Raw genomic sequence first — 112,093 nt, 5'->3', positions numbered from 1 at the left:
TCGAGGTGCAGCTCGAAAGCGGCGCCTCGCTCAAGAGCAAGTCGATCATCATCTCGACAGGCGCGCGCTGGCGCAACATCAACGTGCCCGGCGAGCACGAGTTCAAGAACAAGGGCGTGGCCTACTGCCCGCACTGCGACGGCCCGCTGTTCAAGGGCAAGCGCGTGGCGGTGATCGGCGGCGGCAATTCGGGCGTCGAGGCGGCCATCGACCTGGCCGGCATCGTCGGCCATGTCACGCTGATCGAATTCGACACGGCCCTGCGCGCCGACGCCGTGCTGCAGCGCAAGCTCAAGAGCCTGAAGAACGTGGACGTGTTCACCAATGCGCAGACCACCGAGATCACCGGCGACCAGAAGGTTAACGGCCTGGTCTACAAGGACCGCGCGACCGGCGAGCTGAAGAAGGTCGAACTCGAAGGCGTGTTCATCCAGATCGGCCTGGTGCCCAACACCGACTGGCTCAAGGGCGTGGTCGAACTGACCAAGCACGGCGAGATCGTGGTCGACGCCAGGGGGCAGACCTCGGTGCCGGGCGTGTTCGCCGCGGGCGACGTGACGACCGTGCCGTTCAAGCAGATCATCATCGCGGCCGGCGATGGCGCGAAAGCGGCGCTCGGTGCTTTCGACCACCTGATCCGGACCTCGGCCCCGGCCGAGCAGGCGGCTGCCTGACCGAGCGGCGGGCTCAGTAAACCAGCCGCTCGGGCTTCAGTTCCTGCAGGATGGTGGTGGCAATCTCCTCGATCGACTTGGTCGTCGTCGAGAGCCACCGGATGCCGGCGCGGCGCATCATGGCCTCGGCTTCGCTCACTTCGTTGCGGCAGTTCTCGAGGCTGGCGTAGCGCGAATCCGGCCGGCGCTCGTTGCGGATCTGGCTCAGGCGCTCGGGCTGGATCGTGAGCCCGAAGATTTTCTTGCGGTGCGGCATCAGGGCCGGCGGCAGCTGGCGGCGCTCGAAATCTTCCGGGATCAGCGGATAGTTGGCCGCCTTCAGGCCGTGCTGCATCGCCAGATAAAGAGAGGTCGGCGTCTTGCCGCTGCGGCTTACGCCCACCAGGATCACGTCGGCGCCTTCGAGGTCCCGGTTGCTCTGGCCGTCGTCGTGGGCCAGGCTGAAGTCGATGGCCGCGATGCGGGCGTCGTATTCCTTGCTCTTGCTGACGTCGCTGAAGCGGCCGATGCGGTGGTTCGACTTCACCGCCAGCTCGATCTCCAGCGGCCGCACGAAGGTGCCGAACATGTCGAGCAGCATGCCCTTGCAGCCGGTTTCGATCACCTCCAGCACCTCCATGTTCGCGAGCGTCGTGAAAACGATGGGGCGCACGCCTTCCAGTTCGGCCGTGTGGTTGATCTGCCGCACCGCCTGGTGCGCCTTGTCGACCGTGTCGGTGAACGGCAGCCGCACATGGCGCGGCTTCATTTCGAACTGGGCCAGCACCGCGTTACCAAATGTTTCGGCGGTGATGCCGGTGCCATCGGAAATGAAGAAGACGGTGCGTGTGGTCATGTGTTGCGGCCTTGTCCTGCGGCGCGTGCAATCTCGCCACGCCTACAATCCGGGCCATTATCGGGAATCTGCTTCCCACTCCCAATTCTTTCCATGCACACCGCGCCAGCACCCCAAGCAACGACAACGATCGTGCTGCGCCGTCTGCATGCAGCACCGGTTTCAACTTCTGGAGCTTTCCCATGTCTGCACTTTTCGACGCGACCGCCCTGGTCGTACCGTTTGAAAACCTGAGGATGACCGACGTCGAGTCGGTCGGCGGCAAGAACGCCAGCCTCGGCGAAATGATCTCGCAATTGCCGCAGGGCGTGCGGGTGCCCACGGGTTTCGCGACCACGGCGCACGCGTTCCGCCAGTTCCTGGCCCACGACGGCCTGGCCGACAAGATCAGCAAGCGGCTCGCCGCACTGGACACCGAAGACGTGCGGGCGCTGGCCGCGGCCGGCGCCGAGATCCGCGCCATGGTCGAGGCCCAGCCCTTTCCGGCCGACCTGCAGAAAGCCATCACCGAGGCGTTCGCGAAGCTGAGCGAAGGCAACCCCGCCGCCTCGTTTGCCGTGCGTTCCTCGGCCACGGCCGAAGACCTGCCCGACGCCTCGTTCGCGGGCCAGCAGGAAACCTTCCTGAACGTGGTTGGCATCGACGACGTGCTGCACAAGATGAAGGAAGTCTTTGCTTCCCTCTACAACGACCGCGCCATCAGCTACCGCGTGCACAAGGGCTTCGCGCACGACGTGGTGGCGCTCTCGGCGGGCGTGCAGCGCATGGTCCGCTCGGACCTCGGCGCGGCCGGCGTGATGTTCACCATCGACACCGAGTCGGGCTTCCAGGACGTGGTGTTCATCACCTCCAGCTACGGCCTCGGCGAAACGGTGGTGCAGGGCGCCGTGAACCCCGACGAGTTCTACGTCCACAAGCCCACGCTGCGTGCCGGCAAGAAGGCCGTGATCCGCCGCAACCTGGGCTCCAAGCTGATCCAGATGGAGTTCGCGTCGCCCGAGGAGAAAAAGGCCACCGGCAAGCTGGTGAAGACCACCGACGTCAAGACCGAGCAGCGCAATCGCTATTCGCTGAGCGACGCGGACGTCGAGCAGCTTGCCAGGTACGCGCTCGTCATCGAAGAACACTATGGCCGCCCGATGGACATCGAGTGGGGCAAGGACGGCACCGACGGCCAGCTCTACATCCTGCAGGCGCGCCCTGAAACCGTGAAGAGCCAGCAGCAGGGCAAGGCCGAGCAGCGCTACAAGCTGCTGGGCAAGGGCGCCGTGCTCGCCGAAGGCCGTGCCATCGGCCAGAAGATCGGCACCGGCCCCGTGCGGCTCGTGCACAACATCAGCGAAATGGACAAGGTCCAGGCCGGCGACGTGCTGGTCACCGACATGACCGACCCCAACTGGGAGCCGGTGATGAAGCGCGCCGCCGCCATCGTCACCAACCGCGGCGGGCGCACCTGCCACGCGGCCATCATTGCGCGCGAGCTCGGCATTCCGGCCGTGGTCGGCTGCGGCGACGCCACCGACCTGCTGAAGGACGGCACGCTGGTGACCGTGAGCTGCGCCGAGGGTGACACCGGCTTCATCTACGACGGGCTGCTCGAAACCGAAGTGACCGAAGTGCAGCGCGGCGTGATGCCCGAAATCGACATCCAGCTGATGATGAACGTCGGCAATCCGCAGTTGGCCTTCGACTTCGCGCAGCTGCCGAACCACGGCGTGGGCCTGGCCCGCCTCGAGTTCATCATCAACAACAACATCGGCGTGCATCCGAAGGCGATCCTCGACTATCCGAACGTCGACAACGACCTGAAGAAGGCCGTTGAATCCGTGGCCCGCGGCCATGCCTCGCCGCGCGCCTTCTATGTCGACAAGGTGGCCGAAGGCATCGCGACCATCGCTGCCGCCTTCTGGCCCAAGAAGGTGATCGTTCGCCTCTCGGACTTCAAGTCGAACGAGTACCGCAAGCTGATCGGCGGCAGCCGCTACGAGCCGGAAGAAGAAAACCCGATGCTCGGCTTCCGCGGCGCCGCGCGCTACCTGAGCAAGGATTTCGGCGAGGCCTTTGCCATGGAATGCGAGGCGCTCAAGCGCGTGCGCAACGACATGGGCCTGACCAACGTGCAGATCATGGTGCCCTTCGTGCGCACGCTGGGCCAGGCCGAACGCGTGACCACGCTGCTCGGCGAACATGGCCTGAAGCGCGGCGAGAACGAGCTCAAGCTGATCATGATGTGCGAGGTGCCGAGCAATGCCGTGCTGCCCGAAGAGTTCCTGAAGTACTTCGACGGCTTCTCGATCGGCTCGAACGACCTGACCCAGCTGACGCTCGGCCTGGACCGCGACTCGGGGCTCGAACTGCTGGCCGCCGATTTCGACGAGCGCGATCCGGCCGTCAAGGCGCTGCTGAGCCGCGTCATCAAGGCCTGCAAGGCCGAGGGCAAGTACGTCGGTATCTGCGGCCAGGGCCCCAGCGACCACCCGGACTTTGCGCTCTGGCTGGCGGAGCAGGGAATCGAGTCGATCTCCCTCAATCCTGACAGCGTCATCGACACCTGGCAGCAGCTCGCCAAGCGCTGACAACTGAAGAGAGGCGAGGCACCCTCGCCGCGCGATGGCCCTCGCGGGGAGTCCCTCACCGGGAATTCCCGCTTCGGCGCGCTGCCTAATTGAATCAGAATGTGTTACTTATGTCAGACTTGCGACATTCGCAAGCTGGCGGGTTGCTTGCGGATTGCATGGCGAAGCCGCTCGTCGCCGCACCCGCCGGTTTTTCGCGGAAGAAACCATCATGATTCTTGTCAAGACAGAAGCTGGACAGCAGGTTCTCAAGGATCGCTCGGTGCCGCTTTCGCCGCGCCAGCGCACCGCGTTCATCCTGTTCGACGGCAAGCGCTCGATCGACGAGGTGCTTGCCTCCGGAACGGGCATCGGGCGAGAAGAAATTGACCAGATGGTCGAACTGGGGCTGCTCGGCCCCGTGGCGGGGAGCAAGCCGGCTGCGCCGGTGCCAGCCAGGGCGTCCGTACCCGAAGCGCCTGCGCCGGCAGCCGCAAGCAAGGCGCCGGCGGCACCCAAGCCGGCCGAACCCGCGCCGCCTTCCGGGCGCAGCAGGCAGCAGCGCTACAAGGATGCCTATCCCATCGCCACCCAATTGACTGGCGCGCTGGGCCTGATGGGCTTCAGGCTCAACCTGCAGGTCGAAGGCACGACGAGCTACGAAGACCTGGTCGCCCTGGCGCCCAAGATACGCGCCGCAGTGGGCGCGGAGAAAGCCGCGGCACTGGACAGGGCCCTGAAAGACTGACGCTGGACACGCGTGGCCGCAAGCAGTGCTACAATAGCCGGCTTTGCCTTGCCACACTGCGCCCGACGCTGCAGGTGGCTTTTCCTCTTCCACGGAAGAATCCACAAGGAGTGCCATGCGTCACTACGAAATCATTTTGCTGATCCATCCGGATCAGAGCGAACAAGTTCCGGCCATGCTGGAGCGTTACAAGGGCCTCATCACGGCCGGCGGCGGCAAGGTCCACCGCGTTGAAGACTGGGGCCGCCGCCAGCTGGCCTACCAGATCAACAAGCTCAGCAAGGCGCACTACCTGTGCGTCAACATCGAAGCCGAGCAAACCGTGATGGGCGAACTGGAACACGCGTTCAAGTTCAACGATGCCGTGCTGCGCCACCTCACCGTTCAGAAGAAGAAGGCCGAAACCGGTCCTTCGTCGATGATGAAGACGGTCGAGCGCGAAGAAGCCCGCAAGGCTCAGCAGGCCGAATACGCCGCCAACAACAGCTGATGGCGTGACCGCTGCCGCTGCTGCGGCAACCGGTGTCAATCAGCTGGTGCTGACCGCCTCGGTTGCCGAACTCGGAGCCTTGCGATACACGCCCGCCGGCCTTCCCGCCATCGATCTGAAGCTCGAACACGAGTCGACGCTCCAGGAGGCAGGAAAAGCCAGGCAGGTGAAAGCGGCCCTCAGGGCCGTTGCCTTCGGCGCCATCGCCGAACGGCTCGCAATGCAGTCGATGGGAAGTCTCTGGCGTTTTCAGGGCTTCCTCGCGACACCGGGCAATGGCAAGCATCCGGTCCTGCACATCCAGGATTTTCAGCAAGATTAATTTTCGACAAGAGGTCCCCAAATGGCCACGTTCAAGAAATTCAACAAAGACAAGCGCCCGAAGCGCAACACCCAGTCGCTGCTGTTCAAGCGCAAGCGCTTCTGCCGCTTCACCGTCGCGGGCGTCGAGGAAATCGACTACAAGGACATCGACACGCTGCGTGATTTCATCAGCGAAAACGGCAAGATCATCCCCGCACGCCTGACCGGCACGCGCGCGATCTACCAGCGCCAGCTGAACACCGCCATCAAGCGCGCGCGCTTCCTGGCCATGGTGCCGTACAGCGACCAGCACCGCGTCTAAGAAGGAGCACACACCATGCAAATCATTCTTCTGGACAAGGTCCTGAACGTCGGCGGCCTCGGCGACATCGTCAAGGTCAAGGACGGCTATGCACGCAACTTCCTGATCCCGACGGGCCGCGCCCGCCGCGCCACCGCTGCCAACAAGGCCGAATTCGAAGCCAAGCGCGCCGAACTCGAAAAGGCTGCGGCCGCCAAGCTGGCCGAATCGCAAGCCCAGGGCGAGAAGCTCGGCGGCACGACCGTCAAGCTGACCCAGAAGGCCGGCGTCGACGGCCGCCTGTTCGGCTCGGTCACCAACGGCGACATCGCCGAAGAACTGGGCAAGCAAGGCTACAAGGTTGCAAAGTCGCAAGTGCGCCTGCCCAACGGCCCGATCAAGGTCGTCGGCGACAGCACCGTGAGCGTTGCGCTGCACACCGACGTGGTGGTCGACATCACCGTGACGGTCTACGGCGAAACCGCCTGATCGTCCACAGCGCCCGTGCGCTGTTGCAAAAGCCGCCTCCGGGCGGCTTTTGTCTTTCTGCGCACCGGTTTTCCAGCGCGATGCACCGAAAGATCACTGTTTATTCACAACCTTGTCCACACACGCCAGCGCGTGCGCGGCTTAGCATGCAGGGTTGCAAGGGAAGTCCATGTCCGCCGTTTTTTCCTATGCCGACAATGACCCGTCGGCCGATCGCCAAGTTGCCCAGCTTCGCATTCCGCCTCATTCGATCGAGGCCGAGTCGAGCGTGCTCGGTGGCCTGCTGCTCGACAACGGTGCCTGGGACCGCATGGGCGACCTGCTGGTGGATGGCGACTTCTACCGCCACGAGCACAAGCTGATCTATGCCGCGATCGGCGGATTGATCAACGCCAGCAAGCCGGCCGACGTCATCACGGTCTACGAGCAGCTCCAGAGCTTGGGCAAGGCCGATGAAATCGGCGGCCTGGTCTACCTCAATTCGCTCGCGCAGTATGTGCCGAGCGCGAGCAACATCCGCCGCTACGCGGAGATCGTGCGCGAACGCTCGATCCTGCGAAAACTCGTCTCCGCAAGCGACGAGATCGCGACCAACGCCTTCAACACGCAGGGCAAGTCGGTCGACAAGATCCTGGACGAGGCCGAGCAGAAGATCTTCAACATCGGCGAAGAAGGCACGCGGATGAAGCAGGGCTTCCAGAGCATGGATGCCCTGGTCGTCGAACTGCTCGACCGCGTGACCGAGATGGCGGAGAACCCGAACGACATCACCGGCGTGCGCACCGGCTTCTACGAGTTCGACAAGATGACCTCGGGCCTGCAGCCGGGCGACATGATCGTGCTGGCCGCGCGTCCCTCCATGGGCAAGACCTCGCTGGCCATCAATATCGCCGAGCACGTGGCGCTCAACGAAGGGCTGCCGGTGGCGGTCTTCTCGATGGAAATGGGTGCGTCGCAGCTGGCGGTGCGTATCGTCGGCTCGATCGGGCGCATCGACCAGGGACATCTGCGCACCGGCAAGCTCAGCGATGAAGAGTGGCCGCGGCTCACGGAGGCGATCGAGAAGCTGCGCAACGTGTCGCTGCACATCGACGAGACCCCTGGCCTGACCACCAGCGAGCTGCGTGCCAACGCGCGCCGCCTGGCGCGCCAGTACGGGCGGCTCGGCCTGATCGTGGTCGACTACCTTCAGCTCATGAGCGTGTCGACCAGCATGAACGACGAGAACCGCGCCACGGCCGTGGGCGAAATCTCGCGTGGCCTGAAGATGCTCGCCAAGGAGCTCAAGTGCCCGGTGATCGCGCTGTCGCAGTTGAGCCGCGGTGTCGAAAGCCGCACCGACAAGCGTCCCATGATGAGCGACCTGCGCGAATCCGGCGCCATCGAGCAGGACGCGGACATCATCATGTTCATCTACCGCGACGACTACTACGACAAGAACAGCAAGGAGCCGGGCGTGGCCGAGGTGATCATCAGCAAGCACCGCAACGGACCCACGGGCACCGTCAAGCTGACCTTCCTCAAGCCGCTCACCAAGTTCGAGAACCTGGCCAGCTACGGCAGCAGCGACGACTACTGACGTCGTCGCGACTTCATTTCTGCTGCTCCAGCAGCTTCGCTTCGGCCGTTCGCGCCTTCACCTGGCGCAGCATGTCGGCCAGCGTCTTGCCTGCTTCGTCGCGAAAGCGTTCGGGCAGCACGTCGACGGCATCCATGCGATCGATGCGAAAACCGCGGAAGTCGTTGCGCAGTTCGCACCAGGTCGAAAGCGTCCAGACCTTGCCCCAGTAGAAGCAGCCGAGCGGACGCACGGTGCGTTCGCTGGCATCACCCGAAACGTCGCGATAGTGAAGGCGCAGTTTCTGGCGCGCCTGCACGGCTTCGCGCAGGGTCTGCAGCCGCGTGCGCAGGGCATCGCCCAGCCCCAGCGCGGGGGCGTAGAGTGCCAGCGCCTCGGCCGAGACGCGGGCCGCCGGCGGCAGCACCGAAAGGATCTTGCCGAGCCCGGTTTCGATGTCGCGCGCGAGTGCCGGATCGACCCAGCTCTGCGCCAGGCGGGCCGCGGCCACGAGCGCCGAAGCCTCGTCCTGCGTGAACATCAGCGGCGGCAGCTCGAAGCCCGCACCGAGCCTGTAGCCCACGCCGGCCTCGCCCTCGATGGGTACGCCCTGGTGCTGCAGGTCGGCCACGTCGCGGTAGACGGTCCGCTCCGACACCTCGAGGCGCTGCGCCAGGAACGCGGCCGTGGTGAGCCGGCGCCCGCGGATGATCTGCACGAGCTGGAACAGGCGGTCGGCGCGGCGCATCAGCGCGCTCCCTGGGATGTTCGGGCGAAGCCGTCGGGCCGGCCCTGGCGTGTGCTCATGAAACTCCGATGTGGATCGCCACCTTGTCCGGCCCCTCGTAGGCTTCGAAATCGCTGCGGTAGCGGCGCACGATTTCCGGGTGTGCCTCGAAATACTGCCAGATGCGCTTCCAGGTGGCGATCAGCATCTGCGGCATCTCGCCCTGGCCCGAAAAGACGAGGTAGTTGCCGGCCTCGAGGGCCACGCCGTCCGCCGCGCCCGAGACGGCCACGCCCACGGTCAGGTCGAAGGCCCCGTGCGCATCGGATTCGTAGCCGGAGTAGACGCCGAACAGGCGGGCATCGCCGGTGCGGCCGGGTGTCGTACGGTATGTCTCTTCGCTGAAGAAGAGATCCCACAGGGCGCCGATGCGGGCGGTCGCGGGATCGTTCTCTTCGCGGTTGGTGGTGCGGACCGTGAGGCCCGCGACCTGGAAGGCGTCGTGGTGCCGGCGCACGGGTTCCATCGGGGTTGTCTTCTGCATGGATGATGTGAGGATTGTGGCGCTCAGAGCGCGAGCGCCTTCAGGTCGGCTTCCATGGCACGTGCGATCAGCATCATGTCGGCGTCGGAGACATCGAACAGCCCGAAGCGGAACTTGTAGCCCCACTGCTTCGGGTTCTCGATGAATGCCAGCTGTTCCAGCAGGGGCGCGATCGGCGTTTCGCGGGAGGCAGCGTAGGCCACGTCGAGCCGGCATGGAACAAAGCCGTTGCCCATGTCCGCTTCGTAAGGCACGCCCGGCTGCACGATGCCGATCGAGACGAAGCTCTGCAGCTTGTCGGTGCCGCCGAAGACCGCGGCCGGCGCATAGTAGGCGACGCGGTCGCCCGCTGCAACCCGCTTGAGCGGGCCGAGCTTGCCGTGGCCGACCTGCATGAAGCCGAGCGGTTTGTGGTCGCGCCCGCGCCGGGCGTGCTCGGCGCTGGCCACGGCAATCCAGTTGTGTGGTGCCATGGTGCGGTTCAGTCGAGCGCGTGAAGGCCGACTTCGTTGCCTTCGGTGTCGCGCAGATGGGCGATGAAGCCCATGCCTGGCGGCAGCGCGGACTTGGGCGCGACGATCTGGCCGCCGGCCTTTTCGATGCGCGCCAGCACGGCGTCGATGCTCGGCATGCAGTCAAGATAGATGCGGATGCCGCTGCCTGCGCGTGCGCTGGCGTTCGCGCCGGCCTGCAGGGCGCCGCCGACGCCAGGTTTGTCGTACGGGAACACGGCCAGCGTCTGCCCGCCGAAGTCTTCGCGACGCAGCTTGCGGCCGAGCACGGTTTCGTAGAAGGCCTGGGCGCGGTCGATGTCGGTGACCGGAATCTCGAACCAGCTGATGGCGTTTTGCATGAAGGACTCGCTTTCGTTGTGTTGAAGAGGAGCCTCGATGGTGCGGCCCGCCTCCTGACAACGTCTTGTCAGGAGCCTGTCACCGCGGGCGAAAAAAAGCCCGCGCGGCTCGAGAGAGCATGCGCGGGCCCTTGGCCAGCCGTGAGCCGGTGACTTCTAGAGCACGTCGCTCGCGAAATCGGCCAGCCGCGAGCGCTCGCCGCGCGCCAGCGTGATGTGTCCTCCGTGCGGCCAGCCCTTGAACTTGTCGACCGCGAAGGTGAGCCCCGAGGAGCCTTCCGTCAGGTACGGCGTATCGATCTGCGCGAGGTTGCCCATGCAGATGATCTTGGTGCCCGGACCGGCCCGGGTGATCAGCGTCTTCATCTGCTTGGGCGTCAGGTTCTGCGCCTCGTCAATGATCACGTACTTGTTCAGGAAGGTGCGGCCGCGCATGAAGTTCATGCTCTTGACCTTGATGCGGCTTCGGATCAGCTCGTTGGTGGCCGCGCGGCCCCATTCGCCGGCGCCGCCGCCGTCGCCCTTGGCGAGGAACTCGAGGTTGTCGTCGAGCGCGCCCATCCACGGGCCCATCTTCTCTTCCTCGGTGCCGGGCAGGAAGCCGATGTCCTCGCCCACGCTCACCGTGGCGCGGGTCATGATGATCTCGGTGTAGCGCCGGTCGTCGAGCACCTGCGTGAGGCCCGAGGCGAGCGCCATCAGCGTCTTGCCGGTGCCTGCGGTGCCGGTGAGCGTGACGAAGTCGACTTCCGGATCCATGAGCAGGTTCATCGCGAAGTTCTGCTCGCGGTTGCGGGTGTTCACGCCCCAGACCGCGTTCTTGCCCGAGCTGTAGTCCTTGAGCGTCTTGAACACCGCGGTCTTGTCGCGGATCTCGGTGACGCGCGCGTACATGCTCGGCTCGCCCGGCGCTTCGAAATAGACGAACTGGTTGATGTAGAGGTTGGGCACCAGCGGACCGCTGACCCGGTAGAAGGTGTTGCTGCCGCTTTGCCAGCTTTCGACCGTCTTGCTCTGGCGCGTCCAGAAGTCGGCCGGCAGCGCGAGCGAGCCCGCATAGAGCAGGTCGCCGTCTTCCAGCGTCTTGTCGTTCTGGTAGTCGTCGGCGGCCAGGCCCAGGGCGCGCGCCTTGACGCGCATGTTGATGTCCTTGGACACCAGCACCACTTCCTGCTTCGGACGGCCGGGCTGGTCATTGGCGTAGAGGTCGCGCAAGGCCTGCACCACGCCGAGGATCTGGTTGTCGGCCTTGCCCTGGGGCAGGCTGATCGGCAGCGCGTAGTCGAGCGGCGCGGTCTGGAAGAACAGCTTGCCGCCGGCCTCGCGATGGCCGGTGGTGTCGAGCTTCAGGCCCTTGGCGATGTCGGCGTCCTGGGCGGCGGCCAGCGCATCGAGCGTGCGGCTGGTCTGGCGGCCGTTGCGGGCGACTTCCGTGGTGCCCTTCTTGTGGCCGTCCAGTTCCTCGAGCACGATCATCGGCAGGAAGATGTCGTGCTCCTCGAAGCGGAACAGGCACATCGGGTCGTGCAGCAGCACATTGGTGTCGAGCACGAAGAGCTTGGCCGGGCCGTTGGATTTGCTGCGCTTGGGCCGCGCCGGGGCCTGCGGCGCTGCAACTTGCTGCTGCTGCGGTGCAGGCGCATGGATGGCGGGTGCCGGCGTCTCGGACTCCCGGCGTGCGGCGGGCTGCTGCCGCTGTCCGCGGGAAGGTGCGGGTTTCGATTTCGCGCGGACCGGCTGCGCCTCGACGCCGCCGCCTACCGCATCGGCGGCATGGCGGTCGAACAATTCCAGCGGCTGGGAGGAGCCGCTCGACGATGCCGAATCGGTACGCGATTCGCCCGAGCGGCGCGATCCCCTGTGCGAGGAGCGGGCGGGTGCATCGTGCGCATCCGGCGAGAGCAATGCGGCGCGTTTCGTGGGGGCGGGAGGCAATGGCATGTGTCAGGTCGCTCGCAGGAAGTGGAAACCAGAAAACGAAAAAGCCGCCTGTAGACCAAGGCGGCTTTGTTCGGGGGATGCGGTCGTGGAGCTCAACGGCATGAGGCCATTATGCACACCGGCGGTGACGCGTCTCGCGCTCTTTGCAAAGTCCGTTGGACATTTCCCACGGCGGGATGCAAAAGCGCACAGACGGCGCTTCTTGTAACGCTCAGGCGGCCTTCTTGAGGGCCTTGACGGCCTTGAGCACGTCGTCGACGTGGCCCGGGACCTTGAGGCCGCGCCATTCGGCCTTGAGGATGCCGTCGGCACCGATCAGGAAGGTGCTGCGCTCGATGCCCTTGACCTTCTTGCCGTACATGATCTTGTTCTTGACCACGCCGAACATGTGGCACATTTTTTCTTCGGTATCGGCGATGAGTTCGAACGGGAGTTCGAGCTTGGCCTTGAACTCGTCGTGCGACTTCATGTTGTCGCGGGACACGCCGAACACGGTGGCGCCAGCCTTTTCGAAGTCCTTGTAACGGTCGCGAAACTGCATGGCTTCGGTCGTGCAGCCCGGAGTGTTATCTTTCGGGTAAAAATACATGACCAGCACGTGGCCGAGGTGAGAGGTATTCGAGACTTTCAGTCCGCCCGTGGCGTTGGCGTCGAATTCAGGAATGGGTTTGTTGACAACGATCGCCATGAAACTTGTTTTCTCCGTTGGTTTCCATTGACCGGGGCGCTTTTCAGCACACTCGACGAATGGAGGATTGGTCGTTGCTAACTGGAGCAGCAGGCCTGTTCGCAACCCGGTATTTTACCCCGAAAAGCCTTCTCTCACCGCTCGGGCGGTTCCACGAGGAGGGCGGCTATCACGTGGCGGCCTTCGCCGGCCAGGATGTTGTAGGTGCGGCAGGCGGCGGGGGTGTCCATGGTCTCCACGCCGGTGCGCCTGGCCATCAGGGGCTGGAGCCAGGCGGGCTGCGGGAACCGGATGCGTGATCCGCTTCCAAAAATGACCAATTCCGCGCCAAGCGACGCAAGCTGGGCGAAATGCTCGGGTCCGAGCTGGTCGAAACGGGTGCAGTTCCATTCGAAGCGCTCGCCGCGGGAGCCCACCACCACGCTGCCCTCGACCTTTTCATTGTTGATTGCGACCCACCCGGGGCCGTGCGCGGTAAGGGACTGGGCGTCGGATTTGTCGGGCTGGAGCTTCATCGGGGCACTGGGAACTGTGGTCAAATTATAGGTTTTCCCAGTGACACGAGGCCTTCCAGGGCCTTTCGACCTCGAGTAGTAACCCGCGCCCGGGAGGGCCCTTTGAAGCAGTTCAAGAAATCGGCCAAGCTGGCCAACGTGCTCTACGACATCCGCGGCCCGATCATGGACGCCGCGAAGCAGATGGAGGAAGAGGGCCAGAAGATCATCAGGCTCAACATCGGCAACCTGGCCGTGTTCGGCTTCGACGCGCCGGAAGAAGTCCAGCAGGACATGATCCGCAACCTGCCGGGGTCGGCGGGTTATTCGGACAGCAAGGGCATCTTCGCGGCCCGCAAGGCGGTGATGCACGAGACCCAGAAGCAGGGTGTTGCAGGGGTCACGCTCGAGGACATCTACCTGGGCAACGGCGCGAGCGAACTGATCGCCATGGCCACCAACGCGCTGCTGAACGACGGCGACGAAATGCTGCTGCCGGCCCCCGACTATCCGCTGTGGACGGCCGCCTCGAGCCTCTCGGGCGGCAAGCCGGTGCACTACCTCTGCGACGAAGCCAACGGCTGGATGCCCGACCTGGACGACATCCGCGCCAAGATCACGCCCCGCACCAAGGGCATCGTGGTCATCAACCCCAACAACCCGACCGGTGCGCTCTATTCCGACGAACTGCTCAAGAGCATCGTTGCCATTGCGCGCGAGCACCACCTGGTGATCTTCGCCGACGAGGTCTACGACAAGGTGCTGTACGACGGCGTCAGGCACACCGCGATCGCGAGCCTGTCGACCGACGTGCTCACGCTGACCTTCAACTCGCTGTCCAAGAGCTACCGCTCGTGCGGCTACCGCGCGGGCTGGCTGGTGGTTTCGGGCGACAAGGCGCGGGCGCAGGACTACATCGAGGGCCTGAACATGCTCTCGAACATGCGCCTGTGCGCCAACGTGCCCGGACAGTGGGCCATCCAGACCGCGCTCGGCGGCTACCAGAGCATCAACGACCTGGTCGGCGACGGCGGCCGCCTGCGGCGCCAGCGCGACCTGGCCTACGAGCTCATCACGGCCATTCCGGGCGTGAGCTGCGTCAAGCCGAGCGCCGCGCTCTACATGTTCCCCAAGCTCGATCCCAAGGTCTATCCCATCGAGGACGACCGCCAGTTCTTCCTCGAGCTTCTGAGGGAAACCAAGGTGATGCTGGTGCAGGGCACGGGCTTCAACTGGGCCACGCCGGATCACTTTCGCATCGTGTTCCTGCCCCACGAGGACGACCTGCGCGAAGCGATCAACCGCATCGCCAGGTTCCTGGAGCTGTACCGCCTGCGCAGCAAGTCGCACTCATGAACCCTGCCCGCATCGCTGCCGCCGCGGCGCTGTTGTTCGCCGCGTTTTCCGCAGGTGCGGCCGGTGCTGCCGGCCAGGAGGGCGCCTCGTTCTCGCACAACGACTGGGAACTGGCCTGCGACAACACCCGCACCTGTCGCGCCGCCGGCTACCAGGTGGAAGGCGGCGAGGGCTCGGACCCGGTGTCGATGCTCATCACCCGCAAAGCGGGTCCGGGCACCCCGATCGAAATCGACCTGCAGACCGGCGGCGAGACGGCCGCCAAGGGGCCGGTGCGGTTCAAGGTCGGCAAGGCCACCTTGTCCGGACTCAAGGACGGCTCCGTTAGCCTCGACCAGGGCCAGGTCCGCACCGTGCTTCCCGAACTGCTCAAGAACGACGATGCCACGCTCACGGACCGCAGCGGACAGAAGTGGGTCCTCTCGCTCGCCGGCCTCAATGCTGTGCTGCTGAAGATGGACGAGGTGCAGGGGCGTGTCGGCACCCCGGGCGCACTGGTGCGCCGCGGCGGCAAGCCTGAATCCTCGGTGCTGCCGCCTGCGCCGGCTCCCGTCGTGAAAGTGGTCGTGCCGCCGAAGGCCCGCCCCGGCGACGACGCTCTGGCCGCGCGCATCTTCCCGTCGCTGAAGCAGGACGGCGCCAAGGACGCTTGCAACAACCACGACGACTTCAACGCCAAGTCGCTGGCCGTCTCGCGCCTGACCGACCGCAAGGTGCTGCTGTCCTTCGGTTGCGGAATGGGCGCCTACAACTACTCCAGCCTGCTCTGGATCGCGAACGACAAGCCGCCCTATGCGCCCGTTGCCATCGGGGCCAACGGCGACTTCGACGAGAAGGACGGCAGCGTCACTTCCTCCATGAAAGGCAGGGGCATCGGCGACTGCTGGTCGAGCGAGACTTGGCGCTTCGACGGCAGGGACTTCGTGCGCACCGCCGCCGCGGGCGACGGCATGTGCCGCGGCTTCGCAGGCGGTGCCTGGAGCCTGCCGCGCTATGTCACCCGCGTGGAGCTTTCCGAGCCGTCCGCCACCCCATCCAAACCATGAACGCGACTCTCCCAATGAAACCCATCCAAGTAGGCCTGCTCGGCGCAGGCACGGTCGGCAGCGGCACCTTCAAGGTGCTGCTGCGCAATCAGGAAGAAATCAAGCGCCGCGCAGGCCGGGGCATCGAGATCACGATGGTGGCCGACCTGGACGCGGCGCGTGCGCGCGAAGTGGCCGGAGAAGGCGTGAAGGTGGTTGCCGACGCACGCGAAGTCATCGCCAACCCGGACATCGACATCGTCATCGAGCTCATCGGCGGCTACGGCGTTGCGAGGCAGCTGGTGCTCGAGGCCATTGCGGCCGGCAAGCACGTGGTCACGGCCAACAAGGCGCTGCTTGCGGTGCATGGCACCGAGATCTTCGCGGCCGCACATGCCAAGGGCGTGATGGTGGCTTTCGAGGCCGCGGTGGCCGGCGGCATCCCGATCATCAAGGCGCTGCGCGAGGGCCTCACGGCCAACAGCATCCAGTGGCTGGCCGGCATCATCAACGGCACCACCAATTTCATCCTGTCCGAGATGCGCGACAAGGGGCTCGACTTCGCCACCGTGCTCAAGGAGGCCCAGCGCCTGGGCTATGCGGAGGCCGACCCCACCTTCGACATCGAGGGCGTCGATGCCGGTCACAAGGTCACGCTAATGAGCGCCATTGCCTTCGGCATTCCGGTGCAGTTCGACAAGGCGCACATCGAGGGCATCACCAAGTTGGCGGCGCAGGACATCAAGTACGCCGAACAGCTCGGCTACCGCATCAAGCTGCTCGGCATCACCAAGCGCACTGCGCAGGGCATCGAGCTGCGCGTGCACCCCTCGCTCGTGCCGTCGAAGCGGCTGCTTGCGAACGTCGAAGGCGCCATGAACGCCGTCGTGGTGCATGGCGATGCCGTGGGCACCACGCTGTACTACGGCAAGGGCGCGGGCAGCGAGCCGACCGCCAGCGCGGTGATTGCCGACCTCGTCGACATCACGCGCCTGCACACGGCCGACGCTGCGCACCGCGTGCCGCACCTGGCCTTCCACCCTGATGCCATGAGCGACCTGAAGGTGCTGCCGATGGCCGAGGTGGTCACCAGCTACTACCTGCGCCTGCGCGTGGCCGACCAGGCCGGCGTGCTCGCCAAGGTCACAGGCCTGCTGGCCACCGCGGGCATCAGCATCGACGCCGTGCTGCAGCGCGAAGCCGACGAAGTGGGCGGGGAAGGCTCGACCCAGACCGACCTGATCATCCTCACGCACGATGCTCGCGAGGGCACGGTGAATGACGTGCTCGCCGAACTGCAGGCACTGCCCACGGTGCTGCAGCCGATCGTGCGCATCCGCAAGGAAGAGCTGTCCTGAGACGGCGCAAGAGACACAACGTGAACTACCTGAGCACCCGCGGCCACCCCGACCGCAAGCGTTTCTGCGAAATCCTGCTTGAAGGCCTCGCGCCCGATGGTGGCCTGTACCTGCCCGAGCACTATCCGCAGATCGACACCGCCACGCTCGCCAGATGGCGCGAGCTGCCGTATGCGGAACTGGCGTTCGAGATCCTCTCGCTCTACATCGACGACATTCCGCCGGCCGACCTGAAGGCGATCTGCGCCAAGACCTACACGGCCGAAGTGTTCGGCAGCGACGAGATCGTGCCGCTGCGCGAGCTGGAAGACGGCGTGTACCTCGAGGCCCTGTCCAACGGGCCCACGCTGGCCTTCAAGGACATGGCGATGCAGCTGCTGGGCAACCTGTTCGAGTACGAACTGGCCCGCCGCGGCGCCGAGCTCAACATCCTGGGCGCCACCAGCGGCGACACCGGCAGCGCGGCCGAGTACGCCATGCGCGGCAAGAAGGGCGTGCGCGTCTTCATGACCTCGCCCGATGGCCGCATGAGCCCTTTCCAGCAGGCGCAGATGTTCAGCCTGCAGGACCAGAACATCCACAACATCGCCATCAGCGGCGTGTTCGACGACTGCCAGGACATCGTCAAGGCGGTGTCGAACGACCTGGGCTTCAAGCGCAAGTACCGCATCGGCACGGTCAACTCGATCAACTGGGCGCGGCTGCTCGCGCAGGTCGTCTACTACTTCGCCGGCTACTTCCAGGCCACGGCCAGCAACGACAAGCCCGTGAGCTTCACCGTCCCGTCGGGCAACTTCGGCAACGTCTGCGCGGGCCATGTGGCGCGCATGATGGGCCTGCCGATCCAGACGCTGGTGGTCGCCACCAACGAGAACGACGTGCTCGACGAGTTCTTTCGCACCGGCATCTACCGCGTGCGCGCGGCGGCCGATACGCACGAGACCTCGAGCCCCTCGATGGACATCAGCAAGGCCAGCAACTTCGAGCGCTTCGTGTTCGACCTGGTGGGTCGCGATGCCGGCAAGCTGCGCTCGCTGTTCGTGGACGAACTGGGGCGCCACGGCCGTTTCGACCTGAGCGCCGATCCCGCGTTCCGGCAGGCCGCGGAGCGCTTCGGCTTCAAGAGCAGCCGCAGCACGCACGCCGACCGCCTGGCCACCATCCGCGACACCGACAAGCGCTTTGCCACGCTGGTCGATCCGCACACGGCCGACGGCCTCAAGGCCGCGCGCGAACACCTCGCGCCCGGCGTGCCGATGGTGGTGCTCGAGACCGCGCTGCCGATCAAGTTTGCCGCCACGCTGGTGGAAGCGCTGGGCCACGAGCCCGCGCGCCCGGCCAGGTTCGAAGGCATCGAGGCGCTGCCCAAGCGGGTCGTCAAGCTGCCGGCCGATGCCGAGGCCGTGAAGGCCTACATCGCGCAGAACTGTGACTGACGACCCTTGCCGCATGCCGCGCCCTGCAGCGGCTGCCCCGCACATGCATTCGGCGGCCGCATAGACGGGCGCCACAGGAACTCGACATGAAGGTGATCGGCTTTTCCGGGTATTCGGGTTCGGGCAAGACCACGCTGGTCGAGCGCCTGATTCCCGTGCTCAAGCTCCATGGCCAGCGCGTGTCGGTGGTCAAGCACGCGCACCACAAGTTCGACATCGACCATCCGGGCAAGGACACCTACCGCCATCGCGAGGCGGGGGCCTTCGAGGTGGTGGTGGCGTCGGACAAGCGGCTCGCACTGATCCGCGAATTCGAGCAGCCCGCACAGCTGTCGGTGCACGACCTCATCGCCGAGCTACATGACGGCGTCGACTGGGTGCTGGTCGAGGGCTTCAAGCACAGCGACCTGCTCAAGATCGAGGTCTGGCGCGCCCCCGAGGATGGCAAGCCGCCCCGGCCCTCGCAGTACATCGAGGACGCCTTCGTGACCGCCATTGCCACCGACGCGCCCGCGAGCCTGCCGGTGCCCACCAGCCTGCCGCTGTTCGACCTCGATGACATCGAGGGCATCGCGCAGTGGTTGATCGACGGCGCAAGCCGCTTCGAATACAACCCCGAACACCATGGCTGATTCCGTGACTCCCTCGCGCCCGCCGCTGATGGCGCTCGACGAAGCTCTTGCGAGCCTGCTCGCCAAGGCACTGCCGAAGCTGCCCGCCGAAAGCATTGCCACCTTCGATGCGGACGGCCGGGTGCTCGCGCAGGACATCGTCTCCGCGCTCACCGTGCCGCCGCGCGACAACAGTTCGATGGATGGCTATGCGGTGCGCGTGGCCGACTGCGCCGCGCCGGGCGCCGTGCTGCAGGTCGCGCAGCGCATTCCCGCGGGCACCGTGGGCACGCCGCTGGCGGCCGGCACTGCGGCCCGCATCTTCACCGGCGCCCAGATTCCCGAGGGCGCCGACGCCATCGTGATGCAGGAAGACACCCAGCCCGTGCCGCAGGAGGGCACGTTCGGCGCGGTGCGCATCGGCATCGTTCCCGCGGCCGGCCAATGGATTCGCCGGGCCGGAGAAGACGTGGCCGCCGGCGACGTGGTGCTGCGCCAGGGCGAGCGCCTGACGCCCGCCGCGCTCGGGCTCGCCGCCAGCGTGGGTTTCGACCGGCTCCAGGTGGCCCGGCGGCCGCGCGTCGCACTGCTGTCCACCGGCGACGAACTGGTGATGCCCGGCGAGGTTGCGCCCGAGGCCATGAAGCCGGGCGCGATCTACAACTCCAACCGCTTCTTCATGCGCGCCTTGCTGCACCGGCTCGGGTGCGAGGTGACCGACCTGGGCATCGTGCCCGACAGGCGCGAGGCCACCATCGAGGCGCTGCGCGGTGCGGCCGAGGCCAGCGACCTGATCATCACCACGGGCGGCGTGTCGGTGGGCGAGGAAGACCACATCAAGGCCGCGGTGCAGGCGCTCGGCGAGCTGCAGCTGTGGTCGCTCTCGATGAAGCCGGGCAAGCCCTTCGCCTACGGGTCGATCGCCAGGGCCGGAGGCGAGGCGCAAGGGCGCTGCCACGTCACGGGCTTGCCCGGCAACCCCGTGTCCAGCTTCCTGACCTTTTTGCTGCTCGTGCGCCCGTTCCTGCTGACGCTGCAGGGCGCCACGCGCGTGGCACCGGAGCCCGTGCAGATGCGCGCCGACTTCGACTGGCCGCGCGCCGACCGCCGGCGCGAATTCCTGCGCGCGCGCCGCAACGCCGCCGGCGGGCTCGACCTGTTCGCCAACCAGAGCTCGGGTGTGCTGACCTCGATGGTCTGGGGCGACGGCGTCATCGACAACCCCCCGGGCCAGACCATCCAGGCCGGCGATATGGTGAATTTCATCCCCTTGGCCTCGCTGCTGGCCTGACCGAAGCTGCCCATGAAGGTCCAGATCCGTTACTTCGCCTCCGTGCGCGAGGCACTCGACACCGGCGGCGAAACCGTCGACACCAGTGCCGCCACGCTGGCCGCGCTGCGCGACGAACTCATCGCACGCGGCGGTGCATACGCCACGGCGCTGGCGCGCGGCAAGGCCGTGCGCATGGCGCTCGACCAGGCCATGAGCGACGAGGCGGCCGCGCTGCGCGAAGGCTGCGAGGTCGCCTTCTTCCCCCCCGTTACGGGCGGCTGAGCCGCGCGTCCAGCGCCACCAGGCGCTCGCGCAAGGCATCCGACGCGCGGGTCATCGGCAAGCGCAGCTCGTCGCGCATCGATCCATCGTGCGCCAGCAGCGCCTTGAGCGGCCCGGGGTTCGGTTCGGCAAACAGCATTTCGATCAACGGCTGCAGCGGTTGCCATTCGGCGCGCGCCTGTGCCAGCCGGTTCTCGGCCAGGAGGCGCAGCACCTGCACGAAGCGCCGCGTCTGCACATGCCCGCTCGCCGCGATGGCGCCCACGCCGCCCTCGGCCACCGTGCCGAAGATCTGGTGGTCTTCGCCCGAGAGCACCTGGAGCCGGCCGTCGGCGATCAGGGCGCGCGTCTTGGCCATGTCGCCGCCGCAGTCCTTGATGCCGCGGATGCGCGGGTGTTCGGCCAGCGCCAGCAGCGTTTCGCGCGTGAGGGTCGCACCGGTGCGGTAGGGAATGTCGTAGACCAGCACCGGTGCGGCGCTGGCGTCGGCAATGGCGCGGAACCATTCGAGCAGGCCGGCCTGCGAGGGCCGGATGTAGTGCGGCGCGGGCACCAGCAGCCCCGCCAGCGGCCATTCGGCGAGCCGGCGCACCCAGGCCGTTGTCTTGCCCAGGTGGTAGCCCGACAGGCCCATGACGATCGGCAGTCCGGCCGCGGCGGCCTGCACCGTGTCGAGCGCGGCGAGCTGTTCGGTTTCATCGAGCGCGGCGGCCTCGCCGGTCGAGCCGCAGACCACGAAGCCGGCCACGCCGTCGCCGGCGAGGCGGCGGGTCAGCGCCGAGAGCGCGGCATGGTCGAGGGTACCGTGCTGGAACGGCGTGACAAGGGGAATCCAGAGGCCCGAGAAGTCAGGGCTGGAAGACGAGGGAATGGACGATGGCGGCACGCGGGTTTCCTCAAGGGAATCGACCGATGGAAGGAACCGTCGTTCGATGCGCGCGCAACCCGATCGGGGCCAAGGCCTTGGCAGGTTCCGTCGCTCATCCGACGACGGAACCGCAGCTCCGGTCAGACGAGCTTTGGTTTTTTGGCTTTGCTGCCCTGGCGCGCACGGGTGCCTTCGGTGTGCGAGGGCACTGTGAAGAGCATGGCGGGGCGGGGCATTGCCGAAGTCTAGCGCGATGCCACAATCCCGGCATGAGTGGTTCACGCGTTTCGATCCAGACAGCCGATTTCGACCTGGGACAGGAGGTCGCCGCGTTGCGTGCCGGCGACAAGCGCGTGGGCGCAGTCTGCAGCTTCGTCGGCACCGTGAGGGATCGCAACGACGGCAGCACTATCGCCTCGATGGAGCTCGAGCACTACCCCGGCATGACCGAAAAGGCCATCGAGGCCATGATCGACGAGGCGCACAAGCGCTTCGACATCCTGGGTGCGCGCGTGATCCATCGCGTGGGCCTGCTGCAGCCGCTCGACCAGATCATGATGGTGGCGGTGGTCTCGGCCCACCGCGGCCAGAGCTTCGAGGCCTGCGAGTTCCTGATGGATTACCTGAAGACCCAGGCGCCATTCTGGAAAAAGGAACAGACGCCCGAAGGCGCCCGCTGGGTGGATGCGCGCGTCAGCGACGACGCCGCACTGGCGCGCTGGGGCATCACCGCCCCCAACGCCTGATCAGAGGGGCTTGAAGCCGCTCGACTGGATGATGCGTTCCCAGGTCTGCGTATAGCTGCGCACGCGGCCCGCGAACTGGCCCTGCGGCTCGTAGCCGACCGTCAGCCCCATGGTCGTGAGCTTCTGCTTCACATCGGGCATGGCCAGCACCTTTTGCAGCGCCTCGCCGTACTTGTCGATGATCGGCTGCGGCGTGCCCACGGGCGCGAAGATACCGTAGTAGGGCAGGTCTTCCAGGTTCGAGAAGCCCAGCTCGGTGAAGGTGGGTACGTTCGGCAGCACGGCCTGGCGCTTGGCGCCGATGGAGGCGACGATGCGCACCTTGCCGGCCTTGTGGTTCTCGATGAAGTCGGGCACCGAGGCGATGCCGGCCGTGATCTGGTTGCCCAGCATGTCCGCCGTCATCGGCGCGCTGCCGCGGTAGGGCGCGGGCTGCACGTCGATCTTGTATTTTTCCGAGATCATCTTCACCAGGAACTCGGGAATCGAGGCCGGCGCCGGAATGCCGATGGTTTCCTTGCCGCCGCGCTGGGTGCGAATCCACTTCACGTATTCGTCGATGCTCTTGGCCGGCGTGCCGCCCGAGACCGCCAGCACGTTGGCAAAGGTGGCGAATCCGGCCACGGGCACGAAGTCGGTCGCGGGGTTGAAGCCCGGGTTCTTCACCACCTGCGGCAGGATGGAGATCGAATGGTCATGGGAGATGAACAGCGTATGGCCGTCGGCCGGGGCCGCCTTGAGCGCCTGCGCCGCGATCTGTCCGCCGGCGCCGGCGCGGTTTTCCACCACCACCGGCACGCCCAGCACGTCCTTGAGTTTTTCGCCGAGTGTGCGTGCAATGGCGTCTGTGCCGGCACCGGCCGGAAAACCGACCAGCAGGCGGATGGGCGTGCCTTGCGCCTGCGCAAGGCCCGTCAGGCCCATGGCCGCTAAAAAGAGACCGACGCCGAGCGCCCGGCGAACCGGATGGGCGCGCTGCATTGAAAAAACCATGATCGACTCCATTCGAAAAATGAGCAGGCACAGTGCAATAGCCGTGCCCGAAGCGCCGGACACCTTGAATCGCGCCCGAACAGTCCTATTTTGAGTGCAGGAATACCACCATGCGACAAGACAAACTCACCACCAAATTCCAGGAAGCACTGAGCGACGCCCAGACGCTGGCGCTCGGCAACGACAACGCCTACATCGAACCGGCCCACCTGCTGGTCGCGATGCTGCGCCAGGAGGACGGCCCGCGCGCCCTGCTGGAGCGCGCCGGCGTCAACGTGCAGGGCCTTGCGAAGGCGGCCGAGGCGGCCATCAAGAAGCTGCCGCAGGTGCAGGGCCATGACATCGTCCAGGTCGGCCCTGAACTCGGCAAGCTGCTGCAGGCCACGGAAAAAGAAGCCATCAAGCGCAACGACCAGTTCATTGCGGGCGAACTCTTCCTGCTGGCCGTGGCCGACAGCAAGTCGGACATCGGCAGGATCGCCAAGGAAAACGGCCTCGGCCGCAAGTCGCTCGAAGCTGCCATCGACGCCGTGCGCGGCGGCCAGGGCGTGAACAGCGCCGACGCCGAAGGCCAGCGCGAAGCCCTCAAGAAATACTGCCTCGACCTCACCGAGCGTGCCCGCCTGGGCAAGCTCGACCCGGTGATCGGCCGCGACGAGGAAATCCGCCGTGCCATCCAGGTTCTGCAGCGCCGCACCAAGAACAACCCGGTGCTCATCGGCGAACCCGGCGTGGGCAAGACCGCCATCGTCGAAGGCCTGGCGCAGCGCATCGTCGCGGGCGAAGTGCCCGAGTCGCTCAAGGGCAAGCGCGTGCTGTCGCTCGACATGGCCGCGCTGCTGGCGGGCGCCAAGTACCGCGGCGAGTTCGAAGAGCGCCTGAAGACCGTGCTGAATGAGCTCGCCAAGGACGAAGGCCAGACCATCGTCTTCATCGACGAGCTGCACACCATGGTAGGCGCTGGCAAGGCCGAGGGCGCGATGGACGCGGGCAACATGCTCAAGCCCGCGCTCGCGCGCGGCGAGCTGCATTGCGTGGGCGCCACCACGCTCGACGAATACCGCAAGTACATCGAGAAGGACGCCGCGCTGGAGCGCCGCTTCCAGAAGATCCTCGTGGGCGAGCCCAGCGTGGAGGCCACCATTGCCATCCTGCGCGGCCTGCAGGAAAAGTACGAAGTGCACCATGGCGTGCAGATCACCGACCCGGCCATCGTGGCCGCGGCCGAACTGAGCGACCGCTACATCACCGACCGCTTCCTGCCCGACAAGGCCATCGACCTGATCGACGAGGCCGCGGCCAAGATCAAGATCGAGATGGACTCCAAGCCCGAGGTCATGGACCGGCTCGACCGCCGCCTGATCCAGCTGCAGATCGAGCGCGAAGCCGTGCGCCGCGAAAAGGACGAAGCCTCGCAGAAGCGATTCGGCCTGATCGAGGACGAGATCGGGCGCCTGCAGAAGGAGATCGCCGACTACGACGAGATCTGGCAGGCCGAGAAGGCGCAGGCGCAGGGCAGCGCGAAGATCCGCGAGGACATCGACAAGATCAAGTTCGAGATCGAGGAGTGGAAGCGCAAGGGCGACTTCAACAAGCTCGCCGAGCTGCAGTACGGCCAGCTGCCGGCGCTGGAGAAGCGCCTGCGCGAGGCCGAGGAAAGCGAGGCGAGCAAGGGCAAGTCCAGCGCGCCCACGCTGCTGCGTACGCAGGTGGGCTCCGAAGAAATTGCCGAGGTCGTGGCGCGCGCCACCGGCATCCCGGTCGCCAAGCTGATGCAGGGCGAGCGCGACAAGCTGCTCGTGATGGAAGACAAGCTGCACGAGCGCGTCGTGGGCCAGGACGAGGCCATCGGCGCGGTCGCCAATGCGATCCGCCGCTCGCGCTCGGGCCTGAGCGATCCGAACCGCCCGACCGGCTCGTTCCTGTTCCTCGGCCCCACGGGCGTGGGCAAGACCGAGCTGTGCAAGGCGCTCGCGGGCTTCCTGTTCGACAGCGAAGACCACCTGATCCGCATCGACATGAGCGAGTTCATGGAGAAGCATTCGGTGGCCCGCCTGATCGGCGCGCCGCCGGGCTACGTGGGCTACGAGGAGGGCGGCTACCTGACCGAAGCCGTGCGCCGCAAGCCCTACAGCGTGGTGCTGCTCGACGAGGTCGAGAAGGCCCACCACGACGTGTTCAACGTACTGCTGCAGGTGCTCGACGATGGCCGCCTCACGGATGGCCAGGGCCGCACCGTGGACTTCAAGAACACTGTGATCGTGATGACCAGCAACATCGGCTCGCCGATCATCCAGTCGATGGTGGGCCGGCCCGCCGAGGAGATCAAGGAAGCGGTGTGGGACGAGCTCAAGAACTACTTCCGCCCCGAGTTCCTGAACCGCATCGACGAGACCGTGGTGTTCCATGCGCTCGATGCGAAGAACATCGAATCGATTGCCGCGATCCAGCTCAAGGTGCTGCAGGCGCGCCTTGCGAAGATGGACCTGGGCCTGGAAGTGTCGCCCGCGGCGCTGGCCGAGATTGCCAAGGTCGGCTTCGACCCGGTGTTCGGCGCGCGGCCGCTCAAGCGCGCGATCCAGCAGCGCATCGAGAATCCGCTCTCGAAGCTGCTGCTCGACGGCAGCTTCGGGCCGAAGGACACCATCGAGGTGAATACCGACCCGATCCGGACCCCCGGCCAGTTCTCGTTCACCAGGGCCGGGGAACCATCGGAGGCCGTTGCGGCCTAAAGCCGGATGATGAACTTCATTTTTCGCGTCATTCTTCTGCTCCTGGGGCTGGTCTTCGCGGCCAGCCTGGCGGTGGCGGTCATGTTGCTGGCGGCCGTGTGGGGCGTTCGCTACGCCTGGGGGCGGATCACGGGCAAGCCCGTGACGCCCTGGATGGCCTCGATGGGCGGGCGCTTCAACCCGCGTTCGGGCTTCGAGCGTTTTCGCAATGCGGCACAGCCGGCCGGGCCTAGCGCCGCCGATGTGGCCAATGCGCGTGCGCGCGGCGAGTCGGTGCGCAGCCCGCTGTCGCTGCGCCCCGCAGGCGACGTGACCGACGTGCGGGCCCGGCCTGCGCGCGGCGAGTAAAACGCGCTGCGGGTCAGGCGCGGTACAGCGCCTCGATCTCTTCGGCGTAAGCCTTGTAGATGCTGGAGCGCCGCACCTTCATGGTTGCGGTGACTTCGCCGTCGTCGTGGTCCAACTCTTTTGTGAGCAGGTGAAAACGCCGGATCTGCGACACCTGCGCGAGCCTGTCGTTGCCGCGTGAAATTTCCGATTCGATCAGCGCGCGCACCCGCGGCTCTTCCACCAGAGAGCGGAAGTGCGTGAACGGAATGCGCTCGGCCTCAGCCCACTTGCCCACCGTTTCGTAGTCGATCTGCAGCAGCGCGCCGACGAACTTGCGTCCGTCCGCCACCACGATGCATTCCTTGATGAAGGGACTGCCCTTCATGGTGTTCTCGATCTCCGAGGGCGTGAGGTTCTTGCCGCCGGCCGTGATCATGATGTCCTTCAGGCGGTCGATGATGCGCAGCTGGCCATCCTCTTCGCGCACCACGTCGCCGGTGTAGAGCCAGCCTTCGCGGATCGACGCGGCCGTGGCCTCGGGGTTCTTGTAGTACCCCTCGAACACCATCTCGCCGCGCACCAGCAGTTCGCCCGCTTCGCCGATGCGGTACTCGGTGCCCAGCGTCGGCGGGCCGACCGTGCCGATCCTCACGGCATCGCTGCGGTGGCCGGCGATCATGCCGGTCGATTCGGTGAGGCCGTACACCTCCACCAGCGGCACGCCCAGCGTGCGGAAGAAGCGCACCACGTCGGCCGGAATCGGCGCCGCGCCGGTGAGCGCGACGCGCGCGCGCCGCAGGCCGATGAAGTTCTGCAGCGCGCGCAGCACCGTCCAGTAGTACAGGGAGAAACGGCCGCGCTCGGCCAGTGTCCAGGCGCTGCGCGGCTTCTCGGCCAGCGGCGCGCAGGCCGCGAGCGCGCGGCGGAACAGCGCGCGCTGCAGCCGGCCCGCCTCCTGCATCTTGATGCTGATGCCCGCGTGCAGCTTCTCCCAGATGCGCGGCACGCCAAGGAACATGGTGGGCGCCACTTCGCGCAGGTCTTCCTGCACGGTGCGGATCGATTCGCCGAAGCTCACCTGCGAGCCCAGGTAGACCGGCACGAAGGCCGTGAGCATCTGCTCGGCCACGTGGCACAGCGGCAGGTACGAAAGATGCGTGGTGTCGCCGTCGAGCGCCAGCCGCTCGACGATGCCGGGCACCACGCCGCGGATGTTGCGGTACGAGATCATCGCGCCCTTGGGCTTGCCGGTGGAACCCGAGGTGTAGATCATCAGGCCGATGTCGGCGAGCGTCTGGCGTTGCAGGGCGGCTTCGATCAGCGCGTCGCCCTCGCGTGCGTGCACCTCGGCGCCGGCCTGTTCCACTTCGGCAAAGGTCGCGATGAGTCCGCGCACTTCGGGCGGATAGCTCGCCAGGCCCTTGGTCTCGATCACGACGATCTTGCGCAGGCGCGGCAGCTGGCCGATGGCCTCGAGCACCTTGTCGGTCTGCTCCTGGTCTTCGCAGACGATCACCTCGATGTCTGCATGGCCGAGCACGTAGGCCACTTCGTTGCTCGGGCTGGTCGGGTAGACGCCGACGGTCACGGCGCCGATCAGGCCGGCGCCCATCTGCGCGAGCAGCCACTCGACACGATTCTCCGAGATCACGCCGAGGTGCCCGTCGGGCGCCAGGCCCATCGCATGCAGGCCGAGGCCGAAGCGGGAAGCGCGGCGCAGGTAGCCGGCCCAGTCCAGCGGATGCCAGATGCCGAAGTCCTTCTGGCGGATCGCGATGCGTTGGGGCCGCAAGCGCGCCTGCTCGCGCAGCATCTGCGGCAATGTCAGCGAGGGAAGCGCAGCATCGGTCATGAGAGCCAGCGCTTGCGGCGCTTGTAGTGCTTGAGCGCGCGAAAGCTGCGCGACTCGCCGCTGCCGCCCACGCCCAGGTAGAACTCGCGCACGTCGGGGTCGGCCGCGAGCCGTTCGGCGCTGCCGTCGATCACGACCTTGCCGCTTTCCATGATGTAGCCGGTATGGGCAATGGCCAGTGCCACGCTCGCGTTCTGCTCCACCAGCAGCATCGAGGTCCCGCGCTCGGCGTTGATGCGCGCGATGATCGTGAAGATGTCTTCCACCAGCCTGGGCGAGAGGCCCAGGGAGGGTTCGTCGAGCAGGATGAGCTTGGGCTGCGCGACCAGCGCGCGGCCGATGGCCAGCATCTGCTGCTCGCCGCCCGAGAGATAGCCCGCGAGGCCCTTGCGGCGTTCGTGCAGGCGCGGGAAGTACGCGTAGACGTCGTCGAAGTTGCGCGGCGGCGCGGGGCCGTCGCGCCCAGTGAGCGCGTAGGTCGCGGCGATCAGATTCTCCTCGACCGTCAGGTCCTCGAACACGCGCCGGCCTTCCATCACATGGCTCAGGCCGCGCCGCACGAGTTGCTGCGGCGCCAGCTGAGCGGTCGGCGCGCCGTCGAACACGATGCGGCCCGCCTCCACCTCGCCGTCTTCCAGCGCGAGCAGGCCCGACACTGCCTTCAGCGTGGTCGACTTGCCCGCCCCGTTGCTGCCGAGCAGCGCCACGATCTGCCCGCGCGGCACGGCCAGCGACAGGCCGCGCAGCACCTGCACGACCTTGTTGTAGACCACCTCGAGGTTGTTGACCTCGAGCACGAGGTCGGGTGCCGCGCGCGCGTCCATCAGTTCAGCGAGATCCAGTCCGATGCCGGCACCATCTTCTGCGCCTTCATGTCGGCCTTGTAGACGCGGCCCACCGGAATCGAGTTGCCCTTGACCGTGATCGGCATGCCAATGAGCCCGCCCGTGTCGAAATCCTTGATGGTGTTGAGCGAGGCCTTCAGGTTCTTGCCGTCCAGCGGCTTGCCCGCATCCAGCGTGCGCCTGACCGCTTCGGTGAACAGCATCGCGGTGAGAAAGCCCTGCGTGTAGGCCGTGCTCTGGTACTCGGGACGCAGCGCACGGATCTTGTCGAGCATCGGCGCCTTGGCCGAGGTGTCGTAGTAGTAGCGGTAGGGCATCACGCCCATGAAGCCGTCGGCGCCTTCGCCCATCTTCATGACGGTGGAGCTGTCCATGGTCCAGAAGGTGCCCATCCACTTGCTGGTCATGCCCATCTGCTTGCCCTGCTGCACGAACTCCGGAATGGGCGCGAGGATGTAGCCGTGGAAGATGGTGTAGTCGGGCGCAGCGCGGCGCAGCTTGATGACTTCGGTCGACACGTCCACGCTGCCCGGCGGCGTCATGAGCTTGACCGGCACGGTGAGGCCCAGCTTCTTGGCGGCGGCTTCGCTGGCTTCGATCGGATCGCGGCCGAATTCGGAATCGGAATACACGAAGGCCACCTTTGCACCCGGCTTTTCCTTGGCGATGTGGCGCAGCAGGATGCCGATCTGCTCGGTGTAGTCGGGACCGACCAGGAACTGGTTCGGGTACTTGGCCGAGTCGTTGAGTTCGGTGGCAAACGAAGCGCCGGCCATGAGGATCTGGCCGTTGCGTTCGAGCTCGGGGTTGATGGTTTTGGAGAAGCCGGTCGAGTCGCCGTAGTAGAGGTTGACCTTGTTCTGGCTCGTGATCTTCTTGAAGGCAGCCACCGACACATCGACCTTGTAGCCCGTGTCTTCCGGCACATAGCGCAGCTTGCGCCCCTTGATGCCGCCCGCGTCGTTGACGATCTTCACGTAGTCGGCGATGCCGGCGTTGATGCCGACGCCTGCGAAGGCGAACACGCCGGTCATCGGGATCGAGCCGCCGATGACGATGTCCTCGTTGCCCTGTGCGTTCGCGAGCGGCACGGCAGTGACTGCAAGGCCGGCCGCGATCAGCAAAGCGCGGCGACGGTGGGAAAGCTTCGGTGTCTTGGGCATGCTTGTCTCCTGGTTCTAGTTGCGAAACGGCCATAGATGGAAGAAGCGGCGGATGCGCCGCCACACTTCTGCGAGCCCGTGCGGCTCGAACACCAGAAATCCGACGATCAGCAGCCCGAACACGACGGTGCGCACGGGCGACAGGAATACGGTCATCTCGACGCCGCCTGGCAGCAGGTCGACCACCAGCTTGAGCAGCTCGGGCACCATGGTCATGAACACCGCGCCGAATATGCCGCCGAGGATCGTGCCCATGCCGCCGACGATGATCGCGGCCAGGAAGAAGATCGACATCAGGAGCGGAAAGCTCTCCGGCGTGACCACGCGGAAGAAGTAGGCCCAGAGGCCACCCGCCACGCCCGCATAGAACGACGAGAGCCCGAACGACAGCAGCTTGTAGCGCAGCAGCGGAATGCCCAGTACCTCGGCCGAGATGTCGCGGTCGCGGATCGCGATGAAGGCCCGGCCCACACGCGTTCGGAACAGGTTGGCCGCGCCGAGCACCATCAGCAGCATCACGGGCACGATCACCCAGTAGAGCCGGAACGAGGTATCCAGCGGCAGTCCGAAGAACTGCGCCGGCGGCAGCGAGAGGCCCGAAGTGCCGCCCGTGAGCTTGAGGTTGGCGAACAGGAAGTGCGCGATGAACGACGCGGCGATGGTGGCGATGGCGAGGTACAGGCCCTTCACGCGCAGCGAGGGGATGCCGACGACCAGTCCGCCGAGCATGGCGACGATGCCGCCCGCGGCGATGTTGAGCAGGAAGGGCGTGCCGAGCCGCGTCTGCATGATCGCGACGGTGTATGCGCCCAGTCCCATGAACGCTGCCTGCCCCAGGCTCACCAGACCCGTGTAGCCGGTAAGGATGTTGAGGCCCGTCGCGCTCGCCACGTTGATGGCGACCAGGCACGCCAGGTAGAGCCAGTAGTCGCTGGCGATGAATGGGAACAGCACGAGCAGCGCGGCGCCGACCACAAGCCACACCTTCTGGGTGCGCGAGTCGAACAGCGCTGCGTCGGCTGTGTAGCTTTGCTTGAGGGTGCCGATGCGCATGGCTAGAGCCTCTCGATTTCGTGTGTGCCGAAGAGGCCGTATGGCCGCACCATCAGCACGAGCACCAGCACGATGAAGGTCGCAAGCAGCTTGTACTCGCCGCCGAGATAGGCCCCCGCGAGGGCCTCGACCAGCCCGATGAAGAGGCCGCCGACCAGCGCACCCAGAACGCTGTCGAGCCCGCCGACGATCACCACCACCAGCACCGACAGCCCGAATACCCCCATCGACGACGAGATGCCGCCGATGGCGCCGACGATGACGCCGGCCACCGCCGCGATCATGGCCGAGGCCACCCACGCGAGCGAGAACACGCGCGGCACGTTGATGCCCATCGAATAGGCCGCCGCCTGGTCGGAGGCGGTGGCCCGCAGCGCCACGCCGCCACGCCAGAATCGGAACAGCAGCAGCACCATGCCGATCAGCACGACCGCAATCGACGCGCCGTAGGCGATCTTCGGCGCGAGGAATGCGTCGCCGATCATCACCGGCGCGTTCGGCAGGAATTCGGGCAGCCGGCGCTGGTCTGCGGTCCAGATGATCTCGACCAGCCCGACGAGGATCGATGCAAGGCCGACCGTCACCATGAACACCGAGATCGGCGGCTCGCCCAGCAATGGCCGGATCATCGTGCGCTCGATCACCGCGCCCAGCAGGCCGGTGCCGATCACCGAGCCCAGCGCCGCAAGCCAGATCGGCAGCGAAAAGCTCGCAGCAAAGGTGAAGAACAGGTAGGCGCCGGCCATCAGCATCTCGCCGATGGCGATGTTGACCACGCGCGTGGCCTTGTAGACCAGCACGAAGGCCAGCGCGGCCAATGCATAGATCCCGCCGCCGGCAATGCCGGTGAGCGCAATCTCGAACAGGTAGGCCCAATCCATCAGGCTGCTCCTGCCAAGGGTTCGCCGCGCAGCCGCCGCCGCAGCTCGCCGACGTCGCCCGCGCCGAGGTAGGCGCGGACCACCTCGGGGTCGGCCTGCACCTGCGCCGGCGTGCCCTGCGCGATCACCTGGCCGAAGTTGAGCACCACGACGTGGTCCGACAGCTCCATCACCATGCCCATGTCGTGCTCCACCATCAGCACCGTGATGCCCCATTCGCGCCGCACATCGAGAATGAAACGCGCCATGTCCTCGGTCTCCTCGCGGTTCATGCCGGCCACGGGTTCGTCGAGCATCAGCACCTTGGGCTGCATGGCCAGCGCGCGCGCCATTTCCACGCGCTTCTGCAGGCCGTAGGGCAGGGCGGCCACCGAGGCGTGGCGGATGTGGTCGATCTCGAGGAAATCGATGATGCGTTCTTCCACGTCGCGCCGCAGCTCGGCTTCTTCGCGGCGCGCACGGCCCAGGTAGAACAGCGCGTCGAACACATTGGTCTTCAGATGCGTGTGGCGGCCGAGCTTGATGTTGTCGAGCACCGTCATGCCGCGGAACAGCGCGATGTTCTGGAAGCTGCGCGCCAGGCCCAGCGCGGCGCGCTTCGGCGCGGGCAGGCGCGTGATGTCCTCGCCCTCGAACAGCACGCGGCCCTGCGCGGGCTTGTAGAAGCCCGAGATCGTGTTGAACAGTGATGTCTTGCCCGCACCATTGGGGCCGATCACCGCGGTGATCGAGCCGGGCGCCACGCCGAAACCCACGTTCGTCAGCGCCTTGACGCCACCGAACGCGAGCGTCAGCGCGTCGACCTGGAGCACGGATGCGGCAGGGGCGCAGAAGTCGTCCCGGTGGGGCTCGTCAGGCATGGCTAAGGAGGAGGCGCTAGCGTCAGGGTTTGTGTCCAGGACCAAAAAAGCTACTGGCCCGTAAAATTACTACTGGTGGGTAATGTCACGGTTCGCCGCAGGCCGCGGCATCAGGACTTTCCCCGCCCGCACAAACCCCATGGCCCGTCCTGCCCTCGTCGCATCCTCTCCCTCCGCGTCCCCCGCAGCGCTTTCTCCCTGGGCGCCCGCCGGCAAGCGCGCGCAGCAGCGCGAGGTCAAGCGCAACGCCGTGCTGCAGACGGCGGCCCAGCTTTTCAACGAGCGCGGCTTCCATGCCACGTCGCTCGACGACATCGCCGAGCGGCTCAACGTCAGCAAGCCCACGCTCTACTACTACGTCGAGAGCAAGGACCAGATCCTGCTGGAGTGCGTGAAGACCGCTCTCGACCTGATGCAGGCCGGCATCGGCGAGGTGCGTGCCGCGGGTGGCAGCGCCATCGACCAGCTCAAGGCCTGCATGCGCATCTATTCGGGCGTGGTCACGCAGGACTTCGGCATGTGCGTGATCCGCATTGGCGAAGACCCGCTGCCCGCTCCGCTCAAGAAGGAACTGCGTCGCCTCAAGGCCGGCATTGACGGGCAGTTTCGCCGGCTCATCGAAAACGGCGTCGCCGAAGGCTCGATCGCGCCCTGCGATCCCAAGATGGCCGCCTTCATGCTGGCCGGCGCGCTGAGCTGGATCGGCCGCTGGTACCGCCCCGATGGCGAGCTCACGCCCGACCAGATTGCCGACCAGGGCATCGATCTGCTGTTGAATGGCGTGCTGCATCGCCCCGCCGCGGCGCGCCGCAAGCCCGCGGCGGCGAAGGCCAGGTGAGCGGCCATCGAATCCATTTTTCAATCCAGGAGAACCACACCATGACAACGCGCGACATCTTCGTGGTCGGCACCGCCCGCACCGCCATCGGCACCTTCGGCGGCGCGCTGAAGGACGTGCCCAACACGCAACTGGCCACCACCGCCGTCAAGGCCGCCATCGAGCGCAGCGGCGTGGCCGCCGATGCCATCGGCCACGTGGTGATGGGCAACGTGATTCCCACCGACGTGAAGGACGCGTATCTGAGCCGCGTGGCCGCCATCGACGCGGGCTGCCCGATCGAGACGCCGGCCTTCAACGTCAACCGCCTCTGCGGTTCGGGCCTGCAGGCGATCGTGTCGGCGGCCCAGGCCATTGCGCTGGGCGACTGCGACATCGCCATCGGCGGCGGCTCGGAATCGATGAGCCGCGGGCCTTACTTCGACACCTCGGCGCGCTACGGCGCACGCATGGGCGATGCGGTGCTGGTCGACTATATGCTTGGCATCCTGCACGACCCGTGGGAGAAGATCCACATGGGCATCACGGCCGAGAACGTGGCGGCGCGCTACGGCATCACGCGCGAGCAGATGGACGAACTGGCCGTGGCCAGCCAGCAGCGTGCGGCGGCGGCCATCGCTGCCGGGCGCTTCAAGGAACAGATCGTTCCGGTCGAGGTGAAGACGCGCAAGGGCGTCGTGCTGTTCGACACCGACGAGCATGTGCGTGCCGACACCACCGCGGAGACGCTCTCGAAGATGAAACCCGCGTTCAAGAAGGACGGCCTCGTGACCGCCGGCAATGCCTCGGGCATCAACGACGGCGCGGCCGCCGTGGTGCTGGCCGAGGGCGGGCGCGCCAAGGCGCTGGGCCTGAAGCCGCTGGCGCGCCTGGTCGGCTACGCGCATGCTGGCGTGGAGCCCGCGTACATGGGCATCGGCCCGGTGCCGGCCACGCGCAAGGTGCTGGAGCGCACGGGCCTGAAGGTCGCCGACTTCGACGTGATCGAATCGAACGAAGCCTTCGCGGCGCAGGCCTGCGCGGTGATCAAGGAGCTGGGCTTCGATCCGGCCAAGGTGAACCCGAACGGTTCGGGCATTTCGCTCGGCCATCCGGTAGGCGCGACCGGCGCGATCATCACGACGAAGGCGATCGCAGAGCTGCACCGCACCGGCGGGCGCTATGCGCTGGTCACGATGTGCATCGGTGGCGGACAGGGCATTGCGGCCGTGTTCGAACGCGTTTGAAGGCACACTTGCGGACATGCTCCGCCCACCCATCCTGATCGACCCCGACGAGGTCGAGTTCAGCGCCATCCGCGCGCAGGGCGCGGGTGGCCAGAACGTCAACAAGGTGTCGAGCGCGGTGCACCTGCGCTACGACATCCACGCGAGCTCGCTGCCTGCCGACGTGAAGGAGCGGATGCTTGCCCTGCGCGACAGCCGCATCACGCAGGAAGGCGTTTTCGTTCTCAAGGCACAGCAGCACCGCACGCAGGAAATGAACCGCGCCGACGCGCTCGTGCGCCTGCAGGAGGTGGTCGACAGCGTGGCCACGCCGCCGCGCGTGCGGCGCGCCACCAAGCCTACCTACGGTTCGAAGCAGCGGCGGCTCGAAGGCAAGAGCCAGCGCTCGCAGATCAAGAACCTGCGCGGACCGGTGCGGGACTGACCGGCTTGCCGCCGCGCAGCCGCTTGATCTGCAGCGTCACGCCGACCAGGTACAGCACGCCGAGCCCCGCGGTGATCGCCTTGAGTTCGGGCGCATCGGCATTGGGCAGCAGCGGCGCGCCCAGCGGCAGGCGGGTCAGGGTTTCGGTGAAGGCCGGAATCCAGTGGAACAGGAAGCTGGCCGAGAAGGCCGCGGCTTCGACGTAGCGCGAGGCTTGGCCGAAGATGGCGCCGCGGCCGGCGGCTGCACCCACGGCCAGTGCCGCGAGCGTCAGGATCCCCAGCGCATGCGGCTTGCCGAAGCCGCCGTGCTGGAAGATGCCGAATCCGGTCAGGCAGGTCAGCACGGTGGTCCACACGAAGACCCGGCCCCAGCCGGTGCGCAGCGTGATTTCCCTGTAGCGGAACAGGGCGACCAGCCCCGCGATCACGGCGATCAGGCTGATCGCGGTGTGAACAATGCCAAGGGACGTGAGTCCCAGCCATCCTGTTGCAGCCATGCGGATCTCCTCGGAGTCGTGGTGGCGCGATTCTGGCCGGGCGCGGGCAATTTGTCCTCACCGTTAAGCCCCCGCTAAGCTGGCGGACACGGGCCGCAAGCACAATAGGCGCCATGAGAGCCTTCTTCCGCCGCACTTTGCCGGCCTTCCTGCTGGCGCTGGGCGCCGCTGCCCTGGCGGGCTGCGGGCCGGCCGCCGGCACCGGCGCGGTGCCGGCGGCTGCCGCGCAGGAACTCAAATGGGAAGAGCTCGTTCCCAAGAACTGGGACCCGACCAAGCGCTACCGCAACCTCAGCCTGGAGTCGCTGCGCGACAACGACCCGCGCGCGATCCAGATGCTCGACGAGATGCGCGCCGTCTGGGACAACGCGCCGGTCAACGTGGCGCTCGACGGCACGGCGGCGCGGCTGTCGGGCTTCGTCGTCCCGCTGGACAACACGCAGGCCGGCATCCGCGAGTTCCTGCTGGTGCCGTACTTCGGTGCCTGCATCCACACGCCGCCGCCGCCGGCCAACCAGATCGTGCACGTGGTCGCGGCCGACACCGTGAAGGGCCTGCATGCCATGGACACGGTGCGCGTGAGCGGCCTGCTGAAGGCGGCGCGCTATTCCTCCGTGGACATGGGCGTGAGCGGCTACGAGATCAAGTCGGCCTCGGTGGAGCCTTTCGTCGCGGCGCGCTGACGTGGTCTTCATGGCGCGGCCGCCGGGCCCTTCGTTCAGCGGCCGTCGTCGTCCTCCGGCACCGGCAGCGGCGGAACGTCGGCCCGCTGCTGGGTCAGCGCCGCCAGCGCCTCGCCGTCGGTGCGGTAGCTGAACAGCATCGGCCCCGGCGCGAGCAGGCCGGCGCGCTCCAGCACCTGCATGGCCGGCAGCTTCAGGCCGCTCAGGTGCAGGCGCACGCCCTTGGCCTCCATCATCCGGCGGATCGAACCGAACACTTCGGCGCCGGTGATGTCGATGCGGTTGATGGGCTGCGCAAAGAGGCACACGTCGGTGAGTTCGGGGCGCTCGGCCAGCGCGGTCGTGAGTGCGCGCTCGAGCGTGGAGGCCGAGGCGAAGTCGAGCTCGGCATCCATGCGCAGCGCATAGAGCTGCGGCGCCAGCGGCGGCAGTTTCCAGAGCTTGCGGTCGCGCAGGCTGCCGTCGGGATGCAGGCCCACCTCGATGATGCGCGGGTGCAGGTGGCGGTACATGTAGTGCGCCAGGCTCGCGAGCAGGCCGCCCAGCACGCCCCAGTAGATGCTCGGCGCCGTGGCGATGGTCAGCACGAAGGTGCCGAACGAAATGCCCGCCTCGATGCGCGACACGCGCCAGAGCGCGACGAAGCTCGCCGGCTTGACCAGCCCCAGGATGGCCGTGACCACCACCGCCGCCAGCACCGCCTGCGGTACGTGATAGAGCAGCGGCATCAGCCACAGCAGCGCACCGGCCACCACCACCACGCTGAACAGCGTGGCCCAGCCGGTCTGGGCGCCTGCATACAGCGTGATGGCCGAGCGCGAGAACGACGAACTGGTGGGAAAGGCGCCCGTGAAGCCAGAGGCCAGCTTGGCCAGGCCCTGGCCGATCAGGTCCTGGTTCTCGTTCCAGAGCGTGCCGGCGCGCGCGTTGTCGACCTTGGCGCTCGACGCGGTTTCGAGAAAGCTCACGAGCGTGATCATCAACGCAGGCAGCACCAGCGCGCTGAGCGTGTTCAGCGGCAGCAGGCCCGGCCAGTAGAAGGAAGGCAGGCCCGAAGGCAGGCTGCCCACCACGGCGCCGCCCCGCAGTGCGTAGCCGATGCTCCAGCTGATGGCCGCGGCGCCCGCCACCAGCGCCATGGTGGTCGGGAAGCGCGGCGCAAGCCGCTTGCCGAGCCACAGCACGGCGATGCTGCCGAGCCCGAAGGCAATGGCGACCAGGTCGGGCGGCGGCCCGCCCTGCAGCACCTGGGGAAGGGTGCGCCCGGTGAATCCGAGCAACGCCGGCAGCTGCGAAATGGCGATCAGCACCGCCGCGCCCTGCGTGAAGCCGATCAGCACCGGCGAGTTGACCAGCCGCAGCAGCCAGCCGAAGCGCCCGATGCCCAGCACGATCTGGATCGCGCCCGACATCAGCGTGAGCCACACCGCCATTTCCACCCATTCGGCGCTGCCGGGTACCGCCAGCGGCGCGAGCGATGCGCCCACCAGCAGGCTGGTGAGCGCCGTGGGCCCGACCGACAGCCGCTGCGACGAACTGAAGATCACCGCGATGAGCGCCGGGAACAGCGCCGCATACACGCCGGTGACCAGCGGCATGCCCGCCAGCGCGGCATAGGCCACGCCCTGGGGAAGCACCATCAGCGCGACCGTGATGCCCGCCATGGCCTCGTTGCGCAGCAGCGCCGCGGAAGGACGGGGCCAGGCCAGGCAGGGAACCCAGCGCGCGATGCGCTGGCGCAGGGAGGAAGAAGCGGAGGAGGGGGTGGCTGCCGGATTCATGGATGGTGGGTGGCTTGCTGGCGATCGTCCTGCGCCACCGCAGGCGGAAACTGGGGCGGCCGCTCGGGCCGCGCGCATGGGAGAGTGGCTAGACCAGCGAACTCGCGTTCTTGAGCACGTAGTCGCAGGCTTTTTCCTTCACCTTCGACGAGAGCATCTTGAAGTTCAGCGTCTTGCCGTCGCCGCCCTTGAGCAGCCCCTTGGCGCCGCTCGCGAAGCCGGTTTCCTGCTGCTTCTGACCGGTGATCCTGGCCAGCAGCTTGTCCTTCACCGAGGCCGCATCGCCGCCCAGGTAGTTGTTCTTGACGCAGTACTGCAGCACGCCGGCCGCATTGCCCATGGTGCTGGAGCCGATCGCGGGCATCTTGAAGCCGAGGTTCTCGCCGAGGGCAGCGCCGCCGCCCGAGGAGCTCATCTGGTCCTTGAGCTTGCCGAGCAGGTCCGACTGGGCCGAGGCTGAAACACTGGCCGCAACCAGCGCGATGGAAATCATTGCGGTGCGAAAACGCATGATGACGAACTCCCGTTTGTCGAGGTGATCGATTGATTGAAGATTCCATCGTCAGCATACCCCCGACGGAACCCCGGTTTCACGGGCGGCGGAAGAGCAGCACGGAATTCGTGCCGCCGAATGCGAAGGAGTTGCTCATGGCCGCCTCGATGTTGGGCGCGCTGGTGTCGTGCGGCGTGACGAGGTTCAGGCTGCAGGCCGGATCGACCTCGCTGCAGTTCGCATTCGGCGGCAACTGGCGGCGGTGCAGCGCCAGCACCGTGACGAGCGCCTCGATGGCACCCGCGGCGCCGAGCATGTGGCCGTGCAGCGCCTTGGTGGAGCTGACGCGCAGGTTGCCCAGGTCATTGCCCCACACATCGGCCAGCGCGTTGCGCTCGACCACGTCGCCGATGCGCGTGGCCGTGCCGTGCGCGTTGCAGTAGCCCACGTCGCGCGGCTGGAGGCCGGCCTGGCGCAGCGCCTGGCGCAGCGCGCGCGCCTGGCCGGGCGCGTCGGGCTTGGTGAGATGGGTGGCGTCGCTGCCGAGGCCCCAGCCGGCCAGCGTGGCATAGCTGCGGGCGCCGCGGCCGCGCGCGCGTTCAGCCGATTCGAGCACCAGGAAGGCCGCGCCTTCGCCCAGTGCGAAGCCGCTGCGGTCGCTCGCGAAGGGCCGTACCGCGCCGGCCGCTTCGCCGGGCTGGAAGCTGGCCAAGGTCTGCATCGCCTGCCAGGCCAGCACCACACCCGGCACGATCAGCGCTTCGCTGCCACCGGCAATGGCCATGTCGACTTCGCCGCGTTCGATGGCCTTGGCCGCTTCGGCAATCGCCACCGACGACGAGGCGCAGGCGACCGAATAGGTCAGCACCGGTCCCTGCACGCCCTGGCGCATGGCCACGTGGGCCGCGGGCGCGTTGGGCATGAAGGCCGGAATGGTGAGCGGAGACACCCGCCCGTTGCCGCGGTAGGCGGCCTCGAGTGCCGCGGCGCCGCCCATGCCGCAGCCGGCATAGATGCCGACGCGTTCGGGATCGGCGTCGTTGTTCGGTGCAAGGCCGGCATCGCGCAGCGCGAGGTCGGCGGCGGCCACCGCGAGCTGGCTTACGCGGTCGACCCCGGCGAGCTGCAGCTTGGTGAACCAGCGTGTTTCGTCGAAGGCCACCGTGGCCGCGGCGGCGGGCTTGGGCAGTTCGGGGAAGATCGGCTGGATGGCCGACTGGCCGTCGAGCAGGGCCTGGAACAGCGCGCCGGGCTCGTCGCCGTGCGGCGCCACGACGCCCAGTCCGGTGACGCAGACCTCGTGCTTCACGCTGTCTTCGCGGCCCTGACCTTGTCGACCAGCACCGCGAGTTCGTTCAGGGTGTCGATGTTGGCGTCTTCATCGGGCATGGTGATGCCGAAGTGGTCCTCGATGGCAAACAGGAACTCGGCCAATGCCAGCGAGTCGAGCCCGCCGGTTTCGCGCATCGATGCGTTGGGGTCGAGCTTGGACGGTTCGATACCGTACTTCTCGTGGATCAGGTCCTGCAATTCCTTCAGCGAACTCATCGTGCGATGCCTGTTGTCGTGTGCCAGCCGCTGATCGATCGCCGCCCTGGGGGCGCTGCGTGGGATCGACCCCTTCCTCGCTCGGCTTGTGGGTCAGTGATGGCCAATGATATCCGCTCCCACCAGGGTATTGCTTCGGCTTGCGCCCTCCGGCCGCCAGCGCAGCGAAGGAAGTGCGAAGGCCATTCCCAGCAGCGCGCCAGCCAGCGCGTCGAGCACCACGTGCTGCTTGACGGCCAATGTCGAATACGCGATGGCGGCAAACCACAGCCAGTTGGCAAGGCGCAGCAAGACCGGCGTGCGCGCCTCGCGCAGCACGTGGTCCAGCCGGATGGCCGTGAAGATGGCCACCGCCACGTGCATCGAGGGGCAGGCGTTGCCCGCGGCATCCACGCCCTGCAGCATCGCGAAGCCGGGATAGCCCGACACGTCGATGGCCAGCGGCGGTATCTGCGTCGGCCAGAAGTAGAAGAGGCCCAGGCCCGTCAGGCACAGCGCGCCGATCCACAGGCCGTAGACCACCAGCTCGCGAAAGTTCGGCTGCAGGCCGGGCGCGACGCCCACGTAGACCCACAGCGAGAGGTAGGCGCCCAGCGTGTAGGGCTGGAACGGAATCAGATGGTCCAGCGCCGTGAGCGGCATCACCACGACCGGGTAGGCCGGGTTGCGCAGCATGTGGAAGTAGCCGATGAAGAACAGCCAGGTGAAGACCGTGGTGCCGATCGCCTTGAGCCAGAAGAGGCGGCGAATGCGCGCGCCGATGTCTGCGGTCCAGGTCTGGGGGCTGTGCGTTCGCGGAAGGGGCGCCATGGGCAGGAGGTCGGGTGGTCCGTGGTTTTGTCGGCCGGCCGATCTTGCCAGAGCGCCGTGACGGCATGGCGCCATTCAGGCCAGCGCGGCGGATCGCTTCTTGTGCTGGAAGGACGTGGGCGAACGTCCGGTGGCGGCCTTGAACATGGCGCAGAACGCGCTGTCGGTGGCGTAGCCGCTGGCCGCCGCCACCTGGCTCACGGCCATGCCGCGCGCCAGCAGCGGCAGTGCATGCGCCATCACGGCCTGCTGGCGCCACTGCTGCCAGCTCATGCCGAGCTGGTCCCGGAAGAGCCGCGCCACGGTGCGCTCGCTGGCGCCGATGGCGGCGGCGCGTTCGGCCAGCGTCGCGCGGTCGGCCGGGTTGCGCAGCAGCGTTTCGCACAGCTGGCGCAGCCGCTTGTCCGACGGCAGCGGCACGTCGATGCGGATCTGCGTGGCGCGTTCGAGCTCGTCCACCAGCAACGGGGCGATCATGCGTTCGCGCTGCGGCGCGTGCGGGTCGGCCGGCGGCAAGCCGTCGGGCGTGGTGTCGAGCGCGAGCATCAGCGCGCGCAGCAGCGGGCTGATCTCGAGCACCTCGCATTTTTCCCAGGGTGGGCCGAGCCAGGCATGCAGGTACACGGTGCGCAGCTCGGCGTCCTCGATCAGCATGATGCTGTGCGGCATGTTGGCCGGCACCCAGACCGCGCGCGAGGGCGGCACGATGTAACTGCCGTCCTGCGTGCTGAGCCGGATCACGCCGCGGGTCGAGAAAGTGAGCTGCGGCCAGGGGTGCTGGTGCAGCTCGACGAAGGTGTCCGCGCTCAGGAAGTGTTCCTTGGCGCGCAGCGGCCTGACCGCGTCGGGTGCGTAGAGATGCGGCGTGAGCGACGCGACGCTGGTGACCGGGGAAGGGGGTGAAACGGCGCTTGGCATGGTTTCGACAAATGTTGTCGCTGTATCGCCATTCTGCCGCGGCCAGCGGGCATAGCATCGGTGCCTGCGCGGTTTTTTGTAGCAATCCATGTCTTCCTCTCCCTCCCCGACAGCCTCTTCTTCCACCAGCTTGCGCGGCGACGCCCAGCTCATCGGCCTGGTCGGCCTGGCCCATGCCATCAGCCATTTCAGCCAGCTGATTCTGGCGCCACTGTTTCCCTGGCTCAAGGACGCGTTCAACGTGAGCTACACCGAGCTGGGCGCGGTGCTGACGGTGTTCTTCGTGGTCTCGTGCATCGTGCAGGCGGCCTCGGGCTTCATCGTCGACAAGCTGGGGCCGCGGCCGGTGCTGTTCGTCGGGCTGGGCGCGCTGGGCCTGGCGGCCTTCGGCTATGCGCTGGCCCAGAGCTACTGGATGCTGCTGCTGTGCGCCATCGTGGGCGGCATCGGCAATGGCGTGTTCCACCCGGTCGACTACACGCTCTTCAACCGCAAGGTGGCACCGACGCGCCTGGGCCACGCCTACAGCGTGCACGGCATCACCGGCAGCCTGGGCTGGGCGCTGGCGCCGGCCTTCGTGGTGCCGATCGCCATTGCCTTCTCATGGCGCGTGGCGCTGGCCTCGGCCGGTGCGCTGGCCATCGTGGTGCTGCTGGTGCTCTGGGCCTACCGCAGCGTGCTGGCGCTGGACGTGAAGGCGGTGCACAAGGCCACCGGGCACGGCGAACCGGCGCCCATCGGCGGCGAGTTCGACTTTTTGCGCATTCCGGCCGTGTGGATGTGCTTCGGCTTCTTTTTCTTCTACGCCGTCGTGATCAGTGTGGTGCAGACCTTCGCGCCGGCTGCGGCAGGCCACCTGCATGCGGTGCCGGTGGCGCTGGTGGCGGTGTGCCTCACGGTCTACATGGTGGCGAGCGCGGCCGGCATGGTGGCGGGCGGCTTCCTGGCCTCGGACCCGTCGCGCTGCGAACGCATCGTGGGCATCGGCTTCGGGGTGGCGGCCGCACTGGCGCTGGTGCTGGCCTTTGCGCAGTTTCCGCCGGTGATGGTGCCGGTGCTGTTCGGTGCCATGGGATTCGTGTCGGGTGTCGCGGGGCCCTCGCGCGACCTGCTGGTCAAGCGCTCGACGCCGCCCAACGCCACCGGCCGCGTCTACGGCGTGGTGTATGCGGGCCTGGACATCGGCCAGGCGCTGGCGCCGCTGGTGTTCGGCCGCCTGATGGACCATGGGCAGTACACGAGCGTGATCGCCGGTCTTGCGCTGGTGCAAGGCGTGCTGATTGCCAGCGCCTTCAACGTGACGCGGGTGCGCCGCACGGCGCTGATGCCGGCCTCGGCCTGATCTCCCGCGGATTTCGTCTCAAGCCGCGGGCAGGATCTCGCGCACCCGCTCCCAGGGCCGGCACATCAGCGTGCCGCGCGGCGAGACGACGATGGGCCGCTGCAGCAGGATCGGGTTCGCGATGATGAAGTCGAACAGCTGGTCGTCGCTCCACTTCGGATCGGCCAGCCCCAGCGCTTCGTAGGGCGCTTCCTTCGTGCGCAGCAGGTCGCGCGCGCCCAGGCCCATGGCCTTGGCCAGCTCGCGCAGCTTCTTCTTCGAAGGCGGCGTTTCCAGGTACAGGACGATCTCGGGTTCGACGCCGCTCTCGCGGATCAGGCCCAGCACGTTGCGCGAAGTGCTGCAGTTGGGCTTGTGGAAAATGGTCATCGGGTAATCGGTGGTCGGGGTGCGTGCGGCCATGGTGTCGTCGTCAATCCTTTTGTGTTTCCTGGTCCATCGAGAACGGAAAGCGCGCCGCCCAGAAATCGGCCAGGCGCGGATCGGCATCCACGCGCCGCACCACCTGCGCCATGCGCGGCGCCACGCGGTAGAAGCGCCTGCGCCGCGGCGTCCAGCGCGACAGCACGGTCACGTAGAGGTCGAGCATGCTGATCTTCTCGCCGAGCAGGTAGGGCGCGGGCTCGTCGATCTGCGTGTCCATCAGGTGCCAGCAGTGCGCGATGCGCTCGGCCGTGCGTTCGAGCATCACGGCCTGCGCGGCCGGGTCGGGCGTGAGGCGCGTGGGTTCGTCGCGCACCCAGAACAGCGAGTAGATGGCCGCCGGCAGGTAGACCATCCATCGCAGGTAGCGCGCACGCAGCGGATCGCCGGGCGCGGGGCAGAGCCCGGCCTCCGGATAGCGGTCGCCAAGCCAGATCAGCATGGCGGCGCTCTCGGTCATCACCTCGCCCGACGGCAGCACGAGCGCGGGCACCTGCTGCATCGGGTTGATGCCCGACATGCGCTCGCGCTCGGAGTCGTTCTCCCAGGGTGAGACATCGACGGTGTCGACCTGCGCGCCGATCAGCGTCAGCGCGGCATGGACCGGCGTGGCGCCCGAGCCGGGCGCGCCGTAGAGGGTGTAGCGGTCGTTCGAAGCGGATGAAGAAGCCATCCGCCCAGATTACTTCAGCTGCGTGCCGGTTGTCACGCGGCCAGCACGGCGTCGACCTTCTTCAGGCCCTCGAGCGTCTTCACGCAGGCCTCGGCCACCTCGGTGCCCTTGACGGCGAAGTGGCGGTGGAAGTACTTGCGGTGCTCCACATGCTCGTGGAAGTGGTGCGGCGTGAGCACGGCCGAGAAGATCGGCACGTCGGTCTCGAGCTGCAGCGACATCAGCGTGCTGACCACCGTGCCGGCCACGAACTCGTGGCGGTAGATGCCGCCGTCGACCACCAGCGCGCAGCCCACGATGGCCGCGTACTTGCCCGAGTTGGCGAGCCGCTTGGCATGCAGCGGAATCTCGAAGGCGCCGGGCACGTCGAAGACGTCGATCAGCTCGCGCGCCACGCCGAGCCGCTCCATCTCGGCAAGGAAGGCGTCGCGCGCCTGGTGGACGATGTCGGAATGCCATTGCGCCTCGACAAAGGCAATGCGCTCGCCGCGCGGCCTGGCCGTCGCGTCGACGGCGGAAAGGGGAAGGTCGTTGATCTGACTCATGGTGTGCCTCTTGAAAGCAGGTTTCCTGAATCAGGGCGCACGAAACCGCGGGGCAGACCGCGCGCTCCAATGCGAAGCGCGCGGGCCGGCCCGCATTTCGCGCTCTCTTTCATCCGGACTGTGACCGTCGGCTTCGGAATCGCACCGAAATCTGCTGACCCCGCCGCCTGTTGCTGGCCTTGGGCGCTCGCGGGCTCGTGCGGCCCTTCTCTCGAAGAAACCGCCATGACCGCCGGTGGGGAGTTTCGCCCCGCCCTGAGAACGCTTGCCGTCCGGCATGCCGGACGACGGTGCGATTCTAGGAGCGGTCGGCCGCCCGGGTTGTCGCCCGTGCGCCAGACCTTCGGCGGCGCGGGGATTTTCTCTGCACGCGCGGTACGGCTCAGCGCTTCGCGAGGAATTGCGTCATGCGGTGCAGCTCGTCGTCGAGCGCCGCGCGGAACAGTGCATCGCGCGGTCTGCGGTCGGCGTAGCCGAAGGCGGGCTGCAGCCGGCCTTCGGGCGCCGTGACGTTGGCCCAGCCGATCACGCGCTCGTGCCAGAGCATCGGCAGCGCGTAGTAGCCGAACTGCCGCTTCGGCGCCGGCATGTAGGCTTCGAACTTGTACGTCCAGCCCCACAGCAGCTCGAAGCGGCGGCGGTCCCACACCACGGGATCGAAGGGTGCGAGCAGGCGCACTTCCTCGTCGGGCGCATGGCGCCGCGAAGCCGGGTTTTCATCGACGGGCCAGTACCAGGTGGTGCCATCGATGCGGCAGCTCGCGAGCCGTTCGTCGCGCGCCAGGCGCAGCGCGGCCTGCGTCTGGGCCGACAGATGCGGCGCGCCGTAGCCGAGCAGCCGCACGAGGTACGTGAGGCTCGCGGCCGGAAGCGGCGCGTATTTGCGCACCACCAGGTCGATCAGCGCGGCGGCGCGTTGTGCGCGGCCGGCGGGGCTGTCGTCGGCCGGCACATGCGTCACGGCCTCGTAGACGCGCGTGCCGCTGTCGCGCCGCACCACGCGCAGCATGCCGCGGTAGTGCAGGCCGTCGAGCAGGCGCGTCGTCGCATTGCTCGAGCCGCCCCAGTAGTTCTTGACGCTGCCATGCGCAAAGTGCTGTTCGACTTCGCGCGGATGCACCGGCCCGTGCTCGCGCACGAAGGCCAGCACGTCGGCGGCCTTGCGCTGCGTATCGGCATCCCAGGCGCGCCGGGCTTCGCGCGGATGCATCAGCGCCAGGTGCTCGCGCGGCAAAAAGCCGTAGTTGACGAGGCAGTCTTCCTCGATGGCCAGGCGGATGTAGCGGCTCTCAAGATCGCCGGCGCGGTAGTCCTTCACGCGGTGGCGCAAGGTCAGGTCCTGCGCGCGCGCCGGTGCGCGGATCGGGTCGGCCTGGACGAAGCCGAGTCGCCGGATCGCGCCCGGCAGCGTCGTCGGCTTGAAGAGGGTGCGCGCTATGGCGTAGCGGCGCAGGTCGTCGAGGGTCGGGGTGGCCATGGGCGAATTGCAGCACAACCCCGAATGTCTTCGCTAGACAGCTTGCTTGTGCCGTTCAATACACGCGTCGAGCGTTTCGCTGCCAGGCCGCTGCCACCAGTCGAGGTTCGAGAAGATCTCGACTTCGCTGAACCCCGCGAAGCCCGCGTCCTCGACCCAGCCGCGGATCTTCTTCAGTTCGACCACGCCGTCGCCCATCATCCCGCGGTCGGAGAGCAGGTCGCGCGTGGGCGTGAGCCAGTCGCAGACGTGATACGCCAGCAGCCGCTCGCGGCCGGCGCGGGCGATCTGCTGCTGCAGTTTCGGATCCCACCAGACGTGATAGATGTCCAGCGCCACGCCCAGCATGCCGCTCCTGCCCGCGTCGAGTTCGTCGCAGATGTCCAGCGCATGTTCGAGCGTGTTGATGCAGGCGCGGTCGGCCGCCTGCATGGGGTGCAAGGGCTCGATGGCCAGCGGCATGCCGACTTCGCGCGCGTATTCGAGCGATGCGGCGATGCCGTCGCGCACCTCGCCGCGGGCGCGGGCAATGTCCTTGTAGGCGGCCTTGCCCTCGAGCGCGCCGGGCAGGGCACCGACCACCAGCACGAGGCAGGGCGCATCGAGCGTCCTGGCCTCGTCGATGGCGCGGCGGTTGTCGTCGAGCGCGGCCTGGAGGCCCGCTGCATCGGCCGCCGGAAAGAAGCCGCCGCGGCAGTAGCCCGAGAGGCCGATGCCGTGCGCCTTCAGCTGCTTCGCGACCTTGTCGAGCCCGACCGCCGCCACCTGGTCGCGCCAGGGGCTGATCGCGCGGATGCCGCGTTCGGCGCACTGGTCGATGATGCGGTCCAGCGGCACCTCGGCACCCAGCTGCTTGCGCACGGTGGCGGTGTTGATCGACAGCCAGTCGTGGTTCTGTGAGAAGTCGCGCATGGCTTCGATCAACTCTCCACGCCGTGCAGCGCCAGCAGCGTCTTCATGCGCCGCACAGCGAGCTCCGGCTGCTCCAGCAGGTTGGCCGCATCGGCCAGCCGGAACAGCTCGGCAAAGTGCTGCAGCGAGCGCGTGCTCTGCTGGCCGCCCACCATCGTGAAGTGCTTCTGGTGGCCGTTGAGCCAGGCCATGAACACCACGCCCGTCTTGTAGAAGCGCGTGGGCGCCGCAAAGATGTGGCGCGACAGCGGCACCGTGGGGCCGAGGATCGCGTGGTACTTCTCGGTGTTGCCTTGCGCCAGTGCGCCCAGGGCAGCGCTCGCTGCGGGAGCAATGGCGTCGAAGATGCCGAGCAGCGCATCGCTCTTTCCGTGCGTGGGCTCGCTGCCGAAGCCGTCGCCGGCAATCAGCTCGGCGTAATTGAAGTCGTCGCCGGTGTACATGCGCACGCCCTTTGGCAGGCGGCGGCGCATCGCGATTTCCTTGTCCTTGTCGAGCAGCGAGATCTTGATGCCGTCGACCTTGTCGGGATGCGCCGCAATGATGCCGATCGCGGTGTCCATCGCGGCGTCGACGTCCTTCGTGCCCCAGTAGCCCGCCAGTGCCGGGTCGAACATGTCGCCCAGCCAGTGCAGCACCACCGGCTGCTTCGCCTGCGACAGGATGCGGCCGTACACGCACTCGTAGTCGGCGGGGCTCTGCGCCACGCGCGCCAGCGCACGGCTCGCCATCACGATCAGTTGGCCGCCCAGCGCTTCGATGGCCGCCATCTGCTCTTCGTAGCCGCGGATCACGTCGTCGACGCTCTTCACGTCGTCGAGGTTCAGGTGGTCGGTGCCGCAGCCCGAGGCGACCCGCGCGCCCGGCACGTCCCTGGCCGCGTCGAGCGAGCGGCGGATCAGCTCGAGCGAGGTCGGCCAGTCCAGGCCCATGCCGCGCTGCGCCGTGTCCATGGCTTCGGCCACGCCCAGGCCCAGCGAGAACAGGTGGCGGCGGTAGGCGATGGTCGCGTCCCAGTCGACCGCGCTTTGCAGCCATGGGTCGATCGCGGCCAGCGGGTCGGCCACCACGTGCGCGGCCGAATAGGCGATGCGGTTGAACTTGACGCCCGCATCGGGCTTCACCGGCGCGGTGCCGCGCAGGGCGTAGGGCGCGAGCGAGCCGCTCGCGGTGGGGAGGTTCAGGGTGAGTGCCATGCCCGCCGCCTCAGATCTTCAGCTGCGGCACGTCGATCCAGCGCCGGTCCTTCCACGACGCGAGCGCGGCCTCGACCAGCTGCACGCCCTTGGCGCCTTCGGGCAGCGTCCACTTGTAGGGCTCGTTCTCGACCACATGGCGAATGAAGTGCTCCCACTGGATCTTGAAGCCGTTGTCGTAGACCTGCGAATCCGGAATCTCCTGCCACTGGTCGAAGAAATTCATCATCTGCTTCTCGTCGGGGTTCCACACCGGGCGCGGCGTGGCCACGCGCGACTGGGCGCGGCAACTCGACAGGCCCGCCACGGCCGAGCCGTCGGTGCCGTCGACGTGGAAGGTCACGAGGTCGTCGCGGCGCACGCGCGTGGCCCAGCTCATGTTGATCTGCGCGATGACGGGCTCGCCGTTGTGGCCGGTGAGCTCGCAGGTGGCGTAGGCCGCGTCGTCGGCGGTGGCTTCATAGGGCTTGCCGGCTTCGTCCCAGCGCTTGGGGATGTGGGTGGCGCCAATGCACGAGACCGACTTCACCTCGCCGAACAGGTTGTCCAGCACGTAGCGCCAGTGGCACATCATGTCCAGGATCATGCCGCCGCCGTCTTCCTTGCGGTAGTTCCAGCTCGGGCGCTGGATGGGCTGCAGGTCGCCCTCGAACACCCAGTAGCCGAACTCCAGGCGCACACTGAGCATGCGTCCGAAGAAGCCGGCGCGGCGCAGCATGTCGAGCTTGCGCAGGCCCGGAAGGAAGAGCTTGTCCTGCACGGCGCCGTGCTTCAGGCCCGAACCTTCGGCCAGGCGCGCGATCTCGACAGCCTCGTTGAGGTTGGTGGCGATCGGCTTCTCGCAATACACGTGCTTGCCGGCGCGGATGGCCTTGGCCAGCAGCGTGGGGCGCATCTGCGTGGTGCCGGCGTCGAAGAAGATCGTGTCGTCCTTGTTGGCGAGCGCCGCGTCGAGGTCGGTGCCCCAGCGCGCGATGCCGTGCTTCGCTGCGAGTGCTTCCATCTTCTCGGCGTTGCGGCCGATGAGGATCGGGTCGGGCATCACCTTGTCGCCGTTGGACAGCGTGACGCCGCCTTGCGCGCGGATCGCGCAGATGGAGCGGATCAGGTGCTGGTTCATGCCCATGCGGCCGGTGACGCCGTGCATGATGATTCCGAGTCGTTGGGTGGCCATCGTTTTCTTCCTTGGGTGCGAGAGGGGTGCTTCAGTAGACGGAACGCATGGCGTCCCACGAGATGCCGGCGCCGGGCTTGCCGGTGGCAAAGCCGGGCGCGGTGGCGAGCGGCGACAGGTCGAGCTGTCCGCCGCGGATGGCGAGGCGCACGGCGCCGTCGCTCGGTTCGAAGAGGCCGGGATGCAGCTTCAGCAAGGCCTGCTGCTCCGCCTCGGGCACGGCCGCAAGGCCGTTGACGTAATGGTGTCCGTTGCGCTCGACATGCGAGAGGCCGAGCCAGCCGACCAGCGCGAGGTCCTGCTGCACGCCGATGCCGGCCTGCATGGTCAGGTCTTCGCCGGACAGGAAATAGCGGCTCGCCTTCTCCAGGGCGTTCCAGTGCGCGCAGCGTGCCGCATTGACGACCGACTTGTAGAAGCCCTTGCAGCTCTTGCTCGACACGCCGGTGTAGCCCAGCGCACGGGCCTGCACGAAGGCATCGAGCGTGGCGTCGGATTCGTCGATGAGCAGGGGGATGCGCTTGCCCAGCGCTGCCACGTCGCGTTGCAGGGCGGCATCGCGGCGGATCGGCTGTTCGACGAAGGCGGTCTTCTGCGCGAACTTCCACAGCACGGGCGTCGACAGCATGCGGTCGAGGAAGACGGCGAAGTCGCCGGCGTCGGCGTACTGCTCGTTGCCGTCGAGCGTCACGAGCTGCGCGTGGCCGTCGATCACGCGGGCGATGCGTTCCAGGCGCGCGATGTCCTGCGCCGTGCGGCCGCAGAGCTTGAGCTTGAAATGCGTGAGGCCGTAGCGTTGCACCGCCGCGGCAAGCGTGGTGGGCAGGCCGTCGGTGGGTGCATCGGGCAGTGCGTCGCTGTCGTCGATGGCATCGGCCAGGCCGACCGTGTGGCGCGCCGCGATGCTGGCGCGCGGCGATCGGCTGGCCAGGAAGCCAGGCATGTCGAAACCGGCGAGGTCCTCGGCCAGTCCGCTGCCGGCGATGTCGATGCCGCACAGGTTGGCGCTCATCGCCGCGGCAAAGCTCTGGCCCGTGTGCAGGCACAGCGCATCCATCAGCGCGCGGTCGATCAGCGCGGGGCCGTAGCCCGCCACCAGCGCCTGCAGGCCCTTGGCCTTCGCGCGGGCCTGCAGCGCGGCGTAGTTCGACGCGAAATGCGTCCAGGCGGTCTGCGCTTCGTCCTCGGCCAGATAGGCTTCGCGCGCATCGCGCAGCGCAAACCGAAGCTGCTCGAAGTTCTGCTCGTTGGTCAGCGCGGGGTTCTTGTCGAACCACTTCGGCACCATCATCTCGGCCGCAGAGCCTTCGGCCGTGCGGCCGTTCTCGAAGCGGATGCGCGCCCGCACGTACACCTGGGGGCAGGCCGTGACGGTGGCGGCGCCAAAGCGGAACGGCAGCCTGAGCGCGACATCGCGCTCGGCAAACCGGATCTCCTCGACGTGGAAACGGGGCGCGTCCATGGATGCGGCTCAGTGGTCCAGGATGCCCTGCGAGAAAAAGTGCGCGCGCACCTGCCTGGTGTAGGCGCCGAATTCGGCCGAGGCCATCACGTCAAGCGTGCGTGGGCGCGGCAGGTCGATGTCGTAGACCGCAGCGATCGAGCCGGGGCGCTCGCTCATCACGATCACGCGGTCCGAGAGAAAGATCGCTTCGGGGATGCTGTGCGTGATCAGCATCACGGTCTTCTTCGAGGCCATCCAGATGCGCTGCAGCTCGAGGTTCATCTTCTCGCGCGTCATCGCATCGAGCGCGCCGAAGGGCTCGTCCATCAGCAGCACCGAGGGGTCGTGCAGCAGCGCACGGCAGATCGACGCGCGCTGCTGCATGCCGCCCGAAAGCTGCCAGGGGTACTTGCCCTCGAAGCCCTTGAGGCCCGCCATCTCCATCAGCTCGCGCGCCCGGGCCTCGGAGGCCGCCTTGGGCAGGTGGCGCATCTCGGCCTGCAGCAGGATGTTGTCTTGCACGCTGCGCCAGGGCAGCAGCACCGCGCTCTGGAACACGATGCCCACGTCCTTCTGAGGGCCCTGGATCGGCTTGCCCGCCAGCGTGAGCTCGCCGCCGCTGATCGGCAGCAGGCCCGCCACCATCTTGAGCAGGGTGCTCTTGCCGCAGCCCGAAGGTCCGACGACCGAGACGAACTCGCCTTCCTGGATGGCGAAGTCCAGCGGCTTCAGCGACTCGACCGGTCCGTCCTTGCTTTGATAGGTCTTCGAGACGCCGTGCGCTTCGATCAGGTTGACTTGGGACATGGAATGCGTGAGAGGTGGCAACAGCGGGCGCGCGGACGGGAGGGGTCAGTTCGGCAAGAACTCGAGCGTCACGTAGTCTTCCGGCTTGCCGCGCGTGGACGCATCCATGCCGCCGTACTGCACCAGCAAGTCGAGCGAGTCGTTCACGTTCTTCATCGCGACGCGGAACGGCCGTTGGTTGGCCGTGTCCTTCGTGTGATAGAGCGCCACGCTCTGCTTCATGCCCACGATCAGCGTGTCGCGCACGCCGGCCTTGGGGTTGGCCTTGAGCATGGCGTCGACGGCGGCTTCAGGGCTCTTCTCTGCGGCTTCGGCCGCTTTGGTGGAGGCGCGCATGAAGCGCTTCACGAGGTCTGGGTTCTCGGCCAGCAGGTTCTTGTTGGCGATGATGCCGGAGCTGATCTGGTTCACGCCCGAGTCGGCAAAGCGGATCGGCGTCACGGGCTTGCCGGTGGCGTCCTGCAGCTTGATGGCCTGGTCCATCACATAGCCCAGCAGCAGGTCGGCCTGGCCGTTGATCACCGCATTGAGCTTGGTCTGGCCGTCGCCCGAGACGATCTTCACCTGCTCGGGCTTGATGTTGTTGACCTTGAGAAAAAGGGGCCACATCTGCGACATCGAGTCGCCCGGCGTGACGGCCACGGTCTTGCCGATGATGTCCTGGGGCGTCTTGATGTTCTTCTCGCTGAAGCCCATGACCGACATCGGGCTCACCTGGAACAGCACGCCGGTCGACTTGAGCGGTGCACCCTTGGCGGCGGCCTTGATCATGGTCGTGACATCGATGTAGCCGAAGGTGGCCGACTTGGCGGCCACCGCCTGCGCGGTGACGGCGGAGCCGCGGCCTTCCTGGATCTCCAGGTCGATGCCCTCGTCGGCGTAGAAGCCCTTCTCCCTGCCGAGGAAGAAGGGCGCGTGCTCGCTGTACAGGTACCAGTTGAGCATCAGCGTGACCTTGTCCTTGGGCTTGTCGCCCTGCGCATGCGCGGGAGCGATGGCAAAGCTGGCGAGGGCCGCGGCGGCGAGCAGCGAGGGAAGCAGTTTCTTCATGGCGTTGTCTCCTGGAGTTTTCTGGGTATGGCGAAGGAACTCAGTTCGCGTGGCGCTGCGAGGCGTGCCACGGAATCATCACGCGCTCGATGAGGTCGACCGCGACGAAAAGAATCACGCCGATGCTCGACAGCACCACCAGCGCGGCGAACATCAGCGGCAGGTCGAAGTTGCCGTTGGCCACCTGCAGCACGTAGCCGATGCCCGAGTTGGAGCCGACGAACTCGCCGACCACCGCCCCCACCACGGCCAGCGTCACCGACACCTTCAGGCCGCTGAAGATCGCGGGCATGGCTTGCGGCAGGCTGATCTTGAAGAAAGTCTGCAGCCGGCTCGCGCCCATCGAGCGGGCCAGGTCGAGCATGTCGGGCTCGACCGACTTGAAGCCCATCACCGTCGACACCACCACCGGAAAGAAGCCCAGCAGGAACGCGCTGATCACCTTCGGAAAGATGCCGAAGCCGAACCACACCACGAACAGCGGCGCGATCGCCACCTTGGGAATGCTCTGCGAGAACACCAGCAGCGGGTACACGTACGACTCGACCAGCCGCGAGTAGGCGATGACCATCGCAATCGGAATGCCGATGACGATCGTCAGGCCGAAGCCGCCGAGCGTGGCGAGCGTGGTCTTCCAGCTCTCGGCCAGCAGGCGCGGCCATTCGGCCACGAGCTGCTTCACCACCTCCCACGGCGGCGGAATCAGGTAGGCCGGAATCCTGAAGAGCCGGATCGCCAAGTCCCACAGCACCAGCAGCAACAGGATCAAGAGGAACGGGCGCAGGGCCGGAGAAAGCAGCAGCTTGCGGAGCATGAAGACGACCCGGGGGCTTTTCGAAGGAGGCTTGCTATTGCTGGACCGAGAGGCCCGCGGCCTTCACGAGCTGGGCATTGCTCGCGATCTCGTCCTTGATGTAGGCGTCGAACTGCTCGGGCTTGAGCGTCCAGGCATCGGCGCCCAGCTTGAGGAAGCGCTCCTTCACCTCGGGCGTGGCCAGCGCCTTTGCCACTTCGTCGTGCAGGCGGTGGACGATGTCGCGCGGCGTCTTGGCGGGCGCCATCATCCCGATCCAGAAATTGAACTCCGAGCCGGGCACGCCGGCCTCGCTGGTGGTGGGCACGTCGGGCAGGGCGGCGGCGCGCTTGGGCGAGCCGACGGCGAGCGCGAGCAGCTGGCCCTCCTTGATCTGGCCGATCACCGGCGCGATGGGCGAGAAGTAGTAGTCGACGCGGCCCGAGAGCACCTCGGTGACGGCCTCGCCCGATCCCTTGAAGGGGATGTTGGTGGCATCTATCTTCGCGGCCATCTTGAACTTCTCGGCGTTCAGGTGCGTGGCGCTGCCCTGGCCGGCCGATGCGAAGTTCATGCTGCCGGGCTTGGCGCGCGCGGCGGCCAGCAATTGCGGCAGCGTCTTGATGTTCTTCGCCGGCGAGATCACCAGCGCGTTGGGCAGCGACGAGATCGGCGTGATGCCGGCAAAGTCGCTCACCGTGTCGAACGGCAGCTTGGCGAAGGTGGAGGGGCTCACCGTGTGCGACGACGAGTGGATCATGATCGTGTAGCCGTCCGGTGCGGCCGTGGCCACCGCCTGCTGGCCGATGGTGCCGCTCGCGCCGCCGCGGTTGTCGATGACGAGCGCCTGGCCCATGCTCGCGCCCATCTTGTCGGCGATCGCGCGGGCAATGATGTCGGTGGTGCTGCCGGCCGCGAACGGCACGATCACGCGGATCGGCTTGCTGGGATAGCCGTTCTGCGCGGAGGCGAGGCCGGGCAGCAGTGCGCCCAGGCAGGTGAGCGCCGCAAGGGCGGTGGTGCGTACGAGTTGCTTCATGGTCGGTTGTCTCCGCGCGGTGGGGCCGCTGTCTTGAATCAATCAATTCACCAATAAGTGAATTAGCGATTTTAGGAAGGGCTGCGCCGCAGCGTCAACCGCCGCTGCCTAGTGAATACCCGGAGGATCGGGGCCTGGAGGGGGCCGCAGGCTCAGTGCAGGACGTAGCCCAGCACGAGGTCGGTCATGTGCGAAAGGCGCTGGGCCATCGCCTTGGGCGCGCGCAGGTCACGGCCGAAGATGGCCGAGAGCGTGTGGTTGTTCGAGAGGTAGAAGTAGCACAGCGAGGCGATCGAGATGTAGAGCTGCACCGGGTCCACGCCGGCGCGGAACAGCTTGTCGCGCCGGCCGCGCTCGAGCACCGTGTCCAGCATCTGCACCAGCGGCGAGTTCATTTCCTGGATGCGCTCGGAGCGCTTCAGGTGCGCCGCGCAATGCAGGTTCTCGCTGTTCAGCAGCGTGATGAACTCGGGGTGCTCGAGGTAGTAGTGCCAGGTGAACGAGACCAGCTGGCGAATGGCCTCGACCGGATCGATCTCGTCCAGGTGCAGCCGCTGCTCGGCCTCGCGGATGTCGGCGTAGGTGCGCTCGAGCACTGCCAGGAACAGGTCGTCCTTGCTGCCGAAGTAGTAGTAGATGAGGCGCTTGTTGAGGCCTGCGCGCTCGGCGATGCTGTCCATGCGCGCACCGGCCAGGCCGCGCTGGGCGAACTCGTCGCGCGCCGACGCAAGGATGGCGAGTTGCGAGCGGTCGGCATCGCGCGAACGCGGCTCGGCCGCTTCGGACGGGGATTCCTTGGAGGCCTTCATGGCGCGAATTTAACCAATTGGTGAATTAACGCAAGGCGTTGGGGGCGGGCGCACATAATTGCCGGAGACATTGCAGCTGAGGTTCGACTTCCCATGAGTACATCACAACCGGCCGGCCACCTGATCGTCGAATGCCTGGTCGAGCAGGGCATGGAGATCGCGTTCGGCGTGCCCGGCGAGAGCTTTCTGGCGGTGCTCGACGGCTTCCACGCCTACCGCGGGCGGGCTCGCTTCATCGCCAACCGGCAGGAGGGCGGCGCGGCCTTCATGGCAGAGGCGCACGGCAAGCTCACGGGCCGCCCGGGCGTGTGCTTCGTGACGCGCGGACCCGGCGCCACCAATGCATCGATCGGCGTGCACACCGCTTTCCAGGATTCGACGCCGATGGTGCTGTTCGTCGGCGACGTCGGCAGCGACTTCCGCGACCGCGAAGCCTTCCAGGAAGTGGACTACGGCAGCTTCTTCGGCCCGGGCACCAAGGGCTTTGCCAAGCGCGTGGAGCGCATCGACGACGCCAACCGCATTCCCGAATACGTGGCGCGCGCCTTCGCCACCGCGATGAACGGCCGGCCGGGGCCGGTGGTGCTGGTACTGCCGGAAGACATGCTGCGCAGCCAGACCGCGGCGCGGCCGCTGAAGCGCGTGGAGGCGGTGCAGCCCTGGAGCGACCCGGGCGCGCTGCGCACGCTGCGCGAACTGCTGCTGAAGTCGCAGCGGCCATTGGTGATCGCGGGTGGCGGCGGCTGGACGGCGCAGGCCGCGCAGGCGCTGCAGCGCTTTGCCGAGAACTGGCGGCTGCCGGTGGCCAATGCCTTCCGCTTCCAGGACACTTTCGACAACCACCATCCGTTGTATGCGGGCGACGTCGGCATCGCCATCAACCCGAAGCTCGCGCAGCGCGTGAAGGATGCGGACCTCATCCTCGCGATCGGCCCGCGGCTCGGCGAGATGACCACCGGCGGCTACACGCTGCTCGAGGCACCCAAGGCGAAGCAGACGCTGGTGCACATCCATGCCAGCGCCGAGGAGCTCAACCGCGTCTACCAGGCCGACCTGGCCATCAACGCCGGCATGAGCGCCGCTGCGCGCAGCCTCGAAGTGCTGAGCGCGCCGCCCACGCTGCCGTGGGAGGAGTGGGCGGTACAGGCCCGTGCCGACTACGAGGCGAACCTCGAGCCGCAGGCGCTCGCCGGCATGCCGGCCGAAGCCCCGCGCGGCCCGGTCGACATGGCGGCGGTCGTCGCGCTGCTGCAGAAGCACCTGCCACCGGACGCGGCCGTCACCAACGGCGCCGGCAACTTCGCGAGCTGGGTGCACCGCTACTTCCGCTACCACGGCCTGGCAAAGGGCCACAAGACGCAGCTGGCGCCCACCAGCGGCGCGATGGGCTACGGCGTGCCGGCGGGCATCGCCGCCAACCTGGCGACGGGCCGGGTGGCCTTCACGATTGCGGGCGACGGCGATTTCCTGATGACCGGACAGGAGCTCGCGACTGCTGCGCAGCACGGAGGCAAGAGCATCATCGTGCTGCTGAACAACGGCATGTTCGGCACCATCCGCATGCACCAGGAGCGCGAATATCCAGAGCGCGAGAGCGGCACCGCGCTGCGCAACCCCGACTTCTGCGGCCTCGCGCGGGCCTACGGCTACGCGGCCGAGCGCGTGAGCGAAACCGCGCAGTTCGAGGCCGCGCTGCTGCGCGCGCTGGCGGCCGACACCGGCACGCTGATCGAGATCCCGCTGGACCCCGAGGTGATCACCACGCGCGGCACGCTGGGCTCGATCAGGCGCGCGGCGCAGCAGCAGGCGCAGAACCGATGAGCGTTGAGCGATGGCGCGCCACCTTGTCGCGCAGGGCGGGCGAGCGCAACTCGAACACGTCGAAGAGGCCGAGTGCTTCGAGCGTGGGCAGCAGCGCGACCAGGTCGCGCTCGGCAGCCTGCATTGCCTCGGCGGTCGCGCCGGGGTCCTGCAGCAACTGCGCGTTCGCGAGAAAGGCGGCGACCGAACCCTTGCGCAAGGGGATTCCGTTCCTGGTCACGAAATCCTGTCCGTCGGGCAATACATCCTGGGCTTGCATGTGCGTTCCTTTGAAGGCGTCGAGAAGATGGACCCGATGCTAGGCAGCGGTGCGCCCTGCGGCTTGCGGCACGGGGCCAATCGATACCTCCGGCGGGCCAGGCATGTTGGCTGAGGCACCGGTCAGCCTCTGGATCAACGCCTCCGAGGGGCCGCGTGCCACCGGCTATCACGCGCACCAGACCGGACAGCTGTTCGCCTTGCGCAAGGGGCTGCAGCTCATCGAGACGCCATCGGGGCGCTGGGTGCAGCCTCCGGGGTGGATCGGCTGGATCGCACCGCGCTGCGCGCATGCGGCGCAGAGCTTCGGCGCCACCGTGGGCTGGAGCCTGCACATCGAACCGGCGATGGCGGCGGGCCTGCCGGGCGGTCCGCATGTGTTCGCCACGACGCCGCTGATCCGGGCGCTGGTCGATCGGCTGGCATCGCTCGATGCTCCGCGGGCGGCGTTCGAAGAGCGCCGCCTGCGCCTTGCCGCCGTGCTGATCGACGAACTGGCTGCCAGCGCAACAACGCCGTCGCTCCACCTGCCGATGCCCGAGGACAAGCGCCTGGCGGCGATGGCCGCGGCGCTCGCGAACGATCCGGCCATGCCCGACACCATCGACCAGTGGGCGCACCGCATCGGCATGGCGCGCCGCACGCTCACGCGCCGCTTCGCGCGCGAGACCGGATTGAGCTTTGCGCAGTGGCGGCAGCAGGCGCGCCTGCTGAAGGCCGTCGAGCGGCTGAGCCTCGGCGAGTCGGTCACGGCCGCGGCATTGACGGTCGGCTACAGCTCGGTGAGCGCGTTCATCGAGACCTTCCGCAAGAACTTCGGCTGCACGCCGGCGCGCTTCTTCGAGGAGGACGCGGCGCTGCCGCAGGCGAAAAAAAAGCCGGCATGAGCCGGCTTTCTGATGCGGGAGCGCGGGGCCCCCGGGTGCTTACTTGACGTGCTTGCCGATCAGCGCGGCCAGTTCGAACATCGACACTTGCGGCTTGCCGAAGATTTCCTTCAGCTTGGCATCGGCGTTGATGTTGCGCTTGTTGGCCTTGTCCTGCAGGTTGTTCTTCTTGATGTAGTCCCACAGCTTGCTCACGACTGCGGTGCGCGGCAGAGGCGTCGAGCCCACAACGGCGGCGAGTGCCGGGCTGGGGGTCAGGGCCTTCATGAACGCAGCGTTGGGCGTGCGCTTCTTGGCGGGAGCGGCTTTCTTTGCAGGAGCCTTCTTCGCCGGTGCAGCCTTCTTCGCAGGAGCAGCAGCCTTCTTTGCGGGAGCCGCCTTCTTGGCCGGTGCGGCCTTCTTCGCAGGAGCCGCAGCCTTCTTTGCGGGAGCGGCCTTCTTTGCCGGAGCTTTCTTGGCCGGAGCCTTCTTTGCAGTTGCCATGGTTGATTTCCTTTTTTGGTTAAACAGTCACCAATGAAAAACTTGCGTCTCCAGTGGCATTGCGGATGCTAAAGGAGAAAAAACGCGTTTCCAAGGGAAAAAGCGGTTTTTTCATTGGGAGTTGTTGTTTTTTCAGAGGGGAGAACCCGCGGTTTTCAGCTTCGGGGCGCGGGCCAGGTCGCCAGCACCACGCCAACCAGTGCAAGAGCGAATGCCAGCAACTGCGCCGCAGAGAGGCTTTCGCCGAGCACCAGCACGCCCACGAGGGCCGCGCTCACGGGCAGCATCACGGCAAACACGCCCGCTTGCGCAGCAGGCACATGGCGCAATCCGGTCATCCAGAGCCACACGGTCCAGATGCTCGCGGCCAGCGCATAGACCACGAGCAGCGCCCAGGTTCCAAGGCGCACCGCCGTGAAGTCGAACTGCAGCGCCAACCAGATGCCGAAGGGCATCGACAGCACGAAGCCCCACAGGTTGATGAGCGAGGAGATCCGCTTGGGGCCGAGGCGGCCGGTGAGCGACTTGCCGATCACCGCATAGGCCGTTTCGCAGAGCACCGCGCAGAACACGAGCAGGTTGCCGAGCCACGGCATCGAAGGCGCAGCGGCGCCGTTGTTGCCCGCCGCTGGTGCATGCGCTGGCGTCAAGGCCAGCAGGCCGATGCCGATGGCAGCGCAGCCGATGGCCAGGCCGATGCGCAACGTGATGCGCTCGCGCAGGAACAGCCAGCTCGCCACCGCCACGGCCGCCGGGATGGACGCCATGATCACGCCCGCGGACACCGCGCTCGTCAGGCTCACGCCGAACAGCATGCAGATCGAGAACAGGAAGTTGCCGAGGAACGATTCGAGAAAGACCAGCCCGCGCGTGCGTGCGCTCATCGGCGGCTCGCCCGGTGCGCGCCGCAGCCAGTGCGGCATGGCCAGCGCCGCGATGCCGAAGCGCAGCCAGGCGAGCAGCAGCACCGGAAAGGCCGCTACAAGGGGCTTGGAGAGGGCGACGTAGCCGCCGACGAGCGACATGCTCAGGGCCAGGCAGCCATAGGCCAGCAGGCGGCTGGCGGGAGCAGTGGTGTTCAATAGACTGGACGGCTTTGTTGGAACGATGGATTCGATGATGCCCCAATCCCCCGAGCCCGATGGCGTGCCGGACGCAAGCGCGCAGCACCACGTCTTTGTCTACGGCACCCTGCGCCGCGGCGGGCGCAACGACATCGCACGCTACCGGCCCGCGCCGGTCCACGTGGCCGACGCGTGCATTGCCGCGACGCTGTACGACCTGGGTGCCTACCCCGGCGCGGTGCTCGGCGGCGAGCGGCGCGTGGTTGGCGAGATCTACCGCATCGCGCAACAGGTGGAGGCCGAACTCGACCGGCTCGAGGGCGTCGCCGACGACGGCTCCGGCGAATACATCCGCCGCCACCTGATCGTGGAAGCGGGTGCGCAGCGCTTCGAATGCCTGGTCTACGAGATCCATCCGTCGCGCATCGAGGGGCGCGCGGTGATCGACAGCGGCGACTGGATGGCGCACGCCGCGGCCAGCTGAGGTGTTTTCGGTGTTCGGTTTTCACGCCTGAAAGATCGATTGCACATTGCGAAAAAGACGGCTGCTGCGGCGCAATATTTTTTCTCGATATGAGAAAAATAATTTCGCATTGAGAAATGTCTTTGTAAGTGGTTGATTTTTATGGATTAAAAATATGTCTTCTATAAGACATAAGAGTCCGGCTTCGGTTTAGAGTAGCTCCACGGCCGCAGCGCCCGATCCTTTCAATCAACCTCACGGAGTGACCATGCCCCAGACCCTCACCGAACAATTGAGCCGCGAACAGCAAATTGCCGCCCTCGAGAAAGAATGGGCCACCAATCCCCGCTGGAAGGGCATCAAGCGCGGCTACAGCGCCGCCGACGTCGTGCGCCTTCGCGGTTCCTTCCCCATCGAGCACACGCTGGCGCGCCGCGGCGCCGAGAAGCTCTGGGAGCTGGTGAACAACGAGCCCTACGTCAACTGCCTCGGCGCGCTCACGGGCGGCCAGGCCATGCAGCAGGTGAAGGCGGGCGTGAAGGCCATCTACCTGTCGGGCTGGCAGGTTGCCGCGGACGCCAACACTTACTCGTCGATGTACCCGGACCAGTCGCTGTACCCGGTGGACTCGGTGCCGACCGTGGTCGAGCGCATCAACAACACCTTCCGGCGCGCGGACGAGATCCAGTGGTCCAAGAACGTGAACCCCGGCGACAAGGGCTATGTCGACTACTTCGCCCCCATCGTCGCTGATGCCGAGGCCGGCTTCGGCGGCGTGCTGAACGGCTTCGAGCTGATGAAGGCCATGATCAAGGCCGGCGCCGGCGGCGTGCACTTCGAAGACCAGCTCGCCTCGGTCAAGAAGTGCGGCCACATGGGCGGCAAGGTGCTCGTGCCCACCACCGAGGCCGTGCAGAAGCTCATCGCCGCGCGCATGGCCGCCGACGTCTGCGGCACGCCGACGCTCGTGATTGCCCGCACCGACGCCGAAGCCGCCGACCTCATCACCAGCGACTACGACGAGAACGACAAGCCCTTCCTCACCGGCGAACGCACCGCCGAAGGCTTCTACAAGACCAAGAAGGGCATCGACCAGGCCATCAGCCGCGCCATTGCCTACGCCCACTACGCCGACCTGGTGTGGTGCGAAACCGGCACGCCCGACCTCGAGTTCGCCAAGAAGTTCGCCGACGCGGTCCACAAGGTGCACCCCGGCAAGATGCTGGCCTACAACTGCTCGCCGTCGTTCAACTGGAAGAAGAACCTCGACGACGCCACCATCGCCAAGTTCCAGAAGGAACTCGGCGCCATGGGCTACAAGTACCAGTTCATCACGCTGGCCGGCATCCACTCGATGTGGTTCAACATGTTCGACCTGGCGCAAGACTACGTGCAGCGCGGCATGTCCGCCTACGTCGAGAAGGTGCAGGAGCCCGAGTTCGCAGCGCGCGATCGCGGTTACACCTTCGTCTCGCACCAGCAGGAAGTCGGCACCGGCTACTTCGACGAGGTGACCACGGTCATCCAGGGCGGCAAGTCCAGCGTCACGGCGCTGACCGGCTCGACCGAGGAAGAGCAATTCCACTGATCCGCTGAATCCGCCAGCACAACAATTTCGCTGTCACCTTCGAGCCCGGCCGAGCGCCGGGCTTTTTTTGTGCCCGGCGGCCAGCGGATAGAATTGCGGTCTCTGCACCCAACAAGAGCGAGAAAGGCACCTTGGTTATGACACCGCGAACTACTCCGCAAGGATTCAGCGGCTTTTTCTTCGTCTCCGAAGAAAAGGGCCGGTAGCCCGCGCTCGCTGGTTTCTTCCAGCTCTCATCCCAAGCAAAGCGCGGCCAGTCACCGCGCTTTTTGTTTTTTCGCCCGAGGTTTTCCATGATCCAGATCACGCTTCCCGACAACTCGCGCCGCGAGTTCCCCGGCCCGGTTTCGGTGGCCGAAGTTGCCCAGTCCATCGGACCCGGGCTCGCCAAGATGACGGTGGCCGGCAAGGTCGACGGCAAGCTCGTCGATGCCAGCGACGTCATCGACCATGACGCCAGGCTCCAGATCATCACGCCCAGGGACGACGAGGGCCTGGAGATCATCCGCCACTCGACGGCCCACCTGGTCGGCCACGCGGTGAAGCAGCTCTACCCGACGGCCAAGATGGTCATCGGTCCGGTGATCGAGGAGGGCTTCTACTACGACATCTCCTACGAGCGCCCCTTCACGCCCGAGGACATGGCCGCCATCGAGGCGCGCATGCGCGAGCTCATTGCGCAGGACTACGACGTGGTCAAGAAGATGACGCCGCGCGCCGAGGTCATCGAGGTCTTCAAGTCGCGCGGCGAGGACTACAAGCTGCGCCTCGTCGAGGACATGCCCGACGAGCAGGCCATGGGCCTGTACTACCACCAGGAATACGTCGACATGTGCCGCGGCCCGCACGTGCCGAACACGCGCTTCCTGAAGGTCTTCAAGCTCACGAAGCTCGCCGGCGCCTACTGGCGCGGCGACGCCAAGAACGAGCAGCTGCAGCGCATCTACGGCACGGCCTGGGCCGACAAGAAGCAGCTCGACCAGTACATCCAGCGCATCGAGGAAGCCGAGAAGCGCGACCACCGCAAGCTCGGCAAGGAACTGGACTTGTTCCACATCGACGAAGTGGCGCCGGGCGTGGTGTTCTGGCACCCCAAGGGCTGGGCCGTGTGGCAGGCGGTGGAGCAGTACATGCGCGGCATCTACCGCGACACGGGCTACTGGGAAGTGAAGGGCCCGCAGATCCTCGACAAGAGCCTGTGGGAGAAAACGGGCCACTGGCAGAACTACCGCGACAACATGTTCACGACGGAGTCGGAAAAGCGCGAATACGCGCTCAAGCCGATGAACTGCCCGGGCCATGTGCTCATCTTCAAGAGCGACCTGCGCAGCTACCGCGACCTGCCGCTGCGCTACGGCGAGTTCGGCCAGTGCCACCGCAACGAACCCAGCGGCGCGCTGCACGGCATCATGCGCGTGCGCGGCTTCACGCAGGACGACGGCCACATCTTCTGCACGGAGGACCAGATCCTCGAAGAGTGCGTGGCCTACACGGCGCAGCTGCAGAAGGTCTATGCCGACTTCGGCTTCACGGACATCCTCTACAAGGTGGCCACGCGGCCCGACAACCGCGTGGGCTCCGACGAACTGTGGGACAAGGCCGAGCACGCCGTGATGGAGGCGCTGCGCCGCTCGGGCGTCGATTTCATCATCTCGCCCGGCGACGGCGCCTTCTACGGCCCCAAGATCGAATACACGCTGAAGGACGCGCTGGGCCGCCAGTGGCAGTGCGGCACGATGCAGGTCGACTTCAACACGGCCGAGCGCCTGGGCGGCGAATACGTGACGGAAACGAGCGGCCGCGCCCACCCCGTCATGCTGCACCGCGCCATCGTCGGCAGCCTCGAGCGCTTCATCGGCATGCTGATCGAACACCATGCCGGCGCGCTGCCCGCATGGCTCGCTCCGGTGCAGGTGGCGGTGCTCAACATCAGCGAAGGACAGGCCGACTACGCCGCTTCAGTGGCGAAAACGCTGCAGAATCAAGGGCTTAGGGTCCAGCTGGATCTGCACAACGAGAAGATTACGTATAAAATACGCAAGCATTCGTTGCAAAAGCTTCCCTACATCCTTGTCGTGGGCGACAAAGAAAAGGAAGCTGGTGCCGTCGCAGTGCGCGCCCGGGGCAATCAAGACCTCGGTGCAATGTCCCTCGAATCGTTCGTGCAACGGCTCGTCCAGGATGTTGCTGACAAGCGTTGATTTGTCCCGGAAGCACCCTCATATGTGCTTCTCGTCCCAATCATGCCGCTTGTCCGCGAGGACTGACCCGGCTTCCGCTACAGATTTTGTAGCAATTTTTGAAGGATTCTGACCATCGCTACTGCATTTCGCGACCGCCGCCACCGCGAGGAACGCCAACACCGCCTGAACCGGGAAATCATGGCCCCGGAAGTCCGCCTTGTAGGCCCGGAAAACGAGCCATTGGGTGTTATGAGTCTCTCCGAGGCCTTGCGCCTCGCCGGTGAGGCTGACGTGGATCTGGTAGAGGTCGTTGCCGCGGCCAATCCGCCCGTGTGCCGTCTGATCGAGTACGGCAAGTTCAAGTACCACGAGCAGAAGAAGGCGGCCGAGGCCAAGTCGAAGCAGAAGGTCATCGAGGTCAAGGAAATCAAGTTCCGCCCCGGTACCGACGACGGCGACTACAACATCAAGATGCGCAACATCAAGCGCTTTCTTGAAGAGGGCGACAAATGCAAGATCACGCTGCGCTTCCGCGGCCGCGAGATCACGCACCAGGAGCTCGGCCTGGCGCTGCTGCAGCGAATCCGTGATGAGCTGGGCGACCTGATCGTCGTGGAGCAGTTCCCCAAGCTCGAAGGCCGGCAAATGATCATGATGATCGCGCCGGGCCGCAAGAAGCCGGGTGGCGGCGGTGGTGCCGCAAAGCCGGCTTCTTCGGAAGCATCGGCGCCCGCGGCGGCCTGAAAAGGCTGCCACGGCGGCAGGTAAAGAGAGTCAGCAGGGTTTGAAGAATTTCGCCGCTGCCGGCGCTTCGCAAGAAGGGCAGGCAGGGGCGGGATAAAGAAGTGTCTCGGGGCCAACAAGTCCGTGGAGTATCCGCGGCGCCTCACGAGCACAAATTAAAGGAGCATTCACATGCCCAAAATGAAGACCAAGAGCAGCGCGAAAAAACGTTTCCGCGTTCGTCCCGGTGGCACCGTCAAGCGCGGTCAAGCCTTCAAGCGTCACATCTTGACGAAGAAGACCACCAAGAACAAGCGTCACCTGCGTGGTGCAGTCGCAGTGCATGAGACCAACATGGTTTCTGTCGCCGCCATGCTGCCCGGCCGTGGCATTTAACTCAGACGAACAAGGAGTACACACATGCCTCGCGTCAAACGTGGTGTAACGGCTCGCGCCCGCCACAAGAAAGTTCTCGCACTCGCCAAGGGTTTCCGCGGTCGCCGCGGCAATGTCTTCCGCATCGCCAAACAGGCGGTGATGAAGGCTGGGCAATATGCCTACCGTGACCGCCGCACCAAGAAGCGCGTATTCCGTCAACTGTGGATCGCGCGTATCAACGCCGCCTCGCGTGAACTGGGCCTGACCTACAGCCAGTTCGCCAACGGCATCCGCAAGGCCGGGATCGAGATCGACCGCAAGATGCTTGCGGACATCGCAGTGCACGACAAGGCCGCTTTTGCCGGCATCGTGGAGCAGGTCAAGGCCAAGCTGGCTGCTTGATTCTGCACAGCAGGGGTGCCGCCTTCGGGCGGCTTCCTGCGCCCACGGCACAAGGGCTGGCGCTTGAAAAGGCTCCAGCTCTTTTTTTATTTCCCGCCTAATTTTTGTTGCTATGAACGAGTTGGACTCCCTTGTCGCCACCGCCCGCGCCGCCTTCGCCGAAGCGAAAACGCCCGCCGAGCTCGAAAACGCCAAGGCCCAGTTCCTCGGCAAGTCGGGCCGCATCACCGAGCTGATGAAGGGCATGGCCGCGCTCAGCGTCGACGAGAAGAAGTCGCGCGGCGCCGCCATCAACGTGGCCAAGCAGGCCATCGAGTCCGCGCTGACCGAACGGCGCCAGCAGCTGGCCGACGAAGAGCTTTCGCTGCAGCTGCGCGCCGAGGCGCTCGACGTGAGCCTGCCCGGCCGCCGCCGCATCCCGGGTGGCCTGCACCCCGTGAGCCGCACGCTGGAGCGCATCGAGGAGATCTTCTCGAGCATGGGCTTCGACGTGGCCGACGGCCCCGAGATCGAGAGCGACTGGCACAGCTTCACCTCGCTCAACAACCCGCCGAACCATCCTGCGCGTTCGATGCAGGACACCTTCTATGTCGACCTGAACGGCGACGACGGCATTCCCTACAACCTGCGTCCGCACACCAGCCCGATGCAGGTGCGCTATGCGCATCAGCACATCAAGAAGTACGCGGCTGAATTCGCAGCCGCGGCCGCCGATGCCACCGGCACCGTCAAGGCGCCCGAGATCCGCGTGATCGCACCCGGCCGCACCTACCGCGTCGACAGCGACGCCACGCACTCGCCCATGTTCCACCAGTGCGAAGGCCTGTGGCTCGGCGAGAACGTGAGCTTCAAGGACCTGAAGGTCGTGTTCACCGACTTCTGCCGCACCTTCTTCGAGAGCGACGACCTCGTGCTGCGCTTCCGTCCGAGCTTCTTCCCGTTCACCGAGCCGAGCGCCGAGATCGACATCCAGTTTGCGAGCGGCCCGCTGGCCGGCCGCTGGCTCGAGGTCGCGGGTTCGGGCCAGGTGCATCCGAACGTGGTGCGCAACATGGGGCTCGACCCCGAGCGCTACATCGGCTTTGCCTTTGGCATGGGCCCCGACCGGCTCACCATGCTGCGCTATGGCGTGAACGACCTGCGCCTCTTCTTCGACGGCGACCTGCGCTTCCTCTCGCAGTTCCAGTAAGCACCCGTCCATAGAAACAGAAACCGAATACGAGATCGAAGAGATGCAATTCCCGGAATCCTGGCTGCGCGAGTTCTGCAACCCGCCCCTCGACAGCGCCGCACTGGCCGAAACGCTCACCATGGGCGGCTTCGAGGTCGAGGAGCGCCGCCCCGTGGCGCCGCCCTTCAGCCGCATCGTGGTCGGCGAAATCAAAGAAGCCGTGCAGCACCCCAACGCCGACCGCCTGCGCGTGTGCCAGGTCGACGCGGGGCAGGGCGCCTTGCTCAACATCGTGTGCGGCGCGCCCAATGCGCGCGTCGGCATCAAGGTGCCCTGCGCGCTGGTCGGCGCCGAACTGCCGCCCGGTGAAGACGGCAAGCCCTTCCTCATCAAGCTCGGCAAGCTGCGCGGCGTGGAAAGCCAGGGCATGCTGTGCTCGGCGCGCGAACTGAAGCTCAGCGAAGACCACGGCGGCCTGCTCGAACTCGACGCCGACGCGCCCATTGGCGCCGATGTGCGCGACGTGCTCAAGCTCGACGACGCGCTGCTCACGCTCAAGCTCACGCCCAACCTCGCGCATGGCCTGAGCGTGTACGGCGTGGCGCGCGAGCTTGCGGCGCTGACCGGTGCGCCGCTCAAGACGCCCGCCATCGCGCCGGTGGCCGCGTCGTTTGCCGACGTGCTGCCGGTCAAGGTGGAAGCGCCCGAGCTCTGCGGCCGCTTCTCGGGCCGCATCGTGCGCGGCGTGAACACCAAGGTGGCCACGCCCGCGTGGATGGTCGATCGCTTGGCGCGCTGCGGCCAGCGCAGCGTGACGCCGCTGGTCGACATCTCGAACTACGTCATGTTCGAGTACGGCCAGCCCAGCCACATCTTCGACCTCGACAAGATCCACGGCGGCCTCACGGTGCGCTGGGGCAAGGCGGGCGAGCAGCTCAAGCTGCTCAATGGCAACACCATCGGCGTCGACGACAAGGTCGGCGTGATCGCCGACGACCAGGCCGTCGAATCGCTCGCGGGCATCATGGGCGGCGATGCCACCTCGGTGTCCGACGACACGCGCAACATCTACGTCGAGGCCGCGTTCTGGTGGCCCGAAGCCGTGCAGGGCCGCTCGCGCCGCTTCAACTTCTCGACCGATGCGGGGCACCGCTACGAGCGCGGCGTCGATCCGAGCCGCACGGTGGAAATCATCGAGCGCATCACGCAGCTCATCATCGAGATCTGCGGCGGCCAGGCCGGCGCCATGGACGACAAGATCCTGAACGTGCCCGAGGCCATGCCCGTCACGCTGCGCGTGGCGCGCGCCGCGCGCGTCATCGGCATGCCGCTCACCCAGGCGCAATGCGCCGATGCGCTGCGCCGCCTCGGTTTTGCGCTGAGCGAAGGCGAGGGCACGTTGACCGTGACGCCGCCGCCGCATCGCTTCGACCTGCTGATCGAGGAAGACCTGATCGAAGAGGTCGCGCGCCTGGTCGGCTTCAACAACCTGCCGACCACCGCGCCGCTCGCGCCCATCACCGCGCGCGTGCGGCCCGAGGCCCGGCGCAGCCGCTTCGCGGTGCGCCGCAGCCTGGCCGCGCTCGGCTACCAGGAAACCATCAACTTCAGCTTCGTCGAGGCGCACTGGGAGCAGGACCTGGCCGGCAACGCCAATCCGGTGAAGCTCCTCAACCCCATTGCCAGCCAGATGAGCGTGATGCGTTCGTCCCTGCTGGGCTCGCTGCTGCAGGTGCTCAAGTTCAACCTCGACCGCAAGGCGCCGCGCGTTCGCGTATTCGAAGTAGGCCGCGTGTTCATGCGCGACGACAGCGTGGCCACCACCGACAGCACCGTGCGCGGCGTCGACCAGCCCATGCGCGTGGCCGGCCTCGCCTGGGGCGACGCGGAGGAAGCGCGCTGGGACGGCAAGCCGCAGCGCGTCGATTTCTACGATGCCAAGGGCGACGTCGAAGCGCTGCTCGCACCGCGGGTGCCGAGCTTCGAGCCGGCCGAGCATCCGGCCCTGCACCCCGGCCGCTCGGCGCGCGTGCTGGTCGACGGCAGGGCCATCGGCTTCATCGGCGAACTGCATCCGCGCTGGCGCCAGAAGTGGGACTTCGCGCTGGCGCCGGTGCTGTTCGAGCTCGACCTCGATGCCGTCGCCGCGCGGCCCGTGCCCGTGGCCCAGCCGGTGCCCAGGCACCAGGCGGTGGAGCGCGACATTGCCGTGGTGGTGGCCGAAGCCGTCACGCACAATGCGCTGATGCAGGCCATTCATTCGGCGCCGGCAGCGCAAGGGCTGTTGCGTGACGCCACGCTGTTCGACATCTATCGTCCGCAACCTGCGCGCGACGGTGCGGTGCCGGCATCGGGCGGACTGGCGCAAGGGGAGAAGAGCATGGCGGTCCGGCTGAGCTTCCAGGACGACAGCGCCACGCTCACCGACGAGCAGGTGGAACCGGCCGTGCGTGCCATCGTCGAACAACTGAGCGCCAGACTCGGCGCACGCCTGAGAGGTTGATGAGAATGAACGCTGCGGAATTCACGCTCGAAGCTCTCGAAACGCCCGCACTCACCAAGGCGCACCTGGCCGATCTGCTGTTCGAACAGATCGGCCTCAACAAGCGCGAATCCAAGGACATGGTCGAGGCCTTCTTCGACCTGATCGCCAACAGCCTGATCGAGGGCACCGACGTCAAGATCTCCGGCTTCGGCAACTTCCAGATCCGCGTGAAGGCGCCGCGGCCGGGCCGCAACCCGCGCACCGGCGAGGCCATTCCGATCGGCGAGCGGCGCGTGGCCACCTTCCATGCGAGCGCCAAGCTCAAGGAACAAATCCACGGAAGCATCGAGCAGGGCGGCAGTTCCGAGGTCGAGTGGAGCCTGGGCGCCGAATAAGTGCTTGGTGCCCGGCGCGTGCGTAGAGTAATCTCTAAGGTTTCCCGCGCACGGTCTTGATTTCAATGGAGAAAACGCTCCCGCCCATTCCCGTCAAACGCTACTTCACCATTGGTGAGGTGGGCGAGCTCTGCGGCGTCAAGCCGCACGTGCTTCGCTATTGGGAGCAGGAGTTCACGCAACTGCGGCCCATGAAGCGGCGCGGCAACCGGCGCTACTACCAGCACCACGAGGTGCTCATGATCCGCCGCATCCGCGACCTGCTCTACGACCAGGGCTTCACCATCAGCGGCGCGCGCAACAAGCTGCAGGAGCTGGTGCAGGGCGAGCGCGAGCGGCGCAAGGCCGGCGTGGTGCCGCTCGAGGGCATGGAAGCCGTCGAGATCGACCAGGAAGAGTTCGAGGCGGCCATCCACCAGGAAGAAGACAGGGCCAGCCCCGAGACCGAGCCCAAGACCGCGCCTCGCACGGTCGATCCATCGCAGTTGCTGCACCTGCGCCGCGAGCTTTTTGAAATTCGTGAGCTGCTGATCGTCGGACGGTGATTTCAGCCGGCTATAATTGAGAGCTTCGGTGTGTGGCGCAGCCTGGTAGCGCACTTGCATGGGGTGCAAGGGGTCGAAGGTTCGAATCCTTTCACACCGACCAATAAAACGTCCAAGGGCGTCCGGTTTCATCCACCGGACGCCCTTTTTCATTGGGGAAATTGGCGAATCGGGTCCGGAGGCATACACTGAAATCCGGTGACTGCCAGCGCCAAATGGGGGTACAAAAGGGGGTACAAACCGCCTGAACCCCCTGGTGCGGCGGTTTTGTACCCCCACCCTCCTGGATGTACCCCCATGCCGTTGACCGATGCCGCATGCCGCAATGCCTCCTGCCCGCCTGACCGAAAGCAGGCACGCTACGCCGACGCGGGCGGCCTCTATCTGGAGGTTTCGGCCTCGGGTTCTCGTCGGTGGTTCTGGAAGTTCAGGATTGCGGGGGTCGAGAAAAAATTCGCCTTGGGCTCCTATCCCGACGTAAGCCTTGCGGCGGCGAGGAAGGCCCGTGATGCTGCCAAAGCCCAGAAGGCTTCCGGAATCAATCCCATACAGGCGCGCCAGGTGGTCAAGCTCAAGGCGGCCGTGAACACCGGCGATACCTTTCGAGAGACGGCGCTCGAGTGGTTCGACAAGCACCATGAGCGCTGGAGCGGCCACTACGCCACGCGCGAGAAGCGCAACCTGGAAAAGGACCTGTTTCCGTACTTCGCTACTCGTCGCATCAGCGAAATCGAGGCCATCGAGTTGTTGGCGGCCCTGCGCCGTGTCGAGGAGCGTGGCGCTCTCGACGTGGCCGGTCGCGTGCTGATGACGGCACGCGCGGTGTGGCGCTATGCGGTGGCGACTGCGCGGGCGCCGCGCGATATCACGGCGGATCTCAAGGGGGCACTCACGCCCCACAAGAAGCGGCACTTTGCGGCAATCACCGATCCTGCCCCACTGGGGACGCTGATACGCGTCATTCGGGGCTACCAAGGCGGAGCCATCGTGCGTACGGCACTTCAGCTGGCGCCCATGCTTTTTCAGCGTCCGAACGAACTGCGAGCGGCGGCCTGGGCCGAGATCGATTTCGACGGGGCGCTTTGGACCGTGCCCGCTGCGCGGATGAAGCGGCGCGTCGATGGCAAGCAACATGGTGATCCGCACTTGGTGCCCCTGCCCAGGCAGGCGGTGGAGTTGCTGCGCAAGCTGCATCCCATTACGGGCCACGGTACGCTGGTCTTTCCGGGCGAGCGCAGTCATGAGCGACCGATCTCGGACAACACTCTGCGTGCAGCGCTTCTGACCTTGGGGTACGGCCCGACCGTGCAGACGGTTCATGGCTTCCGGGCAACAGCCCGGACCTTACTGGCTGAAACGCTGGAGATCGATCCGCTGGTGATCGAAGCCCAGTTGGCGCACGCCGTCAAGGACGCCAATGGCCGTGCCTACAACCGTACGCAGTATCTCAAGCAGCGGACCGTGATGCTCCAGCGGTGGGCGGACTATCTGGATGTGCTGGCTACCAGGGCGAGTTCTCCACCGGTTGAGTTGCAAGTAGCGGCATGAGAACGGCCCCCTTCGGGTCTTAGGACGGCCTTTCTGATCTGCTGTACGGCGCCCGCCGCCGACCGTACTTTGCCGGGGTGTCGCGCATCACCGCTGCGGGAAGCGGCCCTTCGTCAATCCGATTCAGGGAGCGAACATCAGCTTACTGGCGCTATAGCGAGTGGGAAGTCCCAGCCATGAACGGTTCGTCATTCGGCGTCGGCCTGCGGCCGGTCAAGACTGCGAGCTGTCTTTCAGTCACGACGTCTGATCGTCGCCTTCGGGCCCATTGCTGAAGTTAAGCTGCAGCCAACAGAAGCGTCGAAGGCTTCTGGAGCCCTTCACAATCAAAACATGCCCCCGCTTGTTCGAGATACCGACCTTTCGTCATGGATAAAGTTTTGCTGCAACAGCAGGTGCTGGAACGGCTCGCCGAAGACCTGCTGCAAGCCGAACAGGCAGTGCGGGCAGCCCATGAAACGGCGACTCACGAAGAGAACATCGCCGAAAACAAATACGACACATTGGGACTCGAAGCCGCCTACCTGGCCACCGGCCAAGCTCGGCGCGCCGAAGCCATACGCCAGGCGATGGCCAATTGGCGCCAATTCCGCCCGCGTCCCTACGACGCCAGCATAGGAATACGGCTCGGCGCACTGGTCTGCCTGGCCGATTCCGACGACAAGCAGCAACAGCTCTTTCTCGGCCCGGATGGGGGCAGCATGACGTTGGTCAGCGGCGCTCAGCTTGTTCAGGTCATCAGCAGCGAAGCCCCTTTGGGTAGGGCAATGCTGGGCAAATGCGAGGGTGATGAGGTGTCGATACAGGTCGCTCCAATCCGACAGCAGTTTGAGGTGCTGCGGGTTCTTTAAGCCGCAAGCAGGTTCACGCCGAATTGGCCGAGGTCAGCAGACGTGCAGGCGCCGTGAACGTACCAGCTGACCAGCAAGGTCAGCAGTACTTGAAACCGGCCAACCGGGTCGAGATGACGCTGGCGGATGAATGACCGCTGCGTGGCCAAGACCGTGAACTCAGGAGGCCGACATCACCGGCAGCAACCGCTGCTTCGCCGTCCTTCGGCGGTGGCCATTGGTTGTCGGCGTTCGATGCGGCTGGATGGGCATCTTTTTTGGGGATCGACTACTTCAGCGCGGAAATCTCCCGACTCTTGATAAGCCTGGAGCGCAGGATGTTGCGGCTGATCCCAAGCAGCCTGGCCGCCTGCACTTGATTGCGGTGGCAGAACTCGAAGGCGGTGCGCATTACGGTGTCTTCGATCAGTTCGAACATCTGTTCGTGAGGATCGTTGAACAGCTCGCGCAGCACCGTCTCCAGCGCTTGCTGCGGCGTGGCGTGCGCGGAGACCTCGCTCTCGGCTGGACGCCTCTGGATGTTCAACGAGGACAGATGCAGATGCTCCGCGCCCAGCACGCCGTGCTGGCAGATCAGCAGCGCGTGGTGAATCACGTTCTCCAGCTCGCGGATGTTGCCGGGCCAGGCGTGCTCGGAGAGCTTCTGTTCGGCGCCCGTATCGAGCCGCACCGCGCCGTAGCCCAGCCGCTGGCGGTACTCCTCGATGAAATGCCGCGCCAGCGGAAGAATGTCGCCGGGCCGCTCGCGCAGCGTCGGCAGCGCAAGGTGCACCACGTGCAGCCGGTAGAACAGGTCTTCGCGGAAGTTGCCGGCGGCCACCGCGTCCTGCAGCCGAACATTGGTCGCGGCCACCACGCGCACGTCGATGGGCACGCTCTTGCGCGAGCCCAGCCGCACCACCTCGCGCTCCTGCAGCACGCGCAGCAGCTTGACCTGGATCGACAGTGGCAGGTCGCCGATCTCGTCGAGGAACAGCGTGCCGCCGTTGGCCGCCTCGAACCAGCCCGACTTGGCCGAGAACGCGCCGGTGAAGGCGCCTTTCTCGTGGCCGAAGAGCTCGCTCTCGACCAGGCTCTCGGAGAAGGCACCGCAGTTCACAGCCACGAAAGGCCGGCTGCTGCGGCGGCTCAGGTCGTGTACGTGGCGCGCGATCAGCTCCTTGCCGGTGCCGGTCTCCCCGATGATGAGCACGTTGGCATCGCTGGGCGCCACCATGCGCACACGTTCGAGCAGCGCGGCCGAGCGCGGATCCTGGAACACCTGGGCCGTGGCGCGGATCGAGGTGGTGAGCTTGCGCGGGTTGGGCAGCGTCAGCAGGGTGGGGGCATCCCAGTCCTCGTCCGATGCGGGGGAGGCGTCGGCCGGCGGCAGCACAGCAAGAGGGCGGGTGAAGGCGGTCATGAGTAGAAGGTCGGTACGGGGTATTGCTGCTTGAGGGCCCATTCGCCGAGCTCGCGCAGTTTGTAGGCCACGGGGTCATGCAAGGTCTGGGTGCGCAGGTTGCGCCAGTGGCGGTCAAGGCGCAGGCCGCCATGCGTGGCACGCGCGCCGGCCACGTCGAACATGCGCGTACAGATGTCCAGCCCCGTGTTCGTCGCCGCGACCTTTGCGGTGGCCACGGCCACCGCGACGTCGCCGCGCTCGGCCTCGGTCAACGCGGGGCCGAGCCGCCATGCCGCGTCGAGCCGGTCGGCCGCGCGGTCGGCCAGCACGCGCACGCTCTCCAGGCCGACCCAGAAGTCGCCGTAGTGGCCGAGCACATAGGGGTCCTCGTGCATCTGCGACACATGGGCCGTATGCCACGGGCGCGACTCGTGCAGCGTGTAGTGCCTTGCATCGTTGAAGGCCGCCTCCGCAATGCCGAGGTAGATGTTGGCCAGCACGAGTTGCGACACCAGCGGCCGCAGGCAGGCGAAGGGCGTCGAGAGCGGGCCCGGATCGGCCAGCACCTCGTGCTGCTCGACGCGCACCTTCTCGAAGGTCACGCTGCCGCTGTCGGTCTGGCGCTGGCCGATGTTGTTCCAGTCGGGCGCGACGAAGATGCCCGAGCGGCCGGTGGGCACCGCCGCGACGATGAAGGCGCCACTGCCTTCCTCGCGCGCTGAGGCGATCAGCATTTCGGAATCGAGCGCGCCCGAGCAGAAGCTCTTCTGCCCGGTGAACTCGCGCCAGCCCTCGTGCGCGCTGGACACCGTGCGGTCGTCCAGCGGGTTGAGGGCGTTGCCCCAGAACCACCAGCGGCGCGCGGTCTGCTCGAACCACGGCTGCCACTGCGCTGGCCGCGCGAACAGCCGCACGGTGGCCAGCATCAGGTGATGAAAGCCGAACACATGTGCGAGCGAACTATCGGCCTGCGCGAGCAGGCGCACGACGTCGAGCGTCTCGCGCCAGTCCGCGCCACCGCCGCCGAATTCGGACGGGATGCTCAAGGCGAGCAGGCCGCTTTCACGCAGGGCATCGCGCTCGGCCTTCGGCGTGCCACCGCGCTCGTCGCGCTCCACCGCGGTGGCCGCGAAGCGCTGCATCAGCTCGCGGGCGATGTCGCGCGGGGATTCGGAAGCAGGAATGGAAAGAACGGAACTCACTGAACTCACACAAGGCCTCGGTATGTGCAGGCAGCACGGTTGCTGCGCCAGCAGCATGTTGGCGGCGCGCAAGCGCCCGGCCAACGATGCGATGCGTATATCGATCCTTGTTTTGCTTCCATGGCAGCAGTGCGGGCGGGCAATGTGCCGCGCGCAGCAGATGTGGTGTTCCGCTGCTGCTGGAGCAGCACAAATCGCGCGTTTCGGCGCGTTCCCACAGGCAGCTCGACTGGCACGCTAACTGCTGAACCGCCTCATGCAACTTTTCTGGTTTCTCCCCACGCACGGCGACAGCCGCTACCTCGGCACCTCCCGCGGGGCACGCACCGTGAGCCATCGATACCTGCGGCAAGTGGCACAGGCCGCCGACGAACTGGGCTACGAAGGCGTGCTGATTCCCACGGGGCGTTCCTGCGAAGACTCGTGGGTGGTCGCCTCGTCACTCGCGGCGCAGACCGAGCGGCTCAAATTCCTGGTGGCGATCCGTCCCGGCATCATTTCGCCGACGGTCTCCGCGCGCCAGGCCGCGACGCTCGACCGCTTTTCCGACGGGCGCCTGCTCATCAACGTGGTGACGGGCGGCGACCCCGACGAGCAGCACGGCGACGGCAGCTTCCTCACGCACGCAGAGCGCTACGAGGTGACCGACGAGTTCCTGCGCATCTGGCGCGGCGTGGCGGCCGGAGAGACCGTCAACTTCTCGGGCAAGCACCTGCGCGTGGAGAACGCCAAGACGCTCTATCCGCCTGTGCAGAAGCCCTATCCGCCCCTGTGGTTCGGCGGCTCGTCGGACGCAGCCATCGCACTCGCGGGCGAGCAGGTCGACGTGTACCTCACCTGGGGCGAGCCGCCGGCCGACGTGGCCGACAAGATCGCGAAGGCCCGCGCCGCGGCGGCAAAGCACGGCCGCACGCTGCGCTTCGGCATCCGCCTGCATGTGATCGTGCGCGAGACCAGCGAGGCGGCCTGGCGCGCTGCAGACGAACTCATTTCCTACGTGACCGACGACACCATCGCGGCCGCGCAGAAGGCCTTCTCGCGCTTCGACTCGGTGGGCCAGCAGCGCATGGCCGCATTGCACGGCGGGCGGCGCGACAGACTGGAGGTGTCGCCCAACTTGTGGGCCGGCGTGGGCCTGGTGCGCGGCGGCGCGGGCACGGCGCTGGTGGGCAGCCCCGAAGAGGTGGCGGCGCGCATCAAGGAATACGCGGCACTCGGCGTGGAGACTTTCATCTTCTCGGGCTATCCGCATCTTGAGGAGGCCTATCGCGTGGCCGAGCTGCTGTTTCCGCTGCTGCCGCTCGACCATGCGCGCCCGGCGGGGCAAGCCAACATCACCGGCCCTTTCGGTGAGGTCATTGCCAACGACATCGTGCCGCCGCCTTCGCAAGCTCTGCAGGTGCCCCTGTCTGTGCCCGTGCCCGAGAAGGCCGCCGCATGAAGCATTTCTCCGCGGAGGCCGGCGACGAAGTCGTGCCGTGGCATGCGACCGCGCAGCGCGTCGCGCAGACATTGGCGCAGACCGCCGTCGAGCGCGACCAGCGCGGCGGCACGCCCAAGGCCGAACGCGACCTGCTGCGGGGCAGCGGCCTGCTGATGCTCAGCGTGCCGACCGAACTCGGCGGCCTGGGCGCGAGTTGGCAGCAGACGCTCGACGTGGTGCGCGGCTTTGCGCGTGTCGACAGCTCGGTGGCGCACCTGTTCGCCTTTCATCATCTGCTGCTCGCGACCACGCAGCTCTTCGCGCAACGCGGGCAGTGGCAGCCGTGGATCGAACAGACCCGCGCGCAGCGCTGGTTCTGGGGCAATGCGTTGAACCCGCTCGACAAGTCCACGCGCGCGCAAGCCGTCGACGGGGGCTATGTGTTCTCGGGCCGCAAGAGCTTCTGCTCCGGTGCCAGCGACTCCGACATGCTGCTCGCCTCGGCCCTCGACGCGAACGATCGCCTGCTGATTGGCGTCGTGCCCACGGGGCGCGCCGGCATTGCGGTGCAGGGCGATTGGGACAACATGGGCCAGCGCCAGACCGACAGCGGCAGCGTGGTGTTCGATGGCGTGCGCGTCGAGACGAACGAACTGCTGCTCGACCCCGGCCCGCTCTCGACGCCGTTCGCCTGCCTGCGCCCGCTGCTTGCGCAACTGATCCTCGCGAACATCTACCTCGGCCTGGGGGAGGGCGCGCTCGAAGAGGCGAGGTCGTTCACGCTGCAGCAAGGCCGGCCCTGGCTGTTCTCGACGGCTTCGGCGGCAAACGAAGATCCTTACGTGCTCACGCACTACGGCGATTTCTGGCTCGCGCTGCAAGGCGCCCGCATGCTGCTGGACCATGCGGCCGCGGCCTTCGATCAGGCGTGGCTGCGTGGCACTTCGCTCGATGAGCACGAGCGCGGGCAGGTGGCTGTTGCTGTTGCCGCAGCCAAGGTCGCGAGCGCACGCGCGAGCCTCGAGGTGGCGCACCGCATGTTCGAGGTGACGGGCGCGCGCGCCACCACCGCCGCGCTGCGCCTGGACCGCTACTGGCGCAACCTGCGCGTGCACACGCTGCACGATCCGGTCGACTACAAGCTGCGCGAACTCGGCGACTGGGCGCTCAATGCGCGCGTGCCGCAACCCAGCTTCTATTCCTGAACTTCGGCATTGCCTTGCAACGGGCCTGCGGCTTCGCGTCGCAGGCCCGTTGTGCTTTCCAACGCGCACATCACCCTGCTGCAGGGGAGGCAGATTTTTCATCGGATTGCTGCCTGGCGTTCATGCGACGGCCGCATACCGATCTACCCCAAACAACTATCGCTGCGGAACTGCTGACCCATCAGCAACCTACCCGCAGCCTGCTGCCGATCCAGCATGAGCGCAGATAGCCATTTCGCCCTAACTCGTTGATTCATAAGGAAAAAGGAAGTGGCACGCCATTCGCTTATATCGAGTGCACCGCGAATCGATCGCAGCTTCCAAACAGAGGTCATATCAACATGAGTCGAAAACTGAAAGTCGTTGCCGTCTCCGGCAGCCTGCAACGTCCCTCGCGCACCCTGGTGCTGGTCGATCAACTGCTGGCCGCGCTCGGCAACGAGATCGCCATCGATGCGCACGTGCTCTCGCTCGGCGAGATCGGCCCGCAGTTTGCCGGCGTGCTCTACCGCAACCAGTTGCCTGCCGCCGTCGAAGAGAGCATTGCCGCCATCGAGTCCGCCGACCTGCTGCTGGTGGCGAGCCCGGTCTATCGCGGCTCGTACACCGGCCTCTTCAAGCACCTGTTCGACTTCGTTCACCACGAGGCACTGACCGACAAGCCCGTGCTGCTCGCGGCCACCGGTGGAAGCGACCGCCACGCACTGGTCATCGACCACCAGTTGCGCCCGCTCTTCAGCTTCTTCCAGGCCCGCACGCTGCCCATCGGCGTCTACGCGGTCGAGAAGGACTTCGAGGGCTACGAGATCGCCAACCCCGCGCTGCGCGAACGCATCGCGCTGGCCGTGGCGCGCGCCGTGCCGCAACTGCGCGATGCCTCGCCGGCCACCACGTCCGCCACGCCCGCCATCCGCAAGCCCGCGCCCGTTGCGCTGGCCGCCTGAAGCCCTCCCACCGACCGTTCACAGAGAGAAACCTGCTATGAGCCAACCGTCTTCCGCCGCCGCCCCCGTCAAGTTCGCCTACTGGGTGCCCAACGTCAGCGGCGGCCTCGTGGTCAGCACCATCGAGCAGCGCACCGACTGGAGCCTCGAATACAACCAGCGCCTGGCGCTCGCGGCCGAGAAGGCCGGCTTCGAGTACGCGCTGAGCCAGATCCGCTTCACCGCGGGCTACGGCGCGGAGTACCAGCACGAGTCGGTGTCCTTCAGCCAGGCGCTGCTGCATGCCACCACCAAGCTCAAGGTGCTGGCCGCGATCCTGCCGGGGCCGTGGAACCCGGCCGTGGTCGCCAAGCAGATCGCCACCATCGACCACATCTCCAACGGCCGCATCGCCATCAATGTGGTGAGCGGCTGGTTCAAGGGCGAGTTCCAGGCCATCGGCGAGCCGTGGCTGGAGCATGACGAGCGTTACCGCCGCTCCAACGAATTCATTCGCGCGCTCAAGGGCATCTGGACGCAGGACAACTTCACCTTCAAGGGCGACTTCTATCGCTTCAGCGACTACACGCTGAGCCCGAAGCCGGTGCAAAAGCCCCACCCCGAAATCTTCCAGGGTGGCAGCTCGCGTGCAGCGCGCGACAACGCGGCCAGCGTGTCCGACTGGTACTTCACCAACGGCAACACGCCCGAGGGCCTGAAGGCGCAGATCGACGACATCCAGGCCAAGGCCGCGCAGAACGGCCACACGGTGCGCATCGGCGTCAACGCCTTCGTCATCGCCCGCGACACCGAGGAAGAAGCCAAGGCGGTGCTGGCCGACATCATCAAGCACGCGCACGTCGAGGCGGTGCATGCCTTCGGCGATGCGGTGAAGCAGGCCGGCAAGGCATCGCCCGAGGGGGAGGGCAACTGGGCCAAGTCCACCTTCGAAGACCTCGTGCAGTACAACGACGGCTTCCGCACCAACCTCATCGGCACGCCGCAACAGATTGCCGAGCGCATCGTGGCGCTCAAGGCCATCGGCGTCGACCTCGTCCTGACGGGCTTCCTGCACTTCATCGAGGAGGTGGAGTACTTCGGCGAGAAGGTGCTGCCGCTGGTGCGCAAGCTAGAAGCGGAGCAGGCCGCTCGCGGAGAAAAGCCGAGCAAGGCGGCACTGGACGCCGTGGCGTGAGCCTCGTGATGCCCGATCTTTTCTTCGAGGCGGGGCCCGTCTCGCTGGGCGTCGATCCGCTGGCCTTCGTGCCGGCGGGGCGTGCGGCTGCGGCAGGGGACGACGCCACGACCTCGGCCGTGCTGCGGCTGGAGGGCATCGACCTGTCCTTCGGCGGCGTCACCGCGCTGTCGGGCGTGGACCTGTCCATCGCGAAGGGAGAGATCCGCGCCATCATCGGCCCCAACGGCGCCGGCAAGAGCTCGCTGGTCAACATCATCAGCGGGCTGTACCGGCCCGATCGTGGGCGCGTGTGGATCGGCGGGCGCGGCTTCGGCCATGTGCCGACGGCGCGGCTGGCACGGCTGGGCGTTGCGCGCACTTTCCAGAATCTCGCGCTGTTCAAGGGCCTGAGCGTGCGCGACAACATCGTGCTCGGTCGCGTCGATGCGGCGCGTTCCACCTTCATCGAACAACTGGTCGGGCTGGGCCGCGCACGTCGTGAGCGCGAGGATGCGCGCGCACGGGCCGAAGCGATCATCGGCTTTCTCGGGCTGCGCACCGTGAGCGAGCGGCTGGCCGGCACGCTGGCCTATGGCCTGCAGAAGCGCGTGGAGCTGGCGCGTGCGCTGGTTGCATCGCCTCGGCTGTTGCTGCTCGACGAGCCGATGGCCGGCATGACCGTCACCGAGAAAAGCGAAATGGCGCAGTTCGTGCGCGCCGCGCGCGACGAGTTCGGCACCACCATCCTGCTGATCGAGCACGACATCGGCGTGGTGCTGGGCCTGTCGGACCGCGTGGCCGTGCTCGACTACGGTCGCAAGATCGCCGACGGCACGCCGGCCGAGGTGCGCAGCGACCCTGCGGTGATCGACGCCTACCTGGGCGTGGCCCACGACGACGAAGCGGAGCGGGGCTGATGGACGCCTCAGACCTCAGCTTCTTCGCCGAAGTGCTCATCGGCGGCCTGCTCTCGGGCGTGATGTATTCGCTCGTGGCCATCGGCTTCGTGCTGATCTACAAGACATCGGGCGTGCTCAATTTCGCGCAGGGCGCGCAGCTGCTGTTCGCCGCGCTCACCTTCGTGAGCCTGGTGGAGCGCAACATGCCTTTTGCGCTGGCGCTCGTGTTGACCTTCGCGCTCATGGTGCTGCTGGGCCTGGCCATCGAGCGCACCGTGCTGCGCCCGCTGGTGAACCAGCCGCCGATCACGCTGTTCATGGCGACGCTGGGCCTGTCGTACGTGATCGAGGGCGTGGCGCAACTCGTGTGGGGCACGCAGGTGCATGCGCTGGAGCTGGGCATCGCGGACGAGCCGTTGCAGTTCCTCGGCATCATGGTCTCGACCTTCGACCTGTTCGCCGCCGCGACGGCCGCCGTGATGGTCGCGCTGCTCTCGGCGTTCTTTCGCTACACCCGCGTGGGCCTGGCGTTCCGTGCAGTCGCGGACGACACCTATGCAGCCATTGCGGTGGGCCTTCGGCTGCCGCGCATCTGGGCCACGGTGTGGGCCGCGGCCGGTGTCATCGCGCTGGTGGCCGGGCTGTTGTGGGGTGCGCGGCTGGGCGTGCAGTTCTCGCTCTCGCTGGTGGTGCTGAAGGCGCTGCCGGTGCTGGTGCTCGGTGGCTTCGATTCGATCCTCGGCGCCATCGTCGGCGGGCTGGTGATCGGCGCGCTCGAGAAACTGGCCGAGGTCTACATCGGGCCTTTCGTGGGCGGCGGCATCGAGAGCTGGTTCGCCTATGTGGCGGCGCTGGCGTTCCTGCTGATCCGGCCGAGCGGACTGTTCGGGCAGAAACTGGTGGAGCGCGCCTGAGCCATGCGTACCGTCGCTCTGTCTCCCTGGACCTGGCCGCTGGCCGTGCTGGTCGTCGCCTTCGGCGTCGTGCCGTTCGTTGCGTCCGGCTATGTGTTCGACGCGTTGTTGATTCCGTTTCTCGCGCTGTCGCTCGCGGCGGTGGGGCTCAACCTGCTGACGGGCTATGCGGGCCAGCTCTCGTTGGGCACCGCGGCCTTCATGGCGGTCGGCGCCTTCGCGGCCTACAACTTCAACCTGCGCATGGAAGGGCTGCCGCTGCTCGTGAGCATCGGCCTCGCGGGCCTGGCCGCCACGGCCGTCGGCCTGGTGTTCGGCCTGCCGAGCCTGCGGCTGCGTGGTTTCTACCTCGCGGTGTCGACGCTGGCGGCGCAGTTCTTCGTCCAATGGGCGCTCACAAAGTTCAGTTGGTTCAGCAACGACAACGCCTCGGGCGTGATCGACGCCCCCGCGCTCGAAGTGGCCGGCATCGTGTTCGACACGCCCGTGGGCCGCTACCTCTTCTCGCTGAGCATCGTCACCGTGCTGACGCTGCTCGCGTGGCGCCTGGTCCGCACGCAGGCGGGCCACCACTTTATTGCCGTGCGCGACAACGAGCTGGCCGCGCGCGTCATCGGCGTGCCGGTGCTGCGCACCAAGCTGTTGGCGTTCGCGGTGTCGTCGTTCATCGTCGGCGTGGCGGGCGTGCTGTGGGGCTTCGTGTACCTGCGCACCGTGGAGCCCGCGGGCTTCAACCTCGACCGCTCGTTCCAGATTCTTTTCATCGTGATCATCGGCGGGCTCGCGACGATCCGCGGGGCCTTCTTCGGCGCGGCGCTGATCGTGGTGTTTCCGCTGCTGCTCTCTCGCGCCGGCAGCTTCTTCTTCGGTAGCTGGTTCGATTCGGGCGTGCTCGACATGAGCCAGCGCATCGTGCTGGGCGCGCTGATCATTTTCTTTCTCGCCGTGGAGCCGCAGGGGTTGGTCGCCCTGTGGGACCGCGCACGCAAGCGGCTCGCGCCGGCCTGAGCGCACACCTTTCCCGATTCCTTTTCCTTCGCATCAAGAGCCTTCATCACCATGTCCTTCCTCAAGCACCTGAAAACCGCGGCCCTGGCCGCCACCCTGTCCTTGGTCGGCCTGCAGTTCGCGCATGCCGACGGCAACGAGCAGTTCTTCCCGCTGCAGAGCTACCGTGTCGGCCCCTACGCGGCCGGCGGCACGGGCTTCTTCGGCGGCTTCATCGACTACCTGAACCTGATCAACACGCGCGACGGCGGCGTGGGCGGCGTCAAGCTGACCTGGGAAGAGGGCGAGACGCAATATGAAGTGGAGCGCGGCGTGGAGGTGTACGAGCGCCTCAAGCAACGCCCCGGCATCGCGACCTGGAACCCGCTGTCGGTCGGCATCGCCTATGCGCTCGTCGACCGCGTGACGGCCGACAAGGTGCCGCTGCTCACCATCAACCACGGCCGCACCGACACCACCGACGGGCGCGTGTTCAAGTACATCTTTCCGCTGCTGCTCAACCCGTACAGCGAGACCTCGGGCATCGTGAACTACATCGCGGGCAAGGAGGGCGGCACCGACAAGCTCAAGGGCAAGAAGATCGTGGTGCTGTACCACGGCTCGCCTTACGGCAAGGAAACGATCCCGGTCTACGAGCTGCTCGCCAAGAAGTACGGCTTCACGCTGCAGCAGATCGAGGTGCCGCACCCGGGCAACGAGCAGCAGTCGCAATGGCTCACCATCCGCCGCGTGAAGCCCGACTACGTGGTGCTGCGCGGTTGGGGCGTGATGAACCCGGTGGCGCTCAAGACGGCGCAGAAGACGGGCTTTCCGGTCGACCACATCGTGGGCAACGTGTGGTCCAACTCCGAAGAAGACGTGATCCCGGCGGGCGATGCGGCCAAGGGCTACGTGGCCATCACCACCGTGGCGGCCGGCGCGCAGTACCCGGTGCTGCAGGACATCACCAAGGTCGTGTACGGCGCCGGCAAGGGCAACCTGCAGGACCCCAAGCGCATCGGCAGCGTCTATCACAACCTGGGCGTGCTCAACGGCATCCTCAACGTCGAGGCCATCCGCATCGCGCAGGCGAAGTTCGGCAAGCGCACGCTCACCGGCGACGAGATCCGCTGGGGCCTGGAGAACCTGAAGATCGACGAGGCGCGCGTCGCCGCGCTCGGCGCCAAGGGCCTGTTCCATTCGATCAACGTGACCTGGGACAACCACGAAGGCGGCGGCCGCGTGGCCTTCCAGCAGTGGGACGGCAGCAAGTGGAACGTGGTGTCCGACTGGATCGCGCCCGACTGGAAACTGCTGCGTCCGATCATCGAGAAATCTTCGCTGGCCTATGCGAAAGAGAAGAACGTGAAGGTGCGCAAGAGCATCGACGACTGATCCGCACGCCCACTCGCACCTGAAAGGAAAGCCCATTCCATGCCCGCCGTTCTCCAACCCTCTGCACCCGCATCAGCCGCCGCCAACGATCCCGTGCCCGGCCTGCCACTGTCCGACACGCCCGCGCATGTGATCCGCGACGACGCCGAGGCCATTGCCGTGGCGCACGCGCTGGCCGCCCGGCTGATCGTCGGCGCCTCCGAGCGCGACCGCCTGCGCCGCTGGCCGGTCGAGGAGATCGACGCCTACTCACAAAGCGGCCTCTGGGCCATTAACGTGCCCAAGGCCTTCGGTGGCGCGGAGGTGTCGTACGCCACGCTGGCCGAGGTGATCGCGATCATCTCGGCGGCCGACCCGTCGCTCGGGCAGATCACGCAGAACCACCTGGGCTTCGTTGCCGCGGTGCGCACGGTGTCCGATACCGCGCAGCAGAAGATTTTCTTCGCCGACTTTCTTCGCGGCGTGCGCTGGGGCAATGCGTTCTCGGAGTCGGGGTCGAAGCGCGCCGCCGATTTCGAGACGCGCTTCACCGACGCGGGCGACCACGTGGTGGTCACGGGCAAGAAGTTCTATTCAACCGGCGCGCTGCTCGCGCACTACGTGCCCATCGTGGCCAACGACGAAGCGGGAAACACCTGGTACGTGGTGGCCGATCGCAATGCGCCGGGCCTCACGGTGATCGACGACTGGTCGGCCTTCGGCCAGCGCACCACGCTCAGCGGCACGGTGGTCATCGACCATGTGAAGGTGCCCAAGTCGCACCTGATCCCGGCGTTCAAGGGCTACGACACGCCTTCGGCCGATGGCGCGATCTTCCAGATCATCCAGGCGGCGGTCGACGTGGGCATTGCGCGCGGAACCATCGCGGAGACGATCGATTTCATCCGCACCAAGACGCGCCCGTGGATCGACAGCCAGCGCGACCACGCATGGGAAGACCCGTACTCGATCCAGGCCGTGGGCGATCTGCAGATCCGCCTGCATGCGAGCGAAGCGCTGCTGGAGCGCGCCGGCCGCGCCATCGACCGCGCGGTGGCCGCGCCCGGCGCCGACAGCGTGGCCGCAGCGCAGATCGCGACGGCCGAGGCCAAGGTACTCTCCACCGAAATCGCGATCCTGGCGACCAACAAGCTGTTCGAGCTGGCGGGCACGCGCTCCACACTGGGCCAGTACAACCTCGATCGCCACTGGCGCAACGCGCGCACGCACACGCTGCACGACCCCGTGCGCTGGAAGTACGCCATCGTGGGCAACTACTTCCTCAATGGCGTGAAGCCGCCGTTCCACGCGTGGAGCTGAGGTGACGGCCCCCTTGTTGCGCATCGAAGCGGTCGCGGCCACGTACCAGCGCTCGATCGTCGCGCTGCACGGCGTGAGCCTCGATGTGCGCGCCGGCGAGGTCCACGCGCTGCTCGGCGCCAACGGGGCGGGCAAGTCGACCACGCTCAAGGCGGTGTCGAACCTGCTGCCGGCCGAGCGCGGCGAGGTCACGGCCGGGCGCATCGTCTTCGACGGACGCGACACCGGCCGCACGAGCCCGGCCGACCTCGTGCGGCTGGGCCTGGTGCAGGTGCTGGAGGGCCGCCACTGCTTTCGCACGCTGACGGTGGAAGAGAACCTGCTGACCGGCGCGCTCGGTCGCAGCGCGCGGCGCGCGCAAGCCGCCGAAGACTTGGCGCGGGTCTACGCGATCTTTCCCAAGCTGAAGGAAAGGCGACGCACGCTCGCCGGCCTGAGCTCCGGCGGCGAACAGCAGATGACGGCCATCGGCCGCGCGCTGATGTCGCGGCCCCGGCTGCTGGTGCTCGACGAGCCGTCGATGGGGCTGGCACCGCTGGTGGTGCGCGACATCTTCGAGCAGCTGAGGCGGCTCAACCGCGAAGAGGGCCTGTCGATCCTCGTCGCCGAGCAGAACTCCACCGTGGCGCTGCAGTACGCCGACCGCGCGACCGTCCTCGATGCCGGCGTCGCGGTCTTGAGTGGCGATGCACGGGCCCTGCGCGAGCGTGCCGACATCCAGTCTTTCTATTTCGGCGAAGGCGTTGTAGCCGGCGCTGCTTCCGAAGCTACGGCCTGAAGGCCGTGGCGCTTTGTTTCAACGTTTCATCAGGAGTTCGCACCATGAGCCTCACGCTCGAGCAAGCGCTCAAGACATCGCCCTGGCAAGGAAAGCCGCGTCCCGCCGACGCGCCACAGTGGCTGGCCCGCGCCGCCGAGGTCGCCGCGATCCTCGCGGTCGACCAGGTGGCACGCGACCGCCGGCAGGCCGTGCCGACAGCCGAAGTGCAGTTGCTGAAAGACGCAGGCCTCACCACGCTGCTGGGTCCCGTGCAGCACGGCGGGGCGGGGCAGCACTGGGACACGGCCTACAAGGTGATCCGCATCGTGGCCTCGGGTGACGGCTCTGTCGGTCAACTGTTGGGCTACCACTACCTTTGGGCCTGGGCGGTGCACCTGGTGGGCACGCCGGCGCAGATCGAGACGGTGGAGGCGCTTTACACGGCCAACGACCTGTTCTTCGGCGGCGCGGTGAACCCGCGCGACGGCGACCTGGTGATCACCGAGATCGACGGACAGCTGGCCTACAACGGCCGCAAGTCGTTCTCGACCGGCTCCAAGGTCTCGGACCTCACTGTGCTTGAAGGCGTGCTGCAGGGCACCGACAAGCACATCTTCGCCATCGTGCCGTCGAAGCAGGACGGCATCGTCTACCACGACGACTGGGACCATCTGGGCCAGCGGCTGACTGAATCGGGCGGCGTCACCATCAACGACGTGCGTATAGACTGGGCGAGCGCCGCGGGCTATGTCGACAAGGTCTACCAGCAGCGCGCCTACGAGACGCTGAACCTGCCCGCGATCCAGCTGGTCTTTGCGAACTTCTACCTCGGCATCGCCGAAGGCGCGCTGAAGACGGCCGCGGGCTACACGCGGGAGAAGACGCGCGCCTGGCCCTACGGCGGCGACAACAAGGAGGCCGCGGGCGAGGAGTGGTACATCCTGGAGGCCTACGGCACGCTGCAATCGCGCCTGTGGGCGGCGGAAGAGCTGGCCAATTCGGTCGGCGCCGAAATCTCCACGCTGCTGCATGCCGACCGCGATGCGCTGACGCCCGCAGCGCGCGGAAGGGTCGCGGTGCGCATCGCCGCGGCCAAGCAGGCGGCCGTGGACATCGGGCTGGAGATCGGCACCAAGGTGTTCGAGGTGACCGGTGCGCGCGCGACGGCGAATGCGGTTGGGCTCGACATTTTCTGGCGCAACATCCGCACGCACTCGCTGCATGACCCGATCGCCTACAAGCGGCGCGAGGTCGGCGCCTATGCGCTGAGAGGACAGATCCCGGAGCCGAGCTGGTACACCTGACGCCCAAGCGTTGCTGAGATTTCCCGCGCATGCGCGTTGAGCATGCGCACAATCAAGGATCACTGGGTGTTTGCGTACCCGTGGTCATTGTGGTGGGTTGCCTTCTCATCGTTGAGTGCGAACGCAGCTGACCTCAGAGGCGCTTCGATGGGGCTGGTATCTCCACAGGCCGGCATACGGACCGTCGTGCTTGTTGGACGCCCGCTTCTGGCCTGATTGCTGCCATCGACCTCCCATCAGCGACCGGCAGCAACCGCTGCAGTGCTGACGTTCAGGGTGCCGAGATGAAGGCCTGCTTGAGGTCGGCAGCACCAGTTCCCTGCGAGGAGGAGAGTCGCCGGGAGGGCCTGTCCGCTGGCGTGAAGGATGCGCTGTCCTGACCGCTTGCCAAGAGCAGGTTCGCGCCGTTCGGGCGGCTCGGTCCGGCTTGTTGAATCAGGTCGTGCGCCCGTTCATGCGCTCCGCGATCCACGATTGCACCGCGCTCTCCGGCCATGCCGCGGTGCGCTGTCCGGCTTTCACCGACCGCGGAAAGATGCCCCTGCGCATTTGTTCGTAAATGGCTGACCTGCGCAGGCCGGTGAGGCGCTCGACTTCAGGCAGTCTCAGAAGCCTGTCGGGGGCGCGCCTGATTGTCTGCGCCAGCGGCATCGTTGAGTCGGAGCAGAGAAGCGTGAGTGCCTCTTGCAGCAGACGTGCCGCTTGCAGGGCTCGTTGAGCGGTGGGATCGCCGGCGACGAACGCGCTCGATTCATGGCTGGTTTGGGCTCGCATGGGCATTGCCTTTCGGTTCTTCCGCAGCGCGTCCAATGCCGTTGCGGGACGTCCGAAGGTTGTCAGCGATGTCTGCTGGAACCAACTCGCCAGAGCGATGCGAGGCGCACGACAGCATAGGCGTGGAAATCGGAGAAGGGCGTTCAGTGCATGGCGAGCGTTCAAGCTCTCTGCCCTATGACCGATCCCCTCTCAACGACCTTCCCTCTTCCTTTCCAGCAGGAATGCCTTGCGCTCGGCTCGTGCTTCGGCGACTTGCTTCAGTTCAGCATAGGACTTTGACTCGATAACCGCTCCGCTGGGGTTCTTCACGTTCGGGTTCGTGACCACGGCGTAGTAGGTGGGCGGCGATTTAGGCCCAGCATCGCGATAGATCTGCACCTGCATGCCGCTGTGCAAGTACTCTTCGACGACCTGGTCGTGGTCGGAGGGGTCTGAGTGCGGGATCTGGGCCTTCACATGACGCGCACTATCTTCCGCGGCGATCGGATAGACGTTCAGCTCCAGGACTTGGGCATTCAGGCCCACCTGAATTGCCGATCGCAATGCGGCCTTGGTTGCGTCAGCGCCCTGATCCGCGAGCGGGTTCATTTCGATGAGAACGTGCGCAAGGATTCGGCGGTTTTCGGCCATGTCGGGTTCCGAACGTTTCTGCGAAGGTTGGTGATGTGGTCTGGGGCGGCGCCTCACGCCGGCCACCAAAGCGGCCGTTCCGGCTGCGCCGCTTCGGCACGCAATGCGTCGGCCAGTTCATGCACGGGGTCCTTGAGGCTGCTTCGCACGAGTGCGATCCATGCACGCAATGCGTCGTCCTCGGGTTGATCGCCGGCGATTCCCTCCAGGCGCGACAGCACATCCAGGGCACTGTGATAGGTCGCCAGGGACTGGCCGACCGCGACGGCGCGAGGCAGTTGATTCGCCCGCGCTTCCCGGCGCTGCGCATGCGCCTGCTCTGCGGCCATCGCGATGTTGTGTGCCTGGGCTGCTTCCCGCTCCTGCTTTCGTCGGATGGCGGTTTCTTCGGCCAGCAGCTTGGACCTGAGTGCTTCGGCTTCCGGGAATGCGATCAGGGCGCGTGTGATCTCCGGGAGTTGCTGCTCCAGTTGTTCGCGGCTGCCTGTCCACTGGCGGGCGATGACGTGCCAGTCTCTCTCCAGCTTCAGCTTGTAGCCATCGAGGGCCCTGTACTCATCCCGATGAAGGAGGAAATCTTGGCGCTTGGGTTGCGCGATCTTCTCCACCTGTTCGGAGAAGTTCAGCCTGATGGCGCCGCCCGCGCGCCGGATCTCAACCGTGTTCGATGCGTCTCCCCGGCCAGCGACGACCTGGCAGCCTCCGGCGATCAGTCCCCGGATGAGCGCTTCGTGGAAACGCAGAATCCAGTCGATGTGGGCCAGGGTCGCGGTGATGCGCAGGCAACCGCTGCCGGCGACGTACCGGCCCGTGGTCATCCTGTGGCTCGACATGCCGCCGAAGAAGGGCTTGCGCAGTCGCCTGGCTTCTTCCGCCTGCACCGCCAACTTCGCCTCATCGCGCTCGATGGACTGAAAAAAGCGAGCGGTCTTCGCCACCAGCGGGTGGCAATGATCGAGTGAGGGCGGTACATCAATGGGCTGCAGCACAACTGCGTCCCTGGCCCGGGAAAACGCTTGCTGGACCTGCTGAATCCTCGTGGCGTCGGAGGAGCGGGCCGCCGTGGTGTCTTTCTCCGGCAGGTGGATTTCGTGATCGACGTCGGAAGGCGGCAGCGGGGCCTGCACACAGATCTTGCCGGCCGCGAGACGGGTCCAATAGCCAACTGGTGGAACAGGGATGTTGTATCGGCGGCAGAGCTTGGAGAGTCCGACATCGGACAGGCCGAGATTCGGCCCCAGATGGCGAAGCGGTGTCTGCCAGACCAAGGCATACAGTTCGGATCGTTTCACGCACATCTCCATCGTCAGACAAAACGAAGGCTCCCGGCCAAACCGATGAGCGTCGCCGAGCCGTCGCCGGCGGGTGGGCTGTTGACGCAGACGCTCAAGAGCACACTGGCGCTGGCGGAGCTGCCGGCGCTTGATCACCCGACCATGGCCGGGGCCGAAGATCCTGTTGTTTGCGGAACTCGGGCTGCCCTTATTCGCGAAGGCCCCACTCTCCGGCGGGACGCCCGGCCAGTTTCGGCTTCGACCTTCGCGTGGCGAACGGCATAGTCGAGCAGGTCTACCACCTGCTGGGGTCGCTCACGCCGGCCATGGGCGTGGAAGGCCACGAGGTAGAAACAGGCCGCCAATATCAATGGCATCCACAGGTACATGTTGCTGTCGTACTTGAGCAATGTCGACGCCGCCATGGCTGACGCCGTCAATGCGGGGAACAGGCCGAGCTTTCGCAAGTCGCCTGTGAGCAGGCCGACCCGCCCATCGAAGATGTCCCATCGGTGGCGGTACTGCAGCAGCGCATATTCCAGCGTCGCCTTGTCGTAGCTGCCGAACTGGGTCAGGAAGTCTGCATCGGCCTGAATGTCGAGCTTGATGCGCGCGAGCAGCCCGGGAAACCGTTGCCTGCGATGACGCCAGACCAGATGCCCCACATTGAAGGTGGCGGTCAGCAGATAAGCCAGTCCAAACAGGAGCATGACGGTATAGAGCGGGGAGACGCTGGCAGCGAGCTTTTGCGAAGGCCATGCGTGCCGCCCCCATGCGGCACTCAGCAGTAGTGCCATGGTGGCCAAGTAGCCGCAGAGGATCGCCTTTTCCAGGCGACGCATTTGCGCAGAGGGCTGAAACGCGCTGTCTTCGCGCTGAACCAGCGTCATTTCCTGCAGCAACGAGAACAGTGGATCGAGAGAGTCGGGCTTGAGCATCGATTTTGAGTGGGCGAATCAGTTCGTCGAAATATCCGGCGAATGTCATTCTGGCTGACGCAGGGCGTCTCCGGCCGTGGCGGTGATGGCCGGCCGCGCTGTCGTGCTTGCGCATCGAGCCACCCCTGGCGTCTCGCCCCTCTGGGCTTCCATCGTTCCCTCGCTCCGCTCGGCTGGCGCCTTCGGCCCGGTTCGCTGATCCGGGCCTGCGCGCTTCGCTTGCGTGGTGTCGGCGACGAAGGCGGCCATTGCCTGTCCAGCCATCTTTCCTTTCCTCATCACCTTGTCCGCGACCGTAGCCCGCACCGGGTCGCCGTCAAGGCGCGCCAGGCCGTGTCCTCGCCTTCGGCTGCGGGCCGCACCACCCCTGGCGCTTCTTCCTTGACGGCGACCCGGCACGCGCTCCTGTGGCCGCGGGCGATGAACTCAGGAAAGACGGTGGCAACGAGGCCAACCGGGTTCTTCGTGCCGACCCCACCGGAAGACCCGAAGAGGGCTCCGAATCTAGGAATCCGGTGAGGCTGTTTTCAACAGCCAACTTCGTCAGGAGAAATCACCATGCAACTTGCATCCCGTTTCGCGAACCACTCGCCGGTGCTGCGCTCGGAAAATCCCTTGTCGGATGCCCGATCGAGCTTGCCAAGGAGACCGGCAAGGCCTGGATTGGAGCCAGCGGACGCGACCGCGCTTCCACTACGTTGTCGAGATGAAGCCCGAGCCCGGCTGGGGTCTCGAACTGTTGCGCTGGTACGACCGGGGGCACCTGCCCGCGCTGGCTGCGGCGCGGGGCTGCATACGCGCCCAGCGCTTCTGGAACAACGATGACGAGCTGGAGCGATCGCGTGCGGCCTTATTTCATGAAGCCCGTGCGCACCATGTTTGCGCAGGTGGCCTCCGCAGGGCCGTAGCTACGGCGCGGCGGATCAATCCAGCGCGAACTGGCGCTGTTCCTTCGGCGCAATGCCGGCCTGACGCACGACTTCGCGCCAGCGCGCCAGGTCCGACTTCATCCGCAGCGCGAGTGCGTCGGGGCTGCCGGGCTCGACCAGCGCGGCTTGGCTCTCGAAGCGCCGGACGACGTCCGGATCGGCCAGCACCTCGTTCAGCGCCTGATTGAGGTGCGAGACGACTGCGGCGGGCGTGCCCGCCGGCGCAAACAGTCCATACCATTGGACGACATCCACCCCAGTGACACCCAGCTCCGAAAGTGTCGGCACGTCCGGCAGGGCGGCGAGGCGTTTCGAGCCCGCCACGGCCAGGGCCCACAACTGGGCTGCGCGGATGAACGGATAGGCCGTGAACAGGCTCGGGAACATGATCTGCGAGCGGCCCTGCACCGTCTCCGCGATCGCAGGCGCGGCACCCTCGCAGGTCGTGCTGGCCATCGAAGTGCCGCTGCTGAGCTGAAAGAGCTCGGCCGCGAAATGCGGCGGCGTGCCGTCGCCGGCGGAGGCGTAGCTTAGGCTGCGGGGTGTCGTCTTCAGCCGCTCGATCAGTTGCTGCACTTGCGGTATGCCCGCGTCCGGATGGGCGACCATCAGGGTCGAGGAAGAGCCCACGAGCCCTACCGGCTCGAAATCGGCGGCCGGATCGTAGGCCAGCTTCTGCAGCGCGGGGTTCATCGCGTGGGTGCCGACATAGCCGAACATCAGCGTGTGGCCGTCCGGCGTTGCCCTGGCCACGTACTCGCTCGCGATGGCACCGTTGGCTCCGGCGCGGTTGTCGACCAGGATCTCCTGGCCGAGCAGCGGCCCGAGCTTCGCCGCGATGATGCGGGCCATCGTGTCGTTGCCGCCGCCTGCGCGCGTGGGCACGATGATCGTCAGCGCCTTGTGCGGGAACCGGGAAGTGCTCGCGGCCTGCGGCTGCGGCCGCGAGAACACGTAGTCGGGCAGGTACATCTCGCCCTGCATGATCTTGCGCGCCGTGCGCAGGAGCGCGGCGCGATCCACCGCGGCGGTGTCGCCGGTGCCCTTGAGCTCGACCTCGATGTCGATCTGCCCCGCCGGATGCAGCACGACCAGCCTGTGGGTTCCGGCGGCGCGCGCGACGCCGCTGGCGACCGTTCCCGGCAGCGCGAAGGCGCTCGCCACGCCGATGGCGCCCGTCACCGCATGCGAGGCGTGGCACTTGCGCGGCGTGAAGTAGCGCGAGGTGATGCTGTCGTCCGTATCGCCCGCGCTCACGAGCACCGGCTTTGGCACGACGCTGTCAGACACGTCGCCCAGGCCCATCCTGCGGCCCGCCTCCAGTCGCAGCGTCTCGAGGCGCTCGAGCAGTCCGATGTTGGCGTCGAGCGCGGCGGGCTTCTCGCGCCCGGTGAGGCCCAGGTCGCTGGCGCGCACGATCATCAACGGCATGGCGGCGTCGATGCAGGTCACCTCCACGCCGTCGATCGTGTCGATGCGCCTGCCGGTCGGGAAGACCTGGCCCGTGACCGCGCCCCAGGCGTCCAGGAAGTTCAGCAGGATCGGCGCCGCCGTGCCCACCACCCCGTCGATGCGCGCATCGCCTTCGTACGTCACGCGACCGCCAGGGGTGTGCACCGTCACGTCGATGCGCGAGCCGGTGTTGACGTTGTGCACGCGAACGAGGGTGGTGCCGTTCCTGGCCGGCACCAGGCCCTGCTCGATCGCGAAAGGCGCGACGCCCGATAGCATGTTGCCGCAGTTCGGCCGCGTGTCCACCGAGCGATGCCCGATGCCCACCTGCGCGAACAGGTAGTCGACGTCGCACTCAGGCCGCGACGAACGCGAGACGATGGCCACCTTGCTGTTCAGGGTGCTTCCGCCGCCCACGCCGTCGAGCTGGAGCGGGTCGGAGGCGCCTATCGCGCCGATGAGCGCCTGGTCGCGTGCGTCGTCGCCGTCCGGCAGCCATTCGCGCAGGAAGAACGGCCCGCGCGAGGTGCCGGCGCGCATCAGCACGCAGGGAATCGATCTGTTCATGTTCAGTCTGCGCTCGATCCGCGTTCAATCCGCGCTGATCCTGGCGGCCTGGACCACCTTCTTCCACTTGACCTGCTCCTGCGCCACGTAGGCGCGCATCTGCTCGGGGGTCATGGTCGAGACCTCGGCGCCGTGGTCCTCCAGGCGCTTGATCACGCTCTTGTCGGCGAGCACCTCGTTCAGGACCTTGTTGAGCTGCGCGATGACGGGCGCGGGCGTCTTCGCCGGCGCGAAGATGCCGTACCACTGGGAGACGTCGACGTCCGCGATGCCCTGCTCCTGCAGCGTGGGGACGTCCGGCATGAGCGCCGAGCGCTTGGCGCCGGCCACGCCAAGGGCCTTGAGCTTGCCGGCCTTGACGTAGGGCACCGCCGTGAAGAGGCTCGGGAACATCACCTGCGTCTGCCCGGCGAGGGTGTCGGTGATGGCCGGTGCGGAGCCCTTGTAGGGAACGTGCAGCATGCTCGTGCCCGTCGAGAGCTTGAACATCTCGGCCGCGAAGTGCGGCGCCGTGCCGTTGCCGGCCGAGGCGTAGCTCGTCTTGTCCGGCGCCGCCTTCAGCATGGCCACGAGTTCCTTCGCGCTAGCGGCCTTGACGGATGGGTTGACCACCATCACCGTGGCCGAGGATCCCAGCATGCCGACCGGCTCGAAGTCCTTGACCGGGTCGTAGCGCAGCTTCTGCAGCGCCGGGTTCATCGCATGCGTCGCGATGTAGCCGAGCATGAGCGTGTAGCCGTCGGGCGCCGCGCGCATCACGTACTCGCTGGCAATGGCCCCATTGGCGCCCGCCTTGTTGTCGACGATGACAGGCTGCTTGAGGATGGCCGACATGGCCTGGCCGACGACGCGCGCCATGGCGTCGTTGGCGCCGCCCGCGGCGGTCGGCACGATCAGCGTGATCTGCTTTTCAGGAAAGGCGGTGGCCGCGCTTGCGCAGGTCAGGCATGCCCCCAGCGCGACGGCGCCGAGGAAGCGAATTTTCTGCATCTTCAATTTGTCTGCTCCGGTGGATTTTTGAAAGCTCGGGAGGCTCTTGCGTGGCCCTGGTGCGCATGTTCTTCCGACGCCTGAGTTCTGTAAATTGCATGTTTAGGATCGATTGATGCACACTGTCTATCAATCAGATCGAGTCGGAGCACTGCTATGGCCATCAACTTCAATCTCAACGACCTGCAGGCGTTCCGCGCGGTGGCGGAACTCAACAGCTTTCGCAAGGCCGCCGAGGCGCTGCACGTCTCGCAGCCTGCGTTCAGCCGCCGCATCGAGAAGCTGGAGGAGGCGCTCGGCGTGAAGCTGCTCGACCGCACCACCCGTCGCGTGAACCTGACCTCCGTGGGGCGCGAATTCGACCGCAAGGTGCAGCAGCTGCTGGACGACCTCGATCACACGCTGCTGGGCATCCGCGGTGTCGCGGCCACGCGCATGGGCGAGGTGAAGATCGCCTGCGTGCCGTCGACGGTCTACTACTTCCTGTCGCAGGTGATCTCGCGCTACCACGAGCGCTATCCGAAGATCCGGGTCAAGGTCCTCGACGCGAGCGCGAACGAGGTGCTGGCGACCGTCTCCAGCGGGGAGGCCGACTTCGGGCTCAACTTCGTGGGCGGGCAGGAGCCGGATATCGAATTCAAGCCGCTGCTGGAGGAGCGCTTCGTCGCGGCCTGCAGGCGCGACCATCCGATCGCCAGGAAGCGCCGCGTGAGCTGGACCGAGCTGGCGCAGTACGACTACATCTCGGTGAGCAAGGCGTCCGGCAATCGCCTTCTGCTGGACCAGGCGCTCTCGGAGGTGGCCGGTCGCCCGCAGAGCATCTACGAGACCCAGCATGTCACGACGATGCTCGGCCTCGTCGAGGCGGGTCTCGGGGTCGCGGCGGTCCCCTCGATCGCCATGCCTGACGCGGACCATCCGCTGCTGGTGAGCGTTCCGCTCCACGACCCCACCATCACCCGGACGATCGGCCTCATCCGGCGCAAGGGCCGAAGCCTCTCCCCGGCCGCGCAGCAGCTCTACGCCTTCTTCTCCGAGATGAAGACCAAGCCCGGCAAGCCCGCAGGCCGCCGTGCGGCGAACGAAGCGACCGGGGTCAGGCGCACCTGAGGCCTGCCCGCCGTCCACCGCTCGATGCGTCGATCAGTGCTCGGTCAGGGCGTCGGGCCGGCGTGCCCCAGCGGCGCGGCGAAGTCCTTTGGGCCTTCTTCGAGCTCGTGCTCGGTCCTGGCGTAGTTCGCGGCCAGCTCGCGCTGCAGCACCTCCCGGTCGCAGGCCTTTTCCCAGATGGAGACGACGATGCACGCCACCGCGTTGCTGATGGTGCTGGTGAGTGCGCGTGCCTCGGACATGAAGCGGTCGATCCCCACGATCAGCGCGACGCCGGCCACGGGCAGGTCGGGCATGACGGTGAGCGTGGCCACCAGCGCGACGAAGCCGCTGCCCGTCACGCCCGCCGCGCCCTTGGAGGTGAGCAGCATGATGCCCAGCATCGAGCCGATCTGGAGCCACGACAGGTGGATGTCGCAGGCCTGGCCGATGAACATCGAAGCCAGCGTCAGGTAGATGGCCGTGCCGTCCAGGTTGAACGAATAACCGGTCGGCAGCACCAGCCCGACCACGCCCTTCTTGCAGCCGAGCCGTTCGAGCTTCTGCAGGAGCCGCGGAAGCACCGGCTCGCTGGACGAGGTGCCCAGCACCACCAGCAGTTCCTCCCTGATGTAGCGCAGCAGCTGCCAGAGCTTGAATCCGTGCAGGCGCGCGAGTGCGCCGAGGATCACGACGACGAAGAAGATGCAGGCGACGTAGAAGGTTCCGATCAGCAGGCCGAGCGATCCGATGGACTTGATGCCGTAGCGGCCCACCGTGAAGGCCATCGCTCCGAAGGCGCCGATCGGCGCGAGCCGCATGATGATGCCGAAGGCTGCGAAGAGCATGTGGGAGAAGCCGTCGATGCCGTCGAGCACGGGCTTGGCGGAGCTTCCTATGCGGGTGAGCCCGAAGCCGCAGAGCACCGCCAGAAGCAGCACCGGCAGCACCTCGCCCTCGGCGAACGCGCCGACGAAGGCGTTGGGGATGATGTGCATCACGAAGTCGGTGAACCCGTGGATGTGGACCTGGTTCGCGAAGCGCGTGGCGACCGACGCATCGAGGTTCCTGGGGTCGATGTGCATCCCGGCGCCCGGCTGCAGCAGGAACACGGTGACCAGGCCGGTGAGGAGCGCCAGGACCGTCAGCGCGTAGAAGAGCCCCATCGCCTTGAGCAGGGTCTTGCCGATTTCCTTGGAGTCGCCCAGCGAGGTGATGCCGCTCACGATGGTGCAGAACACCACCGGCGCGATCATCATCTTGACCAGCTTGACGAAGCCGTCGCCCAGCGGCTTGAGTGCGGCGCCGAATTCGGGCCAGTAGTGGCCCACCGCGATGCCGAGGATCAGGCCCGCGAGAACCTGCACATAGAGAAGTTTCGATAGCTTGCGGATGTTCATGACCTTGTCTCCGGGGTGGGGGCGCACGAATGCATGCCGGTCTGCGCCGGCTCCGTCTGCTGCGGTGAAGAAGGCGAGGGCGGCGCTCAGCCGCGCGCGGCCAGCACGCGGTCGACCATGACGCCGGCCTGGCCGAGGTGGTTGGCCGGCTCGCACATGGCCTCGAGCTGCGCGCGCGTCACGTGCCTGCCGATCTCGGTGTGCGCGGCAAGGATCTCGATCAGTGGCCGGTTCTCGGCGATCGCCTGGCGGCACAGGTCGTACACCAGGTCGTGCGCGTACTCGCGGCCGATGTAGGGACCCAGGCCCATCATCACGGCCTCGGACATCACCAGGCCGTTGGTGATGTCGATGTTGGCGCGCATGCGGGTGGCGTCCACCTCCAGGCCCTTCAGGATGAACCTGGTCTGCTTCAGGGCGCCCGACATCAGGCAGAAGATCTCGGGCAGCGACACCCACTCGATCTCCCAGGGGCCGGTGGAGCGCTCGTGGTCCGCCACCATCGCGTCCATCAGGGCGGCGGCGTGCTGGCGGGCCACCGAGATGTTGGCGTGGATGTAGAGGCAGGAGATCGGGTTGCGCTTCTGCGGCATGGTCGACGACGAGCCGCGGCCCGGCGCGAAGGGCTCGAACACCTCGGCCACTTCGGTCTGCATCATCAGCTTGACGTCCATCGCGATCTTGCCGAGCGAGCCGCCGACCAGCCCCAGGAACGCGCCGACCTCCGCGATGGTGTCGCGCACCGTGTGCCAGGAGATCAGCGGCTGGGCGAGCCCCAGTTCCTTCATCAGCCCCGCCTGAGTTTCCATTGCGCCCTTCTCCAGCGAGGAGAGCGTGCCCGATGCGCCGCCGAACTCGCCCATCAGCACGCGTGGCTTGAGTTGTTGCAGGCGCTCGCGGTGGCGGTCGATGCCGGCCAGGATGCTGGCCATCTTGTAGCCGAAGGTGATGGGCGTGGCCTGCTGCAGGTTCGAGCGGCCGATGATCGGCGTGTCGCGGTACTTGCGTGCCAGGGCCGCGAGCGCTTCGCCGATCTCGTCGAGGTCCTGCTCGACGAGGGCGAGCCCTTCGCGCATCTGCAGCACAGCGGCCGTGTCGGTGATGTCCTGCGTGGTCGCACCCCAGTGGCAGTACTCGCCGAGCTTGTCCCTGCAGTTGGCGTTGATCTGGTTGACGACCGCGATGATGGGGTAGCCGATCTGCTCGGTCTTGGCCTTCAGTTTGACCCAGTCGATCTGCGACAGGTTGCAGTTCCTGACGATCTCGTCGGCCGCCTCCTTGGGAATGATGCCGAGCTCGCCCTGGACCTTGGCAAGGGCGCGCTCGATGTCGAGGTACTTCGCGGTCCGGTTCTCGTCGGACCAGACTTCGCGCATGCGCGCGTCGCTGAACATGTCGCCGAATATCCGCGAATCGATGATGGTGGAAGCCATGTTGCTTTGTCTCCTTCTGCGATGGAGGTGGATGAATGAAATCAGTCGCGGGCCAGCGCCAGCGTGCGTTGCGCCTGCAGCACCACGGGCCGGTCGACCATGCGGCCGTCCAGCCGCGCGGCGCCCGGCGACGCGGCATCGGCGGCCAGCACGCGCCGCGCCCAGTCCAGCGCCTGCGCGCTCGGCTGCAGGGCCGCGTGGATCGGCTGCACCTGGCGCGGATGGATGCACAGCTTGGCGCCGAAGCCCGTCTGCCGCGCTTCGGCAAGATCCGACAGGAGGCGAGTCTCGTCGTCCAGCTGCGGCGTGACACCCGCCACCGGCGCGGGCAGGCTCGCCACGCGAGAGGCGATGGCGATGCGGCTGGCCGCGTAGGCGAGGCCGCGCGCGTCCGTCGCGATGTCCATGTCGAGGTCGAGCGCGAAGTCGAGCGTGCCGAACACCAGGCGTTGCACGCCGGCGGCCGCGATGGATTCCACCTGCGCCACGCCCTGGGCACCCTCGATGAGCGCGAGGACGGCCGCGCCAGGCAGCGCGGCACGCACGCGGGCGATCTGCGCGGCCGATTCGGCCTTGGGCAAGAGCACCTCGGCCGCTGCCGCGTCGCCCAGTGCGGCGAGGTCGGCAGCGAACCACGGCGAGCCGGCGTCGTTGATGCGCACCACGGTGCGCGACCTGTCGGCAGGGCTCACACCCTGCAGCCACGCCAGGACGATGGCGCGCGCATCGGCCTTGTCGGCAGGGGCGACGGCGTCCTCGAGATCGAGCACGATCCGGTCGGCACCGCTGGCCAGCGCCTTGCCGTAGCGGTCCGGATGCGTGCCGGGCACGAAGAGGTAGGTGCGGGCGGAATGCCTATGTTCACCAGACATGGCGCGGCCTTCAGACGGCGTTCGACGCGCGCAGCGCGGCGATCTCGGCATCGCCGTAGCCAAGTTCCGCGAGGATCGCTTCGGTGTGCTCGCCGAGCGCGGGCACCGGGTCCATGCGCGGACCGGTGTCCCAGGTGCCGGGCGGCAGCATCGCGGGCACGGGGCCCTTCGCCGTCGCCACTTCGCTCCAGCGGCCGCGCGCCTGCAGCTGTGGATGGGCCCAGACCTCCTTCATCGTGTTGACCTGGGCGTTGGCGATCTGCGCGAGTTCCAGCCGCTCGACCACCTGCCTGCCGCTGAGCGAGGCGAAAGCCTCGACGATGATCTCGCGCAGTGCGGCCCTTTGCGCCACGCGCTTGAAGTTGGCGGTGAACCGCGGGTCTTTCGCGAGCTCGGGCTGTTGCAGCACCTTGTCGCAGAAGCTGGCCCACTCGCGCTCGTTTTGCAGGCCCAGCATCACGGTGGTGCCGTCGCCGGCCGGGAATGGGCCGTACGGGTAGATCGTCGCGTGGCTGGCGCCGGTGCGCGGCGGCGGCTCCGCGCCTTCGAAGGCGTAGTAGAGCGGGTAGCTGTTCCACTCCGCCAGCGACTCCAGCATCGAGATGTCGATGCGCTGGCCCCTGCCGGTCTGGCCGCGCTGCAGCAGCGCGGCGAGGATGTTGCTGTAGGCGTACATGCCCGCGGCGATGTCCGCGATCGAGGGCCCCGCCTTGCAGGGCTCCTCCGGCGTGCCGGTGACCGAGACGAAGCCGGCTTCGCTCTGGATCAGCAGGTCGTAGGCCTTCTTGTCGCGGTACGGCCCGGGGCGCTCGGGATCGTCGCCGTAGCCGGAGATGTCGCACGTGATGAGTCCTGGCTTGGCGCGCGAGAGCCGGTCGAAACCCAGGCCCAGGCGCGCAGCCGCGCCGGGTGCCAGGTTCTGCACGACCACATCGGCCTTTTCCATGACCAGTCGCTCGAGCACGCGGGCGGCCTCGGGATGCTTCACGTCGAGCGTGAGGCTCTCCTTGGAGCGGTTGGTCCAGACGAAATGCGACGCCAGGCCGCGGACCCGCTCGTCGTAGCCGCGGGCGAAGTCGCCCGAGCCGGGACGCTCGATCTTGATGACTCGTGCGCCGAGATCGGCGAGCTGGCGGGTGGCGAAGGGAGCCGCGATCGCGTGCTCCAGCGTGACGACGGTGATGCCCTTGAGTGGCTGCATGGCGTGTTTCCTTCTGCGTTGCGAAACGAGTCAGCACAGGACGGCGGTGGCGTCCATCGTCAGCCAGCCCTCGTGGTCCGAGGCCCAGAGCCGGATGGTCTTGCCGTCGGCCTGCGGCTGGCCGCTGACGTGGAAGGCGTTGAGGTCGAAGGTGGGCCGCACGGCCTTGAAGCGGAAGCTCGCCACGTCTGCATCAGGCAACTGGCGGCGCAGCAGGTCCATCAGCAGCGTGGCGATCAGCGGACCGTGCACGATCAGGCTCGGATAGCCCTCAACCTGCGTGACGTACTGGCGGTCGTAGTGGATGCGGTGGCCGTTGAAGGTCAGTGCCGAATAGCGGAACAGCAGTACGTCGTCGGGAACGATCTGCCGGCGCCACGCGGCCTCTGTCGGCGCCGCCTGCGGGGGCGGGGGTACGTCGTGCGGGCCCTGGGCCTCGCGATAGACGATGTCGTGGAACTCGACCAGCGTCGGCGCAGCCTCGCCATTGCAGCGGATCTCGTGCCGCACCTTGACGAACACGAGCTTGCCGGTGCGGCCTTCCTTCAGCGTGACGTCGTCGATGGTCGAGGTTCGCGTGACCTGGTCGCCCACGCGGATCGGCGCGCGGAACTCGAACTGGCTGCCGGCCCACATGCGGCGGGGCAGCGGCACCGGCGGCAGGAACCCGCCGCGCTTGGCGTGGCCGTCGGCGCCGATCTCGCTTTGGCGGTGCATGGGCAGGAAGTAGAGCCAGTGCCACAGGGGCGGAAGCGCCGTGCCGGTCGGCATCGGCGCGGCCGGGTGGTCGAGCGTCGCCGTCAAGGCCGCCACGGGCGTGGGATGGATGGTGTCCTCGAGGCGCTCGCTGCGCCCGACCCATGACTGCAACTGATCCGGATGTACGTCCACTCTCGTGTCTCCTTGGTTTGCTGCACCCAGCGGCAGCAGGACTAGGACGGGAGTGTGCGGCGCATCGAACGCCAAGTGAATTGCATTATTTGAGGATATTGATGCAATTCATGGAACAAAGAAACGGGCCGTCAATGCCTCGCGCACTCCTTATTCGCAAGTGCGATGAAGTTCAATGAATACGGTATTGGACCGCGTGACGGCGTATTCCTACAGTCCATCGCCACTCGACCAGCCCGCCGCCAAGAGGCGGGCCCCACCTGAAGACGTATTCATGAAGCCCTGGGTTTCCAAGCTCCTTGCATTGCTGCGACCTGCCGTGATGCCGGCATCGGTATCCGGAGATGCGTCGGAGCCGGCGCCCGCGCCGCAGTCGCTGCCCGGCGAGCGCGTCGGCATCTCGGGAACTGAACCGTTTTTGTCCGCACCCCATCAGCACGAGGAGGCCTCTCCGGGACACCCAGTCATGTCGCGAACGATCGCCGACATCGCTCACCGCTTGACGAGGTCGTGCAGCGCACAGCGACTTACCCGGACAAGTTCGGCACTGCGAATCTGCAGGGTCGAATCATTCCGCCCCGTGCCGCAATAGATCGTTTCCATTGCATCGAGGCCATCGTGCGCCGCATCAACGGAACCACCACGACCGTCCCGCTCATCATCCGTCTCGACACCGAAGAGGACGTGGACTACTGGCGTCACGGCGGCATCCTGCCGCTGGTGTGGCGTGACTATGTGTCCGGCAAGTCCGAAGAGCATGTGTCTCATTCGGCAAAACGGCTGCAGCCGGAAATCGGAGGACCCCAGCACGAGCTGCCCGACGCCATGCCGGGCAGTGACGTGCCCAGTGCAAGCCAAGGCGCAACTCTGGGCTGACCTGGCAGGAAGGCCTTCTGCCCTTCCTTTCCCTCCCTCTCGAAGCAAGCCCGCTGACCTCATGTGCGTGACGGCCATGTTGCCGCTGCACCGGCGCCTGGGTATCAATCCACCGCACGCGCAGCGCATCGACTGGAAGCCAGAACGCATGGAGGCCGCTCCGATTGGCGACATTTCCATTCTGTGAGACAGATGTGCGGCGACTGGTTGCAGCGGACTCTCGCCGCTCAGATGTACAGCAATCATCGTGGCTCGGGGAGCTTCATGGCACCGGCTGATGGCCCGCTTCACTTCAGCCCGGGCACGCCAAACAGCTCGGTCGCCCAATCAGAGAACGCTCGCATCGCCGGCGAAAGAAAAGTGTGATGAGGGTACAGAAGCGATACCGGCACAGACTCGGGCCGCATGCCTGCCAGCACCTCGACCAGATCTCCTGACTGCAGATGGTCCGCCACAAGAATTTCAGGTAACTGGATCAAGCCGAGGCCCGCGAGGCCCAGCTTGATGTACAGCGCAGTCTCGTTGACCGCCACCGTACCAGGGACTGGGACGTCAATGCTCACCCCTTCATCGACGAAATGCAATTCGCTTCCCCTTCGCGTCGTGCTCGAGAAGTAATGGACCGCTTGGTGTCGTTGCAAGTCTCCCAGCACCTCCGGGATGCCCTTGTTTTCCAGATAGGAAGGAGTCGCGCATGTGATCCAACGCAGATTGCCCAAGCGTCGAGCGACCAAAGCTGAGTCATTGAGACTGCCGGTGCGGATTACGCAGTCGACGCCTTCCTGGATCAAGTCCACTTGGCGATCATTGACACCGATAGCTAGGTAAATATCCGGGTACTGTCGCCGGAATTGACCCAACTGCGGCAGGATCAGGGCATGTGCAATGCCGCCCGGCACATCCACACGCAGACGCCCTTGCGGGCGCTCGCCATGGCGCAAACTGGATTCGGTGTCCTCGATCAGCTCAAGAATTTCGCGACAGCGAGAGAAGTATCGCTCGCCTTCTGGTGTCAGGCTGAGGCTTCGGGTGGAGCGGTTGAGCAGGCGCGTCTGCAGATGTTTCTCAAGCCTCTTGATCAGGCCTGTGACGGATGATGGCGGCAAGCCCAGGGTTTCCGCTGCGCGCACGAAACTCCCGCTTTCGACCACGCGAAGGAAAACCTGCATTGCTTGTACGCGATCCATATCTTGTCCCAAAAGCGGCAAAGCAAGTGGCATCGCAACCCATTGTTCGGGTTTTCTGAATGATGAAAACCTCGTGGGCTCCTTTTTCTGCGCTGCTGCACTCCTTAAAGTGCGTCCACATGATGCCTACGGCCAAATCAACGACGTCTGATCAAGGCCCGCAACTTCTGATGCCACTGAGCCATACGATGAACCAAACCGATCCTAACTCGACCTCTCAAAACATTCTCGTGCTCGGCGCCGGGGAACTCGGCCTCCCGGTGCTGCGCAACCTCGCGAAGCGGGCGAAAGCCGTGCAGGGTGCGAAGATCAGCGTGCTGCTGCGTGCAGGCGCCGTGGAGTCCAGCGCACCGGATAAGCAGCAAGCCATCGCGGAGTTCAAAGGTCTCGGAATCGAGATCGTCATCGGCGATCTTGTGAAGAGCTCCATCGACGAACTCGCCGTTGTGTTTGCGCAATATGACACGGTCATCGGTTGCGCGGGCTATGCAGCCGGAATCGACACGCCGATGAAGTTGGCGCGGGCCGCCTTGCAGGCGCGAATTCCAAGGTACTTCCCATGGCAGTTCGGAGTCGATTTCGACGTGATCGGTCGCGGCAGCCCGCAGGACATCTTCGATGCACAACTGGACGTGCGCGAGTTGCTGCGCAGCCAGCACCAGACCGAATGGGTCATCATCTCAACAGGCATGTTCATGAGCTACCTGTTCGAGCCGGAATTCGGCGTGGTTGACTTGCAAAACGACGCGGTCCGCGGGATCGGCAGTCTCGACACGGCCGTGACGCTGACCACTCCCGATGATATCGGAGCGCTGACTGCCGAGATCGTCTTCACCACGCCCCGTATCCGGAACGAGATCGTGTTTCTGGCAGGCGACACCGTGACTTACGGTGAGGTCGCCGACAAGCTGCAGGCGGGTCTTGGCCGCCCCTTCAGCCGTTCGGAATGGAGCGAACAGTATCTGCTGGACGAACTGGCGCGCGACCCGACCAATATGATGCGCAAGTACCGTGCGGCCTTTGCTCAAGGGCGCGGTGTCGCATGGGACAAGCGCGGGACCTTCAATCAAAAGCGCGGCATTCCGGTCACCGACGTGGCATCTTGGATCAGCGCCAACCTCGCGTCGGGCCGCGGCAATCGGTCGTGAGTTTGGTCCTCGGTCGCCTCTTCGATCCTCGTGCCTTCGACATCGACGAGCTCAATGCGCGACTGAACGCTCGCGAGTAAGCGCGTCAACGACAGCCGCCGATCGCTGCTCTGTACTGCAGCGCCGACAGGATCGAAGGCCCCGAGCCTTTTGCGGAGAAGCGCAAGCCAGTCTGGCAAGGTCAGTAAATCAGCGAAAAGCGCGTCGGTCACCGTCCGAGGCAACTTGGCGATCGGCGTTCATGCAGCAACGGCGCGTGCACCCTCTATATGGCCCACGTGAGGGCGCCGATACGGCGAGCTTGGCGGCCGGGTTGGGCTCGGCAATGGCGGCGAACCAGCAGTCTATGGGAAAGGACGCGCTGCAGAATCACATTCCCAGCGCCTCGGTGGCTTTCAGAACTTGGCGCGCCACACTCTCGATCGGTTCGCGCTGCAGCATGGCTCGCTCGCGCAGGACCTCGTAGGCTTCGTCTTCCTTGAGCCGACGCGCATCCATGAGTGCACGCGTGGCTTTGTGAATGACTTGCTGGTGGGCCGCCTTCTGTTCAAGGCGCTGTATGTAGTGCTCCCTCGATCGGCGTTGCTTGCTTTGATGCAGTGTCAGCGCGAGCGCGGTCAGGACCCCGGCTGGCCTCACGGGCGAAGCAATCGTCGTGAATGCGTTCAAGTGCAGTACCGCCGCAAGGGTGATGGGATTCTCGAACGCAACGATGGGAATGACGGGGGGTGCATTTGGCCTTTCAAGCCACGGGCAGGGCTGCGACAGTGTGTCGGGGTGAACGGACATGAGGACCATGTCGGTACCCTGCGGCAGAGTGTCTAGCGCAGGCCATGAGCAGCTGAACGAGCACCCAATGCGCGAAAGCTGGGCCGTGAGTTCCTCCCGGTCTGCGTCATCGGGGTGGACTACCAGCAACCGCAGTAGGCGGATGTCTTTGAAGATGGCCTGACTGTCGTTGATTCTGGTCATGCGGCCCCCACTGCAACCTTGCCTGTGCCGCTGAATCGCGGGTGCGGGCGGCCCGCCCACGCGGGTGGGACATGCGACATGACGTAAGGGTCCGCAATCACGGGTTCGGGTGCTTCCGCCAGGATGTCGAAACTGCCGTTGGCATTGCATCGTCCAATGCGAGGGTTCAGGTGGGTGTGGTGGTTGCTGCCGTCCACGCAGATGCGTCCTTGCGGTGCGTCCATTTCCAGGCCCGCCATGGCGCGCGAGATATGAACCGGCTCCGTGCTGCCGCTTACGCCTATGGCTCGGACGAGCAAATGGGTTTGCACGTAGGCCGCCTCCCAGGAGGCATTGGTGCGTGCGTCGGCCCCAAAGCGCTGGCGATAGCGCTGGATGACTTTGCCGTTGGCCTCCGTGTCCACAGACTCGAAGTAGGTCGAGCAGGTGATCAGCCCCTCTGCCAGTTCGGTGCCGATGGTCTGGACGTCGGCCTCGCAACTCATGTGGCTGGCAACCGGCACCCTCTGACGATCGATGCCGGCGCGTTCCAGCGCTCGGTGCAGTCGGGCCATACCTTCACCCACCACGGTGGAGTAAATGAAATCGACACCGCTGCGCCGGATGGCCTGGGCCGCTGCTTCGTAGTCAAGCGCACCGGCATCAAGCGGCAGGTAGGTTTCCAGGGTCTTGCTGCCGCCGCGCTCGTGAATGAGTTCGCTCATCACGCGGTTGGCTTCGTGGGGGCAGACATAGTCTGATCCGATCAGCGCGACGCGGCTGCCATGGCGTTCGAGCATGTAACCCGCGAGCGGCAAGATGTTCTGGTTGGGCACCGCACCGCCGTAGAACACATTGCGGCTGAACTCGAAGCCCTCGTAGGCCGTGCCGTAGAACAGCAGCGCGTCGTGTCGTTCCACCAACGGAATGACTGCCTTCCGGCTGCTCGACATGTAGCAACCCAGGAACAGCCGGATGCCGCTTTCAATGATGAGTTGCTCACTTAACTGACCATACAGACGCGGGTCGGATGCGGGATCGACACACACCGGGACAATCTCTCTGCCGAGCACGCCGCCGGCGTCGTTGATTTCCTCTATGGCCATCAACACGGCTCTGCGCTGAGTTTCCTCGACAGCTGCCGTTACGCCGGTTGAAGAATAAAGAACGCCAATCTCGATGGGTGCCATGTGTATGAATGTGCTGTGCTGGGTTCACCATGCAGCACCGCGATGGTGCGGTGTAGGTGTGCGGACGCGGTGCGTGCCGATGCGAAGCGGCTCTCGGCGCAAGAAGCGAGCCACCGGCTCCCGTCGGTCCACCTGTGAAAGAAGCACACAGACGCGCAAGGTGGGGACTACTTGCATGTAGTCGTGTTGAAAGGTGGCACGCCGTTTGCATCATGGAAGCAGTCTCTGGGATGCGCACTATCTTCAAGCACCCAGGACACGTTGCTGCGGACAAAGGCGTCCATGGCGACAACGGCAAATGAGCCCAACCCCTCCGAGGGGTGCGGGCTCTTTTTTTTTGTTCGCGAATTTCTTCAGTCGGAGTGAAGCAATGAAAAGACGCAATTTTCTGTCTGCAGTGGGATCGGGTGTCGTGGCGGTGTCGGCTGGCAATCTTTCCCAGACCGCGCTCGCGGCGACACCTTCGGGCAGTGATCCCGTCAAGCTGGGTCTGCTGTTCTCACAATCTGGCGCCATGGCGAACAACGAGTCGTTGCTAAAGGACATCTCCCTGATGACGATCGATCAGATCAACGCCAAAGGTGGTGTGATGGGGCGCAAGGTCGAAGGTGTCGTGGTGGATCCCGCGAGCGACTGGCCGATGTATGCACAGATGAGCAAGCAGTTGATCCTCAGCGAGAAGGTGGCGGCCATCTTCGGTTGCTGGACCTCGGTTTCGCGCAAGTCGGTGTTGCCTGTAGTGGAGGCGCAAGACAGCCTGTTGTTCTATCCGCTGCATTTCGAGGGCGAGGAGCAATCCAAGAACGTCGTCTATCTCAACTCTCCGCCCAGCAGCTCTGTGCTTCCTGCAGTTGAATACCTGATGACCCCCCAAGGCGGTGAGGCCAAGCGATTCTTCATGTTGGGCAGCGACTATGTTTGGCCGCGCACCATCAACAAGATGCTCAAGGGTTACCTCAAGACCAAGGGTGTGCCCAACAGTGCTATCCGCGAGCAGTACGTTCCCTTCAGCCATTCGAACTTTCAGTCGATCGTGCGCGACATCAAGGCCTTCGCGGCGCAGCCCGGCGGCCAGGCCATCGTGGTGCTGACAGTGGTGGGAGATTCGATTCCCGCGATGTTCAAAGAGGCCATCAACCAGGGCATTCGCGCCACAGACATCCCGATCCTCGGCCTGGACGTGGTGGACAGCGATCTCGAAGGTCTGGACACGGCGCCACTCACAGGGCATCTGAGTTGCTGGTGCTACTTCCAGAACATCGATACCCCTGCAAATCGCCAGCTCAAGTCCGACTGGGCGAGCTATGTCAAGGCCAAACAACTCAAGCACCGCCCTGACATGGTGATCGACCCCATGGTGAGCACGGTAATGGGAATCCAACTATGGGCGCAGGCTGCTACCAAAGCAAAGTCGTTCGAGCCCGCGGCCGTACGCAAAGCCATGGCGGGCATGACGGTCGCGGATCCCGCAGGCTACGTCGCGAAGATGGATGCGACCAATCAATACCTGTGGCGCGGCACCATGATCGGCTCCATCAACGCCAAGCAAGGCTTCGACATTCTCTGGAAGTCCAAGGACATCGTTGCGCCGGTTCCGTACAGCCCTTTCGTCAAGGCGTGATCGCGCCTGTGCGTGGCCGACGTGCACGGCACGTCGGATCTCCTGACTGTGGAGCTTTCTCATGAAGTCTTTGTTCGAACCCTTGCGCGGAACAGCGCGTTGGCGCCGCTGGTTCCAGCATCTGATGCTCGCGTGCCTGTGCGGACCATTGCTGCAGGCACAGGCAGCCATGCCGGCGCAAGAGCGCAGCTCAATCGTCGCGTCCATCTGTACCGATCCTGGGGCGTATCGCGGCGCCCTGGATCGCATCGTTCAAGCGGTGGTTGGCACCTCTTCGGCGGACGCGGCCTGGGGCAAGACATTGCTGGAGCGGCTTCAAGCCGTGGCGGTGATCTGCCGCGCGCAAGGTGCCCCGGTGTTCAAGGTGGACCACGGCGTTGTGGACGCGGCTACGCTCGAACCCGTCACCGAGGCCGTCGACGAATTGCCCATGGTGCCTACGCTGGTGTTGGCGCGATTGCTGAAAACGTCGCAGGCAGAGATAGAGCTTTTCAGTCCCGATGTGCTCGTTCGCCGAGCGGCGGCCCAGCGGATGAGCCAGGCATACGCACAGATCAACGAACCCCTAGTGCGGTTGGCATTGTCCAAGGCTGCGGACCCTGAAGTCATCGCGACGCTCGAGCTCGCTCTGGCCAAGCGCAGCCTCGCCAGCGGGTCAGTGGAAGTGCGCGTCGAAGCCATACGCGCCATGGGTAAGGCGCCCAGCGAAAGCACACGCTCTCTCTTGCAAAAGTACCAAGAGGATCGCCCGGATATGAGTGCCGGCGAGCGCGCGGCACTGACGCAGTCACTGTCGCAGATTGATCGTGCACTGGAGGTAGGGAAGGCCGCTTCGATCTTCTTCAGCGGCCTGAGCTATGCGGGGGTTCTTCTCATCACCGCACTGGGTCTGTCGATCGTGTTTGGTTTGCTCGGTGTGATCAACCTCGCGCACGGGGAATTCATCATGATCGGTGCCTATGCCACCTATGTGGTCGAAAAATGGCTTCAGGCTCACGCGCCTGGTTGGTTCGATGCATATGTGTTCCTCGCCATTCCCTTTGCTTTCCTCGTGTGTGCGCTGATCGGGATCGTGCTCGAGATGACCATCATCCGACACCTCTACAAAAGGCCGCTGGAGACGCTGTTGGCGACGTGGGCGGTCAGCATCGCCTTGATCAAGCTGGTACAGATCCTCTTCGGCTCGCAGAACGTCGAGTTCATCACACCGTCGTTCTTGCAGGGAGGGGTGCAGTTGTATCCCGGTTTCTTTGTCACCTGGAATCGCGTGTTCGCCATCGCGCTGGGGTTGGTCATTTTTGCGACTGCCTACGCGCTGATCCGCCAAACACGGTTCGGTCTGTTGATCCGCGCCACCACGCAGCGACGGGATACCGCGCGGGCGCTGGGCATTCCTGCGCCTTCCATCGACCGCCTAGCGTTCGGCCTGGGCAGCGGCTTGGCCGGCTTGGCTGGTGTTGTGCTCACGCAGATCGCCAGCGTGAATCCTTCCATGGGCACCAGCTTCGTGATTGATGCCTTCATGGTGGTGGTGCTCGGTGGGGCAGGCAGTTTGGTGGGTACGGCCGTGTCCTCCCTGGTTTTGGGCGAGGTCAACCAGTTGATCGAACCGTTCCATGGCGCTGTGGCTGCCAAAGTGGCTGTTCTGCTGCTCATCGTTTTGATCATCCAGCGCCGCCCACAGGGCCTCTTTGCGCTCAAGACCCGGGGTTGACCCATGCTGAATTCCGTTTCTTCCCTTCGATCCCCTTCTTGCACAACCAGCCACATCGGCTTGCCTGTGCTACTCGTGTGCGCGGCGCTTGTGCTGCCGCTCTTCAATGCGGTCTTTCCGCCCGGCCACCCGCTGCACCTGTCATTGTTCGTTGTGAATCTGGTGGGGCAGATCATGTGCTTCGCGCTGCTGGCGCTGGCGCTGGACTTCGTGTGGGGTCTCTTGGGCGTGTTGAGCCTGGGACACGGCATCTTCTTCGGCATAGGCGGCTACGTGATGGGATTCCACCTTCTCAACGCAGCTTATGCAGACACGCGTGTGTTGCCGGATTTCATGCAGTTCATGGGATGGAGCACGTTCCCCGCGGCGCTGCAGCCCTTCGCCGCACTACCTGTGGCTGTGCTGTTGGGCCTGCTGCTGGCGGTGTTCGTGGGGGGAGTGGTCGGCTTGGCAGCGTTCCGGTCACGCATCAACGGTGTGTATTTCTCCATCATCACCCAGGCTTTGACATACGCGTTGATGCTTCTGCTGTTCAACAACGACCTAGGTCTCGGCGGCAACAATGGGTTGACGGGTTTCACGCTGCTGGCAGGCTTCCATCTGGCCCACGAGTCGACCCAGGTGGCATTGGCCAGTCTGTCGGCCGTCGTGCTGGCGGGGGTGTTCGTCCTGCTGCGCGGACTGGCGGTTTCCGGCTTCGGGCAAGCCATGGTGGCTGTACGGGACGATGAGGCGCGGTTGCGCTTTCTGGGTTTCAGGACCGACCGCATCAAGCTTGCCGCATGGTGTTTATCGGCCGCCGTGGCCGCGCTGGCCGGCATGCTGTACGTGCCACAGGTCGGGATCATCAATCCTGGCATCGTCTCGCCCACGCTCTCGGTCGAGATTGCGGTGTGGGTCGCCATTGGTGGGCGCGGAACACTGACCGGTGCAGTGCTCGGGGCGGTCGTTCTCAGCTGCCTGAAGTTCTGGCTGAGCGCCGAGATTCCCAGCGCCTGGCCTTTCGTGCTGGCGGGCATCACGCTGCTCATCACGGTGGCCTTGCAACACGGGCTTTGGGGCGGGTTGCAAAAGTTGC

The 112,093-nt window shown here is 66.2% G+C and carries 110 protein-coding genes, 1 tRNA gene and 1 riboswitch (2 of these 112 only partly in view); of the genes, 56 read left to right on the top strand and 55 right to left on the bottom strand.

Translation table 11 applies throughout. From position 1 onward, the window contains the following. A protein-coding gene (gene ahpF / locus FB547_RS22725) for an alkyl hydroperoxide reductase subunit F (protein ID WP_145745916.1) crosses the window boundary here: on the top strand, positions 1-674 show its end. The gene continues 898 nt to the left of window position 1, outside the view; the window shows 674 of its 1,572 coding nt (coding positions 899-1,572); its start codon lies off the left edge, out of view; its stop codon occupies positions 672-674. A gap of 13 nt (positions 675-687) precedes the next feature. On the opposite strand, the gene FB547_RS22720 is transcribed toward ahpF, so the two are convergent. Next, positions 688-1,509 (bottom strand): pyruvate, water dikinase regulatory protein, encoded by an 822-nt coding sequence (locus FB547_RS22720; RefSeq protein WP_025569329.1) that lies wholly within the window; start codon positions 1,507-1,509, stop codon positions 688-690. A 182-nt stretch (positions 1,510-1,691) separates the two neighbouring features. Between FB547_RS22720 and ppsA the strand changes: the two genes are divergently transcribed. The 7 genes from ppsA to dnaB all read left to right on the top strand — a co-directional run bounded on the left by ppsA (position 1,692) and on the right by dnaB (position 7,974). After that, complete coding sequence (ppsA, locus tag FB547_RS22715) at positions 1,692-4,085, top strand: phosphoenolpyruvate synthase (protein WP_145745915.1); 2,394 nt, start codon at positions 1,692-1,694, stop codon at positions 4,083-4,085. 211 nt (positions 4,086-4,296) lie between these two features. Continuing rightward, entirely contained in the window at positions 4,297-4,812 is a 516-nt protein-coding gene (locus FB547_RS22710; RefSeq protein ID WP_145745914.1) for a hypothetical protein, read from the top strand. A 115-nt stretch (positions 4,813-4,927) separates the two neighbouring features. After that, positions 4,928-5,302: a 30S ribosomal protein S6 gene (gene rpsF / locus FB547_RS22705; RefSeq protein WP_012746958.1), complete on the top strand. Its 375-nt coding sequence runs from the start codon at positions 4,928-4,930 to the stop codon at positions 5,300-5,302. A 4-nt stretch (positions 5,303-5,306) separates the two neighbouring features. Then, positions 5,307-5,624: a primosomal replication protein N gene (gene priB, locus FB547_RS22700; protein ID WP_261380366.1), complete on the top strand. Its 318-nt coding sequence runs from the start codon at positions 5,307-5,309 to the stop codon at positions 5,622-5,624. 21 nt (positions 5,625-5,645) lie between these two features. Beyond that, complete coding sequence (gene rpsR / locus FB547_RS22695; protein ID WP_007830781.1) at positions 5,646-5,927, top strand: 30S ribosomal protein S18; 282 nt, start codon at positions 5,646-5,648, stop codon at positions 5,925-5,927. 15 nt (positions 5,928-5,942) lie between these two features. After that, complete coding sequence (rplI, locus tag FB547_RS22690) at positions 5,943-6,395, top strand: 50S ribosomal protein L9 (RefSeq protein WP_145745913.1); 453 nt, start codon at positions 5,943-5,945, stop codon at positions 6,393-6,395. Between the two features lie 169 nt (positions 6,396-6,564). Next, positions 6,565-7,974: a replicative DNA helicase gene (gene dnaB, locus FB547_RS22685; RefSeq protein ID WP_025569334.1), complete on the top strand. Its 1,410-nt coding sequence runs from the start codon at positions 6,565-6,567 to the stop codon at positions 7,972-7,974. A gap of 13 nt (positions 7,975-7,987) precedes the next feature. Here dnaB and FB547_RS22680 read toward each other — a convergent pair whose 3' ends face one another. From FB547_RS22680 to FB547_RS22650, 7 genes are all read right to left on the bottom strand, one after another. Beyond that, entirely contained in the window at positions 7,988-8,701 is a 714-nt protein-coding gene (locus FB547_RS22680) for a helix-turn-helix transcriptional regulator (RefSeq protein WP_025569335.1), read from the bottom strand. A 55-nt stretch (positions 8,702-8,756) separates the two neighbouring features. Further along, positions 8,757-9,224, bottom strand: coding sequence for a GyrI-like domain-containing protein (locus tag FB547_RS22675; protein ID WP_145745912.1), 468 nt, complete (start codon positions 9,222-9,224; stop codon positions 8,757-8,759). A 23-nt stretch (positions 9,225-9,247) separates the two neighbouring features. After that, on the bottom strand, positions 9,248-9,697 hold the full coding sequence (locus tag FB547_RS22670; protein WP_145745911.1) for an EVE domain-containing protein: 450 nt from the start codon (positions 9,695-9,697) through the stop codon (positions 9,248-9,250). 8 nt (positions 9,698-9,705) lie between these two features. Beyond that, positions 9,706-10,077 (bottom strand): VOC family protein, encoded by a 372-nt coding sequence (locus FB547_RS22665; protein ID WP_145745910.1) that lies wholly within the window; start codon positions 10,075-10,077, stop codon positions 9,706-9,708. Positions 10,078-10,233: 156 nt separating this feature from the next. Next, positions 10,234-12,018, bottom strand: coding sequence for a PhoH family protein (locus FB547_RS22660; protein WP_145745909.1), 1,785 nt, complete (start codon positions 12,016-12,018; stop codon positions 10,234-10,236). Between the two features lie 211 nt (positions 12,019-12,229). Further along, on the bottom strand, positions 12,230-12,706 hold the full coding sequence (locus FB547_RS22655) for a peroxiredoxin (protein WP_007830801.1): 477 nt from the start codon (positions 12,704-12,706) through the stop codon (positions 12,230-12,232). A gap of 134 nt (positions 12,707-12,840) precedes the next feature. Further along, on the bottom strand, positions 12,841-13,221 hold the full coding sequence (locus FB547_RS22650) for an Mth938-like domain-containing protein (RefSeq protein ID WP_025569340.1): 381 nt from the start codon (positions 13,219-13,221) through the stop codon (positions 12,841-12,843). 102 nt (positions 13,222-13,323) lie between these two features. On the opposite strand from FB547_RS22650, the gene FB547_RS22645 reads away from it, so the two are divergent. The 7 genes from FB547_RS22645 to moaD all read left to right on the top strand — a co-directional run bounded on the left by FB547_RS22645 (position 13,324) and on the right by moaD (position 20,541). Further along, positions 13,324-14,556: a pyridoxal phosphate-dependent aminotransferase gene (locus FB547_RS22645; RefSeq protein WP_145745908.1), complete on the top strand. Its 1,233-nt coding sequence runs from the start codon at positions 13,324-13,326 to the stop codon at positions 14,554-14,556. Beyond that, positions 14,553-15,602, top strand: a complete 1,050-nt coding sequence (locus tag FB547_RS22640; protein ID WP_145745907.1) for a DUF1176 domain-containing protein — start codon at positions 14,553-14,555, stop codon at positions 15,600-15,602. The genes FB547_RS22645 and FB547_RS22640 overlap by 4 nt, the downstream gene beginning before the upstream one ends. 14 nt (positions 15,603-15,616) lie before the next feature. Next, positions 15,617-16,939: a homoserine dehydrogenase gene (locus FB547_RS22635; RefSeq protein ID WP_145745906.1), complete on the top strand. Its 1,323-nt coding sequence runs from the start codon at positions 15,617-15,619 to the stop codon at positions 16,937-16,939. Positions 16,940-16,959: 20 nt separating this feature from the next. Continuing rightward, positions 16,960-18,375 (top strand): threonine synthase, encoded by a 1,416-nt coding sequence (thrC, locus tag FB547_RS22630; RefSeq protein ID WP_145745905.1) that lies wholly within the window; start codon positions 16,960-16,962, stop codon positions 18,373-18,375. An 86-nt stretch (positions 18,376-18,461) separates the two neighbouring features. Then, positions 18,462-19,007, top strand: coding sequence for a molybdopterin-guanine dinucleotide biosynthesis protein B (gene mobB / locus FB547_RS22625; RefSeq protein ID WP_145745904.1), 546 nt, complete (start codon positions 18,462-18,464; stop codon positions 19,005-19,007). Next, on the top strand, positions 19,000-20,277 hold the full coding sequence (gene glp, locus FB547_RS22620; RefSeq protein WP_145745903.1) for a gephyrin-like molybdotransferase Glp: 1,278 nt from the start codon (positions 19,000-19,002) through the stop codon (positions 20,275-20,277). The genes mobB and glp overlap by 8 nt, the downstream gene beginning before the upstream one ends. Before the next feature lie 12 nt (positions 20,278-20,289). Next, positions 20,290-20,541 carry a molybdopterin converting factor subunit 1 gene (gene moaD / locus FB547_RS22615; RefSeq protein ID WP_145745902.1) on the top strand — a complete coding sequence of 84 codons (252 nt, stop codon included), beginning with the start codon at positions 20,290-20,292 and terminating at the stop codon, positions 20,539-20,541. Here the strand turns inward: moaD and dapA are convergent. Then, positions 20,528-21,427, bottom strand: coding sequence for a 4-hydroxy-tetrahydrodipicolinate synthase (gene dapA, locus FB547_RS22610; RefSeq protein ID WP_261380365.1), 900 nt, complete (start codon positions 21,425-21,427; stop codon positions 20,528-20,530). The genes moaD and dapA overlap by 14 nt on opposite strands. 251 nt (positions 21,428-21,678) lie before the next feature. Between dapA and FB547_RS22605 the strand changes: the two genes are divergently transcribed. After that, a complete protein-coding gene (locus FB547_RS22605) occupies positions 21,679-22,155 on the top strand; it encodes a molybdenum cofactor biosynthesis protein MoaE (protein ID WP_145745901.1) in 477 nt (158 codons plus the stop codon). Here FB547_RS22605 and FB547_RS22600 read toward each other — a convergent pair whose 3' ends face one another. Continuing rightward, the gene (locus FB547_RS22600) at positions 22,156-23,148 is read right to left on the bottom strand and encodes a Bug family tripartite tricarboxylate transporter substrate binding protein (RefSeq protein ID WP_145745900.1); all 993 of its coding nucleotides are present in this window, start codon (positions 23,146-23,148) and stop codon (positions 22,156-22,158) included. It abuts the gene before it with no gap. Between the two features lie 110 nt (positions 23,149-23,258). Here FB547_RS22600 and clpB point away from each other — a divergent pair, with 110 nt between their 5' ends. Next, positions 23,259-25,880 (top strand): ATP-dependent chaperone ClpB, encoded by a 2,622-nt coding sequence (gene clpB / locus FB547_RS22595; RefSeq protein ID WP_145745899.1) that lies wholly within the window; start codon positions 23,259-23,261, stop codon positions 25,878-25,880. 9 nt (positions 25,881-25,889) lie between these two features. Next, positions 25,890-26,228, top strand: a complete 339-nt coding sequence (locus tag FB547_RS22590; RefSeq protein WP_261380364.1) for a hypothetical protein — start codon at positions 25,890-25,892, stop codon at positions 26,226-26,228. Positions 26,229-26,241: 13 nt separating this feature from the next. On the opposite strand, the gene FB547_RS22585 is transcribed toward FB547_RS22590, so the two are convergent. From FB547_RS22585 to FB547_RS22560, 6 genes are read right to left on the bottom strand one after another with little or no spacing between them, the layout of a single operon-like run. Beyond that, positions 26,242-28,062, bottom strand: a complete 1,821-nt coding sequence (locus tag FB547_RS22585) for an AMP-dependent synthetase/ligase (RefSeq protein ID WP_145745897.1) — start codon at positions 28,060-28,062, stop codon at positions 26,242-26,244. Further along, a complete protein-coding gene (locus tag FB547_RS22580) occupies positions 28,059-28,886 on the bottom strand; it encodes an ABC transporter ATP-binding protein (protein WP_145745896.1) in 828 nt (275 codons plus the stop codon). Before FB547_RS22580 ends, FB547_RS22585 begins: the two co-directional genes overlap by 4 nt. Beyond that, positions 28,886-30,070: an ABC transporter substrate-binding protein gene (locus FB547_RS22575; protein ID WP_145745895.1), complete on the bottom strand. Its 1,185-nt coding sequence runs from the start codon at positions 30,068-30,070 to the stop codon at positions 28,886-28,888. The genes FB547_RS22580 and FB547_RS22575 overlap by 1 nt, the downstream gene beginning before the upstream one ends. 15 nt (positions 30,071-30,085) lie before the next feature. Beyond that, a complete protein-coding gene (locus tag FB547_RS22570; RefSeq protein WP_145745894.1) occupies positions 30,086-31,123 on the bottom strand; it encodes a branched-chain amino acid ABC transporter permease in 1,038 nt (345 codons plus the stop codon). Positions 31,124-31,125: 2 nt separating this feature from the next. After that, entirely contained in the window at positions 31,126-32,004 is an 879-nt protein-coding gene (locus FB547_RS22565) for a branched-chain amino acid ABC transporter permease (RefSeq protein ID WP_145745893.1), read from the bottom strand. Beyond that, positions 32,004-32,864 (bottom strand): ABC transporter ATP-binding protein, encoded by an 861-nt coding sequence (locus tag FB547_RS22560; RefSeq protein ID WP_145745892.1) that lies wholly within the window; start codon positions 32,862-32,864, stop codon positions 32,004-32,006. The genes FB547_RS22565 and FB547_RS22560 overlap by 1 nt, the downstream gene beginning before the upstream one ends. Before the next feature lie 139 nt (positions 32,865-33,003). On the opposite strand from FB547_RS22560, the gene FB547_RS22555 reads away from it, so the two are divergent. Genes FB547_RS22555 through arfB form a run of 3 tightly spaced genes read left to right on the top strand, consistent with a single transcriptional unit; the run spans position 33,004 to position 35,352 of the window. Then, positions 33,004-33,702, top strand: a complete 699-nt coding sequence (locus FB547_RS22555) for a TetR/AcrR family transcriptional regulator (RefSeq protein WP_225612738.1) — start codon at positions 33,004-33,006, stop codon at positions 33,700-33,702. A gap of 41 nt (positions 33,703-33,743) precedes the next feature. Further along, the gene (locus FB547_RS22550) at positions 33,744-34,928 is read left to right on the top strand and encodes an acetyl-CoA C-acyltransferase family protein (RefSeq protein WP_145745890.1); all 1,185 of its coding nucleotides are present in this window, start codon (positions 33,744-33,746) and stop codon (positions 34,926-34,928) included. Positions 34,929-34,944: 16 nt separating this feature from the next. Beyond that, entirely contained in the window at positions 34,945-35,352 is a 408-nt protein-coding gene (gene arfB, locus FB547_RS22545) for an alternative ribosome rescue aminoacyl-tRNA hydrolase ArfB (protein ID WP_145745889.1), read from the top strand. On the opposite strand, the gene FB547_RS22540 is transcribed toward arfB, so the two are convergent. Next, positions 35,321-35,851, bottom strand: coding sequence for a hypothetical protein (locus FB547_RS22540; protein WP_145745888.1), 531 nt, complete (start codon positions 35,849-35,851; stop codon positions 35,321-35,323). The two genes, arfB and FB547_RS22540, sit on opposite strands and share 32 nt — an antisense overlap. Positions 35,852-35,964: 113 nt before the next feature. Here FB547_RS22540 and FB547_RS22535 point away from each other — a divergent pair, with 113 nt between their 5' ends. Then, on the top strand, positions 35,965-36,534 hold the full coding sequence (locus FB547_RS22535; RefSeq protein ID WP_186454229.1) for a DUF3299 domain-containing protein: 570 nt from the start codon (positions 35,965-35,967) through the stop codon (positions 36,532-36,534). 35 nt (positions 36,535-36,569) lie between these two features. On the opposite strand, the gene FB547_RS22530 is transcribed toward FB547_RS22535, so the two are convergent. The 6 genes from FB547_RS22530 to FB547_RS22505 all read right to left on the bottom strand — a co-directional run bounded on the left by FB547_RS22530 (position 36,570) and on the right by FB547_RS22505 (position 42,084). Next, on the bottom strand, positions 36,570-38,315 hold the full coding sequence (locus FB547_RS22530) for a SulP family inorganic anion transporter (RefSeq protein WP_145745887.1): 1,746 nt from the start codon (positions 38,313-38,315) through the stop codon (positions 36,570-36,572). An 88-nt stretch (positions 38,316-38,403) separates the two neighbouring features. Continuing rightward, positions 38,404-38,826: a DUF2501 domain-containing protein gene (locus FB547_RS22525; protein WP_145745886.1), complete on the bottom strand. Its 423-nt coding sequence runs from the start codon at positions 38,824-38,826 to the stop codon at positions 38,404-38,406. Between the two features lie 79 nt (positions 38,827-38,905). After that, positions 38,906-40,117: a beta-ketoacyl-[acyl-carrier-protein] synthase family protein gene (locus FB547_RS22520; protein ID WP_145745885.1), complete on the bottom strand. Its 1,212-nt coding sequence runs from the start codon at positions 40,115-40,117 to the stop codon at positions 38,906-38,908. After that, the gene (locus FB547_RS22515) at positions 40,114-40,356 is read right to left on the bottom strand and encodes an acyl carrier protein (protein ID WP_012746984.1); all 243 of its coding nucleotides are present in this window, start codon (positions 40,354-40,356) and stop codon (positions 40,114-40,116) included. Before FB547_RS22515 ends, FB547_RS22520 begins: the two co-directional genes overlap by 4 nt. A 93-nt stretch (positions 40,357-40,449) precedes the next feature. Continuing rightward, on the bottom strand, positions 40,450-41,166 hold the full coding sequence (locus FB547_RS22510; RefSeq protein WP_145745884.1) for a phosphatase PAP2 family protein: 717 nt from the start codon (positions 41,164-41,166) through the stop codon (positions 40,450-40,452). A gap of 75 nt (positions 41,167-41,241) precedes the next feature. Continuing rightward, entirely contained in the window at positions 41,242-42,084 is an 843-nt protein-coding gene (locus tag FB547_RS22505) for an AraC family transcriptional regulator (protein ID WP_145745883.1), read from the bottom strand. A gap of 88 nt (positions 42,085-42,172) precedes the next feature. On the opposite strand from FB547_RS22505, the gene FB547_RS22500 reads away from it, so the two are divergent. Then, complete coding sequence (locus FB547_RS22500) at positions 42,173-43,426, top strand: MFS transporter (RefSeq protein WP_145745882.1); 1,254 nt, start codon at positions 42,173-42,175, stop codon at positions 43,424-43,426. 18 nt (positions 43,427-43,444) lie between these two features. Here the strand turns inward: FB547_RS22500 and arsC are convergent, their stop codons facing one another. The 13 genes from arsC to FB547_RS22435 form a co-directional block, all read right to left on the bottom strand. Beyond that, a complete protein-coding gene (gene arsC / locus FB547_RS22495; protein ID WP_145745881.1) occupies positions 43,445-43,828 on the bottom strand; it encodes an arsenate reductase (glutaredoxin) in 384 nt (127 codons plus the stop codon). Positions 43,829-43,838: 10 nt separating this feature from the next. Next, entirely contained in the window at positions 43,839-44,522 is a 684-nt protein-coding gene (locus FB547_RS22490) for a glutathione S-transferase family protein (protein WP_145745880.1), read from the bottom strand. 32 nt (positions 44,523-44,554) lie between these two features. Beyond that, entirely contained in the window at positions 44,555-45,067 is a 513-nt protein-coding gene (locus tag FB547_RS22485) for a 6,7-dimethyl-8-ribityllumazine synthase (RefSeq protein ID WP_145745879.1), read from the bottom strand. Positions 45,068-45,164: 97 nt separating this feature from the next. Next, a riboswitch (FMN riboswitch) is annotated at positions 45,165-45,334 on the bottom strand. A 115-nt stretch (positions 45,335-45,449) separates the two neighbouring features. After that, positions 45,450-46,544, bottom strand: a complete 1,095-nt coding sequence (locus FB547_RS22480; RefSeq protein WP_145745878.1) for a DNA glycosylase AlkZ-like family protein — start codon at positions 46,542-46,544, stop codon at positions 45,450-45,452. A gap of 33 nt (positions 46,545-46,577) precedes the next feature. Further along, positions 46,578-47,456, bottom strand: a complete 879-nt coding sequence (locus tag FB547_RS22475; protein ID WP_145745877.1) for a sugar phosphate isomerase/epimerase family protein — start codon at positions 47,454-47,456, stop codon at positions 46,578-46,580. Between the two features lie 8 nt (positions 47,457-47,464). Continuing rightward, on the bottom strand, positions 47,465-48,652 hold the full coding sequence (locus tag FB547_RS22470; RefSeq protein WP_145745876.1) for a dihydrodipicolinate synthase family protein: 1,188 nt from the start codon (positions 48,650-48,652) through the stop codon (positions 47,465-47,467). A gap of 10 nt (positions 48,653-48,662) precedes the next feature. Next, positions 48,663-49,826: a Gfo/Idh/MocA family protein gene (locus FB547_RS22465; RefSeq protein ID WP_145745875.1), complete on the bottom strand. Its 1,164-nt coding sequence runs from the start codon at positions 49,824-49,826 to the stop codon at positions 48,663-48,665. Between the two features lie 31 nt (positions 49,827-49,857). After that, positions 49,858-51,288: an enolase C-terminal domain-like protein gene (locus tag FB547_RS22460; RefSeq protein ID WP_145745874.1), complete on the bottom strand. Its 1,431-nt coding sequence runs from the start codon at positions 51,286-51,288 to the stop codon at positions 49,858-49,860. Between the two features lie 9 nt (positions 51,289-51,297). Beyond that, positions 51,298-52,077 carry an ABC transporter ATP-binding protein gene (locus tag FB547_RS22455; protein WP_145745873.1) on the bottom strand — a complete coding sequence of 260 codons (780 nt, stop codon included), beginning with the start codon at positions 52,075-52,077 and terminating at the stop codon, positions 51,298-51,300. Between the two features lie 45 nt (positions 52,078-52,122). Further along, the gene (locus tag FB547_RS22450; protein ID WP_145745872.1) at positions 52,123-53,127 is read right to left on the bottom strand and encodes an ABC transporter substrate-binding protein; all 1,005 of its coding nucleotides are present in this window, start codon (positions 53,125-53,127) and stop codon (positions 52,123-52,125) included. A 40-nt stretch (positions 53,128-53,167) separates the two neighbouring features. Beyond that, positions 53,168-53,941 (bottom strand): ABC transporter permease, encoded by a 774-nt coding sequence (locus FB547_RS22445; RefSeq protein WP_145745871.1) that lies wholly within the window; start codon positions 53,939-53,941, stop codon positions 53,168-53,170. Positions 53,942-53,975: 34 nt separating this feature from the next. After that, the gene (locus FB547_RS22440) at positions 53,976-54,959 is read right to left on the bottom strand and encodes a tripartite tricarboxylate transporter substrate binding protein (protein WP_145745870.1); all 984 of its coding nucleotides are present in this window, start codon (positions 54,957-54,959) and stop codon (positions 53,976-53,978) included. A 152-nt stretch (positions 54,960-55,111) separates the two neighbouring features. Continuing rightward, positions 55,112-55,768 carry a TetR/AcrR family transcriptional regulator gene (locus FB547_RS22435; protein WP_145745869.1) on the bottom strand — a complete coding sequence of 219 codons (657 nt, stop codon included), beginning with the start codon at positions 55,766-55,768 and terminating at the stop codon, positions 55,112-55,114. Between the two features lie 93 nt (positions 55,769-55,861). On the opposite strand from FB547_RS22435, the gene FB547_RS22430 reads away from it, so the two are divergent. Then, a complete protein-coding gene (locus tag FB547_RS22430; RefSeq protein ID WP_145745868.1) occupies positions 55,862-57,589 on the top strand; it encodes a thiamine pyrophosphate-binding protein in 1,728 nt (575 codons plus the stop codon). Here FB547_RS22430 and FB547_RS22425 read toward each other — a convergent pair. Next, positions 57,552-57,848: a hypothetical protein gene (locus FB547_RS22425; protein ID WP_145745867.1), complete on the bottom strand. Its 297-nt coding sequence runs from the start codon at positions 57,846-57,848 to the stop codon at positions 57,552-57,554. The two genes, FB547_RS22430 and FB547_RS22425, sit on opposite strands and share 38 nt — an antisense overlap. 103 nt (positions 57,849-57,951) lie before the next feature. On the opposite strand from FB547_RS22425, the gene FB547_RS22420 reads away from it, so the two are divergent. Further along, on the top strand, positions 57,952-58,734 hold the full coding sequence (locus tag FB547_RS22420) for an AraC family transcriptional regulator (protein ID WP_145745866.1): 783 nt from the start codon (positions 57,952-57,954) through the stop codon (positions 58,732-58,734). Positions 58,735-58,773: 39 nt separating this feature from the next. Here the strand turns inward: FB547_RS22420 and FB547_RS22415 are convergent, their stop codons facing one another. Next, positions 58,774-59,217, bottom strand: coding sequence for an SWIB/MDM2 domain-containing protein (locus FB547_RS22415; protein ID WP_012747003.1), 444 nt, complete (start codon positions 59,215-59,217; stop codon positions 58,774-58,776). Positions 59,218-59,372: 155 nt separating this feature from the next. Next, complete coding sequence (locus FB547_RS22410; protein WP_145745865.1) at positions 59,373-60,299, bottom strand: DMT family transporter; 927 nt, start codon at positions 60,297-60,299, stop codon at positions 59,373-59,375. Between the two features lie 37 nt (positions 60,300-60,336). On the opposite strand from FB547_RS22410, the gene FB547_RS22405 reads away from it, so the two are divergent. The 13 genes from FB547_RS22405 (at position 60,337) to FB547_RS22345 (ending at position 73,013) form a co-directional block, all read left to right on the top strand. Beyond that, positions 60,337-60,765, top strand: a complete 429-nt coding sequence (locus FB547_RS22405; protein ID WP_145745999.1) for a gamma-glutamylcyclotransferase — start codon at positions 60,337-60,339, stop codon at positions 60,763-60,765. 247 nt (positions 60,766-61,012) lie between these two features. Next, the gene (gene aceA / locus FB547_RS22400; RefSeq protein ID WP_145745864.1) at positions 61,013-62,332 is read left to right on the top strand and encodes an isocitrate lyase; all 1,320 of its coding nucleotides are present in this window, start codon (positions 61,013-61,015) and stop codon (positions 62,330-62,332) included. Positions 62,333-62,625: 293 nt separating this feature from the next. Next, complete coding sequence (thrS, locus tag FB547_RS22395) at positions 62,626-64,533, top strand: threonine--tRNA ligase (protein WP_145745863.1); 1,908 nt, start codon at positions 62,626-62,628, stop codon at positions 64,531-64,533. 105 nt (positions 64,534-64,638) lie between these two features. Next, a complete protein-coding gene (gene infC, locus FB547_RS22390; protein WP_080515731.1) occupies positions 64,639-65,259 on the top strand; it encodes a translation initiation factor IF-3 in 621 nt (206 codons plus the stop codon). Positions 65,260-65,430: 171 nt separating this feature from the next. Beyond that, the gene (gene rpmI / locus FB547_RS22385; RefSeq protein WP_007832497.1) at positions 65,431-65,634 is read left to right on the top strand and encodes a 50S ribosomal protein L35; all 204 of its coding nucleotides are present in this window, start codon (positions 65,431-65,433) and stop codon (positions 65,632-65,634) included. Between the two features lie 24 nt (positions 65,635-65,658). After that, complete coding sequence (gene rplT, locus FB547_RS22380) at positions 65,659-66,018, top strand: 50S ribosomal protein L20 (protein WP_012747009.1); 360 nt, start codon at positions 65,659-65,661, stop codon at positions 66,016-66,018. Between the two features lie 112 nt (positions 66,019-66,130). After that, positions 66,131-67,207, top strand: a complete 1,077-nt coding sequence (gene pheS, locus FB547_RS22375) for a phenylalanine--tRNA ligase subunit alpha (protein ID WP_145745862.1) — start codon at positions 66,131-66,133, stop codon at positions 67,205-67,207. Positions 67,208-67,250: 43 nt separating this feature from the next. Beyond that, positions 67,251-69,692, top strand: coding sequence for a phenylalanine--tRNA ligase subunit beta (gene pheT, locus FB547_RS22370; protein WP_145745861.1), 2,442 nt, complete (start codon positions 67,251-67,253; stop codon positions 69,690-69,692). A gap of 5 nt (positions 69,693-69,697) precedes the next feature. Beyond that, positions 69,698-70,069 (top strand): integration host factor subunit alpha, encoded by a 372-nt coding sequence (locus FB547_RS22365; protein WP_145745860.1) that lies wholly within the window; start codon positions 69,698-69,700, stop codon positions 70,067-70,069. Positions 70,070-70,134: 65 nt separating this feature from the next. Continuing rightward, positions 70,135-70,614, top strand: coding sequence for a MerR family transcriptional regulator (locus FB547_RS22360; RefSeq protein WP_145745859.1), 480 nt, complete (start codon positions 70,135-70,137; stop codon positions 70,612-70,614). Between the two features lie 26 nt (positions 70,615-70,640). After that, positions 70,641-70,717 (top strand) — tRNA-Pro (locus tag FB547_RS22355). Positions 70,718-70,911: 194 nt separating this feature from the next. Next, positions 70,912-72,162 (top strand): tyrosine-type recombinase/integrase, encoded by a 1,251-nt coding sequence (locus FB547_RS22350; RefSeq protein WP_145745858.1) that lies wholly within the window; start codon positions 70,912-70,914, stop codon positions 72,160-72,162. A 368-nt stretch (positions 72,163-72,530) separates the two neighbouring features. Then, complete coding sequence (locus FB547_RS22345; protein ID WP_145745857.1) at positions 72,531-73,013, top strand: GreA/GreB family elongation factor; 483 nt, start codon at positions 72,531-72,533, stop codon at positions 73,011-73,013. Between the two features lie 268 nt (positions 73,014-73,281). On the opposite strand, the gene FB547_RS22340 is transcribed toward FB547_RS22345, so the two are convergent. After that, positions 73,282-74,415 (bottom strand): sigma-54 interaction domain-containing protein, encoded by a 1,134-nt coding sequence (locus FB547_RS22340; protein ID WP_145745856.1) that lies wholly within the window; start codon positions 74,413-74,415, stop codon positions 73,282-73,284. After that, positions 74,412-75,599, bottom strand: a complete 1,188-nt coding sequence (locus tag FB547_RS22335) for an acyl-CoA dehydrogenase family protein (protein ID WP_261380363.1) — start codon at positions 75,597-75,599, stop codon at positions 74,412-74,414. The genes FB547_RS22340 and FB547_RS22335 overlap by 4 nt, the downstream gene beginning before the upstream one ends. 256 nt (positions 75,600-75,855) lie before the next feature. Between FB547_RS22335 and ssuD the strand changes: the two genes are divergently transcribed. From ssuD to FB547_RS22280, 11 genes are all read left to right on the top strand, one after another. Then, positions 75,856-77,040 carry an FMNH2-dependent alkanesulfonate monooxygenase gene (gene ssuD / locus FB547_RS22330; RefSeq protein ID WP_145745854.1) on the top strand — a complete coding sequence of 395 codons (1,185 nt, stop codon included), beginning with the start codon at positions 75,856-75,858 and terminating at the stop codon, positions 77,038-77,040. Next, positions 77,037-78,227 carry an acyl-CoA dehydrogenase family protein gene (locus FB547_RS22325; protein ID WP_145745853.1) on the top strand — a complete coding sequence of 397 codons (1,191 nt, stop codon included), beginning with the start codon at positions 77,037-77,039 and terminating at the stop codon, positions 78,225-78,227. Before ssuD ends, FB547_RS22325 begins: the two co-directional genes overlap by 4 nt. Before the next feature lie 341 nt (positions 78,228-78,568). Continuing rightward, positions 78,569-79,171 (top strand): FMN reductase, encoded by a 603-nt coding sequence (gene msuE / locus FB547_RS22320; RefSeq protein ID WP_093058401.1) that lies wholly within the window; start codon positions 78,569-78,571, stop codon positions 79,169-79,171. 37 nt (positions 79,172-79,208) lie between these two features. After that, the gene (gene sfnG / locus FB547_RS22315; RefSeq protein ID WP_145745852.1) at positions 79,209-80,345 is read left to right on the top strand and encodes a dimethylsulfone monooxygenase SfnG; all 1,137 of its coding nucleotides are present in this window, start codon (positions 79,209-79,211) and stop codon (positions 80,343-80,345) included. 8 nt (positions 80,346-80,353) lie between these two features. After that, on the top strand, positions 80,354-81,244 hold the full coding sequence (locus FB547_RS22310; RefSeq protein ID WP_145745998.1) for an ABC transporter ATP-binding protein: 891 nt from the start codon (positions 80,354-80,356) through the stop codon (positions 81,242-81,244). Further along, a complete protein-coding gene (locus FB547_RS22305) occupies positions 81,244-82,140 on the top strand; it encodes a branched-chain amino acid ABC transporter permease (protein ID WP_145745851.1) in 897 nt (298 codons plus the stop codon). The genes FB547_RS22310 and FB547_RS22305 overlap by 1 nt, the downstream gene beginning before the upstream one ends. Before the next feature lie 3 nt (positions 82,141-82,143). Next, positions 82,144-83,148: a branched-chain amino acid ABC transporter permease gene (locus FB547_RS22300; protein WP_145745850.1), complete on the top strand. Its 1,005-nt coding sequence runs from the start codon at positions 82,144-82,146 to the stop codon at positions 83,146-83,148. 51 nt (positions 83,149-83,199) lie between these two features. Beyond that, positions 83,200-84,522 (top strand): ABC transporter substrate-binding protein, encoded by a 1,323-nt coding sequence (locus tag FB547_RS22295; RefSeq protein WP_145745849.1) that lies wholly within the window; start codon positions 83,200-83,202, stop codon positions 84,520-84,522. Between the two features lie 39 nt (positions 84,523-84,561). Further along, positions 84,562-85,821, top strand: coding sequence for an SfnB family sulfur acquisition oxidoreductase (locus FB547_RS22290; RefSeq protein WP_145745848.1), 1,260 nt, complete (start codon positions 84,562-84,564; stop codon positions 85,819-85,821). 1 nt (position 85,822) lies between these two features. Further along, positions 85,823-86,599 carry an ABC transporter ATP-binding protein gene (locus tag FB547_RS22285; protein ID WP_145745847.1) on the top strand — a complete coding sequence of 259 codons (777 nt, stop codon included), beginning with the start codon at positions 85,823-85,825 and terminating at the stop codon, positions 86,597-86,599. Between the two features lie 44 nt (positions 86,600-86,643). Further along, positions 86,644-87,885, top strand: a complete 1,242-nt coding sequence (locus FB547_RS22280; protein ID WP_145745846.1) for an acyl-CoA dehydrogenase family protein — start codon at positions 86,644-86,646, stop codon at positions 87,883-87,885. A gap of 435 nt (positions 87,886-88,320) precedes the next feature. On the opposite strand, the gene FB547_RS33495 is transcribed toward FB547_RS22280, so the two are convergent. The 6 genes from FB547_RS33495 to FB547_RS22245 all read right to left on the bottom strand — a co-directional run bounded on the left by FB547_RS33495 (position 88,321) and on the right by FB547_RS22245 (position 95,442). Next, positions 88,321-88,659, bottom strand: a complete 339-nt coding sequence (locus tag FB547_RS33495; protein ID WP_222431250.1) for a helix-turn-helix transcriptional regulator — start codon at positions 88,657-88,659, stop codon at positions 88,321-88,323. Positions 88,660-88,851: 192 nt separating this feature from the next. Next, positions 88,852-89,292, bottom strand: a complete 441-nt coding sequence (locus tag FB547_RS22270; RefSeq protein ID WP_145745845.1) for a hypothetical protein — start codon at positions 89,290-89,292, stop codon at positions 88,852-88,854. A 53-nt stretch (positions 89,293-89,345) separates the two neighbouring features. Continuing rightward, positions 89,346-90,584, bottom strand: coding sequence for a hypothetical protein (locus FB547_RS22265; RefSeq protein ID WP_145745844.1), 1,239 nt, complete (start codon positions 90,582-90,584; stop codon positions 89,346-89,348). A gap of 134 nt (positions 90,585-90,718) precedes the next feature. Continuing rightward, positions 90,719-91,504: a hypothetical protein gene (locus FB547_RS22260; protein ID WP_145745843.1), complete on the bottom strand. Its 786-nt coding sequence runs from the start codon at positions 91,502-91,504 to the stop codon at positions 90,719-90,721. A gap of 923 nt (positions 91,505-92,427) precedes the next feature. Beyond that, positions 92,428-94,452 carry a 4-oxalomesaconate tautomerase gene (locus FB547_RS22250; RefSeq protein WP_145745841.1) on the bottom strand — a complete coding sequence of 675 codons (2,025 nt, stop codon included), beginning with the start codon at positions 94,450-94,452 and terminating at the stop codon, positions 92,428-92,430. A gap of 24 nt (positions 94,453-94,476) precedes the next feature. Next, positions 94,477-95,442: a Bug family tripartite tricarboxylate transporter substrate binding protein gene (locus tag FB547_RS22245; RefSeq protein WP_145745840.1), complete on the bottom strand. Its 966-nt coding sequence runs from the start codon at positions 95,440-95,442 to the stop codon at positions 94,477-94,479. A 156-nt stretch (positions 95,443-95,598) separates the two neighbouring features. Between FB547_RS22245 and FB547_RS22240 the strand changes: the two genes are divergently transcribed. Then, positions 95,599-96,552 (top strand): LysR family transcriptional regulator, encoded by a 954-nt coding sequence (locus tag FB547_RS22240; RefSeq protein ID WP_145745839.1) that lies wholly within the window; start codon positions 95,599-95,601, stop codon positions 96,550-96,552. Between the two features lie 44 nt (positions 96,553-96,596). Here the strand turns inward: FB547_RS22240 and dctA are convergent, their stop codons facing one another. From dctA to FB547_RS22215, 5 genes are all read right to left on the bottom strand, one after another. Then, a complete protein-coding gene (gene dctA / locus FB547_RS22235; RefSeq protein WP_145745838.1) occupies positions 96,597-97,931 on the bottom strand; it encodes a C4-dicarboxylate transporter DctA in 1,335 nt (444 codons plus the stop codon). An 86-nt stretch (positions 97,932-98,017) separates the two neighbouring features. Continuing rightward, positions 98,018-99,364, bottom strand: coding sequence for a 3-carboxy-cis,cis-muconate cycloisomerase (pcaB, locus tag FB547_RS22230; RefSeq protein WP_145745837.1), 1,347 nt, complete (start codon positions 99,362-99,364; stop codon positions 98,018-98,020). A 41-nt stretch (positions 99,365-99,405) separates the two neighbouring features. Further along, a complete protein-coding gene (locus FB547_RS22225) occupies positions 99,406-100,236 on the bottom strand; it encodes an HpcH/HpaI aldolase/citrate lyase family protein (RefSeq protein ID WP_145745836.1) in 831 nt (276 codons plus the stop codon). Positions 100,237-100,246: 10 nt separating this feature from the next. Beyond that, positions 100,247-101,437, bottom strand: coding sequence for a CaiB/BaiF CoA transferase family protein (locus FB547_RS22220; RefSeq protein ID WP_145745835.1), 1,191 nt, complete (start codon positions 101,435-101,437; stop codon positions 100,247-100,249). A gap of 30 nt (positions 101,438-101,467) precedes the next feature. After that, complete coding sequence (locus FB547_RS22215) at positions 101,468-102,328, bottom strand: MaoC family dehydratase N-terminal domain-containing protein (RefSeq protein ID WP_186454228.1); 861 nt, start codon at positions 102,326-102,328, stop codon at positions 101,468-101,470. 510 nt (positions 102,329-102,838) lie between these two features. Between FB547_RS22215 and FB547_RS22205 the strand changes: the two genes are divergently transcribed. Together FB547_RS22205 and FB547_RS33645 are read left to right on the top strand one after the other, a co-directional pair. Next, positions 102,839-103,204, top strand: a complete 366-nt coding sequence (locus FB547_RS22205) for a hypothetical protein (protein WP_145745834.1) — start codon at positions 102,839-102,841, stop codon at positions 103,202-103,204. A 61-nt stretch (positions 103,205-103,265) separates the two neighbouring features. Beyond that, complete coding sequence (locus tag FB547_RS33645; protein WP_261380361.1) at positions 103,266-103,391, top strand: hypothetical protein; 126 nt, start codon at positions 103,266-103,268, stop codon at positions 103,389-103,391. A 100-nt stretch (positions 103,392-103,491) separates the two neighbouring features. Here the strand turns inward: FB547_RS33645 and FB547_RS22200 are convergent, their stop codons facing one another. After that, positions 103,492-104,391: a LysR family transcriptional regulator gene (locus FB547_RS22200; protein WP_145745833.1), complete on the bottom strand. Its 900-nt coding sequence runs from the start codon at positions 104,389-104,391 to the stop codon at positions 103,492-103,494. A gap of 188 nt (positions 104,392-104,579) precedes the next feature. Between FB547_RS22200 and FB547_RS22195 the strand changes: the two genes are divergently transcribed. After that, positions 104,580-105,539: an aromatic alcohol reductase gene (locus FB547_RS22195; protein WP_145745832.1), complete on the top strand. Its 960-nt coding sequence runs from the start codon at positions 104,580-104,582 to the stop codon at positions 105,537-105,539. Positions 105,540-105,908: 369 nt separating this feature from the next. On the opposite strand, the gene FB547_RS22190 is transcribed toward FB547_RS22195, so the two are convergent. Together FB547_RS22190 and FB547_RS22185 are read right to left on the bottom strand one after the other, a co-directional pair. After that, positions 105,909-106,511, bottom strand: coding sequence for an ANTAR domain-containing response regulator (locus tag FB547_RS22190; protein WP_126184674.1), 603 nt, complete (start codon positions 106,509-106,511; stop codon positions 105,909-105,911). Continuing rightward, positions 106,508-107,680 carry a transporter substrate-binding domain-containing protein gene (locus tag FB547_RS22185; protein ID WP_145745831.1) on the bottom strand — a complete coding sequence of 391 codons (1,173 nt, stop codon included), beginning with the start codon at positions 107,678-107,680 and terminating at the stop codon, positions 106,508-106,510. Before FB547_RS22185 ends, FB547_RS22190 begins: the two co-directional genes overlap by 4 nt. A 370-nt stretch (positions 107,681-108,050) precedes the next feature. Between FB547_RS22185 and FB547_RS22180 the strand changes: the two genes are divergently transcribed. From FB547_RS22180 to urtC, 3 genes are all read left to right on the top strand, one after another. Further along, entirely contained in the window at positions 108,051-109,301 is a 1,251-nt protein-coding gene (locus FB547_RS22180) for an urea ABC transporter substrate-binding protein (RefSeq protein ID WP_145745830.1), read from the top strand. Between the two features lie 61 nt (positions 109,302-109,362). Beyond that, the gene (gene urtB / locus FB547_RS22175) at positions 109,363-111,015 is read left to right on the top strand and encodes an urea ABC transporter permease subunit UrtB (protein ID WP_261380360.1); all 1,653 of its coding nucleotides are present in this window, start codon (positions 109,363-109,365) and stop codon (positions 111,013-111,015) included. 3 nt (positions 111,016-111,018) lie between these two features. Continuing rightward, positions 111,019-112,093, top strand: the 5' portion of a protein-coding gene (urtC, locus tag FB547_RS33640; protein ID WP_145745829.1) for an urea ABC transporter permease subunit UrtC. The gene runs 23 nt beyond the window's last position; the window shows 1,075 of its 1,098 coding nt (coding positions 1-1,075); the start codon lies at positions 111,019-111,021; its stop codon lies off the right edge, out of view.

It is taken from the genome of Variovorax beijingensis, assembly GCF_007828835.1.
Taxonomy (GTDB): Bacteria; Pseudomonadota; Gammaproteobacteria; order Burkholderiales; family Burkholderiaceae_C; genus Variovorax; species Variovorax beijingensis_A.
Note: the sequence above shows the minus strand (reverse complement) of the source record. Positions and strands in the feature narration are given on the sequence as shown.

Coding starts and splice junctions, on each gene's coding strand:
- FB547_RS22420 (WP_145745866.1), top strand. CDS start 57,952: ATGTTGGCTGAGGCACCGGTCAGCCTCTGGATCAACGCCTCCGAGGGG.
- arfB (WP_145745889.1), top strand. CDS start 34,945: ATGCTCCGCCCACCCATCCTGATCGACCCCGACGAGGTCGAGTTCAGC.
- rplI (WP_145745913.1), top strand. CDS start 5,943: ATGCAAATCATTCTTCTGGACAAGGTCCTGAACGTCGGCGGCCTCGGC.
- FB547_RS22675 (WP_145745912.1), bottom strand. CDS start 9,224: ATGCAGAAGACAACCCCGATGGAACCCGTGCGCCGGCACCACGACGCC.
- FB547_RS22350 (WP_145745858.1), top strand. CDS start 70,912: ATGCCGTTGACCGATGCCGCATGCCGCAATGCCTCCTGCCCGCCTGAC.
- FB547_RS22440 (WP_145745870.1), bottom strand. CDS start 54,959: ATGAAGCAACTCGTACGCACCACCGCCCTTGCGGCGCTCACCTGCCTG.
- FB547_RS22590 (WP_261380364.1), top strand. CDS start 25,890: ATGAACTTCATTTTTCGCGTCATTCTTCTGCTCCTGGGGCTGGTCTTC.
- dctA (WP_145745838.1), bottom strand. CDS start 97,931: ATGAACATCCGCAAGCTATCGAAACTTCTCTATGTGCAGGTTCTCGCG.
- FB547_RS22510 (WP_145745884.1), bottom strand. CDS start 41,166: ATGGCGCCCCTTCCGCGAACGCACAGCCCCCAGACCTGGACCGCAGAC.
- pheS (WP_145745862.1), top strand. CDS start 66,131: ATGAACGAGTTGGACTCCCTTGTCGCCACCGCCCGCGCCGCCTTCGCC.
- FB547_RS22465 (WP_145745875.1), bottom strand. CDS start 49,826: ATGGCCACCCAACGACTCGGAATCATCATGCACGGCGTCACCGGCCGC.
- ssuD (WP_145745854.1), top strand. CDS start 75,856: ATGCAACTTTTCTGGTTTCTCCCCACGCACGGCGACAGCCGCTACCTC.
- FB547_RS22220 (WP_145745835.1), bottom strand. CDS start 101,437: ATGCAGCCACTCAAGGGCATCACCGTCGTCACGCTGGAGCACGCGATC.
- FB547_RS22185 (WP_145745831.1), bottom strand. CDS start 107,680: ATGGCACCCATCGAGATTGGCGTTCTTTATTCTTCAACCGGCGTAACG.
- dnaB (WP_025569334.1), top strand. CDS start 6,565: ATGTCCGCCGTTTTTTCCTATGCCGACAATGACCCGTCGGCCGATCGC.
- FB547_RS22310 (WP_145745998.1), top strand. CDS start 80,354: ATGCCCGATCTTTTCTTCGAGGCGGGGCCCGTCTCGCTGGGCGTCGAT.
- FB547_RS22605 (WP_145745901.1), top strand. CDS start 21,679: ATGAGTGGTTCACGCGTTTCGATCCAGACAGCCGATTTCGACCTGGGA.
- FB547_RS22710 (WP_145745914.1), top strand. CDS start 4,297: ATGATTCTTGTCAAGACAGAAGCTGGACAGCAGGTTCTCAAGGATCGC.
- rpsF (WP_012746958.1), top strand. CDS start 4,928: ATGCGTCACTACGAAATCATTTTGCTGATCCATCCGGATCAGAGCGAA.
- FB547_RS22460 (WP_145745874.1), bottom strand. CDS start 51,288: ATGGACGCGCCCCGTTTCCACGTCGAGGAGATCCGGTTTGCCGAGCGC.
- FB547_RS22570 (WP_145745894.1), bottom strand. CDS start 31,123: ATGCGCATCGGCACCCTCAAGCAAAGCTACACAGCCGACGCAGCGCTG.
- FB547_RS22565 (WP_145745893.1), bottom strand. CDS start 32,004: ATGGATTGGGCCTACCTGTTCGAGATTGCGCTCACCGGCATTGCCGGC.
- rplT (WP_012747009.1), top strand. CDS start 65,659: ATGCCTCGCGTCAAACGTGGTGTAACGGCTCGCGCCCGCCACAAGAAA.
- FB547_RS22435 (WP_145745869.1), bottom strand. CDS start 55,768: ATGAAGGCCTCCAAGGAATCCCCGTCCGAAGCGGCCGAGCCGCGTTCG.
- FB547_RS22190 (WP_126184674.1), bottom strand. CDS start 106,511: ATGACCAGAATCAACGACAGTCAGGCCATCTTCAAAGACATCCGCCTA.
- moaD (WP_145745902.1), top strand. CDS start 20,290: ATGAAGGTCCAGATCCGTTACTTCGCCTCCGTGCGCGAGGCACTCGAC.
- pcaB (WP_145745837.1), bottom strand. CDS start 99,364: ATGGCTTCCACCATCATCGATTCGCGGATATTCGGCGACATGTTCAGC.
- FB547_RS22535 (WP_186454229.1), top strand. CDS start 35,965: ATGAGAGCCTTCTTCCGCCGCACTTTGCCGGCCTTCCTGCTGGCGCTG.
- FB547_RS22260 (WP_145745843.1), bottom strand. CDS start 91,504: ATGCTCAAGCCCGACTCTCTCGATCCACTGTTCTCGTTGCTGCAGGAA.
- FB547_RS22650 (WP_025569340.1), bottom strand. CDS start 13,221: ATGAAGCTCCAGCCCGACAAATCCGACGCCCAGTCCCTTACCGCGCAC.
- FB547_RS22430 (WP_145745868.1), top strand. CDS start 55,862: ATGAGTACATCACAACCGGCCGGCCACCTGATCGTCGAATGCCTGGTC.
- FB547_RS22455 (WP_145745873.1), bottom strand. CDS start 52,077: ATGTCCCAAGTCAACCTGATCGAAGCGCACGGCGTCTCGAAGACCTAT.
- FB547_RS22490 (WP_145745880.1), bottom strand. CDS start 44,522: ATGGCTTCTTCATCCGCTTCGAACGACCGCTACACCCTCTACGGCGCG.
- FB547_RS22660 (WP_145745909.1), bottom strand. CDS start 12,018: ATGCCATTGCCTCCCGCCCCCACGAAACGCGCCGCATTGCTCTCGCCG.
- aceA (WP_145745864.1), top strand. CDS start 61,013: ATGCCCCAGACCCTCACCGAACAATTGAGCCGCGAACAGCAAATTGCC.
- rpsR (WP_007830781.1), top strand. CDS start 5,646: ATGGCCACGTTCAAGAAATTCAACAAAGACAAGCGCCCGAAGCGCAAC.
- FB547_RS22300 (WP_145745850.1), top strand. CDS start 82,144: ATGCGTACCGTCGCTCTGTCTCCCTGGACCTGGCCGCTGGCCGTGCTG.
- FB547_RS22635 (WP_145745906.1), top strand. CDS start 15,617: ATGAAACCCATCCAAGTAGGCCTGCTCGGCGCAGGCACGGTCGGCAGC.
- FB547_RS22450 (WP_145745872.1), bottom strand. CDS start 53,127: ATGAAGAAACTGCTTCCCTCGCTGCTCGCCGCCGCGGCCCTCGCCAGC.
- FB547_RS22670 (WP_145745911.1), bottom strand. CDS start 9,697: ATGGCACCACACAACTGGATTGCCGTGGCCAGCGCCGAGCACGCCCGG.
- FB547_RS22585 (WP_145745897.1), bottom strand. CDS start 28,062: ATGACCGATGCTGCGCTTCCCTCGCTGACATTGCCGCAGATGCTGCGC.
- FB547_RS22445 (WP_145745871.1), bottom strand. CDS start 53,941: ATGCTCCGCAAGCTGCTGCTTTCTCCGGCCCTGCGCCCGTTCCTCTTG.
- msuE (WP_093058401.1), top strand. CDS start 78,569: ATGAGTCGAAAACTGAAAGTCGTTGCCGTCTCCGGCAGCCTGCAACGT.
- FB547_RS22665 (WP_145745910.1), bottom strand. CDS start 10,077: ATGCAAAACGCCATCAGCTGGTTCGAGATTCCGGTCACCGACATCGAC.
- FB547_RS22475 (WP_145745877.1), bottom strand. CDS start 47,456: ATGCGCGACTTCTCACAGAACCACGACTGGCTGTCGATCAACACCGCC.
- FB547_RS22280 (WP_145745846.1), top strand. CDS start 86,644: ATGAGCCTCACGCTCGAGCAAGCGCTCAAGACATCGCCCTGGCAAGGA.
- FB547_RS22405 (WP_145745999.1), top strand. CDS start 60,337: ATGCCCCAATCCCCCGAGCCCGATGGCGTGCCGGACGCAAGCGCGCAG.
- urtB (WP_261380360.1), top strand. CDS start 109,363: ATGAAGTCTTTGTTCGAACCCTTGCGCGGAACAGCGCGTTGGCGCCGC.
- ppsA (WP_145745915.1), top strand. CDS start 1,692: ATGTCTGCACTTTTCGACGCGACCGCCCTGGTCGTACCGTTTGAAAAC.
- FB547_RS22360 (WP_145745859.1), top strand. CDS start 70,135: ATGGAGAAAACGCTCCCGCCCATTCCCGTCAAACGCTACTTCACCATT.
- FB547_RS22480 (WP_145745878.1), bottom strand. CDS start 46,544: ATGGCCACCCCGACCCTCGACGACCTGCGCCGCTACGCCATAGCGCGC.
- FB547_RS22515 (WP_012746984.1), bottom strand. CDS start 40,356: ATGAGTTCGCTGAAGGAATTGCAGGACCTGATCCACGAGAAGTACGGT.
- FB547_RS22365 (WP_145745860.1), top strand. CDS start 69,698: ATGAACGCTGCGGAATTCACGCTCGAAGCTCTCGAAACGCCCGCACTC.
- pheT (WP_145745861.1), top strand. CDS start 67,251: ATGCAATTCCCGGAATCCTGGCTGCGCGAGTTCTGCAACCCGCCCCTC.
- FB547_RS22560 (WP_145745892.1), bottom strand. CDS start 32,864: ATGCCTGACGAGCCCCACCGGGACGACTTCTGCGCCCCTGCCGCATCC.
- FB547_RS22505 (WP_145745883.1), bottom strand. CDS start 42,084: ATGCCAAGCGCCGTTTCACCCCCTTCCCCGGTCACCAGCGTCGCGTCG.
- FB547_RS22425 (WP_145745867.1), bottom strand. CDS start 57,848: ATGCAAGCCCAGGATGTATTGCCCGACGGACAGGATTTCGTGACCAGG.
- FB547_RS22555 (WP_225612738.1), top strand. CDS start 33,004: ATGGCCCGTCCTGCCCTCGTCGCATCCTCTCCCTCCGCGTCCCCCGCA.
- FB547_RS22325 (WP_145745853.1), top strand. CDS start 77,037: ATGAAGCATTTCTCCGCGGAGGCCGGCGACGAAGTCGTGCCGTGGCAT.
- FB547_RS22530 (WP_145745887.1), bottom strand. CDS start 38,315: ATGAATCCGGCAGCCACCCCCTCCTCCGCTTCTTCCTCCCTGCGCCAG.
- FB547_RS22305 (WP_145745851.1), top strand. CDS start 81,244: ATGGACGCCTCAGACCTCAGCTTCTTCGCCGAAGTGCTCATCGGCGGC.
- FB547_RS22720 (WP_025569329.1), bottom strand. CDS start 1,509: ATGACCACACGCACCGTCTTCTTCATTTCCGATGGCACCGGCATCACC.
- sfnG (WP_145745852.1), top strand. CDS start 79,209: ATGAGCCAACCGTCTTCCGCCGCCGCCCCCGTCAAGTTCGCCTACTGG.
- FB547_RS22415 (WP_012747003.1), bottom strand. CDS start 59,217: ATGGCAACTGCAAAGAAGGCTCCGGCCAAGAAAGCTCCGGCAAAGAAG.
- FB547_RS22180 (WP_145745830.1), top strand. CDS start 108,051: ATGAAAAGACGCAATTTTCTGTCTGCAGTGGGATCGGGTGTCGTGGCG.
- FB547_RS22470 (WP_145745876.1), bottom strand. CDS start 48,652: ATGGCACTCACCCTGAACCTCCCCACCGCGAGCGGCTCGCTCGCGCCC.
- FB547_RS22680 (WP_025569335.1), bottom strand. CDS start 8,701: ATGCGCCGCGCCGACCGCCTGTTCCAGCTCGTGCAGATCATCCGCGGG.
- FB547_RS22225 (WP_145745836.1), bottom strand. CDS start 100,236: ATGTCTGGTGAACATAGGCATTCCGCCCGCACCTACCTCTTCGTGCCC.
- FB547_RS22200 (WP_145745833.1), bottom strand. CDS start 104,391: ATGGATCGCGTACAAGCAATGCAGGTTTTCCTTCGCGTGGTCGAAAGC.
- FB547_RS22550 (WP_145745890.1), top strand. CDS start 33,744: ATGACAACGCGCGACATCTTCGTGGTCGGCACCGCCCGCACCGCCATC.
- FB547_RS33645 (WP_261380361.1), top strand. CDS start 103,266: ATGTGCGTGACGGCCATGTTGCCGCTGCACCGGCGCCTGGGTATCAAT.
- FB547_RS22245 (WP_145745840.1), bottom strand. CDS start 95,442: ATGCAGAAAATTCGCTTCCTCGGCGCCGTCGCGCTGGGGGCATGCCTG.
- FB547_RS22655 (WP_007830801.1), bottom strand. CDS start 12,706: ATGGCGATCGTTGTCAACAAACCCATTCCTGAATTCGACGCCAACGCC.
- FB547_RS22540 (WP_145745888.1), bottom strand. CDS start 35,851: ATGGCTGCAACAGGATGGCTGGGACTCACGTCCCTTGGCATTGTTCAC.
- arsC (WP_145745881.1), bottom strand. CDS start 43,828: ATGGCCGCACGCACCCCGACCACCGATTACCCGATGACCATTTTCCAC.
- FB547_RS22195 (WP_145745832.1), top strand. CDS start 104,580: ATGAACCAAACCGATCCTAACTCGACCTCTCAAAACATTCTCGTGCTC.
- FB547_RS22240 (WP_145745839.1), top strand. CDS start 95,599: ATGGCCATCAACTTCAATCTCAACGACCTGCAGGCGTTCCGCGCGGTG.
- FB547_RS33495 (WP_222431250.1), bottom strand. CDS start 88,659: ATGCGAGCCCAAACCAGCCATGAATCGAGCGCGTTCGTCGCCGGCGAT.
- FB547_RS22270 (WP_145745845.1), bottom strand. CDS start 89,292: ATGGCCGAAAACCGCCGAATCCTTGCGCACGTTCTCATCGAAATGAAC.
- FB547_RS22295 (WP_145745849.1), top strand. CDS start 83,200: ATGTCCTTCCTCAAGCACCTGAAAACCGCGGCCCTGGCCGCCACCCTG.
- FB547_RS22290 (WP_145745848.1), top strand. CDS start 84,562: ATGCCCGCCGTTCTCCAACCCTCTGCACCCGCATCAGCCGCCGCCAAC.
- FB547_RS22345 (WP_145745857.1), top strand. CDS start 72,531: ATGGATAAAGTTTTGCTGCAACAGCAGGTGCTGGAACGGCTCGCCGAA.
- clpB (WP_145745899.1), top strand. CDS start 23,259: ATGCGACAAGACAAACTCACCACCAAATTCCAGGAAGCACTGAGCGAC.
- FB547_RS22340 (WP_145745856.1), bottom strand. CDS start 74,415: ATGACCGCCTTCACCCGCCCTCTTGCTGTGCTGCCGCCGGCCGACGCC.
- FB547_RS22250 (WP_145745841.1), bottom strand. CDS start 94,452: ATGAACAGATCGATTCCCTGCGTGCTGATGCGCGCCGGCACCTCGCGC.
- glp (WP_145745903.1), top strand. CDS start 19,000: ATGGCTGATTCCGTGACTCCCTCGCGCCCGCCGCTGATGGCGCTCGAC.
- FB547_RS22640 (WP_145745907.1), top strand. CDS start 14,553: ATGAACCCTGCCCGCATCGCTGCCGCCGCGGCGCTGTTGTTCGCCGCG.
- FB547_RS22600 (WP_145745900.1), bottom strand. CDS start 23,148: ATGGTTTTTTCAATGCAGCGCGCCCATCCGGTTCGCCGGGCGCTCGGC.
- FB547_RS22580 (WP_145745896.1), bottom strand. CDS start 28,886: ATGGACGCGCGCGCGGCACCCGACCTCGTGCTCGAGGTCAACAACCTC.
- FB547_RS22485 (WP_145745879.1), bottom strand. CDS start 45,067: ATGAGTCAGATCAACGACCTTCCCCTTTCCGCCGTCGACGCGACGGCC.
- FB547_RS22500 (WP_145745882.1), top strand. CDS start 42,173: ATGTCTTCCTCTCCCTCCCCGACAGCCTCTTCTTCCACCAGCTTGCGC.
- thrS (WP_145745863.1), top strand. CDS start 62,626: ATGATCCAGATCACGCTTCCCGACAACTCGCGCCGCGAGTTCCCCGGC.
- rpmI (WP_007832497.1), top strand. CDS start 65,431: ATGCCCAAAATGAAGACCAAGAGCAGCGCGAAAAAACGTTTCCGCGTT.
- FB547_RS22525 (WP_145745886.1), bottom strand. CDS start 38,826: ATGCGTTTTCGCACCGCAATGATTTCCATCGCGCTGGTTGCGGCCAGT.
- mobB (WP_145745904.1), top strand. CDS start 18,462: ATGAAGGTGATCGGCTTTTCCGGGTATTCGGGTTCGGGCAAGACCACG.
- FB547_RS22575 (WP_145745895.1), bottom strand. CDS start 30,070: ATGCCCAAGACACCGAAGCTTTCCCACCGTCGCCGCGCTTTGCTGATC.